At 52.1% G+C, this 115,343-nt stretch carries 108 protein-coding genes and 1 rRNA gene (1 of these 109 running past the window's edge); 32 read left to right on the top strand and 77 right to left on the bottom strand.

The genetic code is table 11. The annotated features are described in order from the left end of the window. The 10 genes from ETC05_RS07290 to ETC05_RS07245 form a co-directional block, all read right to left on the bottom strand. On the bottom strand, positions 1 to 158 hold the 5' end (the start) of the coding sequence (locus ETC05_RS07290; protein ID WP_171660712.1) for a CTP synthase. 1,438 nt of this gene lie to the left of the window's left edge; the window shows 158 of its 1,596 coding nt (coding positions 1-158); the start codon lies at positions 156 to 158; the stop codon falls past the left edge of the window. Between the two features lie 160 nt (positions 159 to 318). Beyond that, on the bottom strand, positions 319 to 876 hold the full coding sequence (gene rpoE / locus ETC05_RS07285; protein ID WP_031406614.1) for a DNA-directed RNA polymerase subunit delta: 558 nt from the start codon (positions 874 to 876) through the stop codon (positions 319 to 321). A gap of 385 nt (positions 877 to 1,261) precedes the next feature. Then, positions 1,262 to 4,522 carry a fused isobutyryl-CoA mutase/GTPase IcmF gene (gene icmF / locus ETC05_RS07280; protein WP_171660711.1) on the bottom strand — a complete coding sequence of 1,087 codons (3,261 nt, stop codon included), beginning with the start codon at positions 4,520 to 4,522 and terminating at the stop codon, positions 1,262 to 1,264. A 16-nt stretch (positions 4,523 to 4,538) separates the two neighbouring features. After that, on the bottom strand, positions 4,539 to 5,171 hold the full coding sequence (locus ETC05_RS07275; RefSeq protein WP_011232859.1) for a TetR/AcrR family transcriptional regulator: 633 nt from the start codon (positions 5,169 to 5,171) through the stop codon (positions 4,539 to 4,541). Between the two features lie 129 nt (positions 5,172 to 5,300). After that, complete coding sequence (locus tag ETC05_RS07270) at positions 5,301 to 6,443, bottom strand: acyl-CoA dehydrogenase (RefSeq protein WP_171660710.1); 1,143 nt, start codon at positions 6,441 to 6,443, stop codon at positions 5,301 to 5,303. A 297-nt stretch (positions 6,444 to 6,740) separates the two neighbouring features. Next, positions 6,741 to 7,874 carry an acyl-CoA dehydrogenase gene (locus ETC05_RS07265; RefSeq protein WP_031406605.1) on the bottom strand — a complete coding sequence of 378 codons (1,134 nt, stop codon included), beginning with the start codon at positions 7,872 to 7,874 and terminating at the stop codon, positions 6,741 to 6,743. Positions 7,875 to 7,975: 101 nt separating this feature from the next. Continuing rightward, the gene (locus ETC05_RS07260) at positions 7,976 to 8,827 is read right to left on the bottom strand and encodes a 3-hydroxybutyryl-CoA dehydrogenase (protein ID WP_031406603.1); all 852 of its coding nucleotides are present in this window, start codon (positions 8,825 to 8,827) and stop codon (positions 7,976 to 7,978) included. A gap of 12 nt (positions 8,828 to 8,839) precedes the next feature. After that, positions 8,840 to 9,043 (bottom strand): hypothetical protein, encoded by a 204-nt coding sequence (locus ETC05_RS07255; RefSeq protein WP_071880162.1) that lies wholly within the window; start codon positions 9,041 to 9,043, stop codon positions 8,840 to 8,842. 114 nt (positions 9,044 to 9,157) lie between these two features. After that, complete coding sequence (locus ETC05_RS07250) at positions 9,158 to 10,336, bottom strand: acetyl-CoA C-acetyltransferase (protein ID WP_171660709.1); 1,179 nt, start codon at positions 10,334 to 10,336, stop codon at positions 9,158 to 9,160. A 157-nt stretch (positions 10,337 to 10,493) separates the two neighbouring features. Then, complete coding sequence (locus ETC05_RS07245) at positions 10,494 to 12,590, bottom strand: heterodisulfide reductase-related iron-sulfur binding cluster (RefSeq protein WP_171660708.1); 2,097 nt, start codon at positions 12,588 to 12,590, stop codon at positions 10,494 to 10,496. 469 nt (positions 12,591 to 13,059) lie between these two features. On the opposite strand from ETC05_RS07245, the gene cls reads away from it, so the two are divergent. Beyond that, positions 13,060 to 14,250 (top strand): cardiolipin synthase, encoded by a 1,191-nt coding sequence (gene cls / locus ETC05_RS07240; RefSeq protein ID WP_031406598.1) that lies wholly within the window; start codon positions 13,060 to 13,062, stop codon positions 14,248 to 14,250. Positions 14,251 to 14,377: 127 nt separating this feature from the next. Here cls and ETC05_RS07235 read toward each other — a convergent pair whose 3' ends face one another. The 6 genes from ETC05_RS07235 to speE all read right to left on the bottom strand — a co-directional run bounded on the left by ETC05_RS07235 (position 14,378) and on the right by speE (position 19,088). Further along, on the bottom strand, positions 14,378 to 14,545 hold the full coding sequence (locus ETC05_RS07235; RefSeq protein WP_033842312.1) for a XapX domain-containing protein: 168 nt from the start codon (positions 14,543 to 14,545) through the stop codon (positions 14,378 to 14,380). A gap of 78 nt (positions 14,546 to 14,623) precedes the next feature. Further along, positions 14,624 to 16,297, bottom strand: coding sequence for an arginine--tRNA ligase (gene argS, locus ETC05_RS07230; RefSeq protein WP_031406597.1), 1,674 nt, complete (start codon positions 16,295 to 16,297; stop codon positions 14,624 to 14,626). A gap of 3 nt (positions 16,298 to 16,300) precedes the next feature. Then, positions 16,301 to 16,732, bottom strand: coding sequence for a YwiB family protein (locus ETC05_RS07225; protein WP_031406595.1), 432 nt, complete (start codon positions 16,730 to 16,732; stop codon positions 16,301 to 16,303). A 108-nt stretch (positions 16,733 to 16,840) separates the two neighbouring features. Next, positions 16,841 to 17,227: a cytochrome-c oxidase gene (locus tag ETC05_RS07220; protein WP_171660707.1), complete on the bottom strand. Its 387-nt coding sequence runs from the start codon at positions 17,225 to 17,227 to the stop codon at positions 16,841 to 16,843. Between the two features lie 144 nt (positions 17,228 to 17,371). After that, positions 17,372 to 18,247 (bottom strand): agmatinase, encoded by an 876-nt coding sequence (speB, locus tag ETC05_RS07215; RefSeq protein WP_031406593.1) that lies wholly within the window; start codon positions 18,245 to 18,247, stop codon positions 17,372 to 17,374. 13 nt (positions 18,248 to 18,260) lie between these two features. After that, positions 18,261 to 19,088 carry a polyamine aminopropyltransferase gene (speE, locus tag ETC05_RS07210; RefSeq protein ID WP_171660706.1) on the bottom strand — a complete coding sequence of 276 codons (828 nt, stop codon included), beginning with the start codon at positions 19,086 to 19,088 and terminating at the stop codon, positions 18,261 to 18,263. A 299-nt stretch (positions 19,089 to 19,387) separates the two neighbouring features. Between speE and ETC05_RS07205 the strand changes: the two genes are divergently transcribed. Beyond that, positions 19,388 to 21,433, top strand: a complete 2,046-nt coding sequence (locus ETC05_RS07205) for a transglycosylase domain-containing protein (RefSeq protein WP_171660704.1) — start codon at positions 19,388 to 19,390, stop codon at positions 21,431 to 21,433. 129 nt (positions 21,434 to 21,562) lie between these two features. Here ETC05_RS07205 and ETC05_RS07200 read toward each other — a convergent pair whose 3' ends face one another. Further along, positions 21,563 to 22,078, bottom strand: coding sequence for a YwhD family protein (locus tag ETC05_RS07200; protein ID WP_031406586.1), 516 nt, complete (start codon positions 22,076 to 22,078; stop codon positions 21,563 to 21,565). 18 nt (positions 22,079 to 22,096) lie between these two features. After that, a complete protein-coding gene (locus ETC05_RS07195; RefSeq protein ID WP_171660702.1) occupies positions 22,097 to 22,765 on the bottom strand; it encodes a site-2 protease family protein in 669 nt (222 codons plus the stop codon). A 132-nt stretch (positions 22,766 to 22,897) separates the two neighbouring features. Here ETC05_RS07195 and ETC05_RS07190 point away from each other — a divergent pair, with 132 nt between their 5' ends. Then, positions 22,898 to 23,086: a 2-hydroxymuconate tautomerase gene (locus tag ETC05_RS07190; protein WP_014196981.1), complete on the top strand. Its 189-nt coding sequence runs from the start codon at positions 22,898 to 22,900 to the stop codon at positions 23,084 to 23,086. Between the two features lie 102 nt (positions 23,087 to 23,188). Continuing rightward, positions 23,189 to 24,490 (top strand): NCS2 family permease, encoded by a 1,302-nt coding sequence (locus tag ETC05_RS07185; protein ID WP_171660700.1) that lies wholly within the window; start codon positions 23,189 to 23,191, stop codon positions 24,488 to 24,490. Between the two features lie 182 nt (positions 24,491 to 24,672). On the opposite strand, the gene ETC05_RS07180 is transcribed toward ETC05_RS07185, so the two are convergent. From ETC05_RS07180 to ETC05_RS07170, 3 genes are all read right to left on the bottom strand, one after another. Next, the gene (locus tag ETC05_RS07180) at positions 24,673 to 25,191 is read right to left on the bottom strand and encodes a YwgA family protein (RefSeq protein ID WP_031406579.1); all 519 of its coding nucleotides are present in this window, start codon (positions 25,189 to 25,191) and stop codon (positions 24,673 to 24,675) included. 13 nt (positions 25,192 to 25,204) lie between these two features. Further along, positions 25,205 to 26,503 carry an HD domain-containing protein gene (locus ETC05_RS07175; RefSeq protein WP_171660698.1) on the bottom strand — a complete coding sequence of 433 codons (1,299 nt, stop codon included), beginning with the start codon at positions 26,501 to 26,503 and terminating at the stop codon, positions 25,205 to 25,207. 144 nt (positions 26,504 to 26,647) lie between these two features. Then, the gene (locus ETC05_RS07170) at positions 26,648 to 26,875 is read right to left on the bottom strand and encodes a YuzB family protein (protein ID WP_011232879.1); all 228 of its coding nucleotides are present in this window, start codon (positions 26,873 to 26,875) and stop codon (positions 26,648 to 26,650) included. A gap of 175 nt (positions 26,876 to 27,050) precedes the next feature. On the opposite strand from ETC05_RS07170, the gene ETC05_RS07165 reads away from it, so the two are divergent. Next, the gene (locus tag ETC05_RS07165; protein ID WP_031406575.1) at positions 27,051 to 27,704 is read left to right on the top strand and encodes an RsfA family transcriptional regulator; all 654 of its coding nucleotides are present in this window, start codon (positions 27,051 to 27,053) and stop codon (positions 27,702 to 27,704) included. A 136-nt stretch (positions 27,705 to 27,840) separates the two neighbouring features. Here ETC05_RS07165 and lipL read toward each other — a convergent pair whose 3' ends face one another. Together lipL and pta are read right to left on the bottom strand one after the other, a co-directional pair. Continuing rightward, on the bottom strand, positions 27,841 to 28,698 hold the full coding sequence (lipL, locus tag ETC05_RS07160) for an octanoyl-[GcvH]:protein N-octanoyltransferase (protein WP_171660696.1): 858 nt from the start codon (positions 28,696 to 28,698) through the stop codon (positions 27,841 to 27,843). A 122-nt stretch (positions 28,699 to 28,820) separates the two neighbouring features. After that, positions 28,821 to 29,801 carry a phosphate acetyltransferase gene (gene pta / locus ETC05_RS07155; protein WP_171660695.1) on the bottom strand — a complete coding sequence of 327 codons (981 nt, stop codon included), beginning with the start codon at positions 29,799 to 29,801 and terminating at the stop codon, positions 28,821 to 28,823. Between the two features lie 243 nt (positions 29,802 to 30,044). On the opposite strand from pta, the gene hemQ reads away from it, so the two are divergent. From hemQ to gerQ, 3 genes are all read left to right on the top strand, one after another. Next, positions 30,045 to 30,791: a hydrogen peroxide-dependent heme synthase gene (gene hemQ, locus ETC05_RS07150; protein WP_031406569.1), complete on the top strand. Its 747-nt coding sequence runs from the start codon at positions 30,045 to 30,047 to the stop codon at positions 30,789 to 30,791. A gap of 204 nt (positions 30,792 to 30,995) precedes the next feature. Then, on the top strand, positions 30,996 to 31,439 hold the full coding sequence (locus tag ETC05_RS07145; RefSeq protein ID WP_031406567.1) for a cell wall hydrolase: 444 nt from the start codon (positions 30,996 to 30,998) through the stop codon (positions 31,437 to 31,439). A 24-nt stretch (positions 31,440 to 31,463) separates the two neighbouring features. Continuing rightward, complete coding sequence (gene gerQ, locus ETC05_RS07140) at positions 31,464 to 32,045, top strand: spore coat protein GerQ (RefSeq protein WP_031406565.1); 582 nt, start codon at positions 31,464 to 31,466, stop codon at positions 32,043 to 32,045. A 301-nt stretch (positions 32,046 to 32,346) separates the two neighbouring features. Here gerQ and ETC05_RS07135 read toward each other — a convergent pair whose 3' ends face one another. The 4 genes from ETC05_RS07135 to ETC05_RS07120 form a co-directional block, all read right to left on the bottom strand. Next, complete coding sequence (locus ETC05_RS07135; RefSeq protein ID WP_031406563.1) at positions 32,347 to 32,718, bottom strand: DUF423 domain-containing protein; 372 nt, start codon at positions 32,716 to 32,718, stop codon at positions 32,347 to 32,349. A gap of 292 nt (positions 32,719 to 33,010) precedes the next feature. Then, complete coding sequence (locus tag ETC05_RS07130) at positions 33,011 to 33,310, bottom strand: YwdI family protein (protein ID WP_031406561.1); 300 nt, start codon at positions 33,308 to 33,310, stop codon at positions 33,011 to 33,013. Between the two features lie 18 nt (positions 33,311 to 33,328). Beyond that, on the bottom strand, positions 33,329 to 34,018 hold the full coding sequence (locus tag ETC05_RS07125; protein WP_031406559.1) for a uracil-DNA glycosylase: 690 nt from the start codon (positions 34,016 to 34,018) through the stop codon (positions 33,329 to 33,331). A 151-nt stretch (positions 34,019 to 34,169) separates the two neighbouring features. Further along, positions 34,170 to 34,553, bottom strand: coding sequence for a YkvA family protein (locus tag ETC05_RS07120; protein WP_031406557.1), 384 nt, complete (start codon positions 34,551 to 34,553; stop codon positions 34,170 to 34,172). 128 nt (positions 34,554 to 34,681) lie between these two features. On the opposite strand from ETC05_RS07120, the gene ETC05_RS07115 reads away from it, so the two are divergent. Genes ETC05_RS07115 through ETC05_RS07105 form a run of 3 tightly spaced genes read left to right on the top strand, consistent with a single transcriptional unit; the run spans position 34,682 to position 36,247 of the window. After that, entirely contained in the window at positions 34,682 to 35,032 is a 351-nt protein-coding gene (locus tag ETC05_RS07115; RefSeq protein ID WP_031406555.1) for an STAS domain-containing protein, read from the top strand. Continuing rightward, complete coding sequence (gene rsbW / locus ETC05_RS07110; RefSeq protein WP_031406553.1) at positions 35,029 to 35,517, top strand: anti-sigma B factor RsbW; 489 nt, start codon at positions 35,029 to 35,031, stop codon at positions 35,515 to 35,517. The genes ETC05_RS07115 and rsbW overlap by 4 nt, the downstream gene beginning before the upstream one ends. Beyond that, entirely contained in the window at positions 35,477 to 36,247 is a 771-nt protein-coding gene (locus ETC05_RS07105; protein WP_031406551.1) for a sigma-70 family RNA polymerase sigma factor, read from the top strand. Before rsbW ends, ETC05_RS07105 begins: the two co-directional genes overlap by 41 nt. A 49-nt stretch (positions 36,248 to 36,296) precedes the next feature. On the opposite strand, the gene ETC05_RS07100 is transcribed toward ETC05_RS07105, so the two are convergent. The 11 genes from ETC05_RS07100 to ETC05_RS18285 form a co-directional block, all read right to left on the bottom strand. After that, positions 36,297 to 38,165 (bottom strand): SpoIIE family protein phosphatase, encoded by a 1,869-nt coding sequence (locus ETC05_RS07100; RefSeq protein ID WP_156961403.1) that lies wholly within the window; start codon positions 38,163 to 38,165, stop codon positions 36,297 to 36,299. 310 nt (positions 38,166 to 38,475) lie between these two features. Further along, positions 38,476 to 39,111: an FMN-dependent NADH-azoreductase gene (locus tag ETC05_RS07095; RefSeq protein WP_031406543.1), complete on the bottom strand. Its 636-nt coding sequence runs from the start codon at positions 39,109 to 39,111 to the stop codon at positions 38,476 to 38,478. Positions 39,112 to 39,295: 184 nt separating this feature from the next. After that, complete coding sequence (locus ETC05_RS07090; protein WP_171660693.1) at positions 39,296 to 39,445, bottom strand: hypothetical protein; 150 nt, start codon at positions 39,443 to 39,445, stop codon at positions 39,296 to 39,298. A 207-nt stretch (positions 39,446 to 39,652) separates the two neighbouring features. Beyond that, positions 39,653 to 41,035 carry a glycine--tRNA ligase gene (locus tag ETC05_RS07085; protein WP_171660691.1) on the bottom strand — a complete coding sequence of 461 codons (1,383 nt, stop codon included), beginning with the start codon at positions 41,033 to 41,035 and terminating at the stop codon, positions 39,653 to 39,655. Positions 41,036 to 41,326: 291 nt separating this feature from the next. Beyond that, on the bottom strand, positions 41,327 to 42,157 hold the full coding sequence (locus ETC05_RS07080; protein WP_033842802.1) for a glycosyltransferase family 2 protein: 831 nt from the start codon (positions 42,155 to 42,157) through the stop codon (positions 41,327 to 41,329). A 219-nt stretch (positions 42,158 to 42,376) separates the two neighbouring features. Next, complete coding sequence (locus ETC05_RS07075) at positions 42,377 to 43,573, bottom strand: MFS transporter (RefSeq protein ID WP_171660690.1); 1,197 nt, start codon at positions 43,571 to 43,573, stop codon at positions 42,377 to 42,379. A 173-nt stretch (positions 43,574 to 43,746) separates the two neighbouring features. Further along, the gene (locus tag ETC05_RS07070) at positions 43,747 to 45,192 is read right to left on the bottom strand and encodes a glycoside hydrolase family 32 protein (RefSeq protein ID WP_171660688.1); all 1,446 of its coding nucleotides are present in this window, start codon (positions 45,190 to 45,192) and stop codon (positions 43,747 to 43,749) included. A 10-nt stretch (positions 45,193 to 45,202) separates the two neighbouring features. Continuing rightward, the gene (locus tag ETC05_RS07065; RefSeq protein WP_031406519.1) at positions 45,203 to 46,579 is read right to left on the bottom strand and encodes a sucrose-specific PTS transporter subunit IIBC; all 1,377 of its coding nucleotides are present in this window, start codon (positions 46,577 to 46,579) and stop codon (positions 45,203 to 45,205) included. A gap of 198 nt (positions 46,580 to 46,777) precedes the next feature. Beyond that, positions 46,778 to 47,608 (bottom strand): BglG family transcription antiterminator LicT, encoded by an 831-nt coding sequence (licT, locus tag ETC05_RS07060; protein WP_171660687.1) that lies wholly within the window; start codon positions 47,606 to 47,608, stop codon positions 46,778 to 46,780. An 18-nt stretch (positions 47,609 to 47,626) separates the two neighbouring features. Then, positions 47,627 to 48,121, bottom strand: coding sequence for a PTS sugar transporter subunit IIA (locus ETC05_RS07055; RefSeq protein ID WP_171660686.1), 495 nt, complete (start codon positions 48,119 to 48,121; stop codon positions 47,627 to 47,629). Then, positions 48,088 to 48,462, bottom strand: a complete 375-nt coding sequence (locus ETC05_RS18285; RefSeq protein ID WP_171660664.1) for a hypothetical protein — start codon at positions 48,460 to 48,462, stop codon at positions 48,088 to 48,090. The genes ETC05_RS07055 and ETC05_RS18285 overlap by 34 nt, the downstream gene beginning before the upstream one ends. Positions 48,463 to 48,589: 127 nt before the next feature. On the opposite strand from ETC05_RS18285, the gene ETC05_RS07045 reads away from it, so the two are divergent. From ETC05_RS07045 to ETC05_RS07030, 4 genes are all read left to right on the top strand, one after another. Further along, positions 48,590 to 49,825, top strand: a complete 1,236-nt coding sequence (locus ETC05_RS07045; protein ID WP_031406510.1) for a PucR family transcriptional regulator — start codon at positions 48,590 to 48,592, stop codon at positions 49,823 to 49,825. Positions 49,826 to 49,941: 116 nt separating this feature from the next. Beyond that, positions 49,942 to 51,075, top strand: a complete 1,134-nt coding sequence (gene ald, locus ETC05_RS07040) for an alanine dehydrogenase (RefSeq protein ID WP_171660685.1) — start codon at positions 49,942 to 49,944, stop codon at positions 51,073 to 51,075. Positions 51,076 to 51,687: 612 nt separating this feature from the next. Continuing rightward, the gene (pdxK, locus tag ETC05_RS07035) at positions 51,688 to 52,503 is read left to right on the top strand and encodes a pyridoxine/pyridoxal/pyridoxamine kinase (protein WP_031406507.1); all 816 of its coding nucleotides are present in this window, start codon (positions 51,688 to 51,690) and stop codon (positions 52,501 to 52,503) included. 106 nt (positions 52,504 to 52,609) lie between these two features. Further along, positions 52,610 to 53,470 (top strand): carbon-nitrogen hydrolase family protein, encoded by an 861-nt coding sequence (locus tag ETC05_RS07030; protein WP_171660684.1) that lies wholly within the window; start codon positions 52,610 to 52,612, stop codon positions 53,468 to 53,470. A 56-nt stretch (positions 53,471 to 53,526) separates the two neighbouring features. Here the strand turns inward: ETC05_RS07030 and putP are convergent, their stop codons facing one another. Then, positions 53,527 to 54,984 carry a sodium/proline symporter PutP gene (gene putP, locus ETC05_RS07025; RefSeq protein WP_171660683.1) on the bottom strand — a complete coding sequence of 486 codons (1,458 nt, stop codon included), beginning with the start codon at positions 54,982 to 54,984 and terminating at the stop codon, positions 53,527 to 53,529. 395 nt (positions 54,985 to 55,379) lie between these two features. Between putP and ETC05_RS07020 the strand changes: the two genes are divergently transcribed. The 3 genes from ETC05_RS07020 (at position 55,380) to ETC05_RS07010 (ending at position 57,662) form a co-directional block, all read left to right on the top strand. Next, the gene (locus ETC05_RS07020; RefSeq protein WP_253263965.1) at positions 55,380 to 56,210 is read left to right on the top strand and encodes a basic amino acid ABC transporter substrate-binding protein; all 831 of its coding nucleotides are present in this window, start codon (positions 55,380 to 55,382) and stop codon (positions 56,208 to 56,210) included. Positions 56,211 to 56,286: 76 nt separating this feature from the next. Next, positions 56,287 to 56,943 carry an amino acid ABC transporter permease gene (locus ETC05_RS07015; protein ID WP_031406499.1) on the top strand — a complete coding sequence of 219 codons (657 nt, stop codon included), beginning with the start codon at positions 56,287 to 56,289 and terminating at the stop codon, positions 56,941 to 56,943. Beyond that, a complete protein-coding gene (locus tag ETC05_RS07010; protein ID WP_031406497.1) occupies positions 56,940 to 57,662 on the top strand; it encodes an amino acid ABC transporter ATP-binding protein in 723 nt (240 codons plus the stop codon). Before ETC05_RS07015 ends, ETC05_RS07010 begins: the two co-directional genes overlap by 4 nt. Positions 57,663 to 57,772: 110 nt before the next feature. Here the strand turns inward: ETC05_RS07010 and qoxD are convergent, their stop codons facing one another. From qoxD to ETC05_RS06985, 5 genes are all read right to left on the bottom strand, one after another. Then, entirely contained in the window at positions 57,773 to 58,072 is a 300-nt protein-coding gene (qoxD, locus tag ETC05_RS07005; RefSeq protein WP_031406495.1) for a cytochrome aa3 quinol oxidase subunit IV, read from the bottom strand. Position 58,073: 1 nt separating this feature from the next. Further along, on the bottom strand, positions 58,074 to 58,688 hold the full coding sequence (gene qoxC / locus ETC05_RS07000; protein WP_031406493.1) for a cytochrome aa3 quinol oxidase subunit III: 615 nt from the start codon (positions 58,686 to 58,688) through the stop codon (positions 58,074 to 58,076). A 3-nt stretch (positions 58,689 to 58,691) separates the two neighbouring features. Next, positions 58,692 to 60,638 carry a cytochrome aa3 quinol oxidase subunit I gene (gene qoxB, locus ETC05_RS06995; protein ID WP_171660682.1) on the bottom strand — a complete coding sequence of 649 codons (1,947 nt, stop codon included), beginning with the start codon at positions 60,636 to 60,638 and terminating at the stop codon, positions 58,692 to 58,694. A gap of 17 nt (positions 60,639 to 60,655) precedes the next feature. After that, complete coding sequence (gene qoxA / locus ETC05_RS06990; RefSeq protein ID WP_033842311.1) at positions 60,656 to 61,555, bottom strand: cytochrome aa3 quinol oxidase subunit II; 900 nt, start codon at positions 61,553 to 61,555, stop codon at positions 60,656 to 60,658. Positions 61,556 to 61,801: 246 nt separating this feature from the next. After that, positions 61,802 to 62,545 (bottom strand): TrmH family RNA methyltransferase, encoded by a 744-nt coding sequence (locus ETC05_RS06985; protein ID WP_031406488.1) that lies wholly within the window; start codon positions 62,543 to 62,545, stop codon positions 61,802 to 61,804. 232 nt (positions 62,546 to 62,777) lie between these two features. Between ETC05_RS06985 and ETC05_RS06980 the strand changes: the two genes are divergently transcribed. Then, complete coding sequence (locus tag ETC05_RS06980) at positions 62,778 to 64,166, top strand: amino acid permease (protein ID WP_171660681.1); 1,389 nt, start codon at positions 62,778 to 62,780, stop codon at positions 64,164 to 64,166. Positions 64,167 to 64,332: 166 nt separating this feature from the next. On the opposite strand, the gene ETC05_RS06975 is transcribed toward ETC05_RS06980, so the two are convergent. Next, on the bottom strand, positions 64,333 to 65,712 hold the full coding sequence (locus ETC05_RS06975; protein WP_171660680.1) for an ATP-binding protein: 1,380 nt from the start codon (positions 65,710 to 65,712) through the stop codon (positions 64,333 to 64,335). Between the two features lie 183 nt (positions 65,713 to 65,895). Between ETC05_RS06975 and ETC05_RS06970 the strand changes: the two genes are divergently transcribed. Both ETC05_RS06970 and manA read left to right on the top strand, forming a co-directional pair. Further along, a complete protein-coding gene (locus ETC05_RS06970; protein WP_031406482.1) occupies positions 65,896 to 67,422 on the top strand; it encodes an FAD-dependent oxidoreductase in 1,527 nt (508 codons plus the stop codon). 187 nt (positions 67,423 to 67,609) lie between these two features. After that, positions 67,610 to 68,596, top strand: coding sequence for a mannose-6-phosphate isomerase, class I (gene manA / locus ETC05_RS06965; RefSeq protein ID WP_171660679.1), 987 nt, complete (start codon positions 67,610 to 67,612; stop codon positions 68,594 to 68,596). A 302-nt stretch (positions 68,597 to 68,898) separates the two neighbouring features. On the opposite strand, the gene ETC05_RS06960 is transcribed toward manA, so the two are convergent. Next, positions 68,899 to 70,053 (bottom strand): glycerate kinase, encoded by a 1,155-nt coding sequence (locus ETC05_RS06960; RefSeq protein ID WP_171660678.1) that lies wholly within the window; start codon positions 70,051 to 70,053, stop codon positions 68,899 to 68,901. Positions 70,054 to 70,746: 693 nt separating this feature from the next. Here ETC05_RS06960 and ETC05_RS06955 point away from each other — a divergent pair. Both ETC05_RS06955 and ETC05_RS06950 read left to right on the top strand, forming a co-directional pair. After that, on the top strand, positions 70,747 to 71,985 hold the full coding sequence (locus tag ETC05_RS06955) for a GGDEF domain-containing protein (protein ID WP_171660737.1): 1,239 nt from the start codon (positions 70,747 to 70,749) through the stop codon (positions 71,983 to 71,985). 123 nt (positions 71,986 to 72,108) lie between these two features. Then, complete coding sequence (locus tag ETC05_RS06950; protein WP_171660677.1) at positions 72,109 to 73,434, top strand: MFS transporter; 1,326 nt, start codon at positions 72,109 to 72,111, stop codon at positions 73,432 to 73,434. A gap of 160 nt (positions 73,435 to 73,594) precedes the next feature. Here ETC05_RS06950 and rlmH read toward each other — a convergent pair whose 3' ends face one another. From rlmH to ETC05_RS06850, 20 genes are all read right to left on the bottom strand, one after another. Continuing rightward, positions 73,595 to 74,074 (bottom strand): 23S rRNA (pseudouridine(1915)-N(3))-methyltransferase RlmH, encoded by a 480-nt coding sequence (gene rlmH, locus ETC05_RS06945; protein WP_171660676.1) that lies wholly within the window; start codon positions 74,072 to 74,074, stop codon positions 73,595 to 73,597. 84 nt (positions 74,075 to 74,158) lie between these two features. Further along, positions 74,159 to 74,311 (bottom strand): CxxH/CxxC protein, encoded by a 153-nt coding sequence (locus tag ETC05_RS06940; protein WP_084177467.1) that lies wholly within the window; start codon positions 74,309 to 74,311, stop codon positions 74,159 to 74,161. Positions 74,312 to 74,372: 61 nt separating this feature from the next. Then, complete coding sequence (locus ETC05_RS06935) at positions 74,373 to 75,587, bottom strand: S1C family serine protease (RefSeq protein ID WP_031406452.1); 1,215 nt, start codon at positions 75,585 to 75,587, stop codon at positions 74,373 to 74,375. Positions 75,588 to 75,688: 101 nt separating this feature from the next. Then, positions 75,689 to 76,483: an MBL fold metallo-hydrolase gene (locus ETC05_RS06930; protein WP_171660675.1), complete on the bottom strand. Its 795-nt coding sequence runs from the start codon at positions 76,481 to 76,483 to the stop codon at positions 75,689 to 75,691. Between the two features lie 6 nt (positions 76,484 to 76,489). Then, positions 76,490 to 77,272 carry a two-component system regulatory protein YycI gene (locus tag ETC05_RS06925; protein WP_031406448.1) on the bottom strand — a complete coding sequence of 261 codons (783 nt, stop codon included), beginning with the start codon at positions 77,270 to 77,272 and terminating at the stop codon, positions 76,490 to 76,492. After that, on the bottom strand, positions 77,259 to 78,587 hold the full coding sequence (locus ETC05_RS06920; RefSeq protein WP_171660674.1) for a YycH family regulatory protein: 1,329 nt from the start codon (positions 78,585 to 78,587) through the stop codon (positions 77,259 to 77,261). Before ETC05_RS06920 ends, ETC05_RS06925 begins: the two co-directional genes overlap by 14 nt. After that, positions 78,580 to 80,409, bottom strand: coding sequence for a cell wall metabolism sensor histidine kinase WalK (gene walK, locus ETC05_RS06915; RefSeq protein WP_031406444.1), 1,830 nt, complete (start codon positions 80,407 to 80,409; stop codon positions 78,580 to 78,582). The genes ETC05_RS06920 and walK overlap by 8 nt, the downstream gene beginning before the upstream one ends. Positions 80,410 to 80,415: 6 nt before the next feature. Next, positions 80,416 to 81,129: a response regulator YycF gene (gene yycF, locus ETC05_RS06910; RefSeq protein ID WP_031406442.1), complete on the bottom strand. Its 714-nt coding sequence runs from the start codon at positions 81,127 to 81,129 to the stop codon at positions 80,416 to 80,418. 169 nt (positions 81,130 to 81,298) lie between these two features. Next, positions 81,299 to 82,585 carry an adenylosuccinate synthase gene (locus tag ETC05_RS06905; protein ID WP_171660673.1) on the bottom strand — a complete coding sequence of 429 codons (1,287 nt, stop codon included), beginning with the start codon at positions 82,583 to 82,585 and terminating at the stop codon, positions 81,299 to 81,301. A gap of 216 nt (positions 82,586 to 82,801) precedes the next feature. After that, positions 82,802 to 84,166, bottom strand: coding sequence for a replicative DNA helicase (dnaB, locus tag ETC05_RS06900; RefSeq protein WP_031406438.1), 1,365 nt, complete (start codon positions 84,164 to 84,166; stop codon positions 82,802 to 82,804). 78 nt (positions 84,167 to 84,244) lie between these two features. After that, positions 84,245 to 84,694: a 50S ribosomal protein L9 gene (gene rplI, locus ETC05_RS06895; RefSeq protein ID WP_011232941.1), complete on the bottom strand. Its 450-nt coding sequence runs from the start codon at positions 84,692 to 84,694 to the stop codon at positions 84,245 to 84,247. After that, positions 84,691 to 86,667 (bottom strand): DHH family phosphoesterase, encoded by a 1,977-nt coding sequence (locus tag ETC05_RS06890; protein WP_031406436.1) that lies wholly within the window; start codon positions 86,665 to 86,667, stop codon positions 84,691 to 84,693. Before ETC05_RS06890 ends, rplI begins: the two co-directional genes overlap by 4 nt. 47 nt (positions 86,668 to 86,714) lie before the next feature. Next, positions 86,715 to 87,641 (bottom strand): YybS family protein, encoded by a 927-nt coding sequence (locus ETC05_RS06885; RefSeq protein WP_171660672.1) that lies wholly within the window; start codon positions 87,639 to 87,641, stop codon positions 86,715 to 86,717. Positions 87,642 to 87,711: 70 nt separating this feature from the next. Next, positions 87,712 to 87,948 carry a 30S ribosomal protein S18 gene (rpsR, locus tag ETC05_RS06880; RefSeq protein WP_008880812.1) on the bottom strand — a complete coding sequence of 79 codons (237 nt, stop codon included), beginning with the start codon at positions 87,946 to 87,948 and terminating at the stop codon, positions 87,712 to 87,714. Between the two features lie 98 nt (positions 87,949 to 88,046). Further along, complete coding sequence (gene ssb, locus ETC05_RS06875) at positions 88,047 to 88,541, bottom strand: single-stranded DNA-binding protein (protein WP_031406431.1); 495 nt, start codon at positions 88,539 to 88,541, stop codon at positions 88,047 to 88,049. A gap of 30 nt (positions 88,542 to 88,571) precedes the next feature. Continuing rightward, positions 88,572 to 88,859 carry a 30S ribosomal protein S6 gene (gene rpsF / locus ETC05_RS06870; RefSeq protein ID WP_031406429.1) on the bottom strand — a complete coding sequence of 96 codons (288 nt, stop codon included), beginning with the start codon at positions 88,857 to 88,859 and terminating at the stop codon, positions 88,572 to 88,574. A 214-nt stretch (positions 88,860 to 89,073) separates the two neighbouring features. Continuing rightward, complete coding sequence (gene ychF / locus ETC05_RS06865) at positions 89,074 to 90,174, bottom strand: redox-regulated ATPase YchF (RefSeq protein ID WP_171660671.1); 1,101 nt, start codon at positions 90,172 to 90,174, stop codon at positions 89,074 to 89,076. 126 nt (positions 90,175 to 90,300) lie between these two features. Beyond that, positions 90,301 to 92,322, bottom strand: a complete 2,022-nt coding sequence (locus tag ETC05_RS06860) for a molybdopterin-dependent oxidoreductase (RefSeq protein WP_171660670.1) — start codon at positions 92,320 to 92,322, stop codon at positions 90,301 to 90,303. A 56-nt stretch (positions 92,323 to 92,378) separates the two neighbouring features. Then, positions 92,379 to 92,576 carry a DUF951 domain-containing protein gene (locus ETC05_RS06855; RefSeq protein WP_011232948.1) on the bottom strand — a complete coding sequence of 66 codons (198 nt, stop codon included), beginning with the start codon at positions 92,574 to 92,576 and terminating at the stop codon, positions 92,379 to 92,381. Between the two features lie 12 nt (positions 92,577 to 92,588). Further along, positions 92,589 to 93,494 carry a mechanosensitive ion channel family protein gene (locus ETC05_RS06850; protein ID WP_171660669.1) on the bottom strand — a complete coding sequence of 302 codons (906 nt, stop codon included), beginning with the start codon at positions 93,492 to 93,494 and terminating at the stop codon, positions 92,589 to 92,591. A gap of 184 nt (positions 93,495 to 93,678) precedes the next feature. Between ETC05_RS06850 and yyaC the strand changes: the two genes are divergently transcribed. Next, positions 93,679 to 94,299, top strand: a complete 621-nt coding sequence (gene yyaC, locus ETC05_RS06845) for a spore protease YyaC (protein WP_031406422.1) — start codon at positions 93,679 to 93,681, stop codon at positions 94,297 to 94,299. A 72-nt stretch (positions 94,300 to 94,371) separates the two neighbouring features. Here yyaC and ETC05_RS06840 read toward each other — a convergent pair whose 3' ends face one another. From ETC05_RS06840 to rpmH, 11 genes are all read right to left on the bottom strand, one after another. Next, positions 94,372 to 95,073 carry a DUF554 domain-containing protein gene (locus ETC05_RS06840; protein ID WP_171660668.1) on the bottom strand — a complete coding sequence of 234 codons (702 nt, stop codon included), beginning with the start codon at positions 95,071 to 95,073 and terminating at the stop codon, positions 94,372 to 94,374. A 54-nt stretch (positions 95,074 to 95,127) separates the two neighbouring features. Continuing rightward, on the bottom strand, positions 95,128 to 95,997 hold the full coding sequence (locus ETC05_RS06835) for a ParB/RepB/Spo0J family partition protein (RefSeq protein WP_031406417.1): 870 nt from the start codon (positions 95,995 to 95,997) through the stop codon (positions 95,128 to 95,130). Continuing rightward, positions 95,990 to 96,751 (bottom strand): ParA family protein, encoded by a 762-nt coding sequence (locus tag ETC05_RS06830; RefSeq protein WP_011232953.1) that lies wholly within the window; start codon positions 96,749 to 96,751, stop codon positions 95,990 to 95,992. The genes ETC05_RS06835 and ETC05_RS06830 overlap by 8 nt, the downstream gene beginning before the upstream one ends. Positions 96,752 to 96,876: 125 nt before the next feature. Then, the gene (noc, locus tag ETC05_RS06825; protein ID WP_031406416.1) at positions 96,877 to 97,722 is read right to left on the bottom strand and encodes a nucleoid occlusion protein; all 846 of its coding nucleotides are present in this window, start codon (positions 97,720 to 97,722) and stop codon (positions 96,877 to 96,879) included. A 161-nt stretch (positions 97,723 to 97,883) separates the two neighbouring features. After that, entirely contained in the window at positions 97,884 to 98,600 is a 717-nt protein-coding gene (gene rsmG, locus ETC05_RS06820) for a 16S rRNA (guanine(527)-N(7))-methyltransferase RsmG (protein WP_031406414.1), read from the bottom strand. 23 nt (positions 98,601 to 98,623) lie between these two features. After that, on the bottom strand, positions 98,624 to 100,513 hold the full coding sequence (mnmG, locus tag ETC05_RS06815; RefSeq protein WP_031406412.1) for a tRNA uridine-5-carboxymethylaminomethyl(34) synthesis enzyme MnmG: 1,890 nt from the start codon (positions 100,511 to 100,513) through the stop codon (positions 98,624 to 98,626). Between the two features lie 19 nt (positions 100,514 to 100,532). Continuing rightward, positions 100,533 to 101,921, bottom strand: a complete 1,389-nt coding sequence (gene mnmE / locus ETC05_RS06810) for a tRNA uridine-5-carboxymethylaminomethyl(34) synthesis GTPase MnmE (protein WP_031406410.1) — start codon at positions 101,919 to 101,921, stop codon at positions 100,533 to 100,535. A 341-nt stretch (positions 101,922 to 102,262) separates the two neighbouring features. Next, positions 102,263 to 102,919: an RNA-binding cell elongation regulator Jag/EloR gene (gene jag / locus ETC05_RS06805; RefSeq protein WP_031406408.1), complete on the bottom strand. Its 657-nt coding sequence runs from the start codon at positions 102,917 to 102,919 to the stop codon at positions 102,263 to 102,265. Further along, positions 102,916 to 103,680 (bottom strand): YidC family membrane integrase SpoIIIJ, encoded by a 765-nt coding sequence (spoIIIJ, locus tag ETC05_RS06800; protein WP_031406406.1) that lies wholly within the window; start codon positions 103,678 to 103,680, stop codon positions 102,916 to 102,918. The genes jag and spoIIIJ overlap by 4 nt, the downstream gene beginning before the upstream one ends. A 73-nt stretch (positions 103,681 to 103,753) precedes the next feature. After that, positions 103,754 to 104,119 (bottom strand): ribonuclease P protein component, encoded by a 366-nt coding sequence (gene rnpA / locus ETC05_RS06795; RefSeq protein WP_031406404.1) that lies wholly within the window; start codon positions 104,117 to 104,119, stop codon positions 103,754 to 103,756. A gap of 79 nt (positions 104,120 to 104,198) precedes the next feature. Then, positions 104,199 to 104,333 carry a 50S ribosomal protein L34 gene (gene rpmH, locus ETC05_RS06790; protein ID WP_003253900.1) on the bottom strand — a complete coding sequence of 45 codons (135 nt, stop codon included), beginning with the start codon at positions 104,331 to 104,333 and terminating at the stop codon, positions 104,199 to 104,201. Positions 104,334 to 104,821: 488 nt separating this feature from the next. Between rpmH and dnaA the strand changes: the two genes are divergently transcribed. The 8 genes from dnaA to ETC05_RS06750 form a co-directional block, all read left to right on the top strand. Then, positions 104,822 to 106,174: a chromosomal replication initiator protein DnaA gene (gene dnaA, locus ETC05_RS06785; RefSeq protein ID WP_031406401.1), complete on the top strand. Its 1,353-nt coding sequence runs from the start codon at positions 104,822 to 104,824 to the stop codon at positions 106,172 to 106,174. 173 nt (positions 106,175 to 106,347) lie between these two features. After that, positions 106,348 to 107,484 carry a DNA polymerase III subunit beta gene (dnaN, locus tag ETC05_RS06780; protein WP_031406399.1) on the top strand — a complete coding sequence of 379 codons (1,137 nt, stop codon included), beginning with the start codon at positions 106,348 to 106,350 and terminating at the stop codon, positions 107,482 to 107,484. A 187-nt stretch (positions 107,485 to 107,671) separates the two neighbouring features. Continuing rightward, positions 107,672 to 107,902 carry a S4 domain-containing protein YaaA gene (gene yaaA / locus ETC05_RS06775; protein ID WP_084177466.1) on the top strand — a complete coding sequence of 77 codons (231 nt, stop codon included), beginning with the start codon at positions 107,672 to 107,674 and terminating at the stop codon, positions 107,900 to 107,902. An 11-nt stretch (positions 107,903 to 107,913) separates the two neighbouring features. Continuing rightward, positions 107,914 to 109,032 carry a DNA replication/repair protein RecF gene (gene recF, locus ETC05_RS06770; RefSeq protein WP_171660667.1) on the top strand — a complete coding sequence of 373 codons (1,119 nt, stop codon included), beginning with the start codon at positions 107,914 to 107,916 and terminating at the stop codon, positions 109,030 to 109,032. Positions 109,033 to 109,077: 45 nt separating this feature from the next. Further along, positions 109,078 to 111,000 (top strand): DNA topoisomerase (ATP-hydrolyzing) subunit B, encoded by a 1,923-nt coding sequence (gyrB, locus tag ETC05_RS06765; RefSeq protein WP_171660666.1) that lies wholly within the window; start codon positions 109,078 to 109,080, stop codon positions 110,998 to 111,000. A gap of 150 nt (positions 111,001 to 111,150) precedes the next feature. Further along, complete coding sequence (gene gyrA / locus ETC05_RS06760; protein WP_171660665.1) at positions 111,151 to 113,628, top strand: DNA gyrase subunit A; 2,478 nt, start codon at positions 111,151 to 111,153, stop codon at positions 113,626 to 113,628. A gap of 126 nt (positions 113,629 to 113,754) precedes the next feature. After that, positions 113,755 to 114,822, top strand: a complete 1,068-nt coding sequence (locus tag ETC05_RS06755; RefSeq protein WP_031406389.1) for an HD-GYP domain-containing protein — start codon at positions 113,755 to 113,757, stop codon at positions 114,820 to 114,822. Between the two features lie 320 nt (positions 114,823 to 115,142). Further along, positions 115,143 to 115,343: ribosomal RNA gene (locus ETC05_RS06750) — 16S ribosomal RNA — on the top strand; the annotation flags it as partial.

Below are 115,343 nucleotides of genomic sequence, written 5' to 3'. Positions count from 1 at the left end.
GGGCTCATCGTGCCCGGGTCGACGTTAATGTACGGGTCAAACTTTTGGATCGTCACGTTCAATCCGCGGTTTTTCAACAAGCGGCCGAGCGAAGCCGCCGTAATCCCTTTCCCGAGCGAGGAAACAACACCGCCGGTCACAAAAATGTATTTCGTCATTTTGTCTTCCCCCTTGCCGAATTTGCGGTAACAGTTTCAGTGTTTGCGAAAGGCGCAAATAAAAAACGCTCCGCTTACCGTACGTAAGGGAGCGATCGATTTGTTCATTTTCAAGAGCCCAACACACATTGTACCGGGTTCCTTTGGCAAAGTCAAGCGGTTATTCGTCTTCCTCCGGCTCTTCGAGATCAAGTTCTTCATCAAGCGGTGCGTCGTCCAGCTCAAACTCTTCATCGCCGAGAATGTCATCGTCAAACGCGACATCTTCATCCAAATCGAATTCTTCATCTTCCAAGAGATCATCTTCATCAAGCTCGAGCTCTTCCTCATCATATTCATCCAAATCGTCGTAATCGAGATCTTCATCTTCAAGCAGCTCATCGTATTCATCGTATTCATCGTCAAGCGCTTTTTTCTTCTTCTTCGGCTTGATGATCGTCACCGTCTCGTCTTCCGTCTGATCGAACGGATACCATGTGCGCAGCCCCCAGACGTTCTCCCCGACGCAAATAAACCGGCCATCGATGTTTAAATCCGTGTAATATTGAGCAAGCCTCGCCTCCATCTCTTCTTCGGATATGCCGGCCAGCGCTGCGGCTTCACGGACGAGTTGATCGAACGGCAACGCCTCCCGCTTCTCAAGCAAAATGAGGTTCGCCAGCTCGACGAACGACATCTCCTGCAATTCCTCCGGCGAGTATTGCTGCTGCAGGCTCAAGTTCAGCACTCCCCTTCTATAATAATGAAACCAATGAATGCAAGTGTGGAATACATACCATTCATTATAAACAAATTGTCGGGGTTTATGCTACCCATTTGCCGAAAAAAGCAAAAGAGGGCAACCCTGCGGTGAGGGCGGCCCTCCTTCCGACATATTCGTTGCGTCCGCATCTGTTTGGTCACACCGCTTCGCTTTTTCCGTACGAAGCCCATTCGTCTTGATCTTTTGGCCCCATCCGCTTTCCGCTCGTTTCGCTTCCGGCGGGCCGGCATGCCAACAGCTGCTGCCGATCGTTCTACCGACCTGCTAACGTGCAACGGGTCGTGATTCATTGTGATCGAGGCCGCCCAGCGAAAGCCGAACACGGTGAAACGCCCTTGAATTACATATTCCGTCGATATTGTCCACCGACTTCGTACAAGGCGCGGGTGATTTGTCCAAGGCTGGCGACTTTCACCGTTTCCATCAATTCCTCAAAAATGTTGCCGCCGCTTGTCGCCACTTGCTTCAGCCGTTCGAGCGCCGGGCCGGCTTTGTCTTTGTTCCGCTCTTGGAATTCGCGCAAGTTGCGGATTTGCGTCTCTTTTTCTTCATACGTCGCCCGGGCGAGCTGGATGTTGTTCAGCTCCTCTTCTGACGGCGGATTCGGGTTCAAGAACGTGTTGACGCCGATGATCGGCAGTTCGCCGCTATGTTTCTTCGTTTCATAGTAAAGGGATTCGTCTTGGATTTTGCCGCGCTGATACTGCATTTCCATCGCTCCGAGCACACCGCCGCGGTCGTTGAGCCGTTCAAACTCTTGCAACACCGCTTCTTCGACCAAGTCGGTGAGCTCCTCAATAATGAATGAGCCTTGCAGCGGGTTTTCGTTTTTCGTCAGGCCGAACTCTTTCGTGATAATCAGTTGGATCGCCATCGCCCGACGGACCGACTCTTCGGTCGGTGTGGTGATCGCTTCGTCATAGGCGTTCGTATGCAGCGAGTTGCAGTTGTCATAAATTGCCAGAAGGGCCTGCAAGGTCGTGCGAATGTCGTTGAAGTCAATCTCCTGCGCGTGCAGCGAACGGCCGGACGTTTGGATATGGTATTTCAATTTTTGGCTCCGTTCATTTGCCCCATATTTTTCGCGCATCACGACCGCCCAAATGCGGCGCGCCACGCGGCCGATGACCGAGTATTCCGGATCAAGGCCGTTGCTGAAGAAAAATGACAAGTTCGGCGCGAAATCGTCAATGTGCATGCCGCGGCTCAAGTAATACTCGACGTAGGTAAAGCCGTTGGCAAGCGTAAACGCCAGCTGCGTGATCGGGTTCGCCCCCGCCTCGGCGATATGGTAGCCGGAAATCGACACCGAGTAATAGTTGCGGACGCGGTGCTTAATGAAATATTCTTGAATGTCGCCCATCATCTTCAAGGCAAAGTCGGTTGAAAAAATGCACGTGTTTTGCCCTTGGTCTTCCTTCAAAATATCGGCTTGCACCGTGCCGCGCACCGTTTGCAGCGTCCATTCCTTCACTTGTTCGTACTCTTCCGGCGTAAGCGGGCGGCCGAGCTCGGCTTCTTTTTTCTCGACCTGCTGGTCGATCGCCGTATTCATAAACATCGCCAGCAAAATCGGAGCCGGGCCGTTGATCGTCATCGACACCGAGGTAAGCGGGTCGCACAAATCAAACCCTTTGTACAGCTTTTTCATATCATCAAGCGTACAGACGCTGACACCGCTTTCTCCGATTTTGCCAAAAATGTCCGGCCGGTAGTCGGGGTCTTCGCCGTAGAGCGTCACCGAGTCAAACGCCGTGCTGAGCCGCTTCGCCTTGTCTTCTTTGCACAAGTAATGGAAGCGGCGGTTCGTGCGCTCCGGCGTCCCTTCGCCGGCAAATTGCCGTTTCGGATCTTCGCCCTGGCGCTTGAACGGGAAGACGCCGGCCGTATACGGAAACGAACCCGGGACGTTTTCTTTATACACCCAGCGCAAAATCTCCCCGTAGTCTTTGAATTTCGGCAAGACGACTTTCGGAATGTCCAAACCGGACAACGTTTTCGTCGTCAGTTCGGTGACAATTTCTTTGTCGCGCACTTTCGTGACAAATTGTTTTGCCGCATATTTCGCTTTCGTTTCTTCCCATGTCGCCAAAATGCGCTTCGATTCAGGCGTCAACTTGGCCTCATAATCGGCTTTCAGCGTCTCGAGCGCGCGGATGACATCTTCCGCTTCGCCCCGTTCCTTCGCCGCTTCGATGGCCCCTTCAATTTGGAACAGGCGTCTTGCCACTTCGACTTGCTGCTCGGCGCGACGGTGGTACGAGCGGACCGTTTCCGCGATTTCACGCAAATAGTAGCGGCGCTCGTTCGGGATGATGACATTATGCTTTTCGACATTGGCAACCGTTTTCAAGTTGGTCTTCCAGTTCGTCCCTGTTTTCCGGTTGATCGTGTCAACGAGCGCGACAAAGAGCGTATTCGTGCCGGGATCGTTAAACTGGCTGGCGATCGTGCCGTACACCGGCATTTCCGAAACATCGCGGTCAAACAGCTGATGGCTGCGCTGATATTGTTTTTGCACTTGCCGTTTTGCGTCTTCTGACCCTTTACGTTCAAATTTGTTAATGACGATCAAATCCGCATAATCGATCATGTCGATCTTCTCAAGCTGCGTCGGCGCGCCGAACTCGCTTGTCATGACGTACATCGACACGTCGCACACTTCGGTAATGGCGGCGTCGCCTTGGCCGATCCCGCTCGTTTCAATGATGACAAGATCAAATCCGGCCGCTTTGACAACAGAAATCGCATCGCGAATCGCCGGCGACAGTTCCGTGCGGGAATGGCGCGTCGCCAAGCTTCTCATGTACACGCGCGGCGAGTTGATCGCATTCATCCGGATGCGGTCGCCCAACAGCGCCCCGCCCGTTTTTTGCTTCGTCGGGTCGACGGATAAGATCGCGATTTTGATATCGGGAATTTCGTTTAAAAAGCGGCGGACGAGCTCATCGGTGAGCGAGCTTTTCCCCGCCCCGCCTGTGCCGGTGATGCCGAGCACCGGAACGCGCTTCTCGAGCGCCTTCACTTGTTCAATGGCGGCTTCCGCCGCCGCGGCCGCCTCTTTGTTTTCCGCCTCAGCGCGATATTCGCACAGCGTGATGAGACGGGCGATCGCCTGCACATCGCCGGACGGAAGCCGCTCCAGTTCATCGGTCACCGTCGTCACAGTCGGAAAATCGCACTCTTCAAGCATGACGTTGATCATCCCTTGCAAGCCGAGGCGTCGGCCGTCTTCCGGCGAGAAAATGCGGGCGATGCCATATTCGTGCAGCTCTTTGATTTCGCGCGGGATGATGACGCCGCCCCCGCCTCCGTAAATGCGGATGTGAGGCGCTCCCCGCTCTTGGAGCAGATCGTACATGTATTTAAAAAATTCCATATGCCCGCCTTGATACGAGGAGACGGCAATACCTTGGACATCTTCCTGAATGGCGGCATTGACGATTTCCTCCACCGAGCGGTTATGGCCTAAATGGATGACCTCGGCGCCGCTCGCCTGCAAAATACGACGCATAATGTTGATCGAGGCGTCATGGCCGTCAAACAAGCTCGATGCGGTCACAAAGCGGACGTGATGCTTCGGACGGTAAATGTGCGCCATTGTGTCTCTCCCCCTTTTACACTCGCTGTTTCTCCATAATCCCCTTTAGCAAAAACTCCGTCTGCAGTTCGATATATTCATCGAGCGTATACATTTTCCGCAACACCCAGCGTCGGAACGCCCACATTTGTCCAAGAACGACGATGTTGTGGGCGAACAGACGGATTTCACTTTCAGAAAGCTGCAGCGCTCCGCTCTCAACGCATGCGCGCAAAATATGTTCAAAAATCGCCGCCATATCGAGTTCTTTATTCAACACGTACGGCAGCGATTCTTTGCTTAGCGCTTTCACTTCTTGGTACATGACAAGCACTTCATCATCCAGTTCATCCACGACACGGAAATAGTGGGCAATGGCGCGCCTCAGCCCTTCGATCGTGCCGTGGTGGGCTCCGAGGTCTTGCTCCGTCCGCTCCCGAACCTCGTCGTAAATGCGGTCGCACACGAGATAGAGGACGTCTTCTTTCTTGCGGATGTACTCGTACAGCGTGCCGATGCTGAAGCCGGATGCTTTGGCGATCTCCCTTGTCGTTGTTTGGTGAAAGCCTTTTTGTTTAAACAAGGAAATGGCGCCTTTGATCATTTCGTTGCGCCGTTTTTTCACGAGCTTTTCGTCCTTGACCGATGCAATCACTTCCCGTTTTTTCATGTTCGTTGTCTCTCCCCCATTCCCATTTGACGGCGGGGCGCCGCCCCGCCCCATGCCTATCCGTGCGCCCTTTGCCGAAGCAACGAGCCACTGTTCAGCTCCAAAACCATTGAAATGACGCGCAATGCTTCAATCGCGCGCCAACATGCGCGAAATGACAAGGCGTTGGATTTCTTGCGTTCCTTCGTAAATTTGCGTAATCTTCGCGTCACGCATAAACCGCTCGACCGGATAGTCTTTCGTGTAGCCGTTGCCGCCAAAGATTTGCACCGCCTCGACCGTCACTTTCATCGCCGTGTCGCCGGCAAACAGTTTCGCCATGGCGGATGCTTTGCCGTACGGCAATCCGTTCGACTCCAACCATGCCGCCTGATAGGTCAAGAGCCGCGCTGCTTCAATGGCCGTCGCCATGTCAGCGAGCTTGAAGGCGACCCCTTGCTGCTCGATGATCGGTTTGCCGAACTGGACGCGCTGTTTCGCATAGTCCACCGCCGCATCCAGCGCGCCCTGGGCAATGCCGACCGCTTGGGCGGCGATGCCGTTGCGGCCGCCATCAAGCGTCATCATGGCGATTTTAAACCCTTCTCCTTCTTGACCGAGCAAGTTTTCTTTCGGAATACGGCAGTCTTCAAAAATGAGCTCCGTCGTCGGCGACGAACGAATGCCGAGTTTCTTTTCCTTTTTGCCGAATGAAAAGCCCGGCGTTCCTTTTTCCACGATAAAGGCGCTGATCCCTTTATGCTGCTTTTCCGGATCGGTGACGGCAAACACGACGTAAATTTCCGCTTCACCGCCGTTGGTGATCCATACTTTTGAACCGTTTAAGACGTAATGATCCCCGTCTTTTACCGCACGCGTTTTCATCGAGGCGACATCCGACCCCGCACCCGGCTCGGACAGGGCGTATGCCCCGAGTTTTTCCCCAGTCGCTAAGGCGCGCAAATACTTTTGCTTTTGTTCTTCGTTGCCGAACTTGTAAATCGGCCAGCTGGCGAGCGATATATGCGCGGAGAGCGTCACCCCGGTCGAGGCGCAGACGCGCGACAGCTCCTCAACCGCGATGACATAGGCCAAATAATCGCTGCCAATGCCGCCGTATTCTTCCGGCCACGGAATGCCTGTTAAACCGAGTTCAGCCATTTTGTTGAAAATGCCGCGGTCAAACCGCTCCTCTTCGTCACGCTCAGCGGCAGTCAGCGCTACTTCGTTTTCGGCAAATTCGCGCACCATTTTTCGCAGCATTTCATGTTCTTCGCTCAATCGAAAGTTCATCGTTTCATTCCCCCGTTTTCTATATATCCGAAATCCTCGTCTCCCGTGTCAGCGTGATCACCGTTTTCCAGAGACAGACAACGAATCGTTGTTTGGAAAAGAGAATAGGATCGCTCCGGATGCACCACAAAACGCAGCAAAAGACAGAGCCTTCTCATCTCGTTTGGATTGGTTCAGCAACATGCCTATATAGACTTCCATGACGAAACATTTTCGTCACCATCGGAAGGATGAAAATGTCCTTATGTTGAATGCTAGAACGTTACGCATTTTGGAATTCGGGTATTTTCAGGATAGTTACAAATGTTTGCTGATGACAATGCGCTGAATTTCGCTCGTTCCTTCGTAAATTTGCGTAATTTTCGCGTCACGGAACAATCGCTCGACCGGGTAGTCTTTCGTGTAGCCGTTGCCGCCGAAAATTTGCACCGCCTCGATGGCATTGTTCATCGCTGTTTGTGAAGCGAAGAGCTTCGCCATCGACGCCTCTTTTCCGCACGGCAGCCCTTGCGCGCGCAACCAAGCGGCGCGGTAAACGAGCCATTTCGCCGCTTCTGCCGCCGTCGCCATATCAGCAAGCTTGAAAGCGACCCCTTGCTGCTCGATGATCGGTTTGCCAAACTGCACCCGCTCTTTCGCGTAGGCAACGGCATGTTCGACCGCGGCTTCCGCGATGCCGAGCGCTTGGGCAGCGATGCCGATCCGACCGACGTCAAGGTTGGCCATCGCGATTTTAAATCCTTCCCCTTCCTGACCGAGCAAGTTTTCCGCCGGCACTTCGGCATCTTCAAATGTGATGGTCACCGTCCGCGATCCGTGCAGCCCCATTTTCTTTTCGTCTTTGCCGATCGACATCCCTGGCGTCCCTTTTTCCACAATAAACGCGGAAATGCCGCGGCTTCCGGCTTCTTCCGGATTCGTGCGGGCGAAGACGATGTACGTATCCGCCTCCCCACCGTTGGTGATGAAAATTTTTGAACCATTCAGGATATAACGATTGCCGCGGCGCACCGCTTTTGTCTTCAAGCTTTTCGCGTCCGAGCCAGCGCTCGGTTCCGTGAGGCAAAACGCCCCCAGATACTCCCCTCGGGCCAGCTTTGTCACGTATGTTTGTTTTTGCTCTTCGGTGCCAAAATACAAGATCGGATTCGTGCCGACCGACGTGTGCACCGATAAGATGACGCCGACGGTCGGGCTCACTTTGGAAATTTCATGAATGGCAATGATGTACGAAATAAAGTCCATACCTGCGCCGCCATATTGCTCCGGGACAGTGATGCCCATTAGGCCGAGTTCGGCCATTTTTGCTAAAATCGGGCGCGGAAACTCCCCTTGTTCCATGCGCTCGACAAACGGGGCGATCTCCGCCGCGGCGAACTCACGCACCATTTGCCGCATCATCTCTTGTTCTTCCGTAAACCGAAATTCCATGGGAATCCCCCTTTTATCTTGTTGCTCATCCATGCTGCCAGAGCGCCGGCTGCTCATGCTTTCCAACAGCGGTTTGAAGCGCCGATTTCAGAAGCGGCGTGTCAGTCGTACGTATAGAATCCCCGCCCTGTTTTGCGGCCGAGCCAGCCAGCTTTCACATATTTGCGCAAGAGCGGGCATGGGCGGTATTTGTCATCGCCGAACCCCTCATGAAGCGTTTCCATAATGTATAAGCATGTATCGAGCCCGATAAAATCAGCGAGCGTCAGCGGACCCATCGGGTGGTTCATGCCAAGCTTCATCACTTCATCGATCGCTTCTTTGGTCGCCACCCCTTCGTACAAGGCGTAAATCGCTTCGTTGATCATCGGCATGAGGACGCGGTTGGAAATAAACCCTGGGAAGTCGTTCACTTCGACCGGTACTTTGCCGAGCTTGCGGGCAACGGCTTCGATCGTTTCATACACCTCATCCGCCGTCGCCAATCCGCGGATAATTTCGACGAGCTTCATCACCGGCACCGGGTTCATAAAGTGCATGCCGATCACTTTTTCCGGCCGTTTCGTCGCGGCGGCGATTTCCGTAATCGGCAGCGACGACGTGTTCGACGCCAAAATCGTTTCCGGGCGGGCGATTTCATCCAGTTCGGCAAACAGCTTCGTTTTCACGTCCATGTTTTCGACGACTGCTTCAATGACGAGATCCGCCTTCTCAGCGTCATGCAGATCCGTCGAGCGGACAAGCCGCGAAAGCGCCGCGTCCTTGTCCTCAGCGGCCATTTTGCCTTTCTCCACTTGGCGGGCAAGGAGTTTTTGGATATTGGCCATTCCTTTATCCAATTGAGCGCTGCTAATATCATAGAGCAGCACCTCATAGCCAGCGACAGCACACACTTGGGCGATGCCCGATCCCATTTGGCCGGCGCCGACGACCATGATTGTTTTCACATCCATCTTCTATTCCTCCTATCGTCCGCTTTGCGTTTCCGGTTCTGCGCTTAAACTTCTATGCCTCACCGCCGCCATCAGCCAACGGCAACCGGTCGTTGCATCGTCATCACAACAATTCCTGCTGTCAACCGCTGAGGCAGCGGCTGCTGCGGCAGTGAAAGAGAGAACAAGCAACGTGCCGCGCGCTGCGACAGCGACAGCGTAGGCATGCGGCACCATGGCGCGATGCCTCGTGCTGCAACGCTTGAGGCAGACGGTGGCACGCCGCGTCCTATGCCTTGGCGCGACGCGGGAAGGCGGTCGGTCGAATGCCGCGTGCCCGCCGCCCACTCGTTACACCTCAACCAAGATGGCGTCGCCTTGGCCGCCGCCGCTGCAGATGGCCGCAATGCCGAGGCCGCCGCCGCGGCGTTTCAGTTCGTAAATGAGCGTGAGGATGATGCGCGCACCGCTCGCGCCGATCGGATGGCCGAGAGCAACAGCGCCGCCGTTGACGTTCACCTTTTCCGGATCAAGTCCAGCGATTTGAATGGCCGCCAATGCGACAGCGGCAAACGCTTCGTTCACTTCAAACAAGGCGATGTCATCGACCGTTTTTCCTGTTTTGCGGAGCAGCTCGTTGATCACAAGTCCCGGCGTCTTCGGGAAATCTTTCGCCTCAACGGCGATGGCGGTATGGGCGACGACCGTCGCCAGCGGCTCGAACCCCTCGCGGGCAGCGCGCTCCTCGCTCATCAAAACAAGCGCAGCGGCGCCGTCGTTGACGCCTGGGGCGTTGCCGGCGGTGATTGTGCCTTCCGGGTCAAACACCGGCGACAGTTTCGCCAATGCTTCAAGCGACGTGTCTTTGCGCGGCGCCTCGTCGCGTTCGACGACAAGCGGCTCCCCTTTGCGCTGCGGAATCGTCACCGGAACGATTTCTTCCGCAAGCCGACCGGCTTCGATGGCGGCAATGGCCCGCATATGGCTGCGGTACGCCCACTCGTCTTGCGCCTCTCTCGTAATGCCGAGCTCTTTCGCCGTATTCCCGCCGTAGACGCCCATATGAACGCCGGTGAAGCTGCACGTGAGGCCGTCATACACCATTAAATCTTTCACCGTGCTGTCGCCCATTCGCAACCCCCAGCGCGCTTTCGGGAGTACATAGGGGGCGTTGCTCATCGATTCCATTCCGCCGGCGACAACGATATCGGCATCGCCTAAGCGGATGAGCTGATCGGCAAGCGTCACGGCGCGCATGCCGGAAGCGCATACTTTGTTCACCGTCTCGGTGCGAACATGCCACGGAATGCCGGCATGGCGCATCGCCTGCCGCGATGGGAGCTGGCCTTGCCCCCCTTGCAGGACCGTGCCTAAAATGACATGATCGACTTGTTCTGCGCTCACGTCCGCGCGGGCCAACGCTTCTTTCACGGCAATGCCGCCGAGCTCCGGCGCTGACAGCGCTTGCAAAGAACCGCCGAATTTTCCGAACGGGGTGCGCGCCCCGCTGACAATCACTGTTTTCCCCATCTTCCTCTCCCCTTTTCATTGGATAAGAAAGCGATTACAAAACACAGACTGAACGCTCGCTCGATAGCGGTGCGAAAGAGAAGGTGTACAACGGTACACCCTCTCCTCTACTCTTATTCACTATTTTAAAAAATAAAAATTGTCTATGCAACTATTTTTACGATGCTGCTTCCTCTTTTTCTTCACCGAACACCGATTTCGCCAACAATTCAGCGACATCGTACGTAAAGACGCGGTCTTCCACTTCCTTGGCTTTCGTCCCGTCGGTCAACATGGTCAGACAGTACGGGCAGCCGGAGCTGATGACCGTCGGGTTGACAGCGAGCGCTTGCTCGGTGCGGGCGACATTGATGCGGTTGCCGGTCGTCTCCTCCATCCACATGAGGCCGCCGCCGGCGCCGCAACACATGCCGCGCTCGCGGTTGCGCTCCATCTCAACAAGCTCGACGCCCGGAATGGCGCGCAAAATTTTCCGCGGTGCGTCATAGACGTCATTGTAGCGCCCTAAGTAGCACGAGTCATGGAACGTAATGCGTTCATTCACCGGATATTTTGGCACTAAGCGGCCTTCTTCGATGAGCTTGGCGAGCAGCTCGGTATGGTGATACACTTCCGCCTCAAACCCAAAATCTGGATATTCATTTTTGAACGTATTGTAGGCGTGCGGGTCGATCGTCACGATTTTCTTGACGCCCGCTTTTTCAAACTCGGCGATGTTGTTCGTCGCCAGCTCTTGGAATAAAAATTCATTCCCTAACCGGCGCGGCGTATCGCCCGAATTTTTCTCCTTGTTGCCTAAAATCGCAAACTTGACGCCCGCTTCGTTCAGCAGTTTGGCAAAAGCAAGGGCGATTTTTTGGCTCCGGCTGTCATACGACCCCATCGAGCCGACCCAGAACAAGTACTCGATTTCCTCTCCCGCTTTCGCCGCTTCTTTGACAGTCGGCACATACACATCATCGCGCAGCTCGCGCCAGTTTTCCCGTTCTTTTCGGTTCAAGCCCCATGGATTGCCTTGGCGCTCGATGTTCGTCATCGCCCGCTGCGCGTCCGGATTCATCCGCCCTTCCGTCAACACGAGATAGCGACGCAAGTCGATGATTTTATCGACGTGTTCGTTCATGACTGGGCATTGGTCTTCACAGTTGCGGCACGTCGTACAGGCCCAAATTTCTTCCTCGGTGATGACATCGCCGATCAAGCTGGGCATTTCGATCGTGGCGGCCTGCTCCGACGCGGCGGCGAACGCGAGCTGGTTGCCCCTTGTGTTTTTGAAAGCGAACGCCGGCACCCACGGCGCCCGCGACGTGACGACCGCTCCTTTTTCCGTCAAATGGTCGCGCAGCTTCAAAATCAAGTCCATCGGCGACAACATTTTCCCCGTGCCAGTCGCCGGGCACATGCTCGTACAGCGGCCGCACTCGACACAGGCATACAAGTCGATCAATTGCTTTTGCGTAAAATCTTCAATTTTGCCGACGCCAAACGATTCCTGGCTTTCGTCTTCAAAGTTGATCGGCGAAAGCTTCGGCCGCGTCAGCCGGCTGAAAAAGACGTTGACCGGCGCAGCGATCAAATGGGCGTGCTTTGATTGCGGCACGTACACGAGGAACGTCAGCAAAATCAACAAATGCACCCACCAGGCGGCAAAGAACAGCACCGCGGCCCCGGTTTCGCCGACCCAGGAAAACGCGCCGGCAATAAGCGAAGCAACCGGTTCGCTCCATGTCGCTTCCTCGCCGTGCCAAATCATGCTCATCCCGTTGCCGAACAACACGGACAGCATCAGTCCAGCGATAAAAATCAAGACGAGGCCAGCTTTAAAATCGCGCTTTAAGCGGACGAGCTTTTCAATGTAGCGGCGGTAAAAGGCAGCGAGCACGGCGATTAAAATGAGCAACGTGACGATTTCTTGGAAAAACGTAAATCCCGGGTACAGCGGCCCAAGCGGCAAATGTGCCCCCGGCGCAAGCCCTTTGATGATGAAATCAATCGCGCCAAATTGGACAAGAATAAAGCCGTAGAAAAAGATAACGTGAATCAAGCCGCTTTTTTTGTCTTTGAGCAGCTTTTTCTGGCCGAAAACGTTGACCCAGATGTTTCGCAGCCGCTCTTTTACTTTGTGGTCAAACTCGACTTTTTTACCGAGTTTGATGTACATCACCCGCGTTTTGACAACATAAGCAAACAAGTAGATGGCGTAAGCGGTTACAAACAAAAACGCGAGCCAGTTCACCATCAACAAGGCATTCATCTTCTCTCCCCTTCCCCCGCTTTTCAAGCAAATGTGTTGCCATAACAAAAGAAATTTTCAGAATTCGCTTTATGTCTATTGTACAAATGAATGAGCATTCAGTCAATAATCTTTTTTTATTCTCATCACAAAAAACTTTTCCATGGCAGCCAAACAGCCTTTGAACACTCCTCCCACCTACGAGGGTGTCCCACCAGGATCAAGGCTCCCTGTTCTCATATAGACATGAAAAATCACTAAGAAACAATAGATTGTGTTTTGCTTAAGAAAAACGCCTTTTCGGTCAACCTTTTTCCTGGTTGGAGATGATAAAGGAGAAAGGCGGGATGTTCGCCGGCTCGGCAGTCGATCCAATCTTCTGTCAAAGTGACAAATAGGAAAGCTCCAACATTGTTTTCCATTGACCTTGCTATTTTTGCGCCTTCTCGGGCACATTAATACATACCGAATCGACACAGGAGGAGAAGATATGGCCGTCATTTTCGTCATTGCCATCGTATTGCTGCTTGTTTATCTTGATGACAAGCTTGGACAGCTCGCCTTCCGCAATGGGCGCAAAAAAGTCGTCTACCCGGAGCGGAGAAGCGATATCTCCCTCTATATCAACGGCAGACATTTATTTTCCGATTACTTCGCCGAACTGCACCGCGCCCGCGACCATATTCACGTCTTATTTTACATTATCAAAAATGACGAAACGAGCGCGCCCTTTTTCCAAATTTTAAAGGAAAAAGCGGCTGCCGGCGTGAAAGTGCGAGTGTTGACCGATTGGGTCGGCAGCTTTGGTTTGCCGAAAGCGCTCATCCGTTCGCTCGAGGAAAGCGGGGTGGAGTTCGCCTATGCCCAAAAACCGCGTTTCCCGTTTTTCCTTTACCGCCTCAATCGCCGCAACCATCGAAAAATTACAGTCATCGACGGACAAGTCGGCTACATCGGCGGCTTTAACATCGGCCGCGAATACATCGGAAAAGACGCCAACTTCGGCGAATGGCGCGATTATCACTTGAAAGTAAACGGCGAAGGAGTCCACGACTTGCAGGAGCAGTTTTTGCATGACTGGGAAGAAGCGACGGGGCGGACGGTGCCTGACAAATCCCGTTATTTTCCGCCGCTTCCGGCCGGCTCTATTCGTCATCAGCTCGTCGCCACCAACGGCGCTGCCCTTGAAGAACAGTTTATCGAGGTCATCCGCCGGGCGAAAAACGAAATTATGATCGGCAGCCCATACTTTATTCCAAGCCGGCCGCTGTTTAACGAGCTGTTGCAAGCGCTTCGGCGCGGGGTGCGCGTAACGGTCCTTGTGCCGCTCAAAGCAGACCATTTATTTGTCAAAGAGGCCGCCTACCCGTACTTTTATCGACTCTTGAAAGCCGGTGCGCGTATTTATCGCTTTTACCAAGGATTTTACCATGCCAAAACACTCGTCGTCGATGAGGAGTGGTGCGACGTCGGCACAGCGAATTTTGATCGGCGCAGCTTGTTTTTGAACAGCGAGATCAACTGTTATGTGTTTGACCGCGCATTCACCCGTCTCGTCAAACGGGCGATTGAACGCGATTTGTTGCGCGCCGAGCCGCTGACAGTCGACTTTTGGCAAAAACGCTCGCTTCTTGACCGCGGCAAACAGTCGATTTCCCAGCTTATTTCCGCCTGGCTGTGACCGATTCGAAGCCCCATTCTCCCCCAAACAACAGAGAAGACAAAAACCCCGGCCAGCGCTTGCGGCGGCTTGATGCTGCCAAAACTGCGCCAGCCGGGTTTTGTTCCCTGTTTGATCATGCAAGTGCCTACTTCCAAAGCACCATGAACCATTGAAACAGCCGCATGCCCAGATACACCCCGACGATGCCGGCGATGCCGGCCAACGCTGGGGGAGCCGGAATCGGCAAGCGAAACAGCGTAAACAAAAAGCCTACGATCATGCCTGTCAGAAGCGACAGCACGATTTCTTTCATGAGATTCGTCCTCCACTGTTGTTTTTCTTTAGAATGCCCAAAAAAGAGGGGGCGCTCTCCGCTCTCCCCCTCGTTCGTTTACATTTGTTCCGGCGCTGAGACGCCGATCAACGTCAATGCGTTTTTCAGTGTAATTTGCACCGCCTTGACAAGCGCGAGGCGGGCCTTTGTTTTTTCGAGGTTGTCAAGATCAAGCACTTTTTCCGCGTTGTAAAAACTATGGAGCGCGGAAGCCAAATCGAATGCATAGGCGGTGACGCGATGCGGCATCCGCTTGAGCGCCGCCTCGGCGACGACATCGGGGAAATCTCCGAGCACTTTCAACAGTTCGACCTCTTTTTCCGTCCCGACAAGATGGTGAAGGGCTAAATCGCCGTCATAGGAAATGTGTTGTTCCTCCGCTTGGCGAAGAATGCTGGAAACGCGGGCGTGCGCATATTGGACGTAGTAAACCGGGTTTTCATTCGACTGCGACACGGCCAAGTCCATGTCAAAATCCAAATGCGTATCGCCCGAGCGCATCGCAAAGAAATAACGGACGGCATCGACGCCGACTTCTTCCATGAGCTCGCGCATCGTCACCGCCTTGCCAGTGCGCTTGCTCATTTTGACGCGCTCGCCGTTTTGGTATAGGTTCACCATTTGAATGATTTCCACTTCGAGCGCCTCCGGATCGTAGCCGAGCGCAGCGATCGCCGCCTTCATGCGGGGAATGTAGCCGTGGTGGTCCGCTCCCCAAATGTTGATGAGCTTTTTGAACCCGCGCCGCAGCTTGTCTTGATGGTAGGCGATGTCCGGGAGCAAGTACGTATACGTACCGTCCTGTTTAATCAACACGCGGTCTTTGTCGTCCCCAAACGCCGTCGAACGGAACCATGTCGCCCCGTCCTGCTCGTAAATATAGCCGCGCTCGCGCAAAGTAGAAAGCGCTTCGTCGATTTTGCCGCTTTCATAGAGCGACGTTTCCGAATACCAGACGTCAAACGGCACGCGGAAGTCGGCCAAGTCTTTCTTGATTTTCTCAAGCTCATAACGGAGCCCATAGTCGCGGAAAAAGGCAAGCCGCTCGTCTTCCTCCATTTCGACAAACCGGTCGCCGTACTCTTCGGCAAGCTTTTTGCCGATTTCGACGATATCGTCGCCGTAATAGCCGTCCTCCGGCAACGGCATATCGACACCGAGAGCCTGAAAATAACGGGCTTCGACCGATTTCGCCAAGTTGTAAATTTGCTTGCCGGCGTCATTGATGTAATATTCGCGCGTCACGTCGAACCCGGCTTTCGCTAAAATGTTGCAAAGCGAATCGCCGACCGCCGCGCCGCGGGCATGGCCTAAATGCAAATCGCCAGTCGGATTGGCGGAGACGAACTCGACTTGCACTTTTTCCCCGTTGCCGACATTCGACTCGCCATACGCTTGCCCCGCCTGCAAAATCGCCGGCACGACCGCCGTCAAATAGCGGTTGTCCATATAAAAGTTGATAAAGCCCGGCCCGGCAATCTCGACGCGCCCGACCGATATGCGCTCGCGGTCAAGCTGCCCGACAATGGCTTCGGCGATCGCCCGCGGCGGTTTTTTCGCGATGCGAGCGAGCTGCATGGCGATGTTCGTTGAGTAGTCGCCATGCGCCTTGTCGCGCGGCACCTCAAGCAGCACTTCCGGCAGCTCATCGGCCGAAGCCAGTCCTGCTCTCACCGCCGCCTGGCGGATTTCTTCTTTCATCTTTTCCTTGAGTTGTCCGACAATGTTCACCGCTTATACCCCCTTAAATGTCAACGTCAACGTATGGCGCCCGCTCCGCTCATGCTCCAGCATCAGTTCATACGAGAGAAAGAGCTGCCCCTGTTTCCGTCTTTCGTCATATCGGAACTCGATCGCATCCGTTTTTGTCACCAGCGCCCACCGCCCGAACACCGTTTGATAATGGCCCGACCGCTCTTCGCGATGGCGGAACGTTTGCCGCATCTCGACCGCTCCGGAACGAAGAACGGTCACCTCGTCAGGCGCGATTTTCACAATGTTGTTCACCCGCCCGAGTTCGTTTTCTTCGGCAAACTGCAAATAAACGGTTTCCCCTTTTATGTAATACATCCCATCCGCCTCAAGCACAACCGTCTCTTGGCGCGGACCATCGCGAATGACAGCCACTTGGCGGAGGCGCACCGGGATGCCGTTTGTTTCCTTCATATCGATGAACACACCTTTGCGAACACAGTCATAACAATAAGTATAAAGAACTGGCCCGCCTGATTCAAGGGGAGAGAAAAGAGAAAGCCCAAAGCGAACGCTTTGAGCCTAGTTATCGTAGTTTGACGATGAGGCACGAACGTTTTGCAACACAGCGATGGCGAAGGAAATGACGCCCAGGACGACGAGCGTTCCGCCAATGGCTGTCGCTGGCACAAACGCGTCATAACCGTACACGACAAACATCAAACCGACCATCATGAGCGGCAAGCCAATATTGTGCAGCCAAACATGGACTTTCGCCCATTTCGTCGTTGCTGCCTGTGGGAATAAATGATAGATGATGCCCGCGAGCGTCAAAGCCGTCCAACCTAACAAGTTGATATGGACGTGAACCGGTGTGAGCACAAACGAATGGGTCATCGACATGCCAAGTCCAATCAAGACACCGATGACGAAGTATACGACGGAAATTTTGATCAGCCTAATGCCCACTTTTTCCTTATCCCCTTCCTAATGGTAAATTTGTTAAATGCATTGAATATTATTCCATATGGCACGCCCATATTCCTGCAACCTTTCTCCTACACAAAAAAAAGCGCCCCCGCCTATTTGCGATGGAGACGCTTTTTTCTCTATTCACTTGGCCACCCAGCCCAGCAGCATTTCCCGAACAAGCTTGCTCGCTGTATTGGCGGTTTGTTCCGAATGGTCATAAATGGGTGCGACTTCCACCAAATCGGCGCCGACGACTCGCACGTCGGAGCGGGCGATCTCGTGAATGGCCGCCAACAGCTCTTTTGACGTAATGCCACCGGCATCGACCGTCCCAGTGCCTGGGGCATGAGCGGGATCAAGCACATCGATGTCAATCGTCACATACACCGGGCGGCCAGCGAGCTTCGGCAACACGGAACGGAGCGGTTCAAGCACCTCAAACTTAGCGATGTACATGCCGTTTTCTTTCGCCCATTCGAACTCTTCTTTCATGCCGGAACGGATGCCGAACGAAAAGACATTCGTCGGGCCGATCAGGTCAGCGACCTTGCGGATCGGCGTCGCGTGCGACAACGGCTCGCCTTCGTAATGTTCGCGCAGGTCGGTATGCGCGTCCATATGAATGACGGCCACATCCGGATAATAGTCGTACACCGCTTTGATCACCGGCCAAGAGACAAGGTGTTCACCGCCAAGGCCGAGCGGAAATTTTCCAGCATCCAGCACTCTTCTAACAAACTGTTCAATCAGCTCCAAGCTGCGCGCCGCATTGCCAAACGGCAGCGGGATATCACCGGCGTCAAAGTAGCGAACGTCCTTGAGTTCGCGGTCCAAATACGGGCTGTATTCCTCAAGGCCGATCGACACTTCGCGGATGCGAGCCGGACCGAACCGCGAGCCGGGCCGGTAGCTGACCGTCCAGTCCATCGGCATTCCGTAAATGACGGCTTCGCTTTCTTCAAAATTCGGATGACTGCCGATAAACACGTTGCCCGAATAGGCTTCATCAAATCGCATCGCCTGCGCCCCCTTACTTCGTTAAATCCGCGACAAATTTCGGCAAGACAAAACACGCTTTGTGCAGCTCTTTCGTGTAATATTTCGTCTCAATGTCATGGAAACGGTCGTCGCTCACCGCAAGCGGGTCGTATTTTTTCGAGCCGAGCGTAAACGTCCAGAGCCCGCTCGGATACGTCGGAATGTTTGCTGTATACAAACGAGTGATCGGGAAAATTTCCTTCACGTCGCGATAAACCTTGCGGATCAAATCGGCTTTAAACCACGGATTGTCCGTTTGGGCGACGAAAATGCCGTCTTCCTTCAACGCGTTGGCGATGCCGGCATAAAACCCTTTTGTGAACAAGTTGACCGCCGGACCGACCGGTTCAGTCGAGTCAACCATGATGACGTCATACTCATTTTCGCTTTTCGCAATATGCATAAACCCGTCATCGACTTTTACTTCCACGCGTGGATCATCGAGTTTTCCGGCGATTTCTGGCAAATATTTTTTCGAGCATTCGATCACCTTGCCGTCGATTTCAACAAGCGTCGCCTTTTTGACGCTTGGATGCTTCAGCACTTCACGAATGACGCCGCCGTCGCCGCCGCCGACGACCAACACGTTTTCCGGATGCGGGTGGGTAAACAACGGCACATGGGCAACCATTTCATGATAGACGAACTCGTCTTTTTGCGTCGTCATGACCATGCCGTCTAGAATGAGCATGTTGCCGAACTCCGCGGTTTCGACCATATCGAGCTTTTGAAACGGCGTTTGTTCTGTATGTAAAGTGCGGATGATGCGTGCCGTGATGCCGAAATGTTCCGTCTGCTTTTCGGTAAACCAAAGTTCCATCGGTAACATCCTTTCTCCGAACGTTGCTTACTATAACAAGTTTTCCTTGCCAACGAAAAACTAAACATGAAAAAGTATAGAGCAATCTAGCAAAAATGCAAGAGGAACAAGTTTAAAATAAAAAAAATTTTTTCATACTGGTAAGAAAAGAGGAAAACCTTTCCTGACCAAAGGGGTGGAAACAGGTCGGCGCATTCCCGCACGCCGGCCGCAAACCGTACCAAATGGAACGTGGGTAAGCCGCCATTGCGGCGATGTCCATATTTGACAGAAAGTCAAAACCGTCGAGGTGATGCGCAATGGAACCGATCCCGGGCAGCCGTTTTCGCGGCACGTGGAAATATGTGCGCGCCGCCGTCTTTATCGGCTTTTTTCTCGTCATCTTTGCCTTCGCCGGCCTCGGGAGCGTTGTGTTATTCGCAAAAATCGAAGGCGCCCCGCCGGTTGCCGTGCCGCAGACGACGATGTTTTATGCCGATGACGGCAGCAAAATTGGGGAAAGCCATTATGGACAGAAACGGTATTGGGTTCGTCTTCAGGATATTTCGTCTCATGTCATCAACGCTACGATTGCCGTCGAAGATCGGAAATTTTACGAACACCATGGATTTGATTTAAAAAGGCTGGCTGGTGCGATCATCGCTGATATTAAAGCGATGGCGAAAGTGCAAGGGGCAAGCACGATCACCCAGCAGTATGCGCGCAACTTGTTTTTGACGCATGAAAAAACGTGGTCGCGAAAAATCCAAGAAGCGCTTTACACAATCCGGCTTGAAGCCAACTACAGCAAAGATAAAATTTTGGAGGGCTATTTGAATACGATTTACTACGGCCATGGCGCCTACGGGATTGAGGCGGCAGCCCGCTACTATTTCGGCAAGCACGCGAGCGAGCTAACGCTCAGCGAGGCAGCGATGCTGGCCGGCATTCCGAAAGGGCCGTATTACTACTCACCGTTTGTCAATGAACAGCGGGCGAAAGCGCGGCAAAAAATCGTGCTCACCTCCATGGTGGAAGCTGGATACATCAGCCGCCAAGAAGCGGAGCAGGCATACCGCGACAAACTCGTCTACGCCCGGCACCGGGAGCAAGAGCAGCCGATCGCTCCGTATTTTCAAGATGTCGTCAAACAGCAATTGCGCACAAAACTCGGCCTTGATGAGCGGACGATCGAGCTTGGAGGGCTGCGCGTCTATACGACGCTCGATCCGCGTCTGCAACGGATTGCCGAAGAGCAAATCCGTCGCATCATTGATCCGCACTCTGCCATTCAAGCGGCGCTTGTCGCCATGGATCCACGCACCGGGGAAGTAAAGGCGCTCGTCGGTGGACGCAACTACCGAGAGAGCCCGTTCAACCGGGCGGTGCAGGCGGAACGCCAGCCAGGGTCGACATTTAAACCGTTTTTGTATTACGCGGCGATCGAGCAAGGTTTCACCCCATCGACCCAACTGCGCAGCGAACTGACGACGTTTACGTTTGATGACGGCCGATCGTCGTACACCCCCCATAATTACAATGACTACTATGCCAATGGCCCGATCACGCTCGCTCAGGCGCTCGCCGTATCCGACAACGTCTTTGCGGTGAAAACGCTCCAGTTCATCGGCGTCGACAAACTCGTCAACACAGCGAAAGCGCTCGGCATCACAAGCAGATTGAAAGCTGTGCCTTCGTTGGCGCTCGGCACCTCGCCGGTGAAAGTGATCGACATGGTCGCCGCCTACAGCACCATCGCCAACTATGGCAAACGAAACGACCCGGTGTTCATTAAAAAAGTAGTCGACAGCGCCGGCAACGTGATCTACGAGCACCAGCCGGCAAGCCGGCAAGTGCTGGACCGCGACGCGGCGTTTGTCACGACTCATTTAATGACCGGAATGTTCGACCCGAAGTTAAACGGCTATACCACCGTCACCGGGCAGTCGATCGCCGATGACATCACACGACCCTACGCCGGCAAGTCGGGAACGACAAAAACGGACAGTTGGATGATCGGGTTCGCCCCGCAACTTGTCGCCGGCGTCTGGACCGGCTACGACCGTGGGGAAACGATGGATCGTCCTGCCGAAAGGCAATACGCCAAGCAAATATGGGTTCACTTTATGGAACAAAGCCTCGCCGACGAGCCGAAACGGCCGTTCAAGCCCACGAAAGGGGTCATCGGCGTCTACATCGACCCGCAAAACGGCAAGCTGGCCACCGACGCTTGTCCGGTGAAACGAAAAACGTACTATCTCATCGGTACCGAGCCGACTGACTATTGCACCGACCATCTGGAAAAGAAAAAGAAGAAAAAAGAAGACGGAAAAAGCTGGTTCGAGAAATGGTTCCCGTGGTTTTAAGCAAGAAAATCCCCTGCGCATGCGCAGGGGATTTTCTTGTCCTAGTTTTCCTGTGTTATACATGTAGATTTAGTTTATCCTTTTTTCCAGACAAGAACAAGCCCTTGCCCAAATATGTTCACAAAACCGTCACAATTCGCCTTCAAGCCCTTTTTTCAGCTCATCGCTCGAACGGTTCCACATGTCGATGTCGTGCCCTTTCAAAAAGTCGGCGAGCACCCGTTTGGATTTCGCATCCATATGATCGACAATGATGTGCCGCTTCAGCGATTTATCGAGACGGTTCACATGTTCCGGCAATAGCTTATAGCCGCGGCGCGCCTCGCGGTCAACGGTCATTTCACACGCCGTCACCCCGGCGTAATACGGGCCGTCCTCGCGGCGTTCAATCGTCACCCAGACGATCCAATACGGCTTGCCGTTCGGCACGGCCGAACGGTCGGGCAAAAACTTAATGCCGCGCTCGACGGCGCTGCGCGCATGCATCGCCCCCATATCGACGAACGCTTCGCCCGCTTCGACGTCAATGATGACCGGCGACACGTTTTCTAAGCTCAACGCCCCAGCGCCAAAACCGCGGTGCCCGTCGGTGGGATCGTCTTTGATGATGTTAAAGCCGATATTTTTTTTCTTTTTTTGCTCCATTTCAGTTGTTCCTCCTTCCTACGTAAACAAGTTGGCAACGAATGACTGCAAATTTTCCAACACAAACGGCAGCGCCACTTGAAACACCGGCTCAATCGTATATCGGTCAAGCGGCGTGACCACCAGAACAAGGAAAATGAGAGCCCCGTAGCTTTCCCATTGCGTCATTTTCGCCCGCAGCCCATCCGGGGCCAAGTCTTCAATAATTCGATACCCATCAAGCGGCGGAAACGGCAATAAATTAAACAAAAACAACACCGCGTTCAAGCTGATAAAAATTTGAAAAAACAGATCAAATCCGGCAGCAAACCAATCCGGCAACGCCCGCATAATGCCGAAATCGATCATCGCATACCAGGCGATGAACCCAAGGCCCGCCAGCACAAGGTTGCTGAGCGGCCCGGCAACCGAGACGAGAATGCCGGCAAGGCGCGGATTTTTAAAGTGGAAGCGGTTGACCGGCACCGGGCGCGCCCAGCCAAACCCCGCGAGAAAAATAAGCAAGGTGCCAAGCAAATCTAAATGGGCAAACGGGGACAACGTCAACCGCCCTTGGTTTTTCGCGGTCGGGTCGCCGAATTTGTAGGCGACGTACGCATGGGCGAACTCGTGCACGGAAAACGCTAACGCCAGCGTCAAGAGCACGTACGGAATTTCACTTAATGAATATGGCAAAAAATGTTCCACTTGATTAACTCCCTTTCCCCTATATTCACCATTTTTAGTATACATGATTTACCGGCAAAAGTGGACTGAACTTCCTCGTCACATGGTATAATAAGCGCGACAGCACTCGACAATCCAAATGGAGGGACGATCATGCCGTACGTGACAATCAAAATGCTTGCCGGCCGCACGGACGAGCAAAAGAAAGCATTGGTAGAAAAAGTAACCGACGCGGTCGTGGAGACGACCGGAGCGAAAAGGGAGAGCGTTGTCGTGTTTATCGAGGAAATGACGAAAGACCATTATGCGATCGCTGGAAAGCGGCTGAGCGACACAGAGTGACATACGGACGGGGGCGTTTCATGCGCCCCCGTTGCATTTTGAAGTAAAAACGAATATTATTATAATTGTTTTTAATAATTGTTCGTTTTTAGGAGGTGGCCCATGATTCATTTCGCAGAGAAACAGGCTGACCGCAAGACGGAAGTGCTCGCCGGTTTGACCACGTTCCTCACGATGGTGTACATCATCGTCGTCAACCCGGTCATCTTGTCGGACGCCGGCGTCCCGTTTGAACAGGCGTTTACAGCCACCGTCATCGCCACGGTGATCGGCACGCTGTGGATGGCGGTTTTCGCCAACTATCCGATCGCCATCGCTCCTGGCATGGGTCTTAACGCCTATTTCGCCTATTCCGTCGTCGGCTCGCACGACGACATTTCGTACGGAACCGCGTTTTCCGCCGTGTTTGTCGCCGGGGTGCTGTTTTTGTTACTGTCGCTCACCCCGCTCCGCAGCAAGCTGATTGAAGTGATTCCCGACAGCTTAAAGCACGGCATCACCGCCGGCATCGGGCTGTTTATCGCCTTCATCGGCCTGCGGCTGACCGGGATCATCCAAGCCCACCCGCAAAATTTGGTGGCGCTTGGCGACTTGCATGCCCCATCCGCCGTGTTGACACTTGTCGGCCTCGCCGTCACGCTCGTTCTTATGATGCGCGGCGTCAACGGAGCGCTCTTTTACGGCATGGTCATCACCGGGATCATCGCCTATGCGACCGGGCAACTTCACTTTGACAAAGGCATTGTGTCGCTGCCGTCGCTGCCGGACGGGTTGGTCGTTGCCAATCCGTTTGCGGCCGTTGGGGATGTGATCAACCATCATTTGTACGCCGTCGTCTTCTCTTTTTTGCTTGTCACGCTGTTTGATACGACCGGCACAATGATCGGCATCGCCGAGCAAGCCGGGCTGATGAAAGGGAACACGCTGCCGCGCGCCCGCGAAGCGCTCTTGGCTGACTCGGTCGCGACTACGGTCGGGGCCATGCTTGGCACGAGCCCAACGTCAGCGTACATCGAGTCGTCCACGGGTGTCGCTGCCGGCGGACGGACCGGATGGACGGCGCTCACCGTCGCTGTCCTGTTTGTCATCGCCGCCTTTTTCAGCCCGCTGGTCGGCGCGGTCGCCGGGTTATCGGCCATCACCGCCCCGGCGCTCATCATCGTCGGCAGCTTGATGATCAGCAGCATCGCTCATATTTCGTGGCATCAGCTCGATGAGGCGTTCCCGGCCTTTCTCATCATCTTAAGCATGCCGCTCACCTCGAGCATCGCGACCGGCATCGCGCTCGGCTTCGTCTCGTACCCGCTCTTAAAAATCGCCCGCGGCCGCTGGCGCGATGTGCCGTTGCTGCTGTACGTGCTGGCGGTGCTGTTCTTTTTGCAGCTGGCGTTTTTGCCGCATTAAAACGAAGAACGGTTTGACCCAAGAGGGGAAATTGCCCCTTAAACCAAGCACAACATATTGTTTCTTATCGATCATTTGGCTGCTATCGACGATAATAAGAAAGGGGGGCCCGCGCTTTGTGGGACACCCTCATGTCGTCTATGGGCAACTGATGATACGTTGAGGAAACTTTTTCCGCCCGCCTACACACAAGCGCTCTTGCGGCATCGGCTGCGCAGCGCATCAATATACGCATACGCCTCTTCGATCTCTTCCTCCGTGTAGCGCTGCTTGCTTTTTACGACGGCGATTTTCTCTTTTACTTCCTCTTTTGACAAATGTTCAAAATAGAGCACCGTGGAGACAAGCTCCAAGAAGCGCGCGTTTTGTCCGTTCATCGCTTGCATGCATTCGTCAAGCCCCGGCATGTCCCAGTCGTAATGGCGCAAAAACTGCTCGCCCGCCTCTGTGAGCGTATAGCGATATTGCACATAGCCGCTTTTTTTCTCTTTTGCCTCGTGCAAAAAGCCGAGCGCGCACAGCTCTTCAATGCGGCATGTCAGCTCCTCGGAATACGGGCCATAAAAGTGGAAATCGAATTTCTCGTAAAACGGAAAGTCGAGCTTTTTCGCGATATAAATCATTTTTTGCAACTTTTTGCGGCCGGCAATTTCCCCGGCGGCCGCCAGCGCCTTCATCACTTTCGCATGCTCCGTCAACACCCTCCGTCATCTCCTAACCCTTTAAAATTTCGATAATCTTTTTCTTCACCGTTCGCTTGGTTGACAAGTCTTCAAGGAAATCAGCAGGGAAATAGAGCTTATGGTCGGTGCGCCGCTTGCCGGAAATGGCGTCAACGAGCACCGATTCGCGCGACAGCTCGCGCAGCTCCCCATTCGGCATCAACAAATAGATCGGCAAACGCTCGCCTTCCTCTCCCGGCCGGTAAAAATCGTACGGCAAATCGGATGACGAATCGACGACCAAGTAGTAGTCCGGGTCGATGCCTGCTTTTTTAAACAACCCCGTCAGCTCAATCAGCTTTGCCATTTGCTCGTTCGTCGGATGGAATTCGGTATATTTGAACAGGCGGCGGCGGACAAACCGCTGGCACAGGTCGCTTAAAATCGGATCCCGTTCGTATTGCCATTGTTGGAAGTAAAACAAGATGATCGCCTCATCAAGCGCTAAATAATCGCCAAGCGGCACATTTCCCGCAAAGAACGATAAAAAGTGAGCCGGCTTCGTTTGAAAACGATACCCCTCTTCATACAGCTTTTTCGCCCGATGCAAAATTTTCGTCAAAATGACTTCCGCACTGCGCGTCACGGGATGAAAGTACACTTGCCAGTACATTTGGTAGCGGCTCATGATGTAATCCTCAACCGCATGCATGCCGCTCCGTTTGATGACAACCTGGTCTTCGCGCGGGCGCATGACGCGCAAAATGCGCTCCATGTCAAAGTAGCCGTAGCTGACGCCGGTGTAGTAGGCATCGCGCAACAAATAATCCATCCGGTCGGCGTCAATTTGGCTCGAAATGAGGCTGACGACAAGTTTGTTCGGATACGTTTTGGCAATCACTTCAGCGACCCTTCGCGGAAAATCGTCATCCACTTGGCGAAGTGCGGCGTTCACTTCCGTATCGCCTAAAATGATGGCCCGCGTAAAATCTTCGTGATCAAGGCGAAACACCTTCTCAAATGAATGGGAAAACGGGCCGTGCCCTAAATCGTGCAAAAGCGCCGCACATAGGCAAAGAAGTCGCTCGCTATGGTCCCAATGGGCGCGGCCGACGAACACATCATCAATGATGCGGCGAATGATTTCGTACACGCCGAGCGAATGGTTGAATCGGCTGTGCTCGGCGCCGTGAAACGTCAAATACGTGGTGCCGAGCTGCTTGATGCGGCGGAGGCGCTGAAATTCCTTTGTGCCGATCAAATCCCAAATCACTTTGTCGCGAACATGTATGTATCGATGCACCGGATCTTTAAACACTTTTTCTTCGTCGAGCTGTCCGCCGGAATACATCGCATCCTCCTCTTCTGTCTCCAACATACATCTATTATACGCCGTTTCTTGCGGCAAAGAAATAGTTGACTTTTTTCTCCGTCTTTCTCCATTATTGACGAAAAATACAAAAAATCACCTTCTTCCGGCAAAGAAGGTGATCGCTTACCGCTTTTTCAACCTTTCCGCAATTTTATCAATCAGTTCGTCTTCCGTCAGCGCCGCCACCGGGCGGTTATTGACGAAGGCGAACGTTTTTTTTCTTCCTGGACCGCAATACGACTGGCAACCGATTTTGATGACCGCATCTGGATCAAGTTTTTTCAGGCGCGGAATCAATGTTTTTAAATTGGGCGCCTTGCAGTCGTCGCAAACGCGAAACTCATTCGCCATCACTCGTCATCCCTTTCTGTGGCGTTTGCTTTGTGTATTCTACCGTTTTCGTGGGAAAATTGCAAGTTGGCATGCTTTCACTCTGGGAATTTGCGAATCCCGTAAACTTGCAGCGTATAATATTTTGTTTTTTTGCCCATCCTTTTACTAGCATGGGAAAAAGGAGTGGAGACCGATGAAGCAACGACAAGACGCTTGGACAGAAGAAGATGATTTATTGTTGGCGGAAACGGTATTGCGCCATGTGCGTGAAGGGAGCACCCAGCTCAATGCGTTTGAAGAAGTCGGCGACAAGTTGAACCGGACATCGGCCGCCTGCGGCTTCCGCTGGAATGCCGTCGTCCGCCATCGATATGAAGAGGCGCTTCAGCTGGCGAAAATGCAGCGGAAAGAGCGGATGCGGCTGTTGGCCAAACAAGGCGGCGCGAAAAAACGGCGCTTGTATGAGCCGCCGATGCCATCTTTCGAAGAGCTTGGCGAAGTGATGCAGCTGCCAGCCGTCGTCCCATCCTCTCCGCCGCAGCAAGTGACGCTGGATCAAGTGATCGCGTTCTTAAAAACGTTCCAATCCCATGAACGGAAACGGGAGGCACTGATCAAAGAAAACGAGCGGCTGCACCGCGAGATTGAAGAACTAAAGCAAAAAAATAAAGAGCTTGAAGAAAAAGTTGCAAAATTACAAGAAAATTCGTCGACTGTCCAAGAAGATTTTGAGACGCTCGTGAAAATCATCAACCGGGCGCGCAAAATGGTATTAAAAGAGGAAGAAGAACGGGGGTTGACCTTCCGCATGGACCCAAACGGAAACTTAGAGAAAATCGCGGAATAACAAAAAAGGATGTCGGGTGAAAAACCAGGCATCCTTTTTTGTTGGCGAACATCCATCATTCGCGCAAAGAAGGGCAGGACATCGCTCACGGTCAGCAGCGGCGAAGCACCCCCAGCAGCCAAAAGGGAAAGGGTCTTTATGGGTTGACATCTCTCATCGGTTCTCCTGGAGACACGTTGACATTTCGTTCGACGATGCGCGCCCAATATCTTTCATACCAATTCCATTCGCCGCCCTCGAGGGCAGATGAATATAGCTCGCTGCCAAACGACTGCAGCGTGCGCCAAAGGGCGACAAGCAGCTCATCGATCGACAACTCGCGGCCGAGAAGCTCAGACAGCGACGCCATAACAGCTGGGACAACATCGGGGTAGGCGAATTTCGTTTTTTCCCCTTGGCGGCCGAGCTCATAAAAGCGGCGAATCAGCTCAGCCCGCGCGGCTCCGCTCCCGTTGACGCAAAGGTAGATTTGCACGGCAACGCCGCCTCGCACCCGACGCTGTGAAATGCCGGCAAATTTTTTGCCGTCAATGCTCAAGTCATAGTTCCCTGGACAATACGAACCGACGATTTCCCCCGCCTCAACGCGGGCGCCGTATAAAGCAAGCATGGCGGCCATGAGCGCGTACATCGCCTCATACCCTTGCTCGATAGCAATCGTGTTTTTCGTTTCCGGAAAAATGAGCGAAATATTCAACACCCCGCTGTCAAGGACAACGGCCAACCCGCCGGAATTGCGGACAACAACGCGGTACCCTTCCTCGCGCAAAAACGAAACGGCCTCATCGATGTACGGAAGCTTTGTATCCGCGACGCCTAAGACGACGGTATTCTCATGAACCCATGTACGGACAACCGTATCCGACAGCCCCGCCCCCACTGCGGTGCACAACGCATCATCGATGGCAAACGATTGTTTCGCATCAAACAGCGGACCGAAATGCGACTGATCGATGACCCGCCATTTCGGCTGCCGCAGCAATTCATGGCTCATCGCGAGCAACTCCTTGCATAGATCATTCCAACGCTATTCATTATAACATAAATCGCCGTTAACGAATGGCGCAAAAGGGACGAGGGGCGCATGCCTCTCGTTTTGATCCAGCGGCAGCCCCGTCACTCCCCAAGCGACTGGGCGGCGGTGATGAGCGCGAGCTTGTAGGCGTCTTCCGCGCTGCAACCGCGCGATAGGTCGTTCACCGGTTTATTCAGCCCCTGCAAAATCGGGCCGACCGCCTCAAAGCCGCCGAGGCGCTGGGCGATTTTGTAGCCGATGTTGCCCGCCTCAAGGCTCGGGAAAATAAAGACATTTGCGTCCCCTTGAATGGGGGAATCGGGTGCTTTCTTTTTCGCCACTTCTGGCACAAAGGCGGCGTCAAATTGAAACTCGCCGTCAAGGATTAGATCCGGCGCCATTTCTTTCGCCAACCGCACCGCTTCAACGACTTTTTCCGTCTCCGGCGACGAGGCCGACCCTTTAGTGGAAAAACTTAACATAGCCACGCGCGGTTGAAGGCCGAACATTTTCGCCGTCTGAGCGCTCTCGATTGCGATTTCCGCCAAATCTTGGCTGTTGGGCGCGATGTTGATGGCGCAATCGGCAAACACATATTTTTCCTCACCGCGCACCATGATGAACACGCCGGATGTTTTGCGGATGCCTGGCTTCGTCTTAATGATTTGCAACGCCGGTCGGACGGTGTCGGCCGTCGAGTGGGCCGCCCCGCTGACGAGGCCATCTGCGAACCCTGTATAAACAAGCATGGTTCCAAAATAGTTTTCATCGAGAAGAAGTTCACGTGCCGCTTCTTCGGTCACTTTCCCTTTGCGTCGCTCCACAAATGCCGAAACGAGCTCATCAAATCCGCCATAGCGGCGTGGATTGATAATCTCCACCCCTTCAAGCGGCAAACCAAGCGCCGCTGCTTTCACCCGTACGGCTTGCTCATCGCCGAGGACGATCGGCTGAAGCACTTGCTCTGTCGCCAAACGGCTCGCCGCCGTCAAAATGCGATCGTCCGTTCCTTCGGGGAACACGATTTTCCGTCCCATGCCAGCAACTTTCGTTTTTAATGCCGTAAATAAATCATTTGCCACCAGTTACGCCTCCTTCATTATTGCGGCTGGCGTTTTCCCTCGCAAGGCACGCCATCCCTTTTCCTACTCTATTAAGCATACCTCTTTTATAGGGAAACGCAACGCAGGTAAGCCCTTCCAACCAATAATTCATCTTTTGTAACTATTCTGTACATTTTGATCCCGTACGCCAATATCAGCGTTTTTGGGCAAACTATGGTATAGTGATAGTGGACATACTCGATCTCATAAGGAGTGAAGATGATGAGTGAAGCGGCCCAAACGTTGGACGGTTGGTATTGTTTGCACGATTTCCGCACGATCGACTGGAGCGCATGGAAAACGTTGCCGAGCGAAGAGCGCGAGGCAGCGATCAGTGAGTTTTTGGCGCTTGTCGACCAATGGGAGACGACGGAAAGCGAGAAGCAAGGAAGCCATGCTGTCTACACGATCGTCGGACAAAAAGCGGACATTCTGTTCATGATTTTGCGTCCGACGCTGGATGAGTTGCATGAAATCGAAACAGCGCTTAACAAAACGAAACTCGCTGACTATTTGCTACCTGCGTACTCGTACGTTTCGGTCGTGGAGTTAAGCAACTACTTGGCGTCCGGCAGCGAAGATCCGTACCAAATTCCAGAAGTGCGCCGCCGTCTGTACCCCATTTTGCCGAAAACGAACTATATTTGCTTCTACCCGATGGATAAACGGCGCCAAGGCCAAGACAACTGGTACATGCTCTCGATGGAAGAGCGGCGCGAACTGATGCGCGCCCACGGCATGACCGGCCGAAAATACGCCGGAAAAGTGACGCAAATCATCACCGGCTCCGTCGGCTTGGATGATTTCGAATGGGGCGTCACCTTGTTTTCGGATGATGCGCTCCAGTTCAAAAAGCTCGTTTATGAAATGCGCTTTGACGAAGTAAGCGCCCGTTTTGGCGAGTTTGGCTCCTTTTTCGTCGGCACCCGCCTGTCAGCGGAAAAAGTGCCTTCTTTCCTCCATGTATGAAGCAAAGCCCCGAACGATACGGGGCTTTGCTTCGTTTTCGCTGCTTTTTTGGACAATCATCCGCTTTCTGTCATATGCAGCCTGATTCCCCCATACACATAAAAACAGAAAATCTTTTCAGAAACATTCTGTTCGTGTGTCACCATTTTCTCGTTCCACCAATAGCCTATTACTGTCGAAATTCACAACGACTGAGGTGACGATATGGGTCAGATCGCTCCCTCCATTGTAGCCCACACAGAAGAGGAAGTAAAGTTGCTGGCTCGGCTCATGCGAGCGGAAGCGGAAGGAGACGGGCGGCTTGGGATGCTCATGGTCGGCAACGTCGGCGTCAACCGCGTCATCGCCAACTGCCTTGACTTCCGCGGCATCCGCTCCATCCGGCAAATGGTGTTCCAAAGCCCGGGCGGCTTTGAGGCGGTGCAAAAAGGGTACTTTTACCAACGGGCGCGCGAAGTGGATATCGGACTAGCCCGCCAAGTGCTCCGCGGTTGGCGCTACCACCCAGCGACAAACGCCCTTTGGTTTTTTAAGCCGCCTGAAGGCGAGCCTTGCCCGCCGCAATGGTTCAACCAATGGAACGTCGGCCGCTACAAATCGCATTGCTTCTTCGCGCCGACTCCATCCGATTGTCCGCGCGTTTACTAACTTTTCATATGAGGAGGTTTTTTTATGTCCAACCATACAGAAAACAATTTCTATCCGCTTGATGAGAAACAGCAATACCATTACCATGCACCGTTCGACCCGGAGCGGCAACAACCGTATGCAGCTTATCCGTACGGCTACCCGTATCCGCAGCCATACTATCCGGCGGCGTACCCGTATTCCTACTATCCGCAAGCGGCGGCCGCCCCGACGATGACGCCGACAACAACCGCCCCGACGTTCGGTTTGCAGGCGCCGACGTTTGCCGCCCCGACGCCGACACCGACCACCGCCGGTCCGACAATTCCGGGGATGCTGCCGATCGAAGAGTCGTACATCGAAAACATTTTGCGGCTAAACAAAGGAAAAGTCGCCACTATCTATGCGACGTTTGAAAACAACCGCGAGTGGAATGCGAAAGTGTTCCGCGGCGTCATTGAAGCGGCCGGGCGCGACCATGTCATTTTAAGCGACCCGCAAACGGGAACGCGCTATTTGATCCCGATGATTTACCTCGATTACGTCACATTTGAAGGCGAAATCGCCTACGAATATCCGTTTGCCGGCGCCTCCGCCACGCCGCTCGCCTCCTATTCGCCGCGCTAAGTGCAAGCGCAAAACCGATGTTCGATGAGCAGAGAGGGTGTCCCAAAAACTCGGGACACCCTCTCTTATTACCGTATATAGCAGCAAAATGATCGATAAGAAACAATATATTGTGTTTGGTTTAAGGAGCATTACCCTCTTGGAAGCCCCTCTCTTCTTTATTTCATCTGATGTGACGACCATCACATATTGCCGACGTCCAGTTGTATATCATGATGGCAAATGAACCAAAAGAGGTGCCTTCTATGATTGGGACAGCGCATGCTTTCCTGTTCGGAGTACACCTTGCCCCGTGCTCCGTTTACAGCCATTTCAACGCCGCATAACCAATCATCACCCAAGCGACCAAAAAAGCAACGCCGCCAAACGGAGTGATCGCGCCAAGCGGCTTGATTTGCGTTACACTTAATACGTACAAACTCCCAGAAAACAACACAATGCCGGCGAACATCACCCAGCCCGCTGCACCGATCAACCCGACATTTGGCGCTTTGCCAAGCAGCAGTCCAACGATCAGTAGCCCGGCCGCATGAAACATCTGATATTGCACCGCCGTTTTCCAAATCTCCAAATAACGATCCGGAATTTTCCCTTCCAACCCGTGTGCGCCAAACGCCCCCAACGCCACAGCCAAAAACGCATTGAGCGCGCCGAGAAGGACGAATGTTTTCATAGCTGTCCCACCTTTCTAAATGGAAGATTGTTTTCCCTCACTCCATTATATAATGGGAATGTTCCCTGACAACAAATTACTAATGGGTGGCACCCACTTGATGGAACCAGCCGATCGGGAGCACCACTGACCAGACCCACATTCAGGCCGGAGAACCGCTTCTTGTCCTCCGGCGCCAAACAGAATAAGCTATATGAACATCTCCCACCTACATTCCATTTCGAGGTGGGAGACTTCTCGGTGAATGTGTTAAAAGGAAAGAGCCGCTCCACGGGTTTTCCTTGTCTTTCCCTCAAAAATCCAACAACGACTCCCCGTTCGCCTCATCATCAATGTCAGGGGAGCGTCCCCCGACAGAAACGACTCCAAACGAAAGCCCACCAGCAACCGACATCGGCCCGCCGACGACAAGCGGCCCTGTAGAGGCAGCCGGAGCGGACGGTTGTGAAGAACTAGCTGTTTCGAGCATTAAGTCACATAAGGCGCGGACGGCGGCGACATGTTCGCGCATCCGCTGCGGGTCATGGGTCGCCTTCGCTTTGTGCAATTCGTCTTCCATTTTGGCGACAACCGCCGCAAAGGAGATCGTCATGACTTCTTCCCCCTTTCTTCATTCAGTGCGGACACCGATGTTCTCGATTTGCCAGTCGATCGGCTCGCGTCCGTGCTCGGTTAAAAACGCGTTCGTCCGCGAAAATGGGCGGTGGCCGAAAAAGCCGCGCGCGGCGGAAAACGGGCTCGGGTGCGGCGCTTCGATAATGAGATGGCGTGGATTCGTAATCCGTTCTTTTTTCTCTTGCGCATTCCGGCCCCAAAGCAAAAAGACGACGGGATCGTCTTTTTCATTGACGAGTTCAATGACGCGGTCGGTGAAATGTTCCCACCCTTTGCCGCGGTGGGAGTTCGCCTGGCCGCGGCGGACGGTCAACACCGTGTTTAACAATAGCACCCCTTGCTCGGCCCATTTCACGAGATAGCCGTTATCCGGTATGTAGCAGCCAAGGTCATCATGCAGCTCTTTGAAAATGTTCACTAAAGACGGCGGCACTGGCACGCCCGGCTTGACGGAAAAACTCAACCCGTGCGCCTGCCCCGGACCGTGGTACGGATCTTGCCCAAGCAGCACAACTTTGACGTTCGCGTACGGCGTGTAATGAAGAGCGTTGAAAATATCGTGCATATCGGGATAGATCGTCCGCGTCCGGTACTCTACTTTTAAAAATTCGCGCAGCTTCAAGTAGTACGGTTTTTGAAACTCCTCTTCAAGCAGCGGAGCCCAGTCGTTTTTGAGAATCGGCATTGCGAGCAACTCCTTTGCCATCGGCTTTTTTCCTTTTATCATTGTAACCAAAAAGACACCACCGTCAAAGCAAAGTGAATAGGGAGCCATGGCGAAACCTGTTTCCCCAACAAGAAATGTGCCAATCCCTTGCCGCAGCCATCAAAGAAGATCAAAATGTCCACGAAATCAACCACCGGAGCAGCCAAACGCCAAGCAGCACGTATAAAAAAAGGATCAGCGCCCCAGCGGCCCAATTCGTCGGTTTGCCGTGCTTGGCGAGCTCTTCCGCCCGCGCCCGGTGTTCGGCGACGATGTCTTTCGGCAGCCATTTCAGCGCCAAGTAAATACCAAGTGGCAAAAGCAGCAAATCATCGATATACCCCAGAACCGGAACAAAATCGGGGATCAAATCGATCGGGCTGAACGCATACGCCACAACGGCCAGCATAAACAGCCGCAGCCAGATGGAAACGCGCCGGTCGCGAACCGCAGAATACAAGACGAATATGTCCCGTTTCAACGTCTTTGCCCATTGTTTCCACTTTTTCAGCATCGCATCTCCCTGTCCTTTCCTGTTTCATATCGTATAAAATATGGGTATAGCAAAATAAACGTTGTAAAATGGACAACCTTCCCACATCATCATGAAACCGACTCATCGATCATGTGAGGTGAACAACCGTGGATAGGAAACGATTTCACGTTGTACATGAAGAACAGCCAGACCGTCATGTTGTATACATAAAAGGCGAGCTTGATTTGGCAGCGGCCGAACAGTTTCAACGCGCCGTCGAACCGCTTGCTCATGACGCGTCAAAACCGCTTGTCATCCGCCTTGAAGAGTTGACGTATATCGACAGCACCGGCATCGGGATGTTTGTCGCACTGCTGAAAACGCGCAAAAAACAAGAAGCGCTGTTTATGATTGAAAATGTGCCGCCAAAGGTACAGCGCCTATTTGATTTGACTGGGGTTTCCTACTTTTTTTCCGAAACGAACAATGCGACAGAAAGGGTCGGAGGCCAATCATGAAAGAGCATGAAACCGTCGTACAGCTATCCATTCCAGCCGATGCGCAGTTTATTGATATCGCACGTTTGACGTTATACGGGCTGGCTGCCAAGATGGGCTTTTCCTATGAAGAAATTGAAGATATGAAAGTCGCCATCTCTGAAGCGTGCAACAACGTCGTTCTTCACGCATACAACGGGAGAAGCGGTGACATTCATCTGCGCTTTGAGATGAGCGCTGATGCGCTTTCCATCGTGATTAAAGATGAAGGCAAAGGGTTTGATTACAAACAGGTGGCCAAGCAAGCGGCGCCCCTGTCCGCGAAACCGCTTGAAGACGTAAAAGCGGGCGGCCTCGGCCTGTTTTTGATGGGAGCGCTCATGGACGATGTCACCGTCACGACAAAGGACGGAACGGAAGTCCGCCTGACGAAATTCCGCCATCGCGGCGAAGGAGAGCATGCCCATGACTGTATATCCCCCTCCTCTGTCCAAGAGCAAGCTTGACGCCCTCATTTCCGCCTATCAACGAACAAAGACGGAAGAAGCGGCGACGGCCTTGCTCGTGCGCTTCGAGCCGCTCATTGCGGCCGCAGCGAGAAAAATGGCGCGCAGCCGTCCAGACTTTTACGAAGACTTGTTTCAAGTCGGCCGGCTGTCGTTTTTGCGCCTCCTTGACCATTACGACCCCAAACAAGGAACAAGCTTTGAGTCGTATGCGATGAAAAGCTTGATCGGCTATATGAAAAACTATTTGCGCGACAAAGCCTGGTACATCCAAGTGCCGCGCAAGGTGAAGGAAAAAGGAAGCAAAGTGCAGCAGGCGATCGACGAATTGACGGTCAAGCTTGAACGGTCGCCGACGATCGATGAGATCGCTGACCACTTAGGCTTATCGGTCGAAGAGACGATCGAAGTTTTGGCCGGACGCGACCATTACCAAGCCGTCTCGCTCGATGCCCCGGTGCAAGACGGGGACAAAGATGCGACGACGATCGGCGATTTCGTCGCGGATGAAGCGAACGAAATCGAGTCATTGATCGAGCGAATGGATTTAGAGCAGGCGATCGGCAAATTGAGCGAGCAAGAACAAATCGTCATCGACGCCATCTTTCGGCGCGGGGAAACACAACGTGCGCTCGCTGAGCGGCTCGGCGTCTCGCAAATGACGATCAGCCGCATTCAAAAGCGGGCGATCGCGAAATTAAAGCGGCAGCTCGCCGCCTATTCATCATAGCGGTCAAACATCGCGCTGCCGGACCGATCAAGCGGCCGGGCAGATCATGTTAGCGGCGGCGCAGCAACAACAACGTCTGATCATCTTTTGGCTTGTATTGATGATACGCTTGAATATGCTCATACAACTCGCGAACGATTTCCGATGCCGGCTGGTCAAGATTGACGCGGGCGACCATGGAGGCGAGAACGGAAAAATCATCGTCCTCCTCTTCGCCGCGTTTTTCCGTCACCCCGTCGGTGTACAGCAGCACAAAATCACCCGGCTCGAGCACCACCGACTTCGTCTCAAATGAAAATTGCGGAAACAAGCCGAGCGCGCAGCCTTTGGCGGTGAGCGGCACGCATTGCTTCGTTTTCGCCTGATACCAGAGCGCCGGTTCGTGTCCAGCGCACGCGTACGAGAACGTATGCGTTTTTTCGTTGTAATTGCCGACAAACATCGTGACAAACATCGACGGCTCGGTGTAGTCATAAGCGAACCGGTTCAACAGGTCAAGATACACGTGCGGCTGCGTTCCGTAATGGACGGTCCGGTCTAGAATAAATTTCATCAGCGTCATAAGCATCGCCGCTGGAATGCCTTTCCCCGACACATCGGCAATGCCGGTAGACACCGATGTTTGATGGACAGCAAAGTGGTAAAAATCTCCGCTCAACACTCGGGCAGGGACGCTCAGGACACCGATGTCCACATACGAGGGCAAGTCCATCTTCGAGGACGTCTGTAAAAGCGTTCGCTGCATATTCGCGGCAAGCGACAGCTCAAAGTCGAGTTGTTCGCGTTCACGCTCAAGCCGCTCTTTCTCTTTTTTCTCCGTCATGTCGCGCAAGACGGCGACAAGCCCCGCCAGCGCACCGTTTTCCAACACCGGCGCCAGCGTATAACCGACCGGCAGGCAGACGCCGTCGCGGCGGCGAAACGGCTCCTCCTCGACGCGAATCACCTCGCCGCTTTTCAGCCGTTTGACGACGCGGCGCAGCTGCTTCCAATCCCACTTGTCGCCGTCTGGCCCCGCTAATGAGACAAACGAAAACAGCGGCTTGCCTTTCGCCTCTTCCAAAGTGGCGCCGATCAACCGGCTCGCCTCCGGATTCATCCAAACGATCTGCCCGTCGCGATTCACCATCAGCAATCCTTCTCCGAGGGCGTTCGCCATCATCTCGAGCTGTTGTTCACGGTGCTTCAGCTCCACGTATGGCTTTTCCACCGTTTCCACATACATGGCACGCACGACATACAAAAATCCAGCCATTTCATAAAGCTGTCCCCATAGCCCATACCCGCTGCCAAACATGAGCAACCATTGGCCGAGGGCAAATAATAGAAGCGCCATAGACCAGTATAGGGAAGCGGGGGCCCTCCCTTGCCGAAAACGCCGCCATGTGAACACGGACGCCGCTGCCTCAAGCAAACCGACCGCTCCTTCCCCTGCGCGCCACCAAAACGGCCAGCGGATCGTTCCATGCGCCGGCCAAAACGGGGACGTGATATGGATGAACAAACTAACAGCCGCCGTATACAAAAACGCGGCCAAAAACGCCTGCCAGCGTTGCCCGCTTTGCCGTTCCATCACCTCATCGGGCCGTGAAAAGAGAAAGAGCAGCCCCCAAGCAAGCGTAAAGCGGGCAGCGAGCGAAAACAGCGCCGCCAAAACGTCGTCCTCTGTGAAGGAAAGGACAAAATGAACAGAAAAGAGCGCCCCCGCAGAAAAAAACAACGCCCCCATCATGAGCCGCTCGGTTGATAGCGTATGCGGAAATACGGCCCATCCTTGCAAGGCGACAAGCCAACAGACGACGACAGCGGCAAACCCTAAAGAAAGAAGAATAGGATGATCGAATTCTAGCAAAAGCGGCAGACGACCGCCAGCGAACAGAAGCAAGCCAAACAGCCCAGCCGCCAGCGTTGCCGCCATGACGTGCCAACGCGCTGGCCGATATCGTTGATCTTTGTTCACAAATGGTGAACCTCCACTCCTCACTGCTATATGGTTTATTATACCATACGTTGGACATCAAACGCATACGAACGTCGCCGCCTCCCCATTTTCGCTTCCACCGCCGGAACAACAAAAAGAACGCTCTCTAAACAGAGAGCGTCCTCCACCACGATCATTTCCCATGCAATTTTGAAATCGACATCATGAGGCCAACCGCGCCGGCGGCGACGATGAAGTATCATGTCCCATGCAGCTTCGAAATCGTCAACCTGTTCAAAGCGTCTTATTAGAACGTGTGCGCCAAATCTTTTGCCCGAGCGATGGCGTTCGCTTTGATTTCTTCTGCCTTTTCCGGCACGGCCGCATGCCCTTCGACAAACAGCCCTTCAAACGACGGCACGCCGAAAAACTGCATAATGACGCTTAAATACCGATGTCCCATCTCCATTTGTGCCGCGGGGCCTTCCGAATAAAATCCACCGCGCGCTTGAATATGGAGCGCCTTTTTGTCCGTCAGCAATCCGACCGGCCCTTGTTCCGTATATTTAAAGGTCTTGCCGGCCACCGCCACGGCGTCAATGTACGCTTTCAATACCGGCGGGAAAGAAAAGTTCCACATTGGCGTCACAAAGACATATTTATCGGCGGAAATAAACTGTTCGCACAGTTCGTTCATCCGCCCGACTTTCGCTTTTTCTTCGTCAGACAGCTCTTCAAACGATTTCCCGGAGCGAAGTTTGCCCCAACCGCTGAATACGTCGACGTCAATTTCCGGGATGTATTCTTTATACAAGTCGAGATGAATGACTTCGTGATCCGGATGCACTTGTTTGTACGTGTCAATAAACGCCTTCCCGACCGCCATGCTGTAAGACTGCGTGTCATCATGCGGATGGGCGGTAATGTACAATACTTTTGTCATGATGCATACTCCCTTTCTTCGATGATCTCAGCATGTTAGTGTGTGCCAATTGCCACAACGGCATGCATTTATCTTTGTTCCAAATATCTCGAACGGGAGATAATTATAGAAGGAGGAGACGAATTTCGCAAATCATTTGCCCAAAAAAAAAAATTGCCCTAGAGGCAATTGACGTGCGGATCGGCTATTCGCTTTGCTCAACAACAAACGGATTGCCGCTGATTTGTTTTCGTATCTCATCCGTGAGCGTAAACGGTTCGTTTTTGACAGCGTTTTCATTACTGCCAGGCAGATGGCCGCTTCCATCGTAGTAGATCGGTTTTCCTTCCATCATGGTTGACCCTCCTTTGATCCATGCAGGATGCAGGGACTAGTCTGTGCTCCTATTTTACCATTTATGCGGCGGGAATTCGATCGTTTTTTGAAATTTCAACTATAAAAGCGATTCCATTTCCGGGCGTCTTTTCAATCGTCTGCTTCTTTGTTTGGCAAAAAGCCGATAAAAAACCGGGGCTTTACGAATGCCCCGGCGTTCTTGTCATCAAAAAGCGATCTTTTCCTCCAAAAAGGCTTTGAGCTCCCCAATCGGCAACCGCACTTGTTCCATCGTATCGCGGTCGCGGACGGTGACTTGGCCGTCTTGTTCGGACTCAAAGTCGTACGTGATGCAAAACGGCGTGCCGATTTCGTCCTGGCGGCGGTACCGTTTACCGATCGAGCCGGTTTCGTCGTAGTCAACCATGAAATGTTTCGCGAGCTCTTCGTAAATGCGGCGCGCCCCGTCAGCGAGCTTTTTCGACAGCGGCAAGACAGCCGCTTTGTACGGCGCGAGCGCCGGATGTAAATGCATCACCGTCCGGGTCGTTCCGTCTTCCAGTTCTTCCTCGTCATAGGCATCGATCATAAACGCCAGCGTGACGCGGTCGGCGCCAAGCGACGGTTCAATGCAGTACGGGATGTAGCGTTCGTTCGTTTCTTGGTCGAGATAATGGAAGTCCTCGCCTGAGTATTCCATATGCCGCTTTAAGTCGTAATCGGTGCGTGACGCAATGCCCCACAGCTCGCCCCAGCCGAACGGGAAGCGGTACTCGATGTCAGTTGTGGCGTTGCTGTAGTGGGACAGTTCTTCTTTCGTATGATCACGCAGACGAATGTTGTCCTCCTTTATGCCGAGCGACAACAGCCACTCCTTGCAAAATTGCTTCCAGTAGTCGAACCATTTCAGCTCTTCGCCCGGTTTGCAGAAAAACTCAAGCTCCATTTGCTCAAATTCGCGCGTGCGGAACGTGAAGTTGCCCGGCGTAATTTCGTTGCGAAAGCTTTTGCCGATTTGCGCGATGCCAAACGGCAGCTTTTTCCGCATCGTGCGCTGGACGTTTTTAAAGTTGACGAAAATGCCTTGCGCCGTCTCCGGGCGCAAATAAATTTCGTTGACGCTTGACTCGGTGACGCCTTGGTACGTTTTAAACATTAAGTTGAACTGGCGCACGTTCGTAAAGTCGCGGCTGCCGCATTCGGGGCAGGCGATGTCATATTCCCGAATGAGTTCATCCATTTTTGCAAGGGGCAACCCGTCGACGACCATCTCGATCCCTTTTGCCTCGAGCGCCTTCTCAATCAGCTTATCGGCGCGATGGCGCGCTTTACACTGTTTGCAGTCGACCATCGGATCGTTGAAGTTGCCTAAGTGGCCTGACGCTTCCCACGTTCTCGGGTTCATTAAAATGGCGGCGTCCAAGCCGACGTTGTACGGCGACTCTTGGACGAATTTTTTCCACCACGCCCGTTTGATATTGTTTTTCAGCTCGACGCCAAGCGGACCGTAATCCCATGTATTCGCCAGTCCGCCGTAAATTTCCGATCCCGGAAACACGAAGCCGCGATGTTTCGCGTGGGCAACGATTTCTTCCATGGTTGCAGCCATGTTATCATCCTCCTTTACATGTGTATGGTGCCAACAAATCAAAAACGCCCTCGCCCCTAGGCATGACGCCTAGGGACGAGAGCGTAGCTCCCGCGGTTCCACCCTAGTTGATGCGCAAACGCGCATCCCCTTTTTCCATTTCCGCTCCGGACTGCCGTTTCATTAACCGTCTTCACCGGGCTTCCACCATCCCCGGCTCGCTTTGGAAGAGAGGGTTAACTACTATTGATCCGTCATCGCGATTCGTTATGCGATTTTGCTCACTATGATAACAAACCCGCAAAACCTCTGTCAATAGTTGCCTCTCTTTTTTTGCGCCCAAAATCGCGACACGATCGGCTGGCCGTCCCAGATGACTTCACTTTCGGCGCGGCGGCGCGCGACTTCCGGCTCGTCAAGCAAGAGCCAAAAGTTTTTCACCGGCAAATCGCCGAGCCCATGCTTCTCGCAAAGCCGCCGCAAATATTGGCGCCGCCTGTCGTCGAGCTGTCGCGACATGTTGTCGCCATCCGCGCTGAACGCATACAACACGGTCGCCGCCGCGACACGGGCGACGCGACACACAGAGGCGGCACGCAAAAAGAAGTCCCAATCCCAATAGTTGTGGATAGACGGGTCAAAGCTGCCGATTTCGTCATGAAGCGACTTGCGATACACGCTCCCGGACGGGACGTACGTTGAAAACGTCCGCATGGCTTCCAAATCGTACTCATAGGCAAATAAGAAGCGAGCGAATGGGACGCGCTGATCGTTTTCGACCCGATACTGGACAATTTCCGCATCGGCATAGGCGAAGTCCGCATGCTCGAGCGCCGCGACCATCCGCTCGAGATGGCACGGCAACACTAGATCATCGTCGTCGCAAAGCATGATGAGCTCGCCGTTCGCCGCCTGGACGCCTGCGTTGCGGGCCGCGACATGTCCTTCGTTGTCGCGGCGGTCAATGACGCGGATGTCCAGCTCCGGATACAAGGCGACGACATCATCGATCGGCTCGCCGCCGTCGTTCACAACGATGACCTCAAACGGCTTGTACGTCTGCCGACTTAACGCTTCAAGCAGCTCGGCAAGCGGATATGGACGATTGTACGTTGGGATGACAACGGATACAGACGGACACAACGGGGGATTCCACCGCCTCTCTCATTTTTCCCAAACCAAAAGGGGCTTACCCTTAAGGTATAGCCCCTGTTTCCGTTTGTCAACTTAGAAAGCTGGTGATGTAAGGGAACAAACCGCTTATCAATCTCGTTTTTCAAATAGAAAAGCCCTGTCGCATCAGGATCGCCTTTCAAACAATCCCCCGTTGCCCAAGAGAAACAACCGTTTCTCACTAGCCATTTAGGCGAGTTCCTGTTGCTTCGTCTCTTTGCCAAGAACAGTGACCGAGAGGACGGCGACAAGGACAGACAGGCAGAACAGGGTGAAAATCGCCGTCACGGACACCCCTTTGGCGACAAGCGAGCCAACGAACAGTGGGCCGAAGATGCCGCCAATGCGGCCAAACGCCGCCGCCATGCCGGCGCCGGTCGCACGAATCGACGTCGGGTATTGCTCCGGCGTGTACGCATACAGCGCTCCCCAAGCACCGAGGTTGAAAAATGACAAGAAAATGCCCGCTGTCATCAACCCCGCAAGCGACTCGGCCGTGCCGAAAAAGTAGGCGCTTGCCGCTGTGCCAAGCAGATATGTGATCAAGACGAACTTCCGCCCGACCCGCTCGATCAGCCACGCGGCGCTGAAATAGCCGGGCAACTGGGCGAGCGTCATCACAAGCACGTATTCAAAGCTTTTAATTAAGCTGAACCCTTTCATGACCATGACGCTTGGCAGCCATAAAAACATGCCGTAATACGAAAAGACGACACAAAACCAAAGAATCCAAAGCATCGTCGTGTCCTTCCGGTACGGCGCCGACCATACGTTGGCGATATTGTCCCATACCGTTCCCTCTTTTTTCGTTGCCATAAACCGTGGCGAGTCGGGCAGCCGGAGGCGTAAGTAAATGGCGTACAGCGCCGGCAAAGCCGATAGCCATAACGCGGTCCGCCAGCCGTAAGCCGGAATGACAAAATAGGAAATGAGCGCCGACAGCAGCCAGCCGCCGGCCCAAAAGCTTTCAAGCAGCACGACAGCCCGGCCGCGATCCTTAGCTGGCACCGCTTCCGAGACGAGCGTTGACGCGACCGGCAGCTCGCCGCCAAGCCCCATGCCGATTAAAAAGCGAAGTGCCAAAAATGCCGCCAACGTCGTCGTCAGCGCCGACAGCCCGCTGCCAAGGGAAAACAGCAACAATGTGAAAATAAAAACGTTTTTCCGGCCGATTCGGTCGGCAAGCAACCCAAACACGAGCGCCCCAACGGCCATGCCGATCGAGTTGACGCTGCCGATCCAGCCGACTTGTTCGGCTGTCAAGTTCCAGTCTTTTTGCAAGGCGGCCATCAAAAACGACAACATGCCGACATCCATCGCGTCAAACAGCCAGCCGAGACCAGCAATGCCTAACAGCTTGCGCTGGGAAATCATCGGTTGATTCATGTGTATCCCCCTGTCATTATTAGTGTCAAGACACGATCTATATTCATTATAGAAGGGGAAAGGGGCAAATTCAATCATATATTGCTCATTTTCTCACAAAATGAACCGCAATGATAATAAAAAAGCCGCCGAAAAGCGATTGCTCTCGGCAGCTTTGCTCGTGTCAACCAGTCTTATAATTCCCATTTCTCAATGTCCATATGAAGATGTCCATGAGCTCCAAATAAAATCGTTCGATCGTCCTGATGAGGGAAAAATCGGGCGGTGAACGTTTCTTCGCCGTCATTGACGAACAGTTCGAGCGATGACGTATCAAGGAAAAGGTGAAGCGAACGAAGGCGCGGCAGGCGGCATTGCCGCTTTTCCGTCAGCCCGTTCACGAAGCTTTTTCGTTCAAGCGTCAACACGCCTTCATCACCATTGTAAACGAGACGGGCGGCATGGCGCAGATGGATTTCCAGCATGCTCCCGAACAGTTCGATATTGTCAAGGCGAAGCTCGATCGCGTCTCCCTCGATTCCTGGCCATGACCGCAGTTCATTTACAACAGCGACGTTTCGATAAGCGACTTTTTGTTTGCGCAACTGTTTCAGTTCCTTGACCGGCGTCTGTCTCAGCTTGCCGTCGACGAGGCGGAGTTCACGCGGCAAGGTGAGGGCATGCACCCAGCGATGGCGCACGGTTGGCTGTCGGTCTTCGTCTTGGTCGGGCACACCCATCCAGCCGATGAGAATGCGCCGTCCATGCCGGTCGAGCATCGTTTGCGGAGCGTAAAATTCAAAACCGCGGTCAAGCTCCTCAAACGGCCCATGGAGAAATTCCGTTCGTTCGTAATCGAGGCGGCCGACAAAATAGCCTGACTGGTAGACATTTTGATAGCGCATCCCATCTGGTTTTAATCCTTGTGGGCAGACGATGAGCACGTCTTGCCCATCTAATGAAAACAAGTCTGGGCATTCCCACATGTAGCCAAACGGGCCGAGCCAGTTCGAATTTCCGCCAGCAATCGGGCCAAGATGCTCCCAATGACAAAGATCAGCGGAACGAAACAGCACTGCCTTTCCATCACCGCTTTCACTTTGCGCCCCGACAATCATATACCATTGGTCGTCTTTTCGCCATACTTTCGGGTCGCGGAAATGGGCAGTGTAGCCGTCCGGGAGCGTGATGACGACCCCCTTTTTTGTAAAATGAAACCCATCTTCGGATACAGCCATGCATTGGTATGTCTGGCGGTTTCCTTGTTCATCTTTCACATTGCCGGTGTAAAACAACACGAGCTTTCCATCGCAACTAATCGCACTGCCAGAATAACAGCCATCTTTGTCATACCATTCGCTTGGCGCTAGAGCGATCGGTGCTGCTTGCCAATGAACCAAGTCTGGGGATGTATAATGCCCCCAGAACTTGGCCCCATGGCCGGTGCGAAACGGCATCCATTGGTAGAAGACGTGATATGTTCCGTTCCAGTCGATCAGCCCGTTCGGGTCGTTCATCAGCCCGACCGGAGGCATGAGATGGTAGCGAAGCCGATACCGGTCACGATTTACAAGGATCCCATATTTTTCAATTTCGGCATATGCTTGTTCAATAAGTTTCTGTTCGCGTTCGGATTTCATCGCGCGCCCCTCACTCTTCTTCTTCGCGGAATTTCAGAAGCAGTGTCGCCACAAACGCCGAAACAACCGCAATGGCAAAGCCGATTAAATAGTGCATGACGTTCGTGAGCCCTTGCGGCGCGACGATGGCGATCATCGGGATGCCGGTCAGCCCGTAGGCATTAGCCACGACATTCGTCAATACAACGTACGCTCCGCCGAGCGCGCCGCCAATGGCTGCGGCGATAAACGGCTTCCGGTATTTTAAGTTCACCCCGAAAATGACCGGCTCGGTAATGCCTAAAAACGCCGATAAGGCCGCTGGGAGCGCAATTTCTTTCGTTTTTGCCCGCTTCGATTTGACGAAAACAGCTAAGCCAGCCCCGCCTTGGGCGACGTTGGCCATCGACCAAATCGGCAACAAATAGTTGACGCCAAGCTTCGCCAACAAGTTCGCTTCAATCGCATGGAAGCTATGGTGCACGCCAGTAATAACGATCATCGAGTACAGCCCGCCGAAGATCAGGCCGGCTAACGCCCCGCCATAATGGTAAACAAAGTTCAACACGGTTGTAATGCCGTCACCAAGCAAATTGCCGAGGGGACCGATGGCTAAAATCGTAATAAACCCCGTCAAAATGACAGTCATAAACGGAACAACAAGCAGACTGACCGCATGGGGCACAACTTTGCGCAATCCACGCTCGATTTTGCTCATCACATACGTCGCCAGCAAAATCGGCACCACTGTTCCTTGATACCCGACCATGGCAATATCAAAGCCAAGAAAATGCAGATAGTTTGGCTTAGCCTCGGCCAATCCCCACGGGTTCAATAGCGCCGGGTGAGTCATAATCCCGCCGATGACCGCCCCTAAAAACGGCGTACCGCCAAATTCTTTCGCCGCGCTGAAGCCGATTAAAATCGGCAAAATGATAAACGCCGCACTGGAGAACATATCAAGCAAAATATACAGGGCGCTGTCCGCCGCCACCCACTTGAATGCTTTCATCATCCCGAGCAGTCCCATAAGCAGACCGCTCGCGACGATCGCCGGGATGATTGGCACGAAAATGTTCGATAACGTTTTCGCAAAGCGCGCGAGCGGATTCATTTTTTGCTTGATGGCTTCTTGATGCACGTCGGCACCGCCCTGCGGCACCCCTGCTTCTCGGGCGAACGCCTCGTACACTTTATTGACCACACCGGTGCCAAAAATAATTTGAAACTGCCCGGAGCTGGAAAACGCCCCTTTGACCCCTTCGACGTTTTCAATGGCCTTTGCATCAGCCTTTCGATCATCTTTTAAAACAAGACGAAGCCGTGTCGCGCAATGGGTCGCGCTAATGATGTTTTCTTTCCCGCCAAGGAGCGGGATGAGCTGTCTGGCAATGTGTTCGTAGTTCATTGGTGAACTCCTCTCCTTCTTAATGATGATTCATGGTGATAAAAAACAAAAAAGACCTAAAACATACAAAGGGCGATCTGACGGCATCATTCGTCTGCCGTCCCCTTCATACGTTCTAGGTCTTGCCTGCTCGAAGCAGTAACAATCCCGCCATATTTCGTTGCCTGCTTTGCATTATACGGGAACGTGCTGTTTTTGTCAACGCTTTCTCAACCGTTGAATATGCAGCGCAATATAGGCGAGTTCCTCTTCCGGAAAGCGAATGCCATATTCTTTTTCCGCATATTCCGAAGCTTTTTGCGCACACGCCCACTCGCTCGCATATTTCGTCTGAATGAGCGCAAGCATCTCCTCATCCATGGAATGAATCGGTTCCCCGTTTTCGATGCGGCTTAAGGCAAACCGCAAATGGGTGAGCAGCCGCTGGTACGAAATGCTTTCTTCATCGACCGATATGCCAAGCTCTGTTCGGATGAGATCAACAAGTTCATGAATGAGCGTCGTCTCCCGCAGCGTTTTGTTCATACTGGCGGCGTCGAGTTTCGCCGTATGAATATGAAGAGCGATATGGGCGGCTTCATCATCAGGGATCTCAATGCCAAGCCGCTCTTTGATCAGCTGCTTCGCCCATAACCCGATTTCATACTCAGCCTTATACAACACCTTAATTTCATTGAGCAATTTGTTTTGAATGCGGTAGCCTTGTTTCAGCCGCTCAATGGCAAACGACAAATGGTCGGTCAGTGCGATATGGATATGGTCGCTCAGCGGCGCTTGCAGCTTTCCTTCCGCATAGCTGATAATTTCTTCGGCAATATCGATATGTTCCTCTGGCAGCGTGCGAAGCAGCTGCTGGAATTTCTCGTTTTCTTCTTCCATGACAAAAATTTTTTCAATGCGCCCTGGGGGAATCAAGTCGTTTTTCCGTTTTTGGAATGCAATCCCTGGGCCCATGACAATTTTCTCTTTGCCTTCATCGAGCACGACAACGGCGTTGTTGTTTAAAATCTTATGGATGCGAAACGCCATATGTCCCCCCTGCCGCTCTTATTTCATTTTCACATGAAATAAGACGGTCTCGCCTTTTGCCGCTGAGGCTTCCGCCTTTTTCTCGAGGCTTTCGAGTGCATCGCCGTTCGTGATAATGATCGGCGTAATCGCGCTTTTCGCTTTCTCGCGAACGAGCGAAACGTCGACGGAAAGAAGCCGCTCGCCCCGCTGCACCCGATCGCCGGTCTTCACATAGGCGGTAAACCCTTCCCCGTTCATCGAAACGGTGTCAATGCCGACATGGATAAGCAGTTCAACCCCCGCTTCCGAACGCAAGCCGATGGCATGCTTCGTCGGAAAGAGCTGAATGATTTCGCCGTCCACCGGAGCGACGACGTCCCCGTCCGTCGGATCGATGGCAAGGCCATCGCCCATCATTTTTTGTGCAAACACCGGATCAGGCACATCCTCAAGCCGCATGATCGTCCCATCAAGCGGCGCGGTGATCGTCTCTTCCTTCAGCTGTTGCTTGCCAAACCATTTTTTGAACAATAGGCGTCATCCTTTCTGTTCAGTTCATCCGACAACAAGTATACCTGAACAAAAGGAAACTGCAAGCGGTGCTGCTTGCCCTTGAACCGGTCAAGCTTGCTCATGTAGACGCCGGCAAATTTCTTCCGCCAATGCCTTCGTCGCCGCCGTGCCGCCAAGATCCGGGATTTTGACGCTGTCAGCGGTGACGTCCTCGATCGTTTGCAGCAAGAGGGCGCCGATCCCTTCTTCGCCGATCCTCCATGAACATCGGCAATCGTTTTCAACACATCCAACGCCGCTGGCACGACTTCCTTGCCGATGCCGTCGCCGGGAATGACAGCGATCTCCCATTGTTTCACTGTTGTCCCCCTCCTTGTCGAATCCCGCTTTTTGTTCATTCGACAAGAAATACATCCATCCCGCTTCATCAGAATACATTATGGTAAAATGAAACTACCATCACATGGACGATGCGGGGGAAACGATATGCGTAACGATTATGATCCGTTCCGCGGCGAGTTTGACAGCCTTGAGGAGTTTGCCGACCGCGTCAGCGACGTGCTGCGCTGCCCAGTGACGATCGAAGACGCCAATCATCGCCTCATCGCCTACAGCGCCCACGATGACTACACCGATCCCGCGCGGACGGCGACGATCATCAGCCGGCGCGTGCCGGAAAAAGTGATCAACAGCTTATGGAAACAGGGCGCCATCCCGGCGCTGCTCAAAAGCCGCGAGCCGGTGCGCGTGCCGCCCATTGAAGATGTCGGCCTCGGCAGCCGCGTCGCTGTCTCTATTTGGAAAAACGATGAAGTGATCGGCTTCATTTGGGTGCTCGAAACGAACCGGACGCTCACGCCTGAGGAAATGGAATGGCTGAAGCTGGCGGCCAAAGCAGCGAAAAACAAAGTGTTGCAGCTGTATATGCGCAAAAACAAAAAAGAAGAGCGGGTGCAAGAGCTGTTTTGGAAGTTGCTCACCGGCCATATCGCGACCGAAGACGAGATCCGCACGCATCTTGCCGCGATGCAAATGACGGCAGCGCCGCCGTTTGCCGTTGTCGTCTTCCGATTTGCGGCTGATTTGACGAATGAAATGGAACGGCAAATCTCCTACCTGCTGCAAACGACCCAGCAGCTTCCGCTCCCTCTTTACACGACCGACGGCCGCGACGTCATTTTGCTGGCGGCGCCGAAAACCGAACAGCCGTTGAAAGAGCTTCAACGGTTCATCGAGTCATTCGCCGCCAAAATGAAAGAACGGTTTCACATCCATGATGTGCAATGCGGGTTTGGCGGCGTATATGGCGCCTACCGCCTCATTGAAAAAAGCTACCGCGAAGCGCTCGCCGTCTTGGCGCTCAAAGAGAAGCTCGGCGATGAAATCAAGTCCGTTTACGGCTATGCCCAGCTTGGCATTTACCAATTTTTCGATTTTTTGCTTGAACAAAAGCGGCAAGGGGAATGGACCAACCCGGCGTTAACGAAGCTGCAATCGTACGACCAGAAACACCACAGCGACTTGGTGAAAACGTTTGAAACGTTTTTTGACCATAATGAAAACGTGCAAGAAACCGCCGACGTTCTCAATGTTCATCCAAACACGCTCACGTATCGACTGAAGCGGATCGCTGACATCGCGGAACTGGATCTCCATGACATGAACCAAAAAATCAAATTATATATCGATATTAAATTGGCCAAATATGAAGCGCGCGGTTGAATTTGTGGAAATCCACAAAAACCGGGCGCTTCTTTCTCTTTTTTGAACAATGCCTGGCTCTTTCTCCTCTTTTATACTATAAGTAAGGCTACTTTTGACGAGGAGGAACCGTACTGATGATTATTGGAGTGCCCAAAGAAATTAAAAATAACGAAAACCGCGTTGCCATTACGCCGGCTGGCGTGTTGTCGTTCGTTCAGGCAGGACATACGGTGCTGATCGAGAAAGAGGCAGGGGGTGGAAGCGGTTTCAGCGACAGCGATTACGCCCGTGCCGGAGCACAAATCATCGAGCGGGCGGAAGATGTTTGGGCGCAAGCCGATATGGTGATGAAAGTGAAAGAGCCGCTGCCAAGCGAATACGGCTATTTCCGCCCAGGTCTCATTTTGTTCACCTATTTGCATTTGGCCGCTGACCCAGAATTGACGCGCGCCTTAAAAGAAAGCGGCGTCATTGCCATTGCCTATGAGACGGTGCAAGTCGGCCGCACGCTGCCGCTGCTCACGCCGATGAGCGAAGTCGCCGGGCGGATGGCCGCGCAAATCGGCGCGCAATTTTTAGAAAAACCATACGGCGGCAAAGGCATTTTGCTTGGCGGCGTCCCTGGCGTCGCCCGCGGCAAAGTGACGATCATCGGCGGCGGGGTTGTCGGCACGAATGCGGCAAAAGTCGCCGTCGGCCTTGGCGCCGATGTGACCATCATTGACGTAAACGCCGACCGCCTGCGCGAGCTTGACGACATTTTTGGCAACCAAATTACGACGCTCATGTCCAACCCGATGAACATCGCTGAAGCCGTCGCCGAGGCCGACCTTGTCATCGGCGCTGTCCTCATCCCAGGGGCACGGGCGCCGAAGCTCGTCACCGAGGACATGGTGAAAGCGATGAAGCCGGGCTCGGTCATCGTTGATGTCGCCATCGACCAAGGGGGCATCGTCGAGACGAGCGACCACGTCACGACCCATGACAACCCGACCTACGTCAAGCACGGCGTCGTTCATTACGCCGTTGCCAACATGCCCGGCGCTGTCCCGCGCACCTCGACGATCGCCCTGACGAACGTTACGATGCCATACGCCTTGCAAATCGCCAATAAAGGCGTCATCCAAGCCATTACAGACAACCCGGCGCTTGAGCTTGGCGTCAACGTCGCCAACGGCGAAATCACGTATGAAGCGGTCGCCCGCGACCTCGGCTACCACTACGTCCCGGCCCGCGAAGCGCTCGGCAAAACATTGGCCGCCAACTAACCGCTGGTTGACGCGGCCGGCAGCGCGCACGGTCGGCCGCCTGCTCAGCGCTGCCCATTCCCGCCATCGATCCGCCCGCTCATAGCGGGCGGCTTTTTTGTATCCGTTTGTTATGCCAAATCGTTTTCGTTCGGCAAAGCGGACCGTGTATAATGAAAATAGCAAGCCATGAACTTTCCGGAAAAACAAGCGGTGTCGCTTGAAGAATGTTACCGCATCCGAGAAACAACCGATCGCGTTTGAGAAATCCGGTGATGGAATGGGGAAACTAGGGCAAAATCGCCCCTTTGCCAGTGGCGAAATCTTGCCAAACGACGTTGGTTTTCCTACTACGAACCCTAGGAGGCTGGTGATTTAATCCTGGATACGGCTTTGCAATGTCACTTCTCAACTAGAAAAACCTTGGTGCATCGACCCTGCTTTTCACGTGTTCTCCCATTGATGAAGGGACTCAGCCGTTTTTCACCGGCCTTCTAGTGATTTCGCAAACAGGAAAGAAACCGCGTCGCACGTTCGCTCAAGTTTGGCGGTTCTTGCTTCGATGGAGAGCAACGATTTCGTCCTTGAAGTCGGCTTCATGATATCATCTTTTGAAACAAAGGAGTGATGACGATGACCATGCCGAAAGCATTAACCATCGCCGGTTCGGACAGCAGCGGCGGCGCCGGGCTGCAGGCGGACTTGAAAACATTCCAAGAGCTTGGCGTATACGGCATGACGGCGATCACGACAATCGTCGCCATGGATCCGCACAACCGTTGGGCGCATCAAGTCTTCCCCGTGGACTTGGCGACGATCGAAGCCCAGCTGGAGACGATCATCGTCGGCGTCGGGATTGATGCCTTAAAAACAGGCATGCTTCCGACAACCGATATCATTGAATTGGCGGCGCACACCATTGAAAAACATGGATTGAAAAACGCGGTCGTCGACCCGGTGATGGTATGCAAAGGGGCGGATGAGCCGCTCCACCCGGAAAATACGGTGTGCTACCGGGAAACGCTCGTGCCAAAAGCCACCGTCGTGACGCCGAACTTGTTTGAAGCCGCGCAACTGTCCGGCCTGCCGCGCATTGAAACGATCGAGGACATGAAGGAAGCAGCTGGGCGCATTCATGAACTCGGAGCCCGATATGTCATCGTCAAAGGCGGGCGGAAAATTCCGCATGACTATGCCGTGGACGTCCTTTATGACGGCAAAACGTTTGAACTCCTCGAATCGGAACGGATTGACACGACGTATACGCACGGGGCCGGCTGCACGTTCTCGGCCGCCATCGCCGCCGAACTGGCCAAAGGCCGTCCGGTGAAAGACGCCATTGCCACCGCCAAAGCGTTCATCACCGCCGCCATTCGCCATTCGTTCCCGTTAAACGAATACGTCGGGCCGACGCATCACGGCGCTTACCGCCGCTACGGGGAACAATAGGCAAGGCTTCTTCGGCCTTGTCTTTCCTTCCCCCACCACGGAATGAAGCAATGCAGGGACTCGCCGGAAAAGCAATGCCATATGCGCTAGAAAGGAGGAGGCGGCCATGCGCGTATCCGCTGTCCAATATCATCTTCACACCATCCGCTCGTTTGACGAGTTTGCCGAGCAAGTGACGCATTACGTCAAAACGGCGCAAGAGTTTGACGCTGAGTTTGTGTTGTTTCCCGAATTTTTCACGACGCAATTGCTTTCCATTCCGGTTGAGGGCGGACGGCCAGCGACGATTGATGATTTGCCGGATTATACCGAAAAATACACCGAACTGTTTGTGTCGCTCGCCAAAGACACGGGCATGTACTTGATCGGCGGCACGCATGTCATCCGCCAAAACGGCAAGCTGTACAATGTCGCCCACTTGTTTACGCCAGACGGAACGATCCACCGCCAGGCAAAGCTGCACATCACCCCGACCGAGGCCAACGAATGGAACATCGCCCCGGGCGATGGACTTCGCGTCTTTGAAACGGACAAAGCGACGATCGCCATGTTGACGTGCTATGACATCGAGTTTCCGGAAATCGTCCGCATGGCGCGCGCCAAAGGGGCGGATGTCCTCTTCTGTCCGTCGTGCACCGACGACCGGCATGGGTTTTACCGCGTACGGTATTGCTGCCACGCGCGGGCCATCGAAAACGAAGTGTATGTCGTCACAACCGGTACGGTCGGAGCGCTTCCGACGGTCGATTTTATGCGCGCCAATTTCGGCCAAGCAGCCGTCATCACGCCCAACGACATCCCGTTCCCACCCGGCGGCGTACTCGCGGCCGGCGAGATCAACGACGACATGGTCATTACGGCTGACCTTGATTTGGCGCTGCTTCGCAAAGTGCGGGAAAAAGGATCGGTCGCGACATGGCGCGACCGGCGCATCGACTTGTACCCGGATTGGAATCAAGTGAAATAGCCCGAAACAACAAAAAGGGTGCCCCTGCGCAAGGGACACCCCTTTTTGCCTATTTTTTAGGACAACAACTGCTTGAATCGATCAAATTGTTCCGCTACTTTCCCTTCTGGCTCCTTCGTCAGCAAGCTGACGATGACAATCGCCAGCAAACTCGCCGCAAAACCCGGGATCATTTCATACAGCAGCCCTTTTAAGTAGGCGGATTGCGTCCAAAGAATAACCGTCAATGCCCCGGCGACCATGCCGGCGAGCGCCCCCCATTTCGTCATCCGCCGCCAGCATAAGCTCAACAGAATAACTGGGCCAAACGATGCGCCAAATCCAGCCCACGCATAGCCGACCAAGTTTAAAATCGTGTCGTTTTTCGTGTACGCCAGCGCCGTCGCGACGACCGCGACAAGAAGCACAGACAGGCGCCCGACAAAGACTAGCTCCTTATCCGAAGCCGCACGGCGGAACACGACTTTATACAAGTCTTCGGTCAGCGAGCTCGAGGTGACGAGCAGCTGGGATGAAATGGTGCTCATAATCGCGGCTAAAATCGCCGCCAGCAAAAACCCAGTAATAATCGGATGGAACAAAATGTGCCCAAGCTGAATAAATACCGTTTCCGGGTCATCAAGTTTCATACCGCGCTGCGAAAAGTAAGCGATTCCAAAAAGACCCGTCAACATCGCCCCGACAACCGAGAAAATCATCCACCCCATGCCGATGCGGCGAGCGCTTTTCATTTCTTTGACCGACTTGATCGCCATAAAGCGGACGATAATGTGCGGCTGGCCAAAATACCCAAGCCCCCAAGCGAATAACGAGATGATGCCGAGGAAGCTCGTTCCTTTCCACAAGTTCAATAAATTCGGGTCAATGTCGCGAATGGTGTCAACTGTGTCCACAGGCCCGCCCGTATGGAACAGCGTCACCACCGGCACCAAAATCAATGCAATGAACATAATTGTTCCTTGTACAAAATCGGTCCAGCTGACCGCTAAAAAGCCGCCAAACAACGTATACGCAACAACAACGCCGCCGACAATCCACAAGCCCGTGTGATAGCTGACGCCAAACGAATTTTCAAACAGCACGCCGCCCGAGACAAGACCGGATGAGACATAAAAGGTGAAAAAGACCATGATCACGATTCCTGATACCATTCGCAACAATTTCGTTCGATCACCGAAACGGTTTTCCAAAAACTCTGGAATCGTAATCGAATCGTTCGCCACTTCCGTATAGACGCGCAGACGCGGCGCAACGAACAGCCAGTTTGCATAAGCGCCAAGCGTCAAGCCAATGACGATCCAGGCAGCGCTCACTCCGTCCACGTACATGGCTCCCGGCAGCCCCATCAACAGCCATCCGCTCATGTCAGAGGCTCCTGCACTTAACGCCGTGACCGCCGGTCCGAGCGTGCGGCCGCCAAGCATATAATCGGACAGATTCGACGTCCGTTTATACGCCCAGTAGCCGATCCACAGCATGCCGACTAAGTAGACAATGACTGAAAATAAAACCATGTCGTGCTCCCCTTTCCTTTGTTGTCTTGTCACCTACACTCTTATCATAACGGAACAAATAATATTTATACAATAGTATTTATTTTTTTCCAAATACGATAAAATAAAAGAATTTAAAATAAAGATGTACAACACTACCTCTTTCTGATATAATATTTAGTAAATTCAGAATCATAGGCAATCGCAACTCCCTTTCATGAACATTATTTCATAAAAATTCAATTCGTGTTTATTGATCAGGATAAAACCATTGATAAAATACATATTTTCTTATTAAGGAGTGGATACCAAAATGTTCAAACAATTATTTTTATAAAACCTATTGCATAACCAAAAAAATATTGATAGTATGATAATCGTTCATCGACAATGATTTCAAAGGGGGATTCTAGAACATGCTTAAGCTTAAAATGAAAAAGGGTTTATTCGTGGCCGTTGTTGCCGCATTGATGATGGCGCTGGCCGCTTGCGGCGGCAAATCAACGGAAACAAGCTCGTCATCGGGCGGTGGGGAAGCAAAGAAAAAAATCATCGTCGGAACGGACGCGGCGTTTGCTCCGTTCGAATATATGGATAAAGGAAAAATTGTCGGCTTCGACGTCGATCTTCTCGATGCCATTATGAAAGAAGCCGGTCTTGACTACGAGTTGCGAAACATTGGTTGGGATCCGCTGTTTGCAGCGTTGCAAAGCAAGGAGATCGACATGGGGATCTCGGGCATTACGATTAATGATGAACGCAAGCAAACCTATGACTTTTCCATTCCTTATTTTGAATCCACTCATATGATTATGGTTAAAGAAGGAAGCCCGATTCAAAACGCGCTTGACCTGAAAGGAAAAACAGTAGGTGTACAAAACGGCACCACAGGGCAGGAAGCCGTGGAAAAATTGCTTGGAAAAGAAAACAAAAATATCAAAAAGTTTGAAAACACGGTCGTCGCCATTATGGATTTGCTCAACGGCGGTGTTGATGCAGTGGTCACAGACAACGCGGTAGCCAACGAATACGTGAAAAACAATCCAGACAAAAAAATCAAAGCGATTGCTGACCCGAAAAACTTCCAATCTGAGTTTTATGGTCTCATGTTCCCGAAAGGAAGCGACTTGAAACCTAAAATCGACGAAGCATTGAAAAAAGTGATTGACAGCGGCAAATACGCGGAAATTTACAAAAAGTGGTTTGGTACTGAACCGAATATCGAAAGCTTGAAGCAAGCGCAATAACGGTGAAAATACACGAGATCGAAAAAGGCGTAACTGGCCATAAGTTACGCCTTTTTCATAAGAAAGGTGAGAACCGATGGATTTCCGTTTCGATATCATTATAGAATATGCCCCGTTTTTCTTGCGCGGATTGTTGTTGACCATTGGTGTTTCGATCGCCGCCATTATTTCCGGTTTAATTCTCGGGTTGATCATCGGCCTTGGCAAAATGTCAACCAATCGGCTCATCAGGTTGCCATTTGCATGGTACATTAACTTTTTCCGCGGCACGCCGCTTGTCGTGCAAATTTTACTCGTTCACTTCGGTGTCATGCCGATCTTTTTCGCCCAGCCAAGCGCAACCGTTTCACTGATCGTATCGCTTTCGCTCAATTCGGCGGCTTATGTGGCGGAAATTTTCCGCGCCGGCATCCAATCGATCGACAAGGGGCAAATGGAAGCCGCCCGCTCGCTCGGGATGACACACGCGCAAGCCATGCGCTACATCATTTTGCCGCAGGCGTTGAAGCGGATGATTCCGCCGTTTGCTAATGAATTTATTGTCTTGATCAAGGACTCTTCACTTGGACTGGTCATCGCTGCCCCAGAGCTGATGTATTGGGGAAGAGCGGCACAGGGGCAATATTACCGCGTCTGGGAACCGTATTTGACGGTCGCGTTTATTTATTTGTTGCTGACCCTCTCCCTCAGCAAACTCCTACACTATCTTGAAAGGAAGTATTCGACCCAATGATCGACGTACGCCAGCTGAAAAAATCGTTTGGTTCGCTTCAGGTATTGAAAGGAATCGACGTCCATATCCGCGAAGGAGAAGTCGTCGTTGTCATCGGCCCGTCGGGTTCGGGGAAATCGACGTTTTTGCGCTGCTTAAACCTCCTTGAGGATTTCGATGAAGGAGAAATTATCATTGACGGCATCAATTTGAAGGCCAAAGACACGAATTTAAATAAAGTGCGGGAAGAAGTCGGCATGGTGTTTCAACGCTTCAACTTGTTTCCGCATATGACGGTGCTCAACAACATTACGCTGGCGCCGATGAAAGTGCGCAAATGGCCGCGTGAAAAAGCGGAAGCGAAGGCGATGGAGCTGCTCGCCAAAGTCGGTTTGCAGGACAAAGCACACGCCTACCCAGATTCCCTTTCCGGCGGACAGGCGCAGCGTGTCGCCATCGCCCGCGCGCTCGCCATGGAGCCGAAAATCATGTTGTTTGACGAGCCGACATCAGCGCTTGACCCGGAAATGGTCGGGGAAGTGCTCTCGGTCATGAAGCAGCTGGCCAATGAAGGGATGACGATGGTTGTCGTCACCCATGAAATGGGCTTTGCCCGCGAAGTCGGCGACCGCGTCTTGTTTATGGACGGCGGCTACATCGTCGAAGAAGGAAAGCCGGAAGAGTTGTTTGACCGCCCGCAGCACGAACGGACGAAAGCGTTTTTATCAAAAGTATTGTAAAAGGCGTCTTGCCCATTAGGGCAAGACGCCTTTTTTATGGCGGAAATGCCGTGCTTTCGCATCGCTTTGGGAGAGGAAAAAAGCTGGCCGAATCCCCGGCCAGCCTCGCTCTATAACACAAACTGCATCACCCAAATCGAACCGGCGACAACGACAACCGCGATAAAGAAGCTGTACGCCATGTTGAATGTTTGAATGCGGCCGCTGTCGCTTTCGTTGACGTGCATGAACATAAACAGCTGCAAGCTGGCTTGGATGACGGCAAACAGCACAATGATGACAATGACCGCCTTGAGCGGCAGCCCGGACGAGAGCGCCACCCAAAGCGCGGCAAACGTCAAGACGAGCGACAACAAAAACCCGATGATATGTTTCCACGGAAATGATTCTTGATGGCCGTTCGCACCCATGTTAGATCACCATCCCTAACAAATAGACGAGCGTGAAGATGAAAATCCAAACGACGTCCAAAAAGTGCCAGTACAAGCTGACCATAAACACTTTCCGCGCTGTTTTCGGCGTAAAGCCGCGCTGGAGGAGCTGGATGATGATTAAGATCATCCAGCCAATTCCTAAACTGACGTGGGCGCCGTGCGTGCCGACGAGCACGAAAAAGCTTGATAAAAACGCGCTCGTCTGCATCGTCGCTCCTTCATGGACGTAATGGATGAACTCACGAATTTCAAATGTGATGAACCCCGCACCAAGCAGCAGCGTGACAAGCAGCCACGCAAGCAACCCACTCATGCGGCCGCGGCGCATTTCAAAAATGGCCAGCCCGCACGTAAAACTGCTCGTTAAAAGCAACAGCGTTTCAATCAAAACGTCTTTTACCTCAAACAACTCGCCTGCCGTCGGTCCCGAGCCGGTCCGTTGAAACAAGACGAGATACGTCGCAAACAGCGTCGCAAACAACGCGACTTCCGCCCCGAGGAAAATCCAAAAGCCCAATATGTTCAACCGACTCTCTTGTGTCCGATACTCCAGCGGCAGCGTTTCATCATAGCGATGTGCAGCTTCTCCCATTCATTACGCCCCCTTTCGCGCCGCCTGCTCCATTCGTTTAATCTCATCAACCGGAATATAGTAGCCATCATCGTCTTCAAACGAGCGGAGAATCAACCCAAGCACAATGAACAACGCGCCAACAATGGCCAACGCAAACCATTTGAACACAAGGCCGAATCCGGCGACGAAAAATGCCACCGACATCCAAAACGGACGTCCTGAGTTGCTTGGCATATGGATCGGCTTCAAGTCTTCTTCTTTCACGTGGAAGCCGCCATATTTTTTCTTCATCACCCAATATGCATCGATATCTTCCACCACCGGCGTCACCGGGAAGTTGTAATGCATGGGCGGCGACGCCGTCGCCCACTCGAGCGTCCGCCCGTTCCACGGGTCGCCGGTCATGTCGCGCTCGCCGTAGCGCGCGCTGTAATAAATGTTATAGCAAAGCACGATAAATCCGATGCCCATCAAGGCCGCCCCAACCGTTGCCACAACGTTCAGCGGCGTCCAGCCGAGACCGTCCGAGTACGTGTACATGCGGCGCGTCATTCCCATCAGCCCGAGGAAATACATCGGGAAGAAACAGACGTTAAAGCCGATCATAAACAGCCAAAACGTCCATTTGCCGAGCCGCTCGTTCAATATATGGCCAAACATTTTCGGATACCAGTAGTGCAAGCCGGCAAAGCAGGCGAACACCGTCCCCGCGATCAACACGTAATGGAAGTGGGCGATGAGAAAATAGCTGTTATGGTATTGATAATCGGCCGCGGCCATCGCCAGCATCACGCCTGTCACGCCGCCGATGACAAAATTCGGAATGAACGCCAGCGACCAAAGCATCGCTGTTGTAAAACGAATTTTTCCTTTACGGATCGTAAACAGCCAGTTGAAAATTTTCACGCCGGTCGGAATGGCGATCGCCATCGTTGTGATGGAGAACGCCGAATTCACTGCGGGCCCCGCGCCCATTGTAAAGAAATGGTGCACCCAAACGATAAAGCTTAAAAACGCAATGCCGACGATCGAACCGACCATCGCTTTATAGCCAAACAACCGCTTTTGAGCGAAAGTGCTCACGACTTCGGAGAAAATGCCGAACGATGGCAAAATAACGATATACACTTCCGGGTGGCCCCAAATCCAGAACAAGTTCGCCCACAGCATCGACATGCCGCCGTTGGCCATCGTGAAAAACTGCGTGCCAAATACGCGATCGAATGTCATTAATGCCAAAGCAACCGTCAATACCGGAAAGGCGAAAATAATGAGCACGCACGTAATGAGAATCGTCCACGTAAACATCGGCATGCGCATCAACGTCATGCCTGGCGCGCGCATTTTTAAAATCGTGACAAGGAAGTTGATCCCGGTCATCAGCGTCCCGATCCCGGAAATTTGCAAGGCAACGGCGTAGTAGTTGTTGCCGACACCATGGCTGAATTCGTTCCCGGCCAACGGGAAGTACGCCGTCCATCCGGCATCCGGCGATCCACCGATGACGAATGAAATGTTAAACAGCAACGCCCCGAAGAAAAAGAGCCAAAAACTCAACGCGTTCAAATACGGAAACGCGACGTCGCGCGCCCCGATTTGCAGCGGAACGACAATGTTCATCAAGCCGATGATGAACGGCATCGCCATAAACAAAATCATAATCGTTCCGTGCGTCGTGAAAATTTCATTATAGTGCTGGGCATCAAGAAATTTCATATTCGGAGCGGTCAGCTGCGCCCGCATCAAAAGCGCATCGACGCCGCCGCGGAACAGCATGAGCACGGCGCAAATAATGTACATGACGCCGATTTTTTTATGGTCAACGGTCGTAAGCCATTCATCCCACAACCATTTCCATTTTTTGAAATAGGTTAACACGAACACAATGCCGACCATCGTCAAGACGATGGCGACATCGGCCGCATAAATGAGCGGCTCGCCGGTGACAAAAAACTCACTCCATTTCATCTTTCGCTCCCCCTTCCCTACTCGCCATGGTGATGGCTCTCGGTCATCGCTTCATGACTTTGACCCTCATTTTTCATGGAGTGATCATTCCCATGATGGCTGTTCTGTTTCGCATGATCGATCCATTCTAAGTGGGTGTTCGAAAACGTCATCCGCCCAACAAGCCCCGGTTTTAAAATTTGCGTATATGTTTTCTCATCGAGCTTCGGGGCGGTTTGTTTCACTTCATTCACCCATTTGCGGAAGTCATCTCCCGTTTGCGCGACGACCTCAAACTCCATATGGGCGAACTTTTCCCCGGAAAAGTTGGCGCTCCGCCCCATGTAAGAACCGGGTTTGTCCGCTTGCAAAATCAGCTCGGTCTCCATGCCATCCATCGCGTATTTTTGGCCGCCCAATTCCGGCACCCAAAACGAGTTCATCGGTCCCACGGAAGTCAGCTTAAACTTGACCGGCACACCGGCCGGAATATGGACGTAGTTGACTGTTTCAATGTTTTCTTCTGGATAGCTGAAAATCCACTTCCAGTTTGCCGCCGTTACATGAATCGTGATCGGCTTCACTTTCTCCGTCGGCGGCTTTTCCAAGGCAAACGTCGCCTTCACCGTCGGAACAGCGAGTGCAGCGACAATCAAAATCGGAATGGCCGTCCAGATGATCTCAAGCAGCGTGTTCCCTTCCTCATCCGGCGGCTCATAGCCGGCATTTTCTGGCTTCTCGCGGTAACGAATGAGGAAAACGGCAAATAACGTAAAGACAACCACAATAATGAACAACATAAAGCCGACCGACCACATGATCAAATCATACTGCATGCGCGCCACCGGCCCTTGTGGATTGAGCACGGCCGTACGCTCCACACAACCGCCAAGCAAAAACAAAAACGGTAAAATGAACACCGCGCGCCACCGTTTCATGACTATCGATCCTCCCTTTGCCCACTCGGGGCTCCTTCCATACATCATTTCTTTGTTTCTACCATATCAAAATTGAGAATGTTTGAAACGAACGAGCGAAAAAGTTCATAAATCGGCAAAACATTTGTCACAAACTGTTCAATCATTGTTCAACAAATCGCCACTTGTTTTCCTCCATTAGGGAAATATTGATGGGAAAGGGGATTCGCACAAATATATTCCATCATATAGAAAAGAGCCGGACTCCTATTGAAAGGAGCCCGGCTGTCCTCCATCATTTTGTATTGTAAATCCTTGTTGCTGCAACTGTTTACGAATGCGTGGGTTTAACGTTTGCCACATCCATTGTTCATACAACGCCTTTTTCTCCCTAGGCAATAAATAGTAGTGTCGGCCGGCCTGGCGACGCGCCCGCTCGGTGACATCATAGAGCGCCAACGCGGCGGCGACGGAAATGTTAAAACTTTGCACAAAGCCGTACATCGGAATGACAAACGTTCCGTCCGCCAAGCGAAGCGCCTCTTCTGACACGCCGCTATGCTCGTTGCCAAACAACAGCGCTGTCGGTTGGGATAGATCGATGTCGGAAACCGGAATCGTCCCCTCACCAAGATAGCTTGCATACACTTGATACCCTTGCTTTTTTAAATCGGCAATGGCCGTTTTGATATCTGGCTTATGGTGAAGCGTCAGCCACTGATCGGCATAGCGCGTTACAAGCCGGTTCGGTGAAAACGGCGCCTTTCCCGTCACAATATGAACGTCTTGAACGCCAAACGCTTCAGCTGTCCGCAACACCGCTGCTTGATTATGCGAGTCATCGACCGCTTCGATCAAGACGGTAATATAGCGGGTGCGCTCGTTGAGAACCTCATACATTCGCTTCAACCGCCTCGGCAAAATCATTTCCCAGACCGGACGCATCGATTCGGTGAGTAGCCCTTCTTGCCGCAGCTGTTCCAAAAATGATGTCGCTTCCCGTTCCTCCACAGCGCATCCCCCTTTCCACAGAGTAGCGTATTCTGTGTTTCCCATTGTACAAAATGACAAGATGCCAAGGCAATTTATGTATTTTTAAATACTATTCAGATTATTTATTATATAATAACTTGAAAACATTGCTCATTTACAACCTCTTTATCTATCGGTTAGTATTATAATGTAAGCGCTTCAAAAATGCTTTTTCGAAAAATATTATTTATTATCAAAAGGAGGAGAAACAATGGAGCAAAAGCAGCGGCAATTGCATCGGGGATTGGAAGAACGGCACATCTCGCTCATGTCGCTCGGCGCGGCGATCGGCGTCGGCTTGTTCCTCGGTTCGGCGTCCGCCATTGAGATGGCCGGGCCGGCGATTTTGCTTGGCTATGCGGTCAGCGGCGCCATTATGTTTTTCATCATGCGCGCGCTAGGGGAAATGGCAGTCGAACACCCAGTTGCCGGTTCGTTCAGCCGCTATGCTTATCAATATTTAGGTCCGCTCGCTGGCTACTTGACCGGCTGGAATTATTGGTTTTTATGGGTGGTCACATGCATCGCCGAAATTACAGCCGTCGGCATTTACATGCAGTTTTGGTTCCCGGACACGCCGCGCTGGGCGTGGGCGCTTGCCGCGTTGGTGCTTATGACATTCATCAACTTTCTTGCGGTGAAAGCGTACGGGGAGTTTGAATTTTGGTTTGCGTTAATCAAAATCGTGACGATCGTCGCCATGATCATCATCGGCCTTGGCATGATCCTCTTTGGCATCGGCAATGGCGGCGTCGCCACCGGCATCAGCAATCTTTGGAAGCACGGCGGCTTCTTCCCGCACGGGATCAGCGGCGTTTTGATGTCGCTGCAAATGGTCATGTTCGCCTATTTGGGCATCGAGATGATCGGCGTAACGGCCGGGGAAGTGAAAAACCCGCAAAAATCGTTGACCAAAGCCATTAACAGCGTCTTTTGGCGCATTTTGATCTTCTACGTCGGCGCACTGTTTGTCATCATGTCCATTTATCCGTGGAACGAAATTGGCGAAAAAGGCAGCCCATTCGTGCTGACATTTGAAAAAATCGGCATTCACGCCGCGGCTGGCATCATCAACTTTGTCGTCTTGACCGCTGCCTTGTCGTCGTGCAACAGCGGCATTTTCAGCACAAGCCGGATGCTGTTTAACCTCGCCGAACAACAAGAAGCGCCGAGCGCATTCGGCCAACTGACAAAACGCGGCATTCCGGGCGCCGCCTTGATCGCCACTGCGCTTGTCATGCTTGTCGGCGTATATTTGAACTACGTATCAGAAAAAGTGTTCCAATGGGTAACAAGCATCGCCACATTCGGCGCCATCTGGACGTGGGCGGTGATTTTGCTGTCCCAACTGAAATTCCGCAAACAATTGAGCGCGGAACAAGTACAACGTCTCACGTTCAAACTTCCGCTTTATCCGTACAGCTCATACGTGTCGCTTGCCTTTTTGATCGGTGTTGCCGCTTTAATGGCCTACTTCCCGGATACGCGCATCGCCTTGATCATCGGCCCAGCTTGGTTGTTGCTTTTGACGGCAGTATACTTCGCCAAAGGAATGCACCGTCGCCAGCATGACCACTCTGAAGAAAAACAAGCGGGATGACAAGTCCGATCAAAAGAGAGGGTGTCCCGATCCTTGCGGGACACCCTCTTTGGCATAAAACCATCACGAAAGAAACAAAAAGCAGGACATGTGCGATCGCAGACACCATCCTCCCGACCGGTGTATTTCCGTTTGGATCATGATCCGCTTTCACCCTCCAACCTTTTCATTCATCGGCCGCCATATAGGCTTGGCGCGGATGATTGGGCTGATCCGGGTACTTTAAGCGGATTTTTCCTTCCTCTAATAACTTTCCTAAATAATTGTTGCGCAATCCATCCGGCGTCCGTTCGAGCAGCTCCGCTAGCTCTTTCAGACGCAGCGGCCGCTCGCGGCATAACCGAACGATCAATTGTTCCATGACCGCTGGAGCCAACCGTTTTTTTCGCCTTGCTAATTCTGCCATCTTCCATAGCCGTTCTTCAATGATTTCTTCTTTTTCGTTGCTGTCATGCATACGGATGTCGTTGTTTACGGAGTTAGACAAGTTATTTACGGACTCCGAGTTTTTATTTACGAAGTTCGACAGTTCATTTACGGAGTTTGGACCTTTTTTTACGGAGTTCGAGCCGCTGTTTACGGAGTTTTTGTCCTTATTTCTGTAGTTCGGTTTCTTATTAACAGAGTTTTTGTTCGTATTTACGGAGTTTGGTTCGTTAGTTACGAAGCTCTCGGTTTCCTGTCCGCTGTCCGGATCCAGCCATTCGGGTTCCAGCTGTTCCATCTGTCCATCCGGTTCTGTTTCCATTGTTGCGCTAATTTCAGCTGGAAATAACAGCGGACACAACACAACGATGGTACGGTCCGGATTCGTTTGTTGCGAGATATCAACCGGACAGACAAGCGCCTGTTCTTGCATATCACGCATTCGCTTAAGGCCCGATCCCGCGCGTTTGCATACGTCGATCAGCAAAAACATTTTAAAAATATTCGGATTGCGCAAATTGCTCGTATGCCCTGCCATGGCCGCTTCAATCGGGATGCGGAACCGTCCCGGGTTGGCAAAGCGAAATGAGCTATCCTCCTTTTCGACGGTGATGCCGCCTTCCTCTCCGTAGTCGGCGTGCACAAGCGCGTTGACGAGCGCCTCTCCAAGCAGAGCCCGCCCTTCATTCGCCCAAACGTGACGCTCCAGCTCAGCAAGCACGCGAAAATAAAAATCGTAAATGTTGCCGGACCATGTGCCGTCTTGCGACGTGAACCGCTTCATCCATCCTGCCGCTTCACTGTCAGCGTGCTCTCGATATTCCAAAAAGTATTGCGGCAACACCTCAGTGATGATCCGCTCCTCACTGAACATCAACAATCCCGCGAGCGTCAGCCCTTCTTTGCTGCTGTCGCGCAGCTTGCCCCACGCGCCGATTTTGTACAAAAATTCTTTTGTCTCGAGCCCGTTCCACGGATGGCCCGGTTTCACTCGAGCAAACCGCTCGCGGTAATGGCTGACCGTCTCAAAATTGAGTTCACTTAAACTGTAATGCTCTAAAATCAGGCTGTCTGCCAGCGCATGGGGGCGTTCATGAAACGAATTTGTATATTTATTCACTCCCGATCTTCCTTTGACATTATTTTTGCAAAACAGTTTGATTCTCTTTTTCTATTGTACCATCTTTCCTTCTCCTTGCGGATGGTTGCCAAAAAAAGAAAACCGTTGTGGATATGTGGAATAGTTTATCTTGCAAAAGGAAAACTACAGAAGACAACATTGACATGCAAGGAGGAGGTAATCATGTCGTCCCTTCCTTCCATCGTAGAGCCTTACTGGCGCGACTCCGTTTCGCTTCCATCATTTCCGAAGCTTGATGCAGACATTTCCGTCGACGTCGCGATCATCGGCGGAGGCATTTCCGGGATTACAACGGCCTATTTGCTGTCGGCGCAAGGGGCGCGCGTCGCCCTTCTGGAAGCCGATCGGCTTCTAAACGGCACGACCGGCCACACGACAGCAAAAATCACCGCCCAACACGATCTCGTTTACGATGAGTTTCTCAATCATTTTGGCGCAGAAAAAGCGCGGCTCTATTATGACGCCTGCATGGACGCACTCCAGTTTATCCGCCGCACGATCGAAGAACAACAAATCGACTGCGACTTTTGCGAGCAAGATGCCTATATTTATACGACATCTTCCTCCTCTTTCCAAAAAATTGTAAAAGAATGGGAAGCCTACGAACGGCTTGGCATTGACGGCGCCTTCGTTGAGTCGATCCCGCTCCCGCTGTCGGTGGCGGCAGCAGTCGTGATGAAGCGGCAGGCACAGTTCCACCCGCTCAAATATTTAGCCAAGCTCGTTGATTCGATTACACAGGCTGGCGGCGCCATTTACGAACACACACCAGCGGCGGATATTGAACAAGGGAAAAGGATGACGGTCATTACGCGAGACAAAAAACAGGTTGAGTGCGACCATGTCGCCGTCTGTTCTCACTTTCCGTTTTACGACGGCGGATTTTACTTTTCGCGCATGTACGCCGAACGGTCGTACGTATTGGGAGTGACGATCGCTGAACCGTACCCGGGCGGCATGTATTTAAGCGCCGATGAACCCAAACGCTCGATCCGCTCCGCAGCGGCAGGCGGCGAGACGCTCATCTTGATCGGCGGCGAAAACCATAAAACCGGCCAAGGCGTGCCGACGATGCGTCATTACGAGGCGCTGTCCTCGTTCGCTTCGCAGCTGTTTACGGTGAGCGACATCCGTTACCGTTGGTCCGCCCAAGATTTGACGACACTGGACAAAGTGCCATACATCGGCCGAATGACGGCAGGGACGCCAAACATTTATGTCGCGACAGGATACCGGAAGTGGGGGATGACGAACGGGACGGTCGCCGGAATGCTTTTGTCTGACCTCATCCTCGAACGCGACAACCGATACCGAGACTTGTACTCCCCCTCGCGCTTTTACGCTGATCCAAGCATGAAGCAGTTTTTCACGACAAACCTTGACGTCGCCAAACATTTGCTGGAGGGAAAGATCGAACCGGTTGTCCGCCGGCCGCAAGATTTGGCGCGCGGCGAAGGGGCGGTTGTCTCGGTCAACGGAAAGCGGGCTGGCGCCTATAAGGACGAGGCCGGGGTGCTCCATGTCGTCGACACGACGTGCACCCATATGGGGTGCGAGCTGGAGTGGAACAGCGGCGACCGGACATGGGACTGCCCTTGTCATGGCTCGCGTTTCTCCATCGATGGCGACGTCGTCGAAGGGCCGGCGAAACAGCCGCTCGCACGCATTGAACTTGAGGACGCGACATGAAGCTAGCACATAGGCGATGCCAACGGAACATCGTCGCGATGAACAAGCCGGATCTTGAGTTTCTACAGGGTTAGGAACATATGCTCCTAACCCTTTATTGTTTTCATTTGCCGCCGGCGCATTTCATGGTAAGATGAACAGTAGAGACCGATTGCATGGTGCACGATGTGTTCAGGAGGGATGACGCATGGACTTTGAACCAATTTTTCTCACTCCTGTCTTTCAAGAACGGATTTGGGGCGGCACGAAGCTCGCCGAACGATTCGGCTACGACATTCCGTCTTCGCAAACCGGAGAATGTTGGGCCGTATCCGCCCATCCCCACGGGCAAACAGTTGTCGCGCGCGGACCATTTGCGGGGATGACACTCGGACAATTATGGGAGGAACGCCGCGATTTGTTCGGCCACTTCCCGTCTGACCGCTTCCCACTGTTGACGAAAATTTTAGACGCCAACGCCGACTTGTCAGTCCAGGTCCACCCGGACGATGAATATGCGAAAATGCATGAAGGCGGGGAGCTCGGCAAAACGGAGTGCTGGTACATCATCGACTGCAAGCCGGGCGCTCAGCTCATTTACGGCCACTATGCAGAAACGAAAGAGCAGCTGCGCGCGATGATGGAGGCGGGGGAATGGGATCGTTTACTTCGGAAAGTGTCGATCCGCCCCGGCGACTTCTTCTATGTCCCGAGCGGCACGATCCACGCCCTTTGCGAAGGGACCCTCGTCCTTGAGACGCAGCAAAGCTCGGATACGACCTACCGCGTCTACGACTACGACCGCGTCGACAGCCAAGGGCGGAAGCGGGAGCTCCATCTAGAGAAAGCGATTGACGTCACAACCGTCCCGCACCGCGACATCGATGTCCGCCCTCATGTCGCCGAATTTCCGAGCGCGACGGTGACAACCTTCGTGGAAGGCGACTACTTCGGCGTCCAAAAATGGGACGTCCATGATGCGTTCACGTCAGAACAGACGAAACCGTTTCTTATTGTCAGCATCCTGAAAGGTGAAGGTGAACTCGTTCATAATGAGCGAGTATACGCGATCCGCCAAGGCGACCACTTTATTTTGCCGCACCGATTCGGCCGCTTCACGATCCGCGGTGCGCTTGAAGCGATCGCTTCATGGCCGCGGGCAGGCAAACAAACGGCTGACCTCCTCAGCCAATGAGTCACAACATACAAAAAAGGAGGGGCTGACCCAAACATCCGCTAAAACGCCGGCGTTTGGAGTCAGCTCCTCTTTGTTTTTACCTAATTTGGCTAAATAAAAGGAGATTCCGCGTTTATTCCTTCCCTGATTGATGCCACTAGGGACGATGGTTTGTCCTTAGTAGCGGCTTTTTTGAGAAGGTTGTGGGCAGCACAAATCAGCACCTTTGTCTATTGCCCACCCAAGAAGGGAAGGCTGAAGAGAACATGCCGATCAACAATAGGATTTCACCCATGGAGAAATCCCTTCATCTTCCCCGCTTAAGAGGAAGATGTCCCTTTCATTTGACCGAGACGATACACAGAAGCAATATGCCGCGCCGTTTGTGCCACATAATGTTCTGCCTGCTCCAGCGCTTTTTCCAATGACACAACGCCTGGAACGATCGTAAACAGCGCGTCGATGCCATGCTCCAGCACGACAGCGCTGTGGTCGCCCAACGATCCGGCGATGCCGATGACCGGAACACCGAACTGTTTCGCTGTCTTAGCGACGCCGATCGGCGTTTTGCCAAACACCGTCTGTTCATCGATCCGCCCTTCGCCGGTGATGACCAAGTCAGCGTCTTTGACGCGCTCTGCGAGCTGAACCGTCTCGATTACAATCTCGACGCCGCGCTTCAACTTGACCGGAAGAAACGCGAGCAGCCCTGCTCCCAAACCGCCCGCCGCACCAGCGCCGGGAATGTCGCCGACTTGTTTGCCGAGTTCGCGGCGGATGACGTCAGCGTAATGCGCCAAATTCCGGTCGAGAACCGCAATCATGTCCGGCGTCGCCCCTTTTTGCGGACCGAAAATGGCCGACGCCCCGTTCGGCCCGGTGAGCGGGTTGTCGACGTCGCATGCCACGTCAATGCGAACTGACGCAAGGCGTGGATCGAGTCCGGAAAGGTCAATCGCATGCAAATCGGCCAGCGCGCCGCCGCCCGGACCGATGTCGCGGCCGTCTCGATCCAGAAGCCGCCCCCCGAGCGCCTGCACCATGCCGGCCCCACCGTCGTTCGTCGCGCTGCCGCCGATACCGATGATGAGATGGGTGGCGCCTGCATCCAGCGCTGCAAGGATCAACTCCCCTGTCCCTCGCGTCGTTGTCACCAACGGGTTGCGCCGGTCGCGCGGGACAAGGTGTAGCCCTGAGGCGGCAGCCATCTCAATCACCGCCGTCTTTCCATCACCAAGCAAGCCAAAAAACGCCCGCACCGGCTCTCCGAGCGGCCCGGTCACTTCTGTTTCGACGATGCAGCCGCCGGTCGCGTCAACGAGCGACCGCACCGTTCCTTCCCCGCCATCGGCCATCGGCACTTTGATGTATTCCGCATCTGGAAACACTTCGCGAAATCCACGCTCGACCGCCTTGGCGACTTCGAGCGCAGACAGACTTTCTTTGAATGAATCAGGGGCTATGACAATTCTCATTCTTTTTCCCTCCTCTTTTATCCCTATCCAAACCTTGGAAACGAAAAGTCATCGGAAACGCCCGTCTTGGCATAAAAGATGACAGCAGCCTCCACTATCATGTTGTTCGCCAACCGAAGCGCTACTTCCTCTGAGCGCAAACAAATCGCCAACATACTATTGCAACGAACAAGCCATGGCTGACCGAACGACCCTAGCCGCCATAAGCGGGAAAAAGAGCAGCTCCAAACAACTCGGCTGCCGCAATCGTATTCGGATTCGGCAATACGATATTTCCACCCTTTCCATCGCCGACAACGCTGCAATCGCGCTAGCTGTACTGGAACAATCAACAATGATTGATCTGCTTCCTGTTTCATTCAACGAAACAAGCACGATCCAGCTGAATTGAGCCAGCTTTCACTCAATATATGTCAAATTTTGTGGAAAAAAGACGAAAAACAATGCCATTTCGTCTATTTTCACAATTGTGTATATAGTACTATAATAGATGTAACCATATGTTCGTTTGTTCCAATTGGGAACATCTTGATTCTATAAAAAGACGGTTTCCAAATTCACTGTTCGCCATCGCCTGCTATAATCCGTATTTTGGCTGAAAACCACTGGCATGTGAGTGGTCTTCCTCTTTTTGGAACCACTCCATCAACGCCAAAGTTGTCAGAGGTCAGATTTATAGGAGAGAGAGCTGTGATGTTACTCCGGGCACGACCGATCATTTTTGCCGTTTTTTCCGCGTCCATTGCTGTTGTGTTTGTGTCAAAGCCGCCTTCCTTCGATCGCACCTATGTCATCGCCTTGCTGTTTTACTGGCTGTTTTCCAGCTTGTATTCACACTTGCGCGTCATCGACAAAACAAAAAACAATATTCCCGTTGATTACGGCATTAACTACAGTTTATCGTTCGCCTTATTTGCCGGCCCGTTCGGGCTGTTTATCTTTGAAGCGTTGTTTCGTTTGACTGAACATATGGCAAAAAAATATTTGAAAACAGCGGAACCCGATGAATGGCTGCACACATTATACAACATTGGTGCGTTTGTGACGTTCAATTCGCTCGCGTTTGCCTTATACGATCTCCTTGGTCCGCTGTTTCAGCCTATTCCAGTCATCGGCTTCTGGTTGCTTTTATTCCTGCTCGTCATCGTCGTTTCCTTTTTGACTGACTGTTGCCTGATCATCATTTTTTATATAACCGGCGACATCCAGACAAAGCACGAGGCGTTGGATTTTATTAAGACGAGAAGCTGGACGGACATGGGAAAAACGGCGCTGACAAACGGTCTGTTATTTCTCTTTTTGCAAGAACAGCGGTGGGATATGCTTTTAAGCTTATTTTTGCTGAATTACTTCGTCAGCCGCTCGTTCTTTTCCAAATCACAAAGCATTCGGCATAAACTAGAACGCGACCACTTCGAAAAAATGGCCTACACCGACTTTCTGACCGGCGTTCATAACCGCGCCTATATGGACCAAACGATCGCCAAGCTAAACGGATCAGGTGAATGGATCGGCGTCGTCGTCGCTGATATCGACAATTTTAAAATGATCAACGACACGTATAACCATGCCGTCGGCGACGAAGTGATCCGCCATTTCGCCTCAACCTTGAAACAATTTCTCAAAGAGAGCGATTTTTTGTTTCGCAGCGGCGGCGAAGAATTTACGATGTTTTTGCGTCATCGCACGTTTGAAGAGAGCGTCCAGCTTGTCGAGGAGATTCGAGAAGCAGTGCGCCATAGCACGGTGTTGATCGAGTACATGGCGGTGAAATGTCCCATTTCCTATACATCGTCCTTTGGTCTTTACTTTTTCCAAGCAGAGGGGACCATGTCGATCGAAAAAGCGTACATTTATGCTGATCATTTATTGCTTCGTTCGAAAGAAAGCGGCAAAAATAAAGTATCGGCCCAATGCGGGGGAGCTGCATAAATTAGGCGGCTCTCCTTAACTTTTCCCTAGCATCCCTTTTTCTGGGAGGATTTGATAGCGAAGACGTCGAATAACAATTTATAACTGAAATGTGGAATTCTACACAGCCAAGGAGGATGAAACATGAGGCAAACTACTGACTATCATGCATCCAGACGCATTACCGCAAACATTTTTAAAGGATCGTTAGGAAATCTGATTGAATGGTATGACTGGTACGTTTATTCTGCTTTTGCCGTCTATTTTTCATCTGAGTTTTTTCCTGAAGGGAACATGACCGTTCAACTGCTAAACACAGCTGGCATTTTTGCGATTGGGTTTCTGATGAGACCGCTGGGCAGTTGGGTTATGGGACGGTATGCAGATCGGCATGGACGCCGGGCTGCCTTGACACTTTCCGTTATGATTATGGCTCTCGGTTCCCTTGTGATTGCTTGTACACCTGGATACAGTAGCATTGGCATGTTGGCCCCCGTTATCCTAGTCCTAGCCCGGCTGATTCAAGGAATATCACTAGGAGGAGAATATGGAACTTCCGCTACTTATTTGTCCGAAATGGCTGCTAGCGGACGTCGGGGATTCTATTCTAGTTTTCAATATGTAACGCTTGTATCGGGCCAATTGGTAGCCCTTGGCGTTCAAATTATTCTTCAACAAATATTGAATGAAAGACAAATGGTTTCTTGGGGATGGCGCATTCCTTTTGCCATCGGAGCCATCGGCGCGCTGATCGTATTATGGCTACGCCGTTCAATGGACGAGTCTGAGCAATACTCAGAAATGCACACAGAAACACGTAAACATGCAGGCACCCTCAAATTGTTGATGAAATATCCAAAAGCCGTCCTGACCGTTGTTGGCCTCACACTGGGGGGCACTGTCGCGTTCTATACCTATACAACTTATCTGCAAAAATTTATGGTCAATTCAGTAGGGATCGACAAAGAAACCGTCAGCTGGATCAATTTTATTGCTCTATTGGTTTTTGTTGTTCTCCAACCGTTTGCCGGAATGCTGTCCGATCGAATCGGCCGCAAACCACTTTTAATTAGCTTTGGCATCCTTGGGGCACTGCTAACTGTACCGATCTTTGTATTCATGAAACAAACACCCAATCCGTTCATCGCCTTCTTGCTCATGATGGGGGGACTTGTCATTGTCACCGGATATACTTCCATTAATGCCATTGTCAAAGCAGAATTATTCCCGACAGAAATACGTGCGCTCGGTGTAGGGTTTCCTTATTCGCTGACTGTCGCCATCTTTGGCGGAACAACTGAATTTGTCGCTCTATGGCTGAAGAATGCGGGCATTGAATCAGCATTTTTTTACTATGTTGCTGGCTGCATCGCTATTAGCTTGATCACCTATTTCGTCATGAGTGAATCATCTAAAAATTCCTTAATCGAAAAAGATTTCCATAAAAAAAATGAGGCCGCTTCATCCTGACACAAACAATGATGGATGAAGGATAGCCGTTGTGCTGCATTGGCGCAACGGCTATTTGAACCAAATGTCTCAACTTGATCTCCCGTATTCAACAGTAATGAATAAATCTGTGATCAAACGTCTTCTCTCCATCATGAAACTAAGAAATAGAAAACCTCATTTACTTATGATACGGCTCCCCCCGGTTAATGCGAAACGCGCGGTAAATTTGCTCGAGCAAAATGAGGCGCATGAGCTGGTGTGGAAACGTCATTTTCGAAAACGACAGCGTCTCGTCGGCGCGCGCCATCACTTGTTTGCTTAAGCCGAGCGAACCACCGATGACAAACACCACTTTGCTTTTGCCGTAGGTGGCGAGCTCATCGAGACGGGCGGCAAATTGTTTGGACGATTTCATCTTCCCTTCAATCGCGAGCGCGATGACGTGGGCGTCATGGGGGATTTTCGCCAGAAGCCGTTCCCCTTCGCGCTCTTTGATTTGTTCCTCCTCAAGTTCGCTCGCCCGCTCCGGCGTTTTTTCATCGGCGACTTCGATAATGTCGATTTTGGCGTACGCGGACAGCCGCTTTGTATATTCATGAATTCCAGCGATTAAATATTTTTCCTTCAATTTACCCACAGCGACAATGAAAATATGCACAAACAATCCCTGCCTTATAAACAGCTTATCAACAGAATTTATCCACATATACACAATACATATCCACATATTGTGAAAAAACGGTTATCCTCCTACAGCATATACCGCTCGTCTTTCACAAAAATCGCATTGTTTTCCGCTGTTATCCACAGGCAGGAGATCCGGCGCCTGTTCTGTTTCATCTACATATTGATCAATGGCGATGTCGACATGTTCTTCACATGTGAATATCATCATTCTCGCCCCTCTCCTTGTGGAAAAAAGAAGGAGCGTTTTCGCTCCCTCCGTTCGCTTTCGCTTAATAGGATTCGCGCGCCAGCTTCATCGTAACTGTGCGTTTTTTTCCATCACGATAAAACGTGACTTCCATCCGGTCGCCGATCGATTTTTTCGTGTACAAATACTTGCGCAAGTCAAGCACATTGCGGATTTTTTCGCCGTCAAGCGCCACGATGACATCAAACTGTTTTAAGCCCGCCTGTGCGGCCGGCGACATCGGCACGACTTGAATGACCGCCACTCCTTCCGTTACGTTCGGCGGCAAATGAAGCGTCGCCTGCCAATGATACGATGGGATGTCGCTTAGCGAGCGAAGTTCAACGCCCATATATGGACGGCGCACTTGTCCGTATTTTTCTAAGTCCGAAATGATCGGAATGGCCGTGTTGATCGGAATCGCGAACCCGATGCCTTCAACCGCCTCTTGGGCGATTTTCATCGAGTTGATGCCGATGACTTGCCCTTTGATATTGACGAGAGCTCCGCCGCTGTTTCCTGGGTTGATCGCCGCATCCGTCTGCAATACTTCTGCGTTCCAGTCTGGAGCGCCGTCTTGGTCCAAATCGACTTCGACCGTCCGGTTCGTTCCAGAAATAATACCTTGCGTCACCGATCCGGCGAACTGCAAACCGAGCGGATTGCCGATGGCGATGACCGGCTCGCCTGGCTTCAGCGTATCAGAATTGCCGAACTGGGCAACTTTTTTCACATGCTTCGCGTCAATTTCCAAAACGGCTAAATCCATAAGCACATCGCTGCCGAGCAGCTTCGCCGGCACTCTCGTTCCATCTTTTAAGCTCACTTCAAGCTGGCTGGCGTTTTCGATAACGTGGTGGTTCGTGACGATAAACGCCCGGCCTCCCGCTTTCTTGTAAATGACGCCCGATCCGACGCCAGTCTCGCCTCCTTGCGACCAGAAGCCCGCTGCTTGAATATTGACAACGCCGACAACCGCGTCTGACACTTGGTCGATCGCCTTTGTCACCGCCGTCGTCACATCAACGAAAACACGCTGCCGAATCGGTGGAGTTCCATTTTCCTTTGGCTCTTCCTCTGCTCTTTGATTCGGCACAACATTATATGGGAGGATATCCCAGCGAGAAAGCGCCGGAATGGACATGAGGACGAGGAGTCCTCCTAACACGGCCCCGACAAGCGCGGAAACAAACGATCCGCTGCGCCGCTTCCTCCTCGTTTGTCCGTACGGCTCATAATGGTCGTCGTAATATCCCATACTCGCCATCCTTTCCACATTCGTCTCCATCCCTCATTATAATCATGAACAGGAGAAAAAATCCAACAAACGCGTTTTCCTCAGTTTCGGCAAAACGGGCTTTATACATACGCCAATGCCGTTGCCCGGCGCGGATCGGTATCGTACAAATGAAAGCGGGCGCCGACCACTAAGCCTTTCTGTTCCAACACTTGCGTCACGGTCATGCGCGCCAGCTCTTTCATATTGTTATCTTGGCTCAAATGGGCCAAATAAATTTGCTTTGTCCGGTCGCCGATCACGTCAGCAAGCGCCAAGCCCGCTTCCTCATTCGAAATATGGCCGACATCGCTTAAAATGCGACGCTTGACGCTCCATGGATATCTCCCCATCCGCAGCATACCGACGTCATGATTGCTTTCAAACACGAACACATCCGCGTTTTCAATCGTCTTTTTGATCCGCTCGCTCACGTAGCCGGTATCGGTGAGCAGCACAAGCTTTTTCCCTTCATAATGGAAAACGTAAAACATCGGCTCGGCGGCGTCGTGAGAGACGCCGAACGATTCGACGTCGACATCGCCAAACGTCCTTACAGTGCCGAGCGGAAAGACAAATTTTTGCTCGGCCGGAATGTCGCCGACCGCTTGTTCCATCGCCTGCCACGTTTTTTCATTGGCATACACCGGCAACCGATATTTGCGGGCGAGGACGCCAAGCCCTTTAATATGGTCGCTATGTTCATGGGTGACAAGCAACGCATCGAGTTGCCCCGGATGGCGGCCGATCTCAGCAAACAGTTCCTCAAGCTGCTTGCCGCTCAAACCAGCGTCAACAAGCAGGCGCTGGCGGTCTGTCTCAATGTAAAAGGCGTTGCCGGTGCTGCCGCTGGCCAGCACACTAAACCGCATCGTCATGTTCTTTCACTCCAGCACATTTCCTTGATCATTGATCACTTGCCCTTCAAACGCATTGACGAAATAGTCTTCCTTCCGATTGACAACGATATGCCAAGTTGGAGTCAACACTTGGGATGCAGTAAATTGAACAAGCCCGTAATAGCCAAGCTCCACTTTCGTGACGCGGTCACCCGGCTGCAGATGCCCTTTTCGGTACAACGTCTCAATGGCTTTAATTGCCGGGACGATATCTTGCTTGCGTTCGTACTTTTCCAATTCGCTGAGCATCGTCTGTTCATACGACAGCGCTTCTCGTTTCCCGTTGACATGGATGACGAGCTTGCTGTTTTCATTGCCGTAAATCATTTTGCCGTCATACACTTGGTAGCAGGTCAAGATTCCTTGCTTTTCATCAAACGACCAAAAAGCATATTGCCCGCCGCCGATGATGTAGCGTTGCAAAAACTCACGCAGCTGGTATGGATCGTCAATCGGCAGCGCAATCGGATCGATGAATGTTCCTTTGACTTTCGTTTCTCCTTCGATTCTCACTTTTTGCCCGGGCAGCTTTTTTACATCTGCCATGGTGAATGAGCGGCTTTTGCCGCTGACATACGCCGCTTTCGTCACTTCCTTCGGCAGCTCGACGTACGTAATGCCGTTCGCCTCAAGCTGCTCTTCAATCGTCGTTTCCAAAATGACATCAAGCTGGCTGCTGTTTCGTTTTTCCATAAACTGATAGCCTAAAAAACAGTCGAGGATGAGGAACACGATAATAAAAATGGTCTTTGTTTTACTCCAGTCCATTGGTTCCCCCTCCTCTCGCCTCATCGTCCATGTTCACCTTTTTCCATGTTTGTCCGTACAGGTAGAACCATGCCGGTTCAAGGCGGATGACTTTTTCCCGCTCCGGATCTTTGATGAGCTCATAGCCGATGACGATATCTTTGATGAGCGATTTGCGAACGCCTTTCGTCTGTTCGAACCAGTTGACGATCTCATGACCGGACGGCAGCGTTTTTGGTGTGCGGTTGCGATCCGCGATTTCAAGGCGAAAGAGCGGGCGCTGGTATTTCATCAAATCGGTCGCTCCCCACGTCTCTACGATTTCTGACATGCCGTATTCATTAAAAACTGGATAACCGTTGACGACGAGCCGGAAGGTGACTTTCCGATCTTCCTCACTCCAGCGTGCAAAATGATATAGATCCGTCCAACCGCCGTGCTCATTGATAAAATCAATGCTTTTTTGGATGATATGGGTTTCTTGCTCCGTTTGCCCCATATTTGAGACGCGCGCCGCTGGATTCACATACAGCAGCATTCGTTGAAGAAAATCGACGTCCATCAGCCGCGAACCGTCTGTATATTCTTCGCCAAATGGAATCAAATCTTTTTTGACAAAGCTTGGGTCGCTAAAGAGCGCTTCTTTAAACTTGTCTGCGTCCAACTCGTCGGTATAATATTGCAAACTGCTGAGCACCACTTCTTTTTCCGGCAAATACAACTGCTTTGTTTCGCTGACCGGATAAGCAAAATAACGCGGAAAATGGCTCGTTTCTTTCACCAACCGACCGATCGCCGACAAGGAAGCATCACTGGCAATCGCCTTGTAAATTTTGCGCTTGTCGGTCGCAATGAAGTAGATGGGAAACTCATCCTTCCCGCCAAGCGGGACAAGTATGCGGTCAAACGCCAATCCATCGAGCCGTCTGTCATCGATTGTGAAAATCAATTGGTATATGTCGATCGGCACCTCATCGGGGTAAATGATCTCGAGCCGCTCTTTGCCGTTTAGAAACGATAAAAACTTCCCTTGCGGAACAGAAGATGAAACGTCTTCGAAATCGTCAAGCGTCCACTTTTTCATTTCTTTCAGCACTTCATTTTTTTCTTCATCTTTCGTCACAGCATAGGAGACGCCGTTTTTATGAATGAGCATCTGCTTCGGCTGCACAACCATCGCCGTGTCCACTTGGGTGTTGCTGACTGACACATGCTGAATATATTCGTCATTTTGCAGCACGTCGTATTTCGGATGATATGTCCATAAGGCAAACGTTAAGGTAATGCTGATGAGCACAAGCAACGTCAACACGATGGTTTTGATCGTTTCATACATCGCACCAGTCATCCTTTTGTTCACGTTCTAACGGCAACGTAAAATAAATCGTCGTTCCTTTATGCTCCTTGCTTTCCGCCCAAATGGTCCCGCCATGGGCTACGACGACTTCTTTGGCAATGGCCAGCCCAAGCCCCGTCCCTCCCAATTTGCGCGATCGCGCCTTGTCGACCCGGTAAAACCGTTCGAAAATTTTGGCCAAGTCGGCTTTCGGGATGCCGACTCCTTCGTCGCTGACGCTGACGATAATTTCATCCGCCAATTCACGGACGCGGAACGTAATCGTTCCACCTTGGGGAGAGTATTTCAACGCGTTGGAAATGATGTTATCCAACACTTGCGTAATTTTGTCTTCATCCACCTCAATAAAAATCGCCTCGCGCGGAATTTTGCGGACAAACCGGATGTTGTCGCTTTTCGTCAACTCAAACCGGTCAATGACTTTATGGAAATAGGCAGAAAAATTGATCCACGTTTTCTTCAGCTTGTAGTCTTTGCTGTCGAGCTTGGACAGATGGAGTAAGTCGTTGACGAGCCGAATCATCCGCTCGGTTTCATTTTGCACGACTTGAATGAACCTTGGAGCGATGTCTTTATCTTGCCAAGCGCCGTCAGCGAGCGCTTCTAAGTAGCTTTTCATTGTGGTAAGCGGCGTGCGCAATTCATGCGACACATTGGCGACAAACTGCCGTCGCTCGCGGTCGATTTTTTCCTGTTCGGTAATGTCGTGCAAAACGACGATCAATCCGTTGACAAATCCGCCCTCTTTTTGAATCACCGACAACGACGCGCGCAAAATATACAGTTCCTCATCCGTGCTGAAATCTAAAATGAGGGAATCGCGCTCCTCAAGCAGCGTTTCAAACGTATACTGGTCGGCAATGCCAAGCACGTCGACGATCGAACTCGACAGCACTGTTTCACGTGAAACATTCAAAATGTTTAACGCTGCATCGTTAATGAGAATGACGCGCCCCCGGCGGTCGGTCGCGATCACGCCATCGGTCATATGCGTCAACACCGACTCGAGCTTGCGCCGCTCCCCTTCGGTTGTCGCCTGCGCTTCTTGCAATTTTTTCGTCAAATTGTTGAACGTCATCGCCAATTGGCCGATCTCATCGTAGCCATACACTTTGACCTTGCGGGAGAAATCTCCCCTTGTCATCGCCAGTGCTTGACGGCGCATATCGGAAATCGGCCGGGTAATCGTGCGCGACAAAAAAATGCCGAGTACGGCGGTAATGGCGAGAGCGATCCCCGTCCCGGTCGCCAAAATCATATTGATTTGCCGCATTTGCGAAAAGACGTTTTCCATCGAGGCGATGACGTAAATGACACCTTTGATTTCACCGCTCGTTTTGATCGGAGTCGACGAAATGTACATGCGATGGCCTGTTTTCGAATCGAGCAGCATCTGGTCAACCATTTCACCCGTAACAAGCGAACGTTTTACGTAAATTTCCGTCGTCCGCTTCCCCACGATATTTTGCGTATACGGGTTGGACGTTGCCAACACTTTCCCTTTCTCGTCGATGACGCGCACTTCAGAAATGTCTTGGGAAACGAAATCGTGAAGAAGCGAACGGATGTCTTCTTCCAATGTCGGGCTTTTTTCATCGCGCTCCCGATTCATTGCCTGCTCGACGTTATAAGCGAGCAACGTCACCCGTTCGTTCAATGAGTTTTTAAAATTTTGCACAAGCTCCGTTTCCAGCTTGCGTACGAAATACACGCCGATGATTTGCATGGCGACGAGAATCAACAGCACATAAATAATGACAAACTTAAAATGAATCGAACGGAATGGACCTACTTTTTTCATGCCGACTCATGACTCCTGTTCCGGATTGCGCAAATAATAGCCGACGCCTCGCCTTGTGACGATCCAATTTGGATGGGATGGGTTGTCCTCTATTTTTTCACGCAGACGCCTTACCGTCACGTCAACGGTGCGCACATCTCCATAATAGTCGTAGCCCCAAACGGTTTGCAGCAAATGCTCGCGCGTCATTACTTGGCCGATATGCTTCGCCAAATAATGAAGCAGTTCAAATTCGCGGTGGGTCAGTTCAATTGTTTCCCCTCTCTTTTGCACGACATACGCGTCCGGACGGATGACGAGCGGGCCGATAACGATTTCATTTGTTTCATTTTCCTCTTCCTCTTGGTTGGCCGTTTGCGCATGACGGCGCAAGTTTGCCTTCACCCGCGCTAGGAGCTCGCGCGTGCTGAACGGCTTTGTCACATAATCGTCCGCACCGAGCTCCAACCCAAGCACTTTATCAATCTCGGAATCTTTCGCCGTCAACATAATGATCGGCATATCATACTTTTTCCGCACTTCGCGGCATACTTCCATGCCGTCTTTTAACGGCAGCATAATATCCAATAAAATCAAGTCCGGCATCGTTTCTTCGACTTTTTGCAGCGCTTCTTCGCCGTCGTAGGCGCAAATGACTTCATATCCTTCTTTTTGCAAGTTAAATTGCAAAATATCGGCAATCGGTTTTTCATCATCGACGACTAAAATGCGTTTTTCCATCTCGCACACATCCTTCCTTTTGCGATGGAATTCTATCATTACTAATTTACCACGTCGTGAACGTGAAATCATCCTTTGCTGATTGCCATTTTGAGGAGCCGATCAAAGAAAAAAGCATAGACGCATAGGCATCTATGCTTCGATCATTCTGCTGTTCGCGGCGCTCCGCTTACGCGTAGACGCTGCGGACGACGTTCGTTTGCGAACGGTCTGGGCCGACAGAAAAAATGGAAAGCGGAATGCCGGTGAGTTGGGAAATGCGCTCGACGTAATGGCGGGCGTTCGCCGGCAGTTCATCAAGACTTTTCACTCCGGTAATATCCTCTGTCCAACCGGGCAGCTCCTCATAAATTGGTTCACATTCGGCCAACACTTTCAAGCTCGCTGGAAACTCTTCAAGCACTTGGCCGCGGTAGCGATAGGCGACGCAAATTTTCAACGTTTCAATGCCGGTCAACACGTCGATCGAGTTGAGCGACAAGTCGGTAATGCCGCTCACCCGGCGAGCATGGCGGACGACGACGCTGTCAAACCAGCCGACGCGGCGCGGACGGCCGGTCGTCGTCCCGTACTCGCGGCCGACTTCGCGAATGCGATCGCCGATTTCATCGTGCAGCTCCGTCGGAAACGGCCCGTCGCCGACGCGCGTCGTATAGGCTTTCGCCACTCCGACGACATGTTTGATCTTCGTCGGCCCGACACCGGCGCCGATCGTCACCCCTCCCGCGACCGGGTTCGACGATGTGACAAACGGATACGTTCCTTGATCGATATCGAGCATAACGCCTTGCGCTCCCTCGAACAAAACGCGGCGCCCTTCATCCAAGGCATTGTTCAATACGACCGATGTGTCACAGACGTATTTGGCGATTTGCTGGCCGTATTCGTAATATTCTTCAAAAATGTCTTCCAACCGGAAGCCCTCGACTCCGTACACTTTTTCAAACAGCATGTTTTTCTCCTTTAAGTTGCGCTCCAGCTTTTCGGCAAACACCTCGCGGTCAAGCAAATCAACGATGCGGATGCCGATGCGCGCCGCCTTATCCATATACGCCGGCCCGATTCCTTTTTTCGTCGTGCCGATTTTGTTTGCTCCTTTCCGCTCTTCCTCAAGCTCGTCCAATTTCAAATGGTACGGCAAAATGACGTGGGCGCGGTTGCTGATGCGCAAATTGTCGGTCGAAATGCCGCGCTCGTGCAAATACAAAAGCTCCGCAACGAGCGCTTTCGGGTCGACGACCATCCCATTGCCGATGACGCAAATTTTATCTTTATAAAAAATGCCCGATGGGATCAAGTGCAACTTATACTTTTCCCCGTTGAACACGATCGTGTGTCCGGCGTTGTTTCCCCCTTGATACCGGGCAATCACTTCCGCATTTTCCGATAAAAAATCCGTAATTTTCCCTTTCCCTTCATCGCCCCATTGCGTGCCGACAACAACGACTGACGACATGGCGAGCACCTCCAGTTTCCTCGGTCTAAACATTGTCAGTGTACCAGTTTTCAGTGATAAAGTCAATGAAACACGAACATTAAAAAGAAATATCGCATCTTTTATTCGTCTATTAATGTTTCGGAAGACTCTCTCTTCAACGCCGCGGGTGTAAGCGAGGAACTATTCAAAGGCCAAAAGCACAAAAAAGGGGCCCCGCCGGCAGCGCAGTCCGTCTTACGCCCCCGGCGGAATTTGCGCCTCATCGAAGCGGCGCTCTAAGTTGACAAATTTGTTGTACTCTTTAATAAAGGCGAGCTGCACCGTCCCAACCGGGCCGTTCCGCTGTTTGGCGATAATGATTTCAATGATGTTTTTGTTCTCGGAATCTTTATTGTAGTAGTCGTCGCGATACAAAAAAGCGACGATATCCGCGTCCTGCTCAATGCTCCCCGATTCGCGAAGATCGGACATCATCGGCCGTTTATCCTGTCGCTGCTCAACGCTGCGCGACAGCTGCGACAAGGCGATGACCGGCACTTCGAGCTCGCGGGCGAGCGCCTTTAATGAACGGGAAATTTCCGACACTTCCTGCTGGCGGTTCTCCCGGTTGCGCCCACTTCCTTGAATGAGCTGCAAATAATCGATCACCACCATGCCGAGGCCGCTTTCTTGTTTCAAGCGGCGGCATTTGGCGCGAATGTCGCTGACGCGGATGCTCGGTGTGTCGTCAATATAAATGCCGGCATTTGACAAACTGCCCATCGCCATCGTCAGTTTGCCCCAATCTTCCGGCGTCAGCTTGCCCGTGCGCAAGTTTTGGGCGTTGATGTTGCCTTCGGCGCAAAGCATCCGCATCACAAGCTGCTGGGCGCTCATTTCCAAGCTGAAAATCGCGACATTTTCGTTCGTCTTCGTCGCCACATTTTGAGCGATGTTTAACGCGAAGGCCGTCTTCCCGACCGACGGCCGGGCAGCGACGATAATCAAGTCGCTGCGCTGAAATCCGGACGTCATTCGATCGAGTTCAGTGAATCCGGTCGGGATGCCGGTGATGTCTCCGTTCCGGCTATGGAGCATTTCAATGTTGTCATACGTCTGTACGAGAACATCTTTAATATTTTTAAAGGCTCCTGAGTGTTTCCGTTGGGAAACCTCCATAATTTTCCGTTCGGCTTCATCGAGCAAAACGTCAATTTCATCTTCCCTTGTATAGCCATCTTGAGCAATCGATGTCGCCGTGCGAATAAGGCGGCGAAGCACCGATTTTTCCTCAACAATGCGGGCGTAATATTCGACGTTGGCTGCTGTCGGCACCGAATCGGCAAGCTCGCTTAAGTAGGAGACACCGCCCACTTCCTCAAGCTGCTCCAAAGCAGCCAGTTCCGCCGTCACCGTCACTAAATCGACCGGCTCGCCTTTATCAGCGACGCGAAGCATGGCGTGGAAAATTTTTTGATGGGCCGCGCGGTAAAAGTCTTCGGGAATTAATCGTTCCGAGGCGAGCGTCAGCGCAGTGGGATCCAAAAACACAGCGCCAAGCACGGCCTGCTCGGCTTCAATGCTTTGCGGAGGAATTCGTTCTGAAAAAAGTTCGCTCATCGTCTCACCGCCTTTTCCCCCGTTTCATTTCCGTCGATAATGCCCCCGCCATAGCGGGCGGGGGCACCAGTGCTGCCGTTATTTTTGTTCCTTGACGTGCACTTTTAAGGTTGCTGTCACTTCCGGATGGAGCTTCACCGGTACGTTCGTATATCCAAGGGAGCGAATGGCATCAGCAAGCTCGATTTTCCGTTTGTCAAGCTTCAAGCCATGCTGGGCCTGAAGCGCCTCAGCGATTTGCTTGCTCGTGATCGAGCCAAACAAACGGCCGCCCTCGCCCGCTTTCGCCGGAATTTCCACCGTCAGCTTCTCGAGCTCTTCTTTCAGTTTTTTCGCATTAGCCAGCTCTTCCGCTGCTTGGCGCTGCTCTTTTTGTTTTTGCGCCTCGAGCGCTTTAATGTTCGCCGGCGTCGCTTCAATGGCAAGCCCTTGCTTGAACAAAAAGTTGTTCGCATAGCCGTCGGCAACGTCTTTGATTTCCCCTTTTTTCCCTTTTCCTTTCACATCTTTTAAAAAAATCACCTTCATGATGGCTTACCCCCCTCAAAATAGTCGTAAATCGCTTCACGCAGCTGCCGCTCCGCCTCTTCCACCGTCACCTCGGACAGTTGGGCGGCGGCGTTTGTCAAATGTCCGCCTCCACCCAGCCGTTCCATAATGACTTGCACATTGACATCGCCGAGTGAGCGGGCGCTGATTCCGACCGTCCCGTCGGACCGCTTGGAAATGACGAACGAAGCAACGACGCCGCTTAAAGTAAGAAGCGTATCGGCCGTTTGCGCAATCAACACTTGGTCATGCACCTCGTTTTCGCCCCCTTTGGCGATGGCGATGCCATGTTCATCGATCACCGCCCGTTCGATCAATTTCGCCCGTTTGACATAATTGGCGACGCTTTCCCGCAACAATTTTTGCACAAGCACCGTATCCGCTCCTTGGGCGCGCAAGTATGACGCGGCGTCGAACGTCCGCGAGCCGGTGCGGAGCGTAAAACTTTTCGTGTCGACGACGATCCCAGCAAGCAAGGCGGTCGCCTCAAGCATCGTCAGCTTCATCCGTTTTGGTTGGTACTCTAACAGCTCAGTAACAAGTTCGGATGTCGAGGAAGCATACGGCTCCATATAGACGAGAATCGGCGCTTCAATGAACTCTTCGCCGCGGCGATGGTGATCAATGACGACGATATGGTCGGTGCGATACAATAGACGCTCTTCAATGACGAGCGACGGGCGATGCGTATCGACGACAATGAGAAGCGTATCCTCGGTGACGAGCTCGAGCGCCTGCTCCGGCTTTAAACATCTTGACCATAATTCAGCATGTTTTTTCATTTCTTCAAGCAACCGTTGCGCCCCGGCGTCGGTTCTTGCCGGATCGATCACGATAAACCCTTCCTTTTGGTTCGATTGGACGACTTTTAAAACGCCGATCGCCGCTCCCATGGCGTCCATATCGGGATATTTATGCCCCATGATAAGCACTTTGTCGCTTCCCGCAATCAGTTCGCGAAGCGCATGAGAAATGACGCGGGCGCGGACGCGCGTCCGCTTTTCCATTGGGTTCGTTTTGCCGCCGTAAAACTTCACTTTTCCATTTCCTTGCTTAATCGCGACTTGATCGCCGCCGCGGCCCAACGCTAAATCCAAGCTTGATTGAGCGAGCGCCCCGAGCTCGGGGAGCGGGGATACGCCGGCGCCGATGCCGATGCTTAGCGTCAGCTGGGCATGATGCTTTGCCGTCTGCTCACGCACTTCGTCAAGAATGGAAAATTTGCTTTTCTCGAGCCGCCCAAGAATATGCTCGTTCAATACGGCAATAAATCGGTCGGATGATGTCCGCTTCAAAAAAATTCCATAGTCGTTCGCCCACCGGTTCAACACGGAAGTGACGAGGCTGTTTAGTTGACTTTTTGCCTGATCGTCCATCCCTTGCGTAATCTCATCATAATTGTCAAGAAAAATAATGGCGAGCACCAGCCGTTCCGCTTCGTACTGCCGCTTCAATTCCAGATGCTCAGTAACATCGAAAAAGTAAAGAAGCCGTTCAGGGCGGCGGATGACCACTTTCAGCTGCTTTCCGTTCAATTCGACGATCTCTTCGTCCGTTTTTCCCCTTTTCACAAAAGCGGCCAACGATTCGGAAAGCTCGGCGAGAGAGCGGCCGACAAGCGTCTGCTCCTTAAAGCAGGCGGCCAAAAAACGGTTCGACCACTCGATTTCTCCCTCTTCATCGATGAGCATAATGCCGATCGGCATTTGCATCAACGCTTCCTCGCCTACTTTTTTCACCCGGTGCGACAAATTGGAAATATAGTGCTCCAACTCTTTATGCAAGGAGCGTTGCGCCCCAATGACATAATAAAGCACAAACCCGACGCCAAGAAAGGCGACGAGGCCGAGCAGCCATTGGAAGTAAAACAAACCGATCGCCATAAGCACCGCCAGGGCGGCTAACGCATATAACGGATAGCGATACGCTTTCCTTTCATAAAAATGGGACATTCAAGTCAGCTCCTACACTGAAAGAAATGACTCACCTTATCCAATTATCATATGCGGCGGCGCAAATCAAATCCTAAATCAATTATACCGAATATCACCACAAGATAAAGTAGAAAAGGCAGGAATAAGCAAACGACCGTCCCTAACGCCACCACACCTTTGCTAATCCCTTTTTTGTAAGCGGCGTAGTAAAGAAACGAAAATCCTTGCACGATCATCGCCAGCTGCAACACATACGATACGTTCAATACGGCGATATAGGCAAACGATCCTTCTTTGAACGGGAACAAGGAGAAAAGGAGCACGAAGACATACACCCACAATACGTTTTTCGGCCACGTCAACTCGCGAAACGGCGGCCATGAACCGACCGGCAGCTTCAGCCTCTTCATCACCGGCAGCGAGACAATGATCGTCGCGTACGCCAGCGCAAACGAAGCAATGACAAACATCGTCGGAACCATATAGCCGATCAGCTTCAGTCCTTGTTCGAACTGCCTTTGCATCTCCAAAGGCGGCGCTTGTCCCATTCCCTTCATGAGGCGCATCGCGGTGTCAAACGATTCACGCACGAGCGCAAGCGTATCTTGGATCATATCGACGTGCAAAAATTGAATCGAGATGATGTAATCAAGCACGATATTCGCCAAAAATACAAACGCGCCGACTAGAAGAACAAGATAACGGTTTTTCTGTTTCGAAAGCGTCGCGCCAACCGCTATGCCAAACGTGCCGAACATCAACGCCATCGGCAACGCCAAAAGCGAGCCGATCAAACCGGAGATGACAAGGGCCGCTGCCAGCAGCAACATAGCTGGAATCCATCCATGGCGCATCGTAAACACCATAAACGGAAGGGCTAAAAACAAAGCAGCGACAATCCCGATGACCGGCGCGTACAGCGCAAGCAAAAACAAAACAGCAAACAGCGCGAGCTCAATCGCCGCTTCGGTGAGGGCGTGCGTTTTTCGCAATGGACGTTCCCCTTTCTTTCACGTGATATAAAAAAAGCAGTAAGGATCCCCCTTACTGCTTGCTTTCGGCTCACTCGTCCGCAACATACGGCAGAAGCGCCATTTGACGCGCACGTTTGATCGCGACCGTCAATTTGCGCTGATATTTCGCGCTCGTTCCCGTTACACGGCGCGGCAAAATTTTGCCGCGTTCGGAAATGAATTTTTTCAGCAAATCGACATCTTTGTAGTCGATATGCGTAATGTTGTTCGCCGTGAAGTAACATACTTTGCGGCGTTTGCCACGGCCGCCTTTCCGTCCTGCCATGCTTGTTTCCTCCTTTCCACTGCCATCGTTCCCTCATCGGTGGAATAGCCCACTGTCTGCGCGTTGTTTAGAGACAGAGGCTTCAAGCGACTTGTGTATTAAAACGGCAAATCGTCATCAGAAATATCGATCGGCTGGCCGTCATTGGCGAAAGGATCGTCGTCGATGCGGCCAACCCCTTTTTCATCCGGATATCGGTGGTTCTGATCTTGTCCGAATGGGAACGGATCCCCGTAGTAGCCGCCTGCTGTTGCCCCTCGCTGCTCGCCTGCTCCTTTCGGCTCAAGAAATTGGACGCTATCAGCCACCACTTCCGTCACGTACACGCGCCGACCTTCTTGATTTTCATAGCTGCGGGTTTGCAGCCGCCCATCCACGCCAGCCAAACTTCCTTTTTTTAAGAAGTTGGCAACGTTCTCCGCCTGGCGGCGCCAAACAACGCATTGAATAAAATCCGTTTCCCGCTCGCCCTGCTGGTTTGTAAACGGGCGGTTGACCGCGAGCGTAAACGTGGCAACAGCCACCCCGCTTGGAGTGTAGCGCAACTCCGGATCTCTCGTTAACCTGCCGACCAAAATGACGCGGTTGATCATCAGAACCACCTCTTCATCCTATCAAAAAGATTATTCTTCTTCTTTGACGACGATATGACGGATGATGTCTTCGCTGATGCGCGCTAAGCGGTCGAATTCTTGCACCGCTTTCGGCTCCGACATGACATTGACAATCATGTAATAGCCGTCGCGGTATTTTTGAATTTCGTAGGCTAAGCGGCGCTTGCCCCAATCCGTCACGTTCGTAATCTCCGCGCCGTTTTCTTTCAACACGTTGTTGAACCGTTCGACGAGAGCTTGTCTCGCTTCATCGTCCATGTTCGGGCGGATGATGTACATGATTTCGTACTTTCTCACGCTCGTCACCTCCTTTTGGTCTAAGCGGCCCTTCCATTCGAAGGGCAAGGAGCAATCACCAATTACTCACATTTGTTGATTATACCATGACCAACAACGATAAGCAAGGCAGTGTACCGCATTCCGCCGGCGCAAACATCTTCCAGCCTTGTCGGCAGAAACGATGGGCAAGCGGCTGCTCTGTTTCCTTCATCGTCGCAACATGCGGGCCTGTTTAGACGTTGAATCGGAAATGCATAATATCGCCGTCTTGCACTTCGTAGTCTTTTCCTTCCAGGCGCACTTTTCCAGCTTCGCGCGCCGCCGCCATCGAGCCGGCGGCGACGAGGTCATCGTATGACACCGTTTCTGCGCGAATAAACCCACGCTCAAAGTCGGAATGAATGATGCCGGCACATTGCGGCGCTTTCATGCCTTTGCGGAACGTCCACGCCCGCACCTCCTGCTCGCCGGCAGTGAAAAATGTCGCCAGTCCGAGCAGGCTGTAAGCAGCGCGGATGAGCTGGTCAAGGCCGGACTGCTCAATGCCGAGCTCCTGCAAAAATTGCCGTTTTTCCTCGTCATTGAACTCAGCGATTTCCTCTTCGATTTTGGCGCAGACGACGATGACTTCCGCGTTGTCGCGCTTCGCAAACTCGCTCACGTCCTTGACAAATGGATTGCTGCTAGGGTCGGCGACATCTTCTTCGCCGACATTGGCGACGTAAAGCATCGGCTTTATCGTCAACAAATGCAGCTGCTTGACGACTTTCATCTCTTCGTCGGAGAATTCGAGTGTGCGCGCCGGCTTGCCGGCTTCAAGCGTCTCCTTTAACCGCCGCAAAATATCGTATTCGTACGCCGCCTCTTTATCCTTTTGCTTGGCGATTTTGCCGACCCGCTCGATTCGTTTGTCAACCGTCTCTAAATCGGCCAACACAAGCTCCAAATTGATCGTTTCGATATCGGCGAGCGGATCGACTTTGCCCGCCACGTGGGTGATGTTTTCATCGCTGAAGCAGCGGACGACTTGGCAAATCGCATCGACTTGACGGATGTGGGACAAAAACTTGTTGCCAAGCCCCTCTCCTTTGCTCGCCCCTTTGACGATGCCGGCGATATCGGTAAATTCAAAAACAGTCGGCACTGTCCGCTTTGGGCGAAACATTTCCGTCAATACATCGAGCCGCTCATCCGGCACTTCGACGACACCGACGTTCGGCTCAATCGTGCAAAACGGATAGTTGGCTGATTCAGCCCCTGCTTTCGTAATGGCGTTAAACAACGTCGATTTACCAACGTTCGGCAAGCCGACGATTCCTGCTGTCAATCCCATTTGTTTCACTCCTCTTTCCCGTTCACATCTTTCCTCATTATATGGGCTGGCGCGGAAAATGACAAGCACGCCGCAAACAGGGAGTTTTTCCGCCGGACTGTTCCTGAAAAGGCAGCTGTAGACCGTTTATCTTTCTTCTGGCGCTATTTTTTCAACGTTGACCAAACAGTCGTACAACGTACTGCCACAGCCGTTGTCCGACTCTAAATCAGATGTGAGCACATTGACCGGTCCGCCGAATGCTCCCCACTGCCCTTCGTCGATGTTCACCGTACCTGGGTAGGCCCGGTCAAGCACCTTGACCGTTCCGACGAGCGAGCCGCGATCGTTGTAAACCCGCACCTGATCGCCATCGGCGAGCCCTTTTTTCGCAGCGACGTCGGCCGCCACCTCAATGCGCACCACCTGCAGCGCCGGAATGAGCGGGTAATGTTGCGAGTGGTTGGAGCGGAGCGGATGGATCGTCAACAGCCGATACGGATATTTGGCGGCCAATGATGGATTGGCCTCCTCCGATTCGGCCGGATACATGATTTGCAGCCGGCCGTCCATCCCTTTTTGCTTGGCGACGGACGACGTGAATTCATATTTGCCGCTCGGTGTTTGGAAGCGGCGATCGCGCCATGGCACCGGTTCGACAGGTAAGAGGATGCGATGTTCCGCCTTCAGTCGTGCAAGCGTAATGCCATACTGTTCCAATGGGCGGAGCGCCATCGCTAGAAATTGCTCGCGCGTATAGGCAAAATCGTCCCCAAACCCGAGCCGTTTCGCCAACTCCGTCCAAATCCAAAGATCCGGCTTCGCTTCGCCAGGTGGGTCGACCAATTTCGGCCCGTAGTTCAAATATGCATGGTACATCGATGAGCAATAGACGTCTTCCTCTTCAAACGAAGCCGCTACTGGCAAAACATAATCAGCCATTGCAGCCGTATCGGTCATGAACTGTTCAAACACTACCACCGTCTCAACGGAAGCGAACGCTTTTTTCATCAAATTTGTGTTCGGCACTTGAGCAAGTGGGTTGCCGCACGTGACGATCACCATGCCGATGGGTGGATCATCCGCCCGTAATATCTCTTCCGCCTGCTTCATCATCGTCCATGTACGCGAAGCCGTTTTCCGCTCCGGGAGCGTCAATGCTGCCTTATCGAAACATTCGCTTACTTGCAAGTTCCCAAAGTTCGCCCCTCCACCGGGAATGCCAACGTTGCCGCTTGCCGCAACAAGAGCGTCAATCCACCGGATCGTATTGCCACCGTTCGCATAGCGCTGCATGCCAAGTCCGAGATACGTTGCGGTCGGCCTGTCCCCGTAAAGCCGGGCCAGCTCTGTCATTTGATCGCGGCTAACACCGGTATGCTGCTCAATCTCCGCCAGCGAAATGGTCTGCAATAGTTGTTTGACATCATCGAACCCAATTGTGTGTTGCTCGATAAAGGCCCGATCCTCCAACCCGAGTCGAAGCAGCTCTTTCATAATGCCCATCGCCAAAAAAGCGTCCATTCCCGGTTTCACGCATACGTACCGGTCGGCGATGCGCGCCGTCGGGCCAAACAGCGGATCGATGACCACAATTGTCGCCCGACGTTTTTTTGCGGCAAGCAACCGCTCAAATAAATGCATGTTCGTGCGGGCAACGTTTCGCCCCCAAATGATGATATGGCGGCTGTTGTCGATATCTTCTGGCGCATGGCTGTAGGCGTTGCCAAAATCCCATGTCTGCGCCTCAATGCCCGCGCCCCAGCAAAGGCTGCCGATCAGCTCTGTTGCGCCACCATAGCAATTGAAAAAACGCTTGTCCAAATTTTTCAGCAGCCCATTGTTGGCATAATCATGGCTGTGAAGTACAGCAGTCGGCCCAAACCGTTCTTTCAATTCCTGCATTTTTCTTGCGATGTCATCAAGCGCCTCTTCCCAAGAAATGCGAACGAACTGCCCGTTTACTTTTTTCAACGGATAGAGAAGGCGTTCTTTGGCGTTTACCCGCTCTTTCAACATTCGCCCGCGTCCGCAAATGTTCCCTTTCGTGATGGGATGGTGTTCGTCGCCGTCAACGCGTACGACTTTCCCTTCGTTCACCGTCACCTTCAGCCCACATACGTCCCAGCAGTTGAGCGGACATGATGTCACATGCGTCGTTTCCGTCATTTTCTCCCTCCCCTTCGCAACAAAAGAGCATGGCCTCGCCGCCATGCTTCATTTGCTTATTCTTCATGCTTGACGAGCACTTTTTTCATTTTGCGGATAAACTCTTTGCGAGGCAGCAAAACGCTATGGGCGCACCCTTCACATTTAATGCGGATGTCAGCGCCCAAGCGGATCACTTTCCAACGGTTCGTTCCACATGGATGCGGCTTTTTCATTTCGACGATATCGTATAGGCCGAACTGTTTCTCTTCCATCGATCCACCTCCCTATGACAACGATTGCTCCCGTTGCGGCTTTGCCTCCGGCTGTTCTTGTCCATCGCGGCGATGCAACACGAGCCGCGGGTATGGGATTTCGATCCCCCGTTCATCCAACAGCATTTTGACTTCCTTGCGGATCGCCCGAGCGACCGCCAGATGGCGCATCGGTTTCGTTTCGCACGTGATGCGCAATATGACTTCCGAGCTGGCTAAATTTTGCACGCCAAGCAATTCCGGCGGAGCAACCATGTCTTCATACTTCGCCGGCAGCTGCGGAAGAAGCTCGCGGATGGCTTCCTCCGCCTCTTCAATGTCTTCTTCATAGGCGATGCTGATGTCGACGACAGCGAGACTGTTGTGCAGTGAATAGTTCGTCACTTGCGTGATGCTGCCGTTTGGCAAAATGTGCACTTCTCCGGTCCAGCTTTTAATTTTCGTCACCCGAAGCCCAATCGTTTCAACATATCCTTCAAAATTGCCGATGCGCACATAATCGCCGACCGCAAACTGATCTTCAAAAATGATGAAAAATCCAGTGATGATGTCTTTCACTAAGCTTTGTGCGCCAAAACCCACGGCCAGCCCGACGACCCCAGCCCCGGCGAGCAGCGCTTTGACGGGAACGCCAAACGTATCTAAAATCATCAAGAGCGCAATAAAATATAGTACGTACGTAATGACGTTGTCGAGCAGCCGAACGAGCGTCGCCTCCCTTCGTTCAGAAATGCGGATCGGCGCCTTCTGTCGCACTTTGAACATGTTATGAACGGCAATGTTCAATACTTTCACCGCGATGGCGCATATGAGTAGGATAAGAACAATCTTCAGCGCCCCTTTTCCGATCTGGAACCATAATTTCTCATCTATCAAAAATGCGAACAATCGGCTAATCGTTTTTTCCATCGTGTTCAACGTTGGCGACACCTCAATCTTTTTTCTTGTTCTGCGCTTTTATTTTAACAAGACCGGCCGCTGATTTGTAGCCCGATCTCCCATTATCGCGAAGAAAAGCAAGAAAACGAACATGAAATGTATATCATTCTTTTATTTTCCGTATACTGTTAATACTTTTGAAACGAAAGTAGGAGTGAAGCGAATGAGCATACCATCGATATTTTTCTCGTCCAAGGAGGAAAGAGACCGCGTGTTTTACAATGAGCAAGGGGCGGTGTCGTCGATTGCTTGGCGGGTCGCCTCACTGCTTCCCGACCCACTCGTTCAGCCGGTCGCTATCGTTTGCATCGGCACGGACCGCTCGACCGGCGATTCGCTTGGACCACTCGTCGGCACGATGCTAAAAGAGAAGCCGATGGCTCGCTTCCACGTATATGGCACACTCGAAGAACCGATCCATGCCGTCAATTTGGAAGAAAAGGTAGAAGCGATCCGGCTCATTCATGGCGACCCGTTCATGATCGCGGTCGACGCCTGCCTTGGGCGGCTGAAAAGCGTCGGCGCCATCACGATTGCCAAAGGACCGGTCCGCCCCGGCGCCGGGGTCAACAAACAGCTTCTTCCCGTCGGCGACGCCCATATTACCGGGGTGGTCAATGTGAGCGGGTTTATGGAGTTTTTTGTTCTGCAAAATACACGCCTTCACCTTGTCATGAACATGGCGAAAACCATCGCCAACGGCATTTACGAGGCAGAACGATGGATCCTTCGAAAAGAGCGGCTCGCCGCCCCTCCGCTCTCAACAGACCGGCATTTATGGTAGGCGGCAAATTCCCCTCTTGGTCAGCTGTTCAAGGAGGGGATTTCTTTTCTGCCCGTCCAAAACGACCAGTCGTTAAACGAGTGAAAGAATGAAAACGGCGGCTGCCATAATGAGAATGCTCGGCAGCAAATTGGCCACGCGAATGTTCGTCAAACCGAGCATATTGAGTCCAATAGCCATAATTAAAATGCCGCCGGTCGCCGTTGATTCGGCGATGAACGAATCGAGTACTTCCTTCGGCACAAACCGTTCGATTTGCGTCGCCAACAGCGCAATGCTCCCTTCATAAATAACGACCGGCAAGGCGGAGAAGATGACGCCGATGCCGAGCGTCGTTGTCAAAATGACACTGGCAAAACCGTCTAAAATCGATTTCGTATACAAGACGCTATGGTCGCCGCGCAGCCCGCTGTCAAGCGCTCCAACGATGGCCATCGCCCCGATGACAAACAACAGCGTCGCGCTGACAAACCCTTTCGCAATGCTTCCTTGCTCGTTTCCACCCACTTTCACCTCGAGCCATTGACCGAGCCGGTTCAGCTTTTCCTCCCAGTTCCACCACTCCCCGAGAATGCCGCCGAAAACAAGGCTGAAAATAACAACGAGAAACTGTTCGCTTTTCATTCCCATTTGTATGCCAAGCAACGCCACCGCAAGTCCAATCCCCCCCATCACCGTTTCCTTTACCCGTCCGGGGATACGACGAAGCCATTTTCCAATCAACGCCCCTGCGATAATGCTCGCTCCGTTGACAATCGTTCCTAATAACACCATGATGTCCAACCCTCTCCTGCAAAAAAATAAACCGGCCTTGATCAAAGGGCCGACTTACTCGTCGAACCGCACATCGAGCAGTTCTAATATTCTCTCTAAATCTTCTGGAGAAAAAAACTCAATTTCAATTTTTCCTCTTTTCCTCGTTTGTTTAATCGTGACGTTCGTCCCAAATTTTTCACGCAACAGCGATTCGCTTTCCCGAATAAACACGCTTTTTTCCGGCTGTTTTCGTTTCGATGTTTCACGTGAAACATTTTCGTTCGCTTGCTGGATCAGCTTTTCAAGCTGGCGGACGTTCAGTCCTTCGCGAATCACACGTTCCACGATCGGTTTCATTTTGCTTTTTTGTTTCAGCCCTAAAAGCGCGCGGCCATGCCCCATCGAGAGTGTGCCGTCAATGAGCAGCTTTTGCACATCTGAAGGAAGAGACAACAAACGCAAATGATTGGCGATATGAGGACGGCTCTTCCCAACGCGGCTCGCGATTTCCTCCTGGGTTAAGTGCAGCTTGTCCATCAACATTTTGTACGCCATTGCTTCCTCGATCGGGTTCAAATCCTCGCGCTGCAAGTTTTCAAGAAGGGCGAACTCCATCATTTGCTCGTCCGTCAACTCGCGAACCACGACCGGCACCGACGACAAATTCGCCTCTTTCGCCGCCCGGTAGCGCCGTTCGCCAACGACAATTTCAAATCCATTCGGTACACGGCGGACGATGAGCGGTTGCAAAATGCCGTGCTGCAAAATCGATTGTTTCAACTCCTCAATCGCCTCAGGATGAAATGTTTTCCGCGGTTGGTACGGATTTGGATAAAGGTCGTGAATGCTTACTTCCCGCACCATTTCCTCTTTCCCAGTAAGTTCCTTGAGAGAAAGGTTGTCAAACAGCGCATTGATGCCTTTGCCGAGACCTTTAGCCACGTTCAAGCACCTCCTTCGCCAGTTCTAAATACACTTCCGCCCCCCGTGATTTCACATCATACAAAATGATCGGCTTGCCATGACTTGGCGCCTCACTCAGCCGCACGTTTCGCGGGATGATCGTCTGGTACACTTTTTCGCGGAAATACTTTTTGACTTCTTGAATGACCTGCAAACCTAGATTTGTCCTTGCATCAAGCATCGTCAACAGAACGCCTTCAAGGCGCAAATCATAGTTTAAGTGCCGCTGCACAAGCCGGATCGTGTTAAGCAACTGGCTAAGCCCTTCTAACGCATAATATTCGCATTGGACAGGGATGAGCACGGAATTGGCTGCTGTCAACGCATTAAGCGTCAGCAAACCGAGCGAAGGAGGACAGTCGATAATAATGAAATCGTATTTGTCTTTCAGCGGCTCGATCGCGTTTCTCAGCCGGATTTCGCGGGAAATGACCGAGACGAGCTCAATTTCTGCCCCGGCAAGCTGGATCGTCGCTGGAATGACGTATAAATTTTCGATGTCCGTCGGTCGAATGACATCTTTTGCTTTCATGTCGCCAATGATGACATTGTAAATGCATTCATCGACATCGCCTCGCTCAATGCCGATGCCGCTCGTCGCATTTCCTTGTGGATCGGCGTCAACAAGCAGCACTTTCTTTCCGAGATGCGCCAAACAGGCCGATAAATTGACCGCTGTCGTTGTTTTTCCAACCCCGCCTTTTTGATTTGCAATAGCAATGACTTTTCCCACGATGCCACCTACCTCTATCTCTTCCTCAATCCATTTTATTTTAGCATGAAAACAGGAAAATGACTTTGTTTTCTGAAAGAAAAAACCCCATCAGCTGCGCTTGATGAGGCAAAAGGTGACTTTCGTTATTTTTTCGCGATTCGAATCGTAATTTGATAGTAGTCATCGAATTCTTCTTCTTCAGATTGGACGGACACCCCGCTGCTTTCGACCATGGAAAGCGACTGTCGGATCGTGTTGACGGCGATGCGCATATCGCGGCTGAACGCCTTTCTCTTTGGCTTCGGCTTCCGTTCCCTCGCCTCAAGCAGCTTTAACACCCGATCTTCCGTCTGTTTGACGTTCAACTGTTTGTCAATGATCTCTTGCAGCAACTTCAGCTGTTTCTCTTTATCTTTCAACGCGATCAGTGCGCGCGCGTGGCGCTCCGTAATCGCGCGCTGCAAGAGCGCCTCTTGCACCTCTTGCGGAAGTTTCAGCAGACGCAGCTTGTTGGCAATCGTTGATTGTCCTTTGCCAAGCCGTTGGGCAAGCGCTTCTTGCGTCAAATCGTGCAGTTCGATCAATTTCGCGTACGCCATCGCCTCTTCAATCGGCGTCAACTCTTCACGCTGCAAGTTTTCAATGAGGGCGACGGAGGCGGTTTCTTTGTCATTCAAGTTTTTGATGATCGCGGGGATTTCCGTCCAGCCAAGCTTTTGCACCGCTCTCCATCTCCGCTCGCCAGCGATGATTTCAAACCGTCCGTTCCCGCATTCGCGGACAACGATCGGCTGGATGATGCCGTGCGTGCGGATCGTCAGCGCCAGTTCATCAATCTTTTCTTCGTCGAACATCGTACGCGGCTGAAATCTGTTCGGGATAATGCTTTCGACCGGAATGTGGCGAACTTCCTCCCGTTCCTGTTTTTCTCCTGTTTCTTCCTGTTCTCTTTCTCCAAAGCTGAACAAGCGCGAAAATGGATGCTTCATCCCCCTACACCACCTTTGGACATACTTGGCCAAAATGTCTCTGTCTCGCCCGACATACGCCGCCTTACGGTCAGTTTTTTTGTGCGGGACGAAGGTGGAGAGCGAAACAGCTTATTTCTCTCTTTCAACCGGCAAAGCCCTCCCCGCCGCCCGCAAAGACGCTACTGAATCGGTTGTTTGTTCGGCGTTCCTGGTTTGCGCGGGTATTGGTTCGGCGTTTTTCTCATTTTTTGAATGAAAATAATCGTTCGTTCACCTTCGTCAAACGGCAGCGTGAACGTTTCCGCCGCCGTCACTTCCCCGCCAAGCACAGAAATCGCCTTGTTTCCTTCTTTCAGCTCCTCGGGCGCCGAAGCAGCTTTCATCGCAATGAATGTGCCGCCCATTTTCACAAGCGGAAGGCAAAGTTCGGCAAGCACCGGCATGCGCGCTACGGCCCTAGCTGTCACAACGTCAAACGACTCGCGCATTCCCTTTTGACGGGCGAACGTCTCAGCGCGTTCGTGGTAAAGGGCCACGTCCGCAAGTCCGAGCTCCGTGATCAGATGCTCTAAAAAACGGATGCGTTTTTGCAGCGAATCAACAATGGAAACGCGCAAATGCGGAAAACATATTTTCAGCGGAATGCTCGGAAATCCCGCCCCGGCACCGACGTCGCAAAGCGCAAGCGAAACCGAAAAATCGTAGTAAAACGCCGGAGACAAGGAATCGAAAAAATGTTTGACATAGACGCTGTGCTTGTCCGTAATGGCGGTCAAATTCATCTTCTCATTCCACTCAACGAGCAGTTCATAATAGCGCTCAAACTGCGCAAGCGCCCGGGACGAGAGGGAGATTCCCCTCTCATCAAGCATGGCTTGAAATTGTGTCGCCTCCATAAGCCATTCCTTTCCCTCAAGGTTTATTCATTCGACACGCGCGCGATTCTTCCTTGTTCCAAATACACTAATAAGATCGAAATATCAGCCGGGTTGACGCCGGAAATGCGCGACGCTTGGGCGATTGAGAGCGGGCGCACCTGTTTGAGCTTTTGCCGCGCCTCGGTTGCAAGACCTTGGATCGCATCGTAGTCGATATCTTCCGGAATTTTTTTGTTTTCCATTTTTTTGAGCCGCTCAACTTCTTGCAGCGATTTTTGGATGTAGCCTTCATATTTGATTTGAATTTCGACTTGTTCGGCCACTTCTTTAGCGATCTCTTCGTCAGCCGGCGCCAGTTGTCGGATGTGCTCGTACGTCATCTCCGGACGCCGGAGCAAATCGGCGGCGCGGATGCCGTCTTTCAATTCACTTCCGCCCGCTTCGCGAATGACCTGCTGCACTTCAGGCGTTGGCTTGATGATCACTGTCTGCAGCCGTTTTTTCTCCCGTTCGATGGCCTCTTTTTTCGCCAAAAATTTTTGATACCGTTCTTCAGAAATGAGACCGATCCGATAGCCGAGCTCAGTTAGGCGCAAATCGGCGTTGTCATGGCGAAGCAAAAGCCGATATTCGGCGCGCGACGTCAAAAGGCGGTACGGCTCATTCGTCCCTTTCGTCACCAAGTCGTCGATCAAAACGCCGATATAGGCATCCGAACGGCTTAAAATGATTTCTTCACGGCCGAGCGCCCGATGGGCGGCGTTAATGCCGGCCATGATGCCTTGTCCTGCCGCTTCTTCATAGCCGGACGTGCCGTTGATTTGCCCGGCGGTATACAAGTTTTTCACAAGCTTCGTCTCGAGTGTCGGCCATAGCTGCGTCGGTACGATGGCATCGTACTCGATCGCATAGCCAGCCCGCATGAGCTGCGCCTTCTCAAGTCCCGGGATCGTCTCGAGCAGCTTGCGCTGGATATGTTCCGGCAAGCTTGTCGACAACCCTTGCACATAGACTTCTTCCGTTTCCCGCCCTTCCGGTTCGAGGAAAATTTGATGGCGCGGCTTATCGTGGAACCGGACGACTTTATCCTCAATCGATGGGCAATAGCGCGGTCCGGTTCCTTTGATCATGCCGGAGTACATCGGTGACAAATGCAAGTTTTCATCAATGATGCGGTGTGTTTCTTCCGTCGTGTACGTCAGCCAGCACGGCAGCTGATCAGTGATGTATGTTGTCGTCTCATACGAAAACGCCCGCGGCTCCTTGTCCCCCGGCTGAATTTCCGTTTTGCTGTAGTCGATCGTCCGGCTGTTGACGCGCGGCGGCGTGCCCGTTTTGAAGCGAACAAGCTCAAATCCAAGCTCTTCTAAATGCTCGGACAGCTTAATCGACGGCTGTTGGTTGTTCGGGCCGCTCGAATATTTAATGTCTCCAATGATGATTTCCCCGCGCAAAAACGTCCCGGTCGTAATGACGACCGCTTTGGCGTAATAATGCGCCCCCGTGTGAGTGATGACACCTTTGCAAACGCCGTCTTCGACGATCAGCCGCTCGACTTTTCCTTGCAGAAGCGTCAAATTTTCTTGATTCTCGAGCGTTTTTTTCATTTCCCGCTGGTACAGCACTTTATCGGCTTGCGCCCGAAGCGCGCGGACGGCTGGCCCTTTGCCGGTGTTTAGCATCCGCATTTGAATGTACGTTTTATCAATGTTTTTCGCCATTTCCCCGCCGAGAGCGTCGATTTCGCGCACGACAATTCCTTTCGCCGGGCCGCCGATCGACGGGTTGCACGGCATGAACGCGATCATATCGAGGTTGAGTGTAATGACAAGCGTCTTTGCCCCGATGCGGGCGGAAGCAAGCGCCGCTTCGCAACCGGCATGACCGGCGCCGACGACAATGACGTCATATGTTCCCCCATGATAATCCATACAGCATTTCCCTCCTCGTTTACTTTCCTAGGCAAAATTGAGCAAACAGCTGATCGATTAGGCTCTCATGGACAGTATCGCCAATGATTTCACCAAGCAGCTCCCATGCCCGGCGCAAATCGATTTGGACAAGATCGACCGGCATGCCGGCGTCGATGCCGGCCAAGGCATCTTCGATCGCTGTCTTCGCCTGTTCGAGCAAGGCGATATGGCGAGAGTTGGAAACGTATGTCAAATCGCCCGCTTCCAGCTCCCCACCAAAAAACAGGTCAGCAATCGCTTTTTCCAGTTCATCAATTCCTTGTTCATGCAACAGGGACGTCGTCACGACCGGGCGGCCGGCTGCCAGCTCCTTGACCCGTTCCATATCGATCCGCCGGGGCAAATCGGTTTTATTCACAATGACGATGGCATCCATCCCCTCAATCATGGCAAACAGCCGCTCATCCTCTTCGGTGATTGGCTCATGATAATTCAAGACAAGCAAAATTAAATCAGCCCGCTTCAGCATCTGCCGCGAGCGCTCGACGCCGATCCGTTCGACGACATCTTCCGTTTCGCGGATGCCAGCCGTATCAATCAAGCGAAGCGGTACGCCGCGGACGTTGACATATTCCTCGATAACGTCGCGCGTCGTTCCCGGAATATCAGTGACGATCGCCCGATTTTCATGGGCGAGCGCATTCAAAAGCGACGACTTGCCGACGTTCGGCCGCCCGATGATAACCGTTGCCAGCCCTTCGCGCAATATTTTTCCTTGCGCGGCGGTCGACAGCAGCTTTTCAATTTGCCCGCGCACATATTCTGCCTTCTCCCGCAAGAGACGCGGCGTCATTTCTTCGACATCATCGTATTCCGGATAATCGATATTGACTTCAACATGTGCCAGCGTCTCCAAAATCGTCTGACGCAACTCGCGAATCAATTTTGACAGGCGCCCCTCCATTTGCTGTAAGGCAACGTTCATCGCTCGGTCGGTTTTGGCGCGGATCAGGTCGATGACTGCCTCCGCTTGAGATAAATCAATGCGCCCATTTAAAAACGCCCGCTTCGTAAACTCCCCCGGCTCGGCAAGCCGCGCCCCGTTTGCCAGCACGAGCTGCAGCACGCGATTGACAGAAACAAATCCACCGTGGCAGTTGATCTCGACCACGTCCTCGCGCGTGAATGTCTTTGGAGCGCGCATAACAGACACCATTGCTTCTTCAACGACCCGCCCGCTTTTCGGATCAATGATATGCCCATAGTGGATCGTATGCGATGGAACGTCTTTGAGCCGCTTCCCGCTCGGGCTGCGGAAAAGCCGGTCAGCAATCTCCACCGCCTGATCTCCGCTCAACCGAACGATAGCAATCGCCCCCTCGCCCATCGGCGTCGAAATGGCAGCAATCGTATCAAACTCCGTCAAAGCTGTTCACCTCTCTTTACTCCGCTTTCTCTATATCCACAGCCCGTTTTGGCCGCTTTTTCCCTTGTGTATATTCACTTAGTTCAATTTTAGCTTATCCACATGTGAATAACAATACGGCGCGCTCAACGCGGTTGTTGAAAAATCGAAGCGGCGGCCGTCAAAAAAGTTGGTGGAAACTAGCGATTGCTTCACAATTATCTGAACGGATAGGCAAAAAAGACCGTTGCACGCTGTTTCCCTATTGGAAGCAGCTCTTGCTGGAGCGTTTTCCCCATTTCCATCGTCAATTTTCCATGCGGCGCCAACACCGTAAAAAAAGAGGCCGCCTCTCTACCAGTTTAGCGAGGCGACTCTTTTTTCGACGACATTTTGCCTATTTTCGGAGCGACGACAATCGAACGGTGCGGATCAACGCCAACAGAATAGGTCAAGACGTGCTTGTTGTCAGCCAGCGTTGCATGGATAATCTTCCGTTCATGCGCCGGCAGCGGCTCCAACCTGACTTCTTTTCCCGTCTTCACCGCCCGGGCAGCCAGTTTGTGCGCCAGCTCGACCAGCGCCTTTTCCCTTCGTTCGCGGTAATTTTCGACATCGACGGCAATCGACACGTATTCGTCAGCATGGCGGTTGGCGACGAGCTGCGCCAAAAACTGAAGAGCGTTTAACGTTTGCCCGTGCTTGCCGATCAATAGACCGACCGGCCCCCCGTGCACCTGAAGCGTCACCTGCTTGCCGCGGCGGACGGCTTCGATGCTTGTCCCTTCCGCCCCCATTTGCGCGATGACTTGCTGCAAAAAGCGAACCGTCTCCTCAACCGGGTCAATTTTCAGCACGGCTTTCACAACCGCCGGCCGACCGCCAAACAAGCCAAACCAACCCCTTTTCCCTTCATCAAGCACAACAATAACTGCACGCTCTCGAGGCACGCCAAGCTGCACGAGCGCCAACTGCACCGCCTCTTCGACTGTTCGGGCAGTCGCAGTCACTTCTTTCACTTTTTCGCTCCTCCTGAATGGGCGGCAATCTCCGGCCCTTTAATGAGATACGTTTGCACAATGGAGAAAATATTTCCGACGACCCAGTAAAGCGACAAAGCAGCTGGGAAGTTGATCGCAAAAATGACGATCATAATCGGCATCATCCAAAGCATCATCGCCATTTGTGGATTTTGCTGAGCGGAGCCGGCCATCATGATTTTCTGCTGGATGAACGTCGTCACGCCGGCAATGACCGGCAAAATGTAGTACGGGTCTTTTTCGCCAAGGTCAAACCATAAAAAATTATGTTGGGCAATTTCTCGCGTCCGCATGATGGCATGGTAAAATCCAATTAAAATCGGCATCTGGATCAAAATAGGGAAACAGCCGGCCATTGGATTGACGCCGTGCTTTTGGAACAAGAGCATCATCTCTTGCTGGAGCTTTTGTTGAGTTTGCGCGTCTTTTGAGCTGTATTTTTTGCGGAGCGCTTCGATTTCCGGCTGAAGCGCTTGCATCGCCTTCGCGTTGCGCGTCTGTTGGATCATCAGCGGCAAAATCAACAGGCGGATCAAAATGGTGACGACAATGATCGACAACCCAAAGCTTCCGCCGAGCAGCCCCGCGACATATTTGATCAGCCAAGAAAGTGGATAAACGATATACTCGTTCCAAAACCCCTTGCTTTCCGGGGTGATCGGTTTGTGAATTTCCGTGCATCCGGCCAGCACAACCGCTAACACACCGAACAAAATGATTAGTCTGATTCGCCTTTTCACCTTCTTTTTCCTCCCATATATACAAGTTCACGTATGTATTTTACCACCTTTTTTTGCCGCGTGGAGCATTTTTTCAAGCCGGATGCAGCGGTCGGCCTCCTTTTTTCAGCCCCCCGGATTTCCGGAGCACATGGATTAAACTTCTTTTTACTTCTGCATAATTCATCTCCGCCACCGGTTGCCTAGCGATCACGACATAGTCTTTGCCAGGGATAATCTCCTCTTTCAATTCGAGGAAGCATTGGCGGATGTATCGCTTGATTCGATTTCGGACGACAGCCTTGCCGAGTTTTTTGCTGACAGACAGCCCAAGGCGAAAATAAGGCTGCTCCGGGCGGTCAAGCGTGTAGATGACAAACTGACGGTTGGCCGTTGAAACGCCCTTCTGAAACACTTCCTGGAACTCCTCGTTTCTCTTGATCCGATACTTTTTTTTCATTCTCCCAAAACACTCCATTTGCCTCATTTCCCGGCGGCAAAATATTGAGAAAAAAGACCACTGAAACTTCAGTGGCCTATTATGCAGACAAAACTTTTCTTCCTTTGCGGCGGCGGCGCGCCAACACTTTTCTGCCGTTTCTCGTGCTCATGCGCGCGCGGAATCCATGCACTTTGCTGCGTTTCCGTCTATTCGGTTGATACGTCCGTTTCATCTATGACACCTCCCTAGGGAATAACAGTTACGGGCAGTCTTTCTCATTATATTGAACAATCTTAGCAAATGTCAACCGCCTCTTCGTTTTTCCAACTTTGATCAACGTTGTGGATAAATTTTTTCTCCCTTATCAACAATCCACAACATTTATCGACATTTTTTTCACATGTTCAACGGTGTGGATAACGATTTTTTCACTTCCTGTCCGTTTTGTGGATAATCAAAAAAATTCCGTTGCAACAAGCCGCTTTATTTGCTATTATTATTGTGTTTTCACTATGGATAATCATGTGGATAAGATAAATCTATCCACAAAATGTGGATAGATTGTGGATAGCTTTTTTCACAAATTGTCAATAACATTACCCACAGACGGTGGATTTTGTCGAAAAGCTGCTTTTTTCCTTGATATGCTTTTTCTGCTTTTTCCACAAACCTATTTTTTAAACAAATGATCATCCTCTGATTTTAAGGGAGGGGCAACGGGTGGAAAATATCCATGACTTATGGAATCGCGTGCTCGCGGAGATCGAACGAAAAATCAGCAAGCCGAGCTTTGAGACTTGGCTCAAATCAACAAAAGCCCACTCTTTACGAGGTGACACGCTCGTCATCGTAGCCCCGAACGAGTTTGCTAGAGATTGGCTTGATTCTCGCTACTCTCATTTAATTGCGGAAACGATCTACGCCATCACAGGCGAAGAATTGGCCGTCAAGTTTATCATTCCGCCAAATCAGGATGATGAAGAACTAGAATTCCAGTCATCTAAGAAGAAGCAACGGAAACCGTATGAAGAGACAAACGATTTCCCACAAAGCATGTTAAATCCGAAATACACGTTCGATACGTTTGTCATCGGCTCCGGCAATCGGTTCGCCCATGCCGCTTCATTGGCGGTCGCTGAGGCCCCGGCCAAAGCATACAACCCCTTGTTTATCTATGGCGGCGTCGGACTTGGAAAAACACACTTAATGCACGCAATCGGCCATTACGTAATTGAACATAACCCATCAGCGAAAGTAGTCTATTTATCTTCAGAGAAATTTACGAATGAGTTTATTAACGCCATCCGAGACAACCGCCCTGACGACTTTCGCAACAAGTACCGGAACGTTGACGTTCTACTGATCGATGATATTCAGTTTTTGGCCGGAAAAGAACAAACACAAGAAGAATTTTTCCATACATTCAATACGCTGCATGAGGAAAGCAAGCAAATCGTCATCTCCAGCGACCGACCGCCGAAAGAAATCCCAACGCTCGAAGACCGCTTGCGTTCGCGCTTTGAGTGGGGGCTCATCACTGACATTACGCCGCCTGATTTGGAGACGCGGATCGCCATCCTCCGCAAAAAGGCGAAGGCGGAGGGGTTCGACATTCCAAACGAGGTGATGCTTTATATCGCCAATCAAATTGACTCGAACATCCGCGAGCTTGAGGGCGCTCTCATTCGCGTCGTCGCTTATTCGTCGCTCATCAACAAAGAGATCACCGCTGACTTGGCAGCAGAAGCATTGAAGGACATCATCCCAAGCGCAAAGCCAAAAGTCATCACGATTCAAGACATTCAGCGCGTTGTTGGACAACATTTCAACATCAAGATGGAAGATTTTAAAGCGAAAAAGCGAACAAAATCAGTCGCGTTCCCTCGGCAAATTGCCATGTACCTCTCCCGTGAACTGACCGACTGTTCGTTGCCGAAAATCGGCGATGAATTTGGGGGACGTGATCATACAACCGTCATCCACGCTCATGAAAAAATATCAAAGCTTTTGCAAACCGACACGCAGCTGCAAAGGCACATACAAGAGATTCAAGAAAAGCTGAAGCAACTGTGAACAACTGCCGCGGTTTTATGCACAGCTTATCCACATGTGGACAGGCTGTGCTTGCTTCGCTTTTTTTGTTTATCCACATACCAACAAGCCATACGACTAGTACTACGGTTTTTTATTTTTATACTTTCATAATTTATTTCCGACGACCTAAAGAAATGGGGAGGAACAGCAACATGAACATTTCCATTGACCGCGAAGCATTGGCCAAAAGCGTCCAAGACGTGATGAAAGCCGTATCGACAAGAACGACGATTCCGATTTTGACCGGAATTAAACTAACAGCGACTGCTTTGGGAGTAACGCTGACCGGAAGCGATTCCGACATTTCCATTGAATCGTTTATTCCGCTTGAAAAAGAAGGCAAGTTGCTCGTCGATGTAAAGAGACCGGGAAGCATCGTGTTGCAGGCGCGCTTTTTCTCTGAAATCGTGAAAAAACTGCCGCAACAAACGGTGGAAATCGAAACGGAAGACAACTTTTTGACGATCATCCGCTCCGGGCACTCAGAATTCCGACTCAATGGGTTGAACGCCGATGAATATCCGCGCCTGCCGCAAATCGAAGAAGAAAACGTGTTTCAAATCCCGGCTGATTTATTGAAAACCGTGATTCGGCAAACGGTGTTCGCCGTTTCTACATCAGAAACGCGTCCAATCTTGACAGGTGTCAACTGGAAAGTCGAACATGGCGAGCTTGTCTGCACAGCGACCGACAGTCATCGTTTAGCCATGCGCAAAGTGAAAATTGAGTCGGAAAATGAAGTATCATACAACGTCGTCATCCCTGGAAAAAGTCTTAATGAGCTCAGCAAAATTTTGGATGACGGCAACCACCCAGTGGACATCGTCATGACAGCCAATCAAGTGCTGTTTAAGGCCGAGCATCTTCTCTTCTTTTCCCGGCTGCTTGACGGCAACTATCCGGAGACGGCCCGCTTGATTCCAACAGAAAGCAAAACGACCATGATCGTCAATGCCAAAGAGTTTTTGCAGGCAATCGACCGAGCGTCCTTGCTTGCCCGAGAAGGAAGAAACAACGTTGTGAAACTGACGACGCTTCCTGGAGGAATGCTCGAAATTTCTTCGATTTCTCCAGAGATCGGGAAAGTGACGGAGCAGCTGAAAACGGAGTCCCTTGAAGGGGAAGAGTTAAACATTTCGTTCAGTGCGAAATATATGATGGACGCGTTGCGGGCGCTTGATGGAACAGACATTCAAATCAGCTTCACTGGAGCCATGCGGCCGTTCCTGCTGCGTCCGCTTCACACCGACTCGATGCTTCAGCTCATTTTGCCGGTGAGAACATATTGACCCACCGCCCTCCTATTGGCGAAAAACATTCAGCTCAAGGGCAAAAGCCCCCCGGCAACGCTGCTTTTTCTCAAGTCCGATGAGAAGGCGGGCAATATCTACGCCCATCCTTCTCATCGGCTTTCTTTGCGAGTGGGCGGATTTTCCGGTAAAATAAAAAAATAGGCAGTTTCAAGGAAAGCGAGCGATGACAAGGATGGAACAACGAGTGACGATTACAACAGAAACAATTACGCTGGGGCAGCTCTTAAAACTTGTGCGATTGATCGATACTGGCGGTGCAGCCAAATGGTTTTTGCAGGAACATCACGTGCTTGTCAATGGAGAACGGGAAAACCGGCGTGGGCGAAAGCTGAGAGACGGCGACCGGGTCGACATTGAACCGTTTGGCACGTTCGTCGTCGTAAAAGCAGAGTAGGTGAAGGTTCGGTGTTTTTGACCAACTTAACGTTGACAAATTACCGGAATTATGAGTATGAAACGCTGAATTTCAGCGAGGGCGTAAACGTCATCTTAGGAGAAAATGCCCAAGGAAAGACGAACATGATGGAGGCCATTTATGTTTTGGCCATGGCGAAATCGCACCGCACATCTAACGATAAAGACCTTATCCGTTGGAATGAAGAGTATGCTAAAATAGAAGGAAGAGCGGAAAAACGAAGCGGGTCGTTGGCGCTTGAGCTGTTGATTTCAAAAAAAGGAAAAAAAGCGAGATGCAACCATATTGAACAGCAACGGCTCAGCCAATACGTCGGCCATTTGAATGTCGTCATGTTCGCTCCCGAAGACTTGAATTTAGTCAAGGGCAGTCCACAAATGCGGCGCCGATTTGTTGATATGGAAATCGGGCAAGTGTCGCCTGTGTATATACATGATTTGAGCCAGTACCAAAAGCTGCTGCAGCAGCGCAATCATTACTTAAAAATGATGCAGGCGCGTGAGCGGAGCGATGAAGCGGTGCTTGATGTGTTAACTGAGCAGCTTGTATTGCTGGCGGCCAAAATTACGTTGCGGCGCCGCCAGTTTTTGTCGCTGCTTGAGCAATGGGCGACGCCGATCCACTATGAAATCAGCCGCGGTGCTGAACAGCTCTGTATCCGATACGAACCGTCGGTCGACGTATCAGAAAAGGCGGAATTGTCGAGAATAGTAGAAGCATACAGTGAAACGTTCGCCGCCATGAGGGAACGGGAAGTTCAGCGGGGAACGACGCTGGTCGGCCCGCATCGCGATGACATCGCGTTTTTCGTGAATGGAAAAAACGTGCAAACTTTCGGTTCCCAGGGGCAACAACGTACAACCGCGCTAGCAGTCAAGCTGGCAGAACTTGAGCTCATCTTTTCCGAGTTAGGCGATTACCCCATTTTATTGCTTGATGATGTGTTGTCAGAACTTGATGACTTTCGGCAAACCCACCTCCTTGATGCCATCCGGAAAAAAGTGCAAACTTTTGTCACAACAACAAGCATCGACGGCATTAAGCACGATATCATTCAAGAAGCGGCCATTTATCGAGTCCGTTCTGGTTCGGTAACCGCTCCTTTTTGACCGCGAGACGTTGAACGTTTGCAAAGAAAGCGTAGGTGATCAGGCATGACAATGGAACAACGGGTTAAGCAGACGTACGATGCAAGCCAAATCCAAGTGCTTGAAGGCCTTGAAGCGGTCCGCAAACGTCCGGGGATGTACATCGGCTCGACGGGGCCGAAAGGACTGCACCATCTCGTTTGGGAAATCGTCGACAACAGCATCGACGAGGCGTTGGCGGGCTATTGCACAAACATCGATGTGACGATCGGCAAAGACAACAGCATCACCGTCGCCGACAACGGACGCGGCATTCCGGTTGATATTCACGAAGCGACCGGGCGTCCTGCCGTCGAAGTCATTATGACCGTCCTTCATGCCGGTGGAAAATTTGGCGGAGGGGGCTACAAAGTGTCCGGCGGCTTGCACGGCGTTGGCGCTTCGGTTGTCAACGCCTTATCGGAATGGCTCGAAGTGTACGTCTATCGGGATGGAAAAATCCATTACCAGCGGTACGAGCGCGGAGAACCGTGCACCGACTTGCAAATCATCGGCGAGACAGACCGGACGGGAACGACGACCCGTTTTAAGCCGGATCCAGAAATTTTCACTGAGACGACGGAATTTGACTATGAAACGCTGGCCGCTCGGTTGCGTGAGCTTGCCTTTTTAAATCGCGGCTTAAAAATTACGCTGACGGACGAACGGGTTGACAACCGAAAAAACGAATATGTTTACGAAGGCGGCATTCGTTCATACGTCCGTCATTTGAACCGCACGCGAGAAGTGCTGCATGAGGAGCCAATTTATATCGCGGGCGAACGTGACGGCATTGCTGTAGAAATCGCCTTGCAGTACAACGATGGCTATACAAGCAATATTTATTCGTTTGTCAACAACATTCATACGCATGAAGGCGGCACACATGAATCCGGTTTTAAAATGGCGCTGACGCGCATTATCAATGATTACGCCCGCAAGCAGCAAATTTTTAAAGAAAATGACGCGAACTTGACTGGCGAAGATGTACGCGAGGGGCTGACGGCCATCGTGTCGATCAAGCATCCATCGCCGCAGTTTGAAGGACAAACGAAAACAAAGCTCGGCAACAGCGATGCGCGCACGGTGACCGATGCTGTCTTTTCCGAACAATTTGAAACATTCTTGCTTGAAAATCCCACGATTGCCCGAAAAATCGTCGAAAAAGGCATGATGGCAGCGCGGGCGCGGCTGGCGGCGAAAAAAGCACGTGAACTGACGCGGCGCAAAAGTGCGCTTGAAATTTCCAATTTGCCGGGCAAACTGGCTGACTGCTCGTCAAGAGACCCGTCGATCAGCGAGCTGTACGTCGTCGAGGGCGATTCGGCCGGCGGCTCGGCGAAACAAGGGCGCGACCGTCATTTCCAAGCCATTTTGCCGCTGCGCGGGAAAATCCTTAACGTGGAAAAAGCGCGCTTAGACAAAATTTTGTCGAACAATGAGGTGCGGGCGATTATTACCGCTCTTGGCACGGGCATTGGCGAAGAGTTTGACATCTCAAAGGCACGTTATCATAAGGTCATCATCATGACTGACGCCGATGTTGACGGGGCCCACATTCGCACGCTTCTTTTAACATTTTTTTACCGCTATATGCGGGAATTGATCGAACGCGGCTACATTTATATCGCTCAGCCGCCGCTGTATAAAATCGAGCAAGGAAAACAGGTGCGTTATGCTTACAACGACCGCCAGCTTGAGAAAATCCTTGCCGAACTGCCGGAACAGCCAAAACCGACGATTCAACGCTATAAAGGATTGGGCGAAATGAATCCGGAGCAACTTTGGGAAACGACGATGAATCCGGAAACGAGAACGCTGTTGCAAGTGAGCTTGCAAGACGCCATTGACGCAGATGAAACGTTTGAAATTTTAATGGGCGATAAGGTCGAGCCGCGCCGCCAGTTCATCGAAGAAAATGCCCGTTATGTGAAAAACTTGGACATTTAGGCTAAAAAGAGAGGGAAGCAGCCGTCCTCCTCGCTTCACCTTGCCGACGGGGACACCCGGCGCGCGAGCGAAGCGGCGCCCGCCGTCCGTCCGCGTCTGCCTGGCCGGGCGGGCCGGACTGGAGGAGGTTTTAAAGGGAGGTTTGAATGAATGGCAGAACACGAACAACCGCGCATCCGCGAAGTGAACATCAGCCAGGAAATGCGTTCTTCGTTTCTTGACTATGCGATGAGCGTCATCGTTTCGCGCGCCCTGCCGGACGTGCGCGACGGGCTGAAGCCGGTGCATCGCCGCATTTTATATGCCATGCACGACCTCGGCATGACTGCCGATAAACCGTATAAAAAGTCGGCTCGCATCGTCGGCGAAGTGATCGGGAAATACCATCCGCATGGGGATGCCGCCGTGTATGACACGATGGTGCGCATGGCGCAAGATTTCAACTACCGCTACATGCTTGTTGACGGCCATGGGAACTTCGGATCGATCGATGGCGACGCGGCAGCAGCGATGCGCTACACGGAAGCGCGCATGTCAAAAATTGCCATGGAGCTTTTGCGCGATATCAACAAAGACACGATCGATTATCAAGACAACTATGACGGTTCGGAGAAAGAACCGGTCGTGTTGCCGTCCCGGTTTCCCAATTTGCTTGTCAACGGTTCATCCGGCATCGCTGTCGGAATGGCGACGAACATTCCGCCGCACCAGCTTGGCGAAGTGATCGACGCCTTGTTGGCATTAAGCCAAAATCCGGAGATGACGGTTGCCGATTTGATGGAATACATCCCAGGACCTGACTTTCCAACCGCTGGGCAAATCATCGGCCGCAGCGGCATCCGCAAGGCGTATGAAACGGGGCGCGGCTCGATTACATTGCGCGCCAAGGCTGAAATTGAGCAACAGCCAAACGGCAAGGAAACGATCATTGTGAGCGAGCTCCCTTACCAAGTAAACAAGGCGAAACTGATCGAGCGGATCGCCGAACTTGTGCGCGAGAAAAAAATTGACGGCATCACCGACTTGCGCGACGAGTCGGATCGGAGCGGCATGCGCATCGTTATCGAAGTGCGGCGCGATGCCAATGCGAAAGTTGTGTTGAACAATTTGTACAAACATACGGCATTGCAAACGAGCTTTGGCATCAACATGCTCGCTTTGGTAAACGGCGAGCCGAAAGTGCTGAACTTAAAAGAGTGTTTGGAGCATTATTTAAACCATCAAAAAACCGTCATCCGCCGGCGGACGGCGTTTGAACTGAAAAAAGCCGAGGCGCGTGCTCACATTCTGGAAGGATTGCGCATCGCCCTTGACCATTTGGATGAAGTGATCGACCTCATCCGCCGCTCACAGACAACGGAGGCGGCACGCGAAGGGCTGATGGCGCGATTCTCGCTCAGTGAACGGCAAGCGCAGGCGATTTTGGATATGCGCCTGCAACGGTTAACGGGTCTCGAGCGGGAAAAAATCGAACAAGAATACCAAGACCTTGTCCGTCTGATCGCCGAACTGAGAGGTGTATTGGCCGACGAAGAGAAAGTACTGCAAATCATTCGCGATGAACTGAGCGAAATTAAGGAGCGGTTCAACGATGAGCGGCGCACGGAAATCGTTTCAGGAGCCGTTGAGCAGTTCGATGACGAGGATTTAATTCCACAAGAGCATGTCGTCATCACGCTTACTCATAAAGGCTACATCAAGCGCTTGCCTTTATCGACGTACCGGAGCCAAAAACGCGGCGGACGGGGCGTGCAAGGCATGCATACAGCGGAAGACGATTTCGTCGAACATTTGCTCATTACGTCGACTCATGACACCGTGCTGTTTTTCACGAATAAAGGGAAAGTGTATCAGGCAAAAGGCTACGAGATCCCAGAATTCGGCCGCACAGCCAAAGGGCTGCCGATCATCAACTTGCTTGAGCTCGATAAAGATGAGTGGATCAACGCCATGATTCCGATTGAAAGCGAGTTTAGCGATGAACGCTACCTCGTGTTTGCGACAAAGCAAGGAATTGCCAAACGTTCCCCGCTTTCAGCGTTCGCCCATATTCGCAACAACGGGCTTATCGCCATCCATTTGCGCGAAGGGGATGAACTGATTTCTGTCCGGCTGACGGATGGCAAAAAGCATTTGATCATCGGTACGAAAAACGGCATGCTCATCCGTTTTCCGGAAACCGACGTGCGGGCGATGGGCCGCAGCGCGACTGGAGTCAAAGCGATCACGCTTGATGTCGGGGATGAAGTCGTCGGCATGGAAATTTTAGAAGACCATCATGATGTGCTTGTCGTCACGAAAAAAGGGTTCGGCAAGCGCACCCCGGCCTCGGAATACCGCGTGCAAAGCCGCGGGGGCAAAGGATTGAAAACGTGCAACGTCACAGATAGAAACGGTCCTGTTGTTGCGGTGACAACGGTCGTCGGCAATGAAGACGTCATGGTGATCACGACCGGCGGTGTGCTCATTCGCATCGCCGTCAGTGATATTTCTCGGACAGGAAGAATCGCCCAAGGCGTTAAACTCATTCGCCTATCTGGCGAAGATGGGCATGAGTGCGTCTCTACGGTGGCGAAAGTGCCTGAGGAAGAAAGGGACGAGGAAAAAGAAGAAGATCATTCAGCCTAACGGAAACGGCGCTTCGCCTATAGGCGCGGGGCGTCGTTTTTTCTGCTTCAAAAGCCTGTCATCGCAGCCAAAATCATGTTAAGATAGAAATATACAGAGAAAAAAAGGCAAAGGGGGCACTAATCGATGGTCCGTGTGAAACGCTCCCAGCTCCGAGAAGGATGCGTAATCGCTGAAGATGTGCTCGGCAAGACGAAACGTCCAATTATACCGAAAAACACCGTGATCACGAAACCGTTGCTACTCATACTTGAAAAATTCCTCGTTGAAGAAGTGGATGTTGAACCATTGCTTGCCAACGGCGAGCCATTTCCCAACGCCGATTCCGCATCAGTGGCGGCTGCCAAACAGCCGATGGCCTTCTACTTAGAGGCGGTCCAACGATACAAAACATGGTTTCAATCGTGGCAAGCTGGTTTGCCGGTTGATATCGGTGAAATCAGAGGAGTCATCATTCCGCTTTTTGAACGAATGGCGGGCCAAAAACGAGAGTTGCTTATGTTGCATCATTACGCAACAAAGGACGAATATTTGCACCATCATGCCGTCAGCGTCGGGTTGCTTGCGGGTTTTTTGGCCATGCAGCTTGGATACAGCGAAGGGGAATGCCACCAAATCGCCCTTGCCGGTGTGCTAGCAGACTGTGGCATGGCGAAAGTAAGCAAGAGAATTTTGACAAATCCGTCAGCACTCACTGAAGCCGAGTTCAATGAAGTAAAGCAGCACCCTGTCTTCAGCTACCGCATGGTGCAAAAAATCCCTGCGCTAAATCATGGGGCAAAACTTGCCGTGCTGCAGCACCATGAACGAAACGACGGCAGCGGCTACCCGCTCGGCGTAAAAGCAGAAAGAATTCACCCTTACAGCCAGATCGTCGCCGTCGCTGATGTCTACCACGCTATGACTTCAGAACGGTTATACCGTCGCAAACAGTCGCCGTTTCGGGCCATTGAAACGATGCAAAGGGAGCAGTTCGGCAAACTGAGTACAGAAGCTGTCGCCGCACTGGTGAACGATCTCATCGGCCTACAAACAGGAGCCGTCGTTAAACTCTCCAACGGCGAAATGGCTGAAGTGATGTTTATCCCTCCGGACGAGCCAGTCCGGCCGATCGTCAAGATCATCGAAACCGGACAGTTGCGTTCACTAAGCGTTCAGCGGGATATCTATATCGAGGAAATGGTGCAAGGTTGACCAGTGTTAGTTCCAAAAAATACTATTGCCTAAACAACATCCACATGATACAATCAGCATTGCTTGTGACAATAAAAAAACAAAAAAAGTTGTTGACTTTTCGTTGCCCATGCGTTATTATCTAATAGCTGTCATCATTAAGGGACAGCGAAAAAGCTCCTTGAAAACTAAACAAAACGCAAGCGTCATAAGAAAAGCTGAGGCGAGCGTTTTGCCGCGACGGGCAAATGTTCTTCACCCACAGGGGTGGTGCATCCCGAGAGGGAAAGTGATTTGACCCTGAGCGGCGGCGAGCCGAAGCGGAATTAGCCAATCAACTTTCTTTGGAGAGTTTGATCCTGGCTCAGGACGAACGCTGGCGGCGTGCCTAATACATGCAAGTCGAGCGGACCGAATCGGAGCTTGCTCTGGTTTGGTCAGCGGCGGACGGGTGAGTAACACGTGGGCAACCTGCCCGCAAGACCGGGATAACTCCGGGAAACCGGGGCTAATACCGGATAACACCGAAGACCGCATGGTCT

This window comes from Geobacillus sp. BMUD (assembly GCF_013096845.1).
Taxonomy (GTDB): domain Bacteria; phylum Bacillota; class Bacilli; order Bacillales; family Anoxybacillaceae; genus Geobacillus; species Geobacillus vulcani.
Note: the sequence above shows the minus strand (reverse complement) of the source record. Positions and strands in the feature narration are given on the sequence as shown.

Bases quoted from the DNA above. Each gene is read 5' to 3' on its own strand.
- icmF (WP_171660711.1), bottom strand. From the start codon at position 4,522: ATGGCGCACATTTACCGTCCGAAGCATCACGTCCGCTTTGTGACCGCA.
- ETC05_RS07275 (WP_011232859.1), bottom strand. From the start codon at position 5,171: ATGAAAAAACGGGAAGTGATTGCATCGGTCAAGGACGAAAAGCTCGTG.
- ETC05_RS07270 (WP_171660710.1), bottom strand. From the start codon at position 6,443: ATGAACTTTCGATTGAGCGAAGAACATGAAATGCTGCGAAAAATGGTG.
- ETC05_RS07265 (WP_031406605.1), bottom strand. From the start codon at position 7,874: ATGGAATTTCGGTTTACGGAAGAACAAGAGATGATGCGGCAAATGGTG.
- ETC05_RS07260 (WP_031406603.1), bottom strand. From the start codon at position 8,827: ATGGATGTGAAAACAATCATGGTCGTCGGCGCCGGCCAAATGGGATCG.
- ETC05_RS07255 (WP_071880162.1), bottom strand. From the start codon at position 9,043: ATGGTGCCGCATGCCTACGCTGTCGCTGTCGCAGCGCGCGGCACGTTG.
- ETC05_RS07250 (WP_171660709.1), bottom strand. From the start codon at position 10,336: ATGGGGAAAACAGTGATTGTCAGCGGGGCGCGCACCCCGTTCGGAAAA.
- ETC05_RS07245 (WP_171660708.1), bottom strand. From the start codon at position 12,590: ATGAATGCCTTGTTGATGGTGAACTGGCTCGCGTTTTTGTTTGTAACC.
- cls (WP_031406598.1), top strand. From the start codon at position 13,060: ATGGCCGTCATTTTCGTCATTGCCATCGTATTGCTGCTTGTTTATCTT.
- ETC05_RS07235 (WP_033842312.1), bottom strand. From the start codon at position 14,545: ATGAAAGAAATCGTGCTGTCGCTTCTGACAGGCATGATCGTAGGCTTT.
- ETC05_RS07225 (WP_031406595.1), bottom strand. From the start codon at position 16,732: ATGAAGGAAACAAACGGCATCCCGGTGCGCCTCCGCCAAGTGGCTGTC.
- speB (WP_031406593.1), bottom strand. From the start codon at position 18,247: ATGCGATTTGATGAAGCCTATTCGGGCAACGTGTTTATCGGCAGTCAT.
- speE (WP_171660706.1), bottom strand. From the start codon at position 19,088: ATGGAACTTTGGTTTACCGAAAAGCAGACGGAACATTTCGGCATCACG.
- ETC05_RS07205 (WP_171660704.1), top strand. From the start codon at position 19,388: ATGGAACCGATCCCGGGCAGCCGTTTTCGCGGCACGTGGAAATATGTG.
- ETC05_RS07200 (WP_031406586.1), bottom strand. From the start codon at position 22,078: ATGGAGCAAAAAAAGAAAAAAAATATCGGCTTTAACATCATCAAAGAC.
- ETC05_RS07190 (WP_014196981.1), top strand. From the start codon at position 22,898: ATGCCGTACGTGACAATCAAAATGCTTGCCGGCCGCACGGACGAGCAA.
- ETC05_RS07185 (WP_171660700.1), top strand. From the start codon at position 23,189: ATGATTCATTTCGCAGAGAAACAGGCTGACCGCAAGACGGAAGTGCTC.
- ETC05_RS07175 (WP_171660698.1), bottom strand. From the start codon at position 26,503: ATGTATTCCGGCGGACAGCTCGACGAAGAAAAAGTGTTTAAAGATCCG.
- ETC05_RS07170 (WP_011232879.1), bottom strand. From the start codon at position 26,875: ATGGCGAATGAGTTTCGCGTTTGCGACGACTGCAAGGCGCCCAATTTA.
- ETC05_RS07165 (WP_031406575.1), top strand. From the start codon at position 27,051: ATGAAGCAACGACAAGACGCTTGGACAGAAGAAGATGATTTATTGTTG.
- lipL (WP_171660696.1), bottom strand. From the start codon at position 28,698: ATGAGCCATGAATTGCTGCGGCAGCCGAAATGGCGGGTCATCGATCAG.
- hemQ (WP_031406569.1), top strand. From the start codon at position 30,045: ATGAGTGAAGCGGCCCAAACGTTGGACGGTTGGTATTGTTTGCACGAT.
- ETC05_RS07145 (WP_031406567.1), top strand. From the start codon at position 30,996: ATGGGTCAGATCGCTCCCTCCATTGTAGCCCACACAGAAGAGGAAGTA.
- gerQ (WP_031406565.1), top strand. From the start codon at position 31,464: ATGTCCAACCATACAGAAAACAATTTCTATCCGCTTGATGAGAAACAG.
- ETC05_RS07135 (WP_031406563.1), bottom strand. From the start codon at position 32,718: ATGAAAACATTCGTCCTTCTCGGCGCGCTCAATGCGTTTTTGGCTGTG.
- ETC05_RS07130 (WP_031406561.1), bottom strand. From the start codon at position 33,310: ATGACGATCTCCTTTGCGGCGGTTGTCGCCAAAATGGAAGACGAATTG.
- ETC05_RS07125 (WP_031406559.1), bottom strand. From the start codon at position 34,018: ATGCCGATTCTCAAAAACGACTGGGCTCCGCTGCTTGAAGAGGAGTTT.
- ETC05_RS07120 (WP_031406557.1), bottom strand. From the start codon at position 34,553: ATGCTGAAAAAGTGGAAACAATGGGCAAAGACGTTGAAACGGGACATA.
- rsbW (WP_031406553.1), top strand. From the start codon at position 35,029: ATGAAAGAGCATGAAACCGTCGTACAGCTATCCATTCCAGCCGATGCG.
- ETC05_RS07105 (WP_031406551.1), top strand. From the start codon at position 35,477: ATGACTGTATATCCCCCTCCTCTGTCCAAGAGCAAGCTTGACGCCCTC.
- ETC05_RS07100 (WP_156961403.1), bottom strand. From the start codon at position 38,165: ATGGCGGCAACGCTGGCGGCTGGGCTGTTTGGCTTGCTTCTGTTCGCT.
- ETC05_RS07095 (WP_031406543.1), bottom strand. From the start codon at position 39,111: ATGACAAAAGTATTGTACATTACCGCCCATCCGCATGATGACACGCAG.
- ETC05_RS07090 (WP_171660693.1), bottom strand. From the start codon at position 39,445: ATGATGGAAGGAAAACCGATCTACTACGATGGAAGCGGCCATCTGCCT.
- ETC05_RS07085 (WP_171660691.1), bottom strand. From the start codon at position 41,035: ATGGCTGCAACCATGGAAGAAATCGTTGCCCACGCGAAACATCGCGGC.
- ETC05_RS07075 (WP_171660690.1), bottom strand. From the start codon at position 43,573: ATGAATCAACCGATGATTTCCCAGCGCAAGCTGTTAGGCATTGCTGGT.
- ETC05_RS07070 (WP_171660688.1), bottom strand. From the start codon at position 45,192: ATGAAATCCGAACGCGAACAGAAACTTATTGAACAAGCATATGCCGAA.
- ETC05_RS07065 (WP_031406519.1), bottom strand. From the start codon at position 46,579: ATGAACTACGAACACATTGCCAGACAGCTCATCCCGCTCCTTGGCGGG.
- licT (WP_171660687.1), bottom strand. From the start codon at position 47,608: ATGGCGTTTCGCATCCATAAGATTTTAAACAACAACGCCGTTGTCGTG.
- ETC05_RS07045 (WP_031406510.1), top strand. From the start codon at position 48,590: ATGCGTAACGATTATGATCCGTTCCGCGGCGAGTTTGACAGCCTTGAG.
- ald (WP_171660685.1), top strand. From the start codon at position 49,942: ATGATTATTGGAGTGCCCAAAGAAATTAAAAATAACGAAAACCGCGTT.
- pdxK (WP_031406507.1), top strand. From the start codon at position 51,688: ATGACCATGCCGAAAGCATTAACCATCGCCGGTTCGGACAGCAGCGGC.
- ETC05_RS07030 (WP_171660684.1), top strand. From the start codon at position 52,610: ATGCGCGTATCCGCTGTCCAATATCATCTTCACACCATCCGCTCGTTT.
- putP (WP_171660683.1), bottom strand. From the start codon at position 54,984: ATGGTTTTATTTTCAGTCATTGTCTACTTAGTCGGCATGCTGTGGATC.
- ETC05_RS07020 (WP_253263965.1), top strand. From the start codon at position 55,380: ATGCTTAAGCTTAAAATGAAAAAGGGTTTATTCGTGGCCGTTGTTGCC.
- ETC05_RS07015 (WP_031406499.1), top strand. From the start codon at position 56,287: ATGGATTTCCGTTTCGATATCATTATAGAATATGCCCCGTTTTTCTTG.
- ETC05_RS07010 (WP_031406497.1), top strand. From the start codon at position 56,940: ATGATCGACGTACGCCAGCTGAAAAAATCGTTTGGTTCGCTTCAGGTA.
- qoxD (WP_031406495.1), bottom strand. From the start codon at position 58,072: ATGGGTGCGAACGGCCATCAAGAATCATTTCCGTGGAAACATATCATC.
- qoxC (WP_031406493.1), bottom strand. From the start codon at position 58,688: ATGGGAGAAGCTGCACATCGCTATGATGAAACGCTGCCGCTGGAGTAT.
- qoxB (WP_171660682.1), bottom strand. From the start codon at position 60,638: ATGAAATGGAGTGAGTTTTTTGTCACCGGCGAGCCGCTCATTTATGCG.
- qoxA (WP_033842311.1), bottom strand. From the start codon at position 61,555: ATGAAACGGTGGCGCGCGGTGTTCATTTTACCGTTTTTGTTTTTGCTT.
- ETC05_RS06980 (WP_171660681.1), top strand. From the start codon at position 62,778: ATGGAGCAAAAGCAGCGGCAATTGCATCGGGGATTGGAAGAACGGCAC.
- ETC05_RS06970 (WP_031406482.1), top strand. From the start codon at position 65,896: ATGTCGTCCCTTCCTTCCATCGTAGAGCCTTACTGGCGCGACTCCGTT.
- manA (WP_171660679.1), top strand. From the start codon at position 67,610: ATGGACTTTGAACCAATTTTTCTCACTCCTGTCTTTCAAGAACGGATT.
- ETC05_RS06960 (WP_171660678.1), bottom strand. From the start codon at position 70,053: ATGAGAATTGTCATAGCCCCTGATTCATTCAAAGAAAGTCTGTCTGCG.
- ETC05_RS06955 (WP_171660737.1), top strand. From the start codon at position 70,747: ATGTTACTCCGGGCACGACCGATCATTTTTGCCGTTTTTTCCGCGTCC.
- ETC05_RS06950 (WP_171660677.1), top strand. From the start codon at position 72,109: ATGAGGCAAACTACTGACTATCATGCATCCAGACGCATTACCGCAAAC.
- ETC05_RS06940 (WP_084177467.1), bottom strand. From the start codon at position 74,311: ATGATGATATTCACATGTGAAGAACATGTCGACATCGCCATTGATCAA.
- ETC05_RS06935 (WP_031406452.1), bottom strand. From the start codon at position 75,587: ATGGGATATTACGACGACCATTATGAGCCGTACGGACAAACGAGGAGG.
- ETC05_RS06930 (WP_171660675.1), bottom strand. From the start codon at position 76,483: ATGACGATGCGGTTTAGTGTGCTGGCCAGCGGCAGCACCGGCAACGCC.
- ETC05_RS06925 (WP_031406448.1), bottom strand. From the start codon at position 77,272: ATGGACTGGAGTAAAACAAAGACCATTTTTATTATCGTGTTCCTCATC.
- ETC05_RS06920 (WP_171660674.1), bottom strand. From the start codon at position 78,587: ATGTATGAAACGATCAAAACCATCGTGTTGACGTTGCTTGTGCTCATC.
- walK (WP_031406444.1), bottom strand. From the start codon at position 80,409: ATGAAAAAAGTAGGTCCATTCCGTTCGATTCATTTTAAGTTTGTCATT.
- yycF (WP_031406442.1), bottom strand. From the start codon at position 81,129: ATGGAAAAACGCATTTTAGTCGTCGATGATGAAAAACCGATTGCCGAT.
- ETC05_RS06905 (WP_171660673.1), bottom strand. From the start codon at position 82,585: ATGTCGTCAGTCGTTGTTGTCGGCACGCAATGGGGCGATGAAGGGAAA.
- dnaB (WP_031406438.1), bottom strand. From the start codon at position 84,166: ATGAGCGAACTTTTTTCAGAACGAATTCCTCCGCAAAGCATTGAAGCC.
- rplI (WP_011232941.1), bottom strand. From the start codon at position 84,694: ATGAAGGTGATTTTTTTAAAAGATGTGAAAGGAAAAGGGAAAAAAGGG.
- ETC05_RS06890 (WP_031406436.1), bottom strand. From the start codon at position 86,667: ATGTCCCATTTTTATGAAAGGAAAGCGTATCGCTATCCGTTATATGCG.
- rpsR (WP_008880812.1), bottom strand. From the start codon at position 87,948: ATGGCAGGACGGAAAGGCGGCCGTGGCAAACGCCGCAAAGTATGTTAC.
- ssb (WP_031406431.1), bottom strand. From the start codon at position 88,541: ATGATCAACCGCGTCATTTTGGTCGGCAGGTTAACGAGAGATCCGGAG.
- ychF (WP_171660671.1), bottom strand. From the start codon at position 90,174: ATGGGATTGACAGCAGGAATCGTCGGCTTGCCGAACGTTGGTAAATCG.
- ETC05_RS06860 (WP_171660670.1), bottom strand. From the start codon at position 92,322: ATGACGGAAACGACGCATGTGACATCATGTCCGCTCAACTGCTGGGAC.
- ETC05_RS06855 (WP_011232948.1), bottom strand. From the start codon at position 92,576: ATGGAAGAGAAACAGTTCGGCCTATACGATATCGTCGAAATGAAAAAG.
- yyaC (WP_031406422.1), top strand. From the start codon at position 93,679: ATGAGCATACCATCGATATTTTTCTCGTCCAAGGAGGAAAGAGACCGC.
- ETC05_RS06840 (WP_171660668.1), bottom strand. From the start codon at position 95,073: ATGGTGTTATTAGGAACGATTGTCAACGGAGCGAGCATTATCGCAGGG.
- noc (WP_031406416.1), bottom strand. From the start codon at position 97,722: ATGAAGCATCCATTTTCGCGCTTGTTCAGCTTTGGAGAAAGAGAACAG.
- rsmG (WP_031406414.1), bottom strand. From the start codon at position 98,600: ATGGAGGCGACACAATTTCAAGCCATGCTTGATGAGAGGGGAATCTCC.
- mnmG (WP_031406412.1), bottom strand. From the start codon at position 100,513: ATGGATTATCATGGGGGAACATATGACGTCATTGTCGTCGGCGCCGGT.
- rnpA (WP_031406404.1), bottom strand. From the start codon at position 104,119: ATGAAAAAAAAGTATCGGATCAAGAGAAACGAGGAGTTCCAGGAAGTG.
- rpmH (WP_003253900.1), bottom strand. From the start codon at position 104,333: ATGAAACGGACGTATCAACCGAATAGACGGAAACGCAGCAAAGTGCAT.
- dnaN (WP_031406399.1), top strand. From the start codon at position 106,348: ATGAACATTTCCATTGACCGCGAAGCATTGGCCAAAAGCGTCCAAGAC.
- yaaA (WP_084177466.1), top strand. From the start codon at position 107,672: ATGACAAGGATGGAACAACGAGTGACGATTACAACAGAAACAATTACG.
- gyrB (WP_171660666.1), top strand. From the start codon at position 109,078: ATGACAATGGAACAACGGGTTAAGCAGACGTACGATGCAAGCCAAATC.
- gyrA (WP_171660665.1), top strand. From the start codon at position 111,151: ATGGCAGAACACGAACAACCGCGCATCCGCGAAGTGAACATCAGCCAG.
- ETC05_RS06755 (WP_031406389.1), top strand. From the start codon at position 113,755: ATGGTCCGTGTGAAACGCTCCCAGCTCCGAGAAGGATGCGTAATCGCT.